At 65.4% G+C, this 105,983-nt stretch carries 79 protein-coding genes, 4 pseudogenes and 2 riboswitches; of the genes and pseudogenes, 24 read left to right on the forward strand and 59 right to left on the reverse strand.

All coding sequences use genetic code 11. The annotated features are described in order from the left end of the window. On the forward strand, positions 1-259 hold a 259-nt coding region (locus tag KZX42_RS16035; protein WP_248121004.1), incomplete at its 5' end, for a transposase. A 190-nt stretch (positions 260-449) separates the two neighbouring features. On the opposite strand, the gene KZX42_RS16040 is transcribed toward KZX42_RS16035, so the two are convergent. From KZX42_RS16040 to KZX42_RS16050, 3 genes are all read right to left on the reverse strand, one after another. After that, complete coding sequence (locus KZX42_RS16040) at positions 450-650, reverse strand: hypothetical protein (RefSeq protein WP_248121006.1); 201 nt, start codon at positions 648-650, stop codon at positions 450-452. Positions 651-1,025: 375 nt separating this feature from the next. Then, the gene (locus tag KZX42_RS16045; protein WP_248121008.1) at positions 1,026-1,745 is read right to left on the reverse strand and encodes a hypothetical protein; all 720 of its coding nucleotides are present in this window, start codon (positions 1,743-1,745) and stop codon (positions 1,026-1,028) included. Positions 1,746-1,809: 64 nt separating this feature from the next. Continuing rightward, the gene (locus KZX42_RS16050) at positions 1,810-4,431 is read right to left on the reverse strand and encodes a TonB-dependent receptor (protein WP_248121009.1); all 2,622 of its coding nucleotides are present in this window, start codon (positions 4,429-4,431) and stop codon (positions 1,810-1,812) included. A gap of 172 nt (positions 4,432-4,603) precedes the next feature. Here KZX42_RS16050 and ugpC point away from each other — a divergent pair, with 172 nt between their 5' ends. Next, positions 4,604-5,692: a sn-glycerol-3-phosphate ABC transporter ATP-binding protein UgpC gene (gene ugpC, locus KZX42_RS16055; RefSeq protein ID WP_248121011.1), complete on the forward strand. Its 1,089-nt coding sequence runs from the start codon at positions 4,604-4,606 to the stop codon at positions 5,690-5,692. Between the two features lie 33 nt (positions 5,693-5,725). On the opposite strand, the gene KZX42_RS16060 is transcribed toward ugpC, so the two are convergent. The 14 genes and pseudogenes from KZX42_RS16060 to KZX42_RS16120 form a co-directional block, all read right to left on the reverse strand. Beyond that, positions 5,726-8,935: a discoidin domain-containing protein gene (locus KZX42_RS16060; protein WP_248121013.1), complete on the reverse strand. Its 3,210-nt coding sequence runs from the start codon at positions 8,933-8,935 to the stop codon at positions 5,726-5,728. Between the two features lie 45 nt (positions 8,936-8,980). Continuing rightward, entirely contained in the window at positions 8,981-9,796 is an 816-nt protein-coding gene (locus KZX42_RS16065; RefSeq protein ID WP_248121015.1) for a carbohydrate ABC transporter permease, read from the reverse strand. Further along, the gene (locus KZX42_RS16070) at positions 9,793-10,731 is read right to left on the reverse strand and encodes a sugar ABC transporter permease (protein WP_248121017.1); all 939 of its coding nucleotides are present in this window, start codon (positions 10,729-10,731) and stop codon (positions 9,793-9,795) included. Before KZX42_RS16070 ends, KZX42_RS16065 begins: the two co-directional genes overlap by 4 nt. Then, complete coding sequence (locus tag KZX42_RS16075; protein WP_248121155.1) at positions 10,728-10,940, reverse strand: hypothetical protein; 213 nt, start codon at positions 10,938-10,940, stop codon at positions 10,728-10,730. The genes KZX42_RS16070 and KZX42_RS16075 overlap by 4 nt, the downstream gene beginning before the upstream one ends. Positions 10,941-10,991: 51 nt before the next feature. Further along, a pseudogene (locus KZX42_RS17370) lies at positions 10,992-11,201 on the reverse strand (extracellular solute-binding protein); the annotation flags it as partial. Continuing rightward, positions 11,188-11,997: pseudogene (locus tag KZX42_RS16080) on the reverse strand (extracellular solute-binding protein); the annotation flags it as partial. The pseudogenes KZX42_RS16080 and KZX42_RS17370, both read right to left, overlap by 14 nt. Continuing rightward, on the reverse strand, positions 11,994-13,460 hold the full coding sequence (locus KZX42_RS16085; RefSeq protein WP_248121019.1) for a glucoamylase family protein: 1,467 nt from the start codon (positions 13,458-13,460) through the stop codon (positions 11,994-11,996). The gene KZX42_RS16085 and the pseudogene KZX42_RS16080, both read right to left, overlap by 4 nt. A 74-nt stretch (positions 13,461-13,534) precedes the next feature. Next, complete coding sequence (locus tag KZX42_RS16090) at positions 13,535-14,914, reverse strand: TonB-dependent receptor (RefSeq protein WP_248121028.1); 1,380 nt, start codon at positions 14,912-14,914, stop codon at positions 13,535-13,537. Between the two features lie 36 nt (positions 14,915-14,950). After that, entirely contained in the window at positions 14,951-16,543 is a 1,593-nt protein-coding gene (locus KZX42_RS16095) for a TonB-dependent receptor (RefSeq protein WP_248121030.1), read from the reverse strand. A gap of 50 nt (positions 16,544-16,593) precedes the next feature. Beyond that, on the reverse strand, positions 16,594-17,658 hold the full coding sequence (locus tag KZX42_RS16100; RefSeq protein ID WP_248121032.1) for a LacI family DNA-binding transcriptional regulator: 1,065 nt from the start codon (positions 17,656-17,658) through the stop codon (positions 16,594-16,596). A 379-nt stretch (positions 17,659-18,037) separates the two neighbouring features. Beyond that, complete coding sequence (gene mmsB / locus KZX42_RS16105) at positions 18,038-18,940, reverse strand: 3-hydroxyisobutyrate dehydrogenase (RefSeq protein ID WP_248121033.1); 903 nt, start codon at positions 18,938-18,940, stop codon at positions 18,038-18,040. Between the two features lie 29 nt (positions 18,941-18,969). Next, the gene (locus KZX42_RS16110) at positions 18,970-20,019 is read right to left on the reverse strand and encodes an enoyl-CoA hydratase/isomerase family protein (protein ID WP_248121035.1); all 1,050 of its coding nucleotides are present in this window, start codon (positions 20,017-20,019) and stop codon (positions 18,970-18,972) included. Further along, positions 20,016-21,152: an isobutyryl-CoA dehydrogenase gene (locus KZX42_RS16115; RefSeq protein ID WP_248121037.1), complete on the reverse strand. Its 1,137-nt coding sequence runs from the start codon at positions 21,150-21,152 to the stop codon at positions 20,016-20,018. Before KZX42_RS16115 ends, KZX42_RS16110 begins: the two co-directional genes overlap by 4 nt. Positions 21,153-21,295: 143 nt before the next feature. Further along, positions 21,296-22,798, reverse strand: coding sequence for a CoA-acylating methylmalonate-semialdehyde dehydrogenase (locus KZX42_RS16120; RefSeq protein ID WP_248121039.1), 1,503 nt, complete (start codon positions 22,796-22,798; stop codon positions 21,296-21,298). 117 nt (positions 22,799-22,915) lie between these two features. Between KZX42_RS16120 and KZX42_RS16125 the strand changes: the two genes are divergently transcribed. Both KZX42_RS16125 and KZX42_RS16130 read left to right on the forward strand, forming a co-directional pair. Beyond that, on the forward strand, positions 22,916-23,806 hold the full coding sequence (locus KZX42_RS16125) for a LysR family transcriptional regulator (RefSeq protein ID WP_248121042.1): 891 nt from the start codon (positions 22,916-22,918) through the stop codon (positions 23,804-23,806). A 99-nt stretch (positions 23,807-23,905) separates the two neighbouring features. Continuing rightward, complete coding sequence (locus KZX42_RS16130; protein WP_248121043.1) at positions 23,906-24,232, forward strand: energy transducer TonB; 327 nt, start codon at positions 23,906-23,908, stop codon at positions 24,230-24,232. On the opposite strand, the gene KZX42_RS16135 is transcribed toward KZX42_RS16130, so the two are convergent. After that, positions 24,222-24,617, reverse strand: a complete 396-nt coding sequence (locus KZX42_RS16135; protein ID WP_248121045.1) for a MerR family DNA-binding protein — start codon at positions 24,615-24,617, stop codon at positions 24,222-24,224. The two genes, KZX42_RS16130 and KZX42_RS16135, sit on opposite strands and share 11 nt — an antisense overlap. A gap of 70 nt (positions 24,618-24,687) precedes the next feature. Here KZX42_RS16135 and KZX42_RS16140 point away from each other — a divergent pair, with 70 nt between their 5' ends. The 3 genes from KZX42_RS16140 to KZX42_RS16150 are packed head-to-tail and all read left to right on the forward strand — an operon-like array spanning position 24,688 to position 28,236. Beyond that, positions 24,688-25,434: a glutaredoxin gene (locus KZX42_RS16140; RefSeq protein ID WP_248121047.1), complete on the forward strand. Its 747-nt coding sequence runs from the start codon at positions 24,688-24,690 to the stop codon at positions 25,432-25,434. 25 nt (positions 25,435-25,459) lie between these two features. Then, complete coding sequence (locus KZX42_RS16145) at positions 25,460-27,190, forward strand: copper resistance system multicopper oxidase (protein ID WP_248121048.1); 1,731 nt, start codon at positions 25,460-25,462, stop codon at positions 27,188-27,190. Continuing rightward, positions 27,187-28,236 (forward strand): copper resistance protein B, encoded by a 1,050-nt coding sequence (locus KZX42_RS16150; RefSeq protein WP_248121051.1) that lies wholly within the window; start codon positions 27,187-27,189, stop codon positions 28,234-28,236. The genes KZX42_RS16145 and KZX42_RS16150 overlap by 4 nt, the downstream gene beginning before the upstream one ends. A 13-nt stretch (positions 28,237-28,249) precedes the next feature. On the opposite strand, the gene KZX42_RS16155 is transcribed toward KZX42_RS16150, so the two are convergent. The 12 genes from KZX42_RS16155 to acnD all read right to left on the reverse strand — a co-directional run bounded on the left by KZX42_RS16155 (position 28,250) and on the right by acnD (position 43,135). Further along, positions 28,250-28,555, reverse strand: coding sequence for a hypothetical protein (locus tag KZX42_RS16155; protein WP_248121052.1), 306 nt, complete (start codon positions 28,553-28,555; stop codon positions 28,250-28,252). Then, positions 28,552-31,098 (reverse strand): cytochrome c oxidase subunit I, encoded by a 2,547-nt coding sequence (ctaD, locus tag KZX42_RS16160; protein WP_248121054.1) that lies wholly within the window; start codon positions 31,096-31,098, stop codon positions 28,552-28,554. The genes KZX42_RS16155 and ctaD overlap by 4 nt, the downstream gene beginning before the upstream one ends. Next, entirely contained in the window at positions 31,095-32,072 is a 978-nt protein-coding gene (coxB, locus tag KZX42_RS16165) for a cytochrome c oxidase subunit II (protein WP_248121056.1), read from the reverse strand. Before coxB ends, ctaD begins: the two co-directional genes overlap by 4 nt. Beyond that, on the reverse strand, positions 32,062-32,397 hold the full coding sequence (locus tag KZX42_RS16170) for a c-type cytochrome (protein WP_248121058.1): 336 nt from the start codon (positions 32,395-32,397) through the stop codon (positions 32,062-32,064). Before KZX42_RS16170 ends, coxB begins: the two co-directional genes overlap by 11 nt. Before the next feature lie 761 nt (positions 32,398-33,158). Next, on the reverse strand, positions 33,159-33,878 hold the full coding sequence (locus KZX42_RS16175) for a cytochrome b (RefSeq protein WP_248121059.1): 720 nt from the start codon (positions 33,876-33,878) through the stop codon (positions 33,159-33,161). Further along, on the reverse strand, positions 33,875-34,621 hold the full coding sequence (locus tag KZX42_RS16180) for a cytochrome c oxidase assembly protein (protein ID WP_248121061.1): 747 nt from the start codon (positions 34,619-34,621) through the stop codon (positions 33,875-33,877). The genes KZX42_RS16175 and KZX42_RS16180 overlap by 4 nt, the downstream gene beginning before the upstream one ends. Positions 34,622-34,714: 93 nt before the next feature. After that, positions 34,715-35,242 (reverse strand): flavin reductase family protein, encoded by a 528-nt coding sequence (locus KZX42_RS16185; RefSeq protein WP_248121063.1) that lies wholly within the window; start codon positions 35,240-35,242, stop codon positions 34,715-34,717. A 91-nt stretch (positions 35,243-35,333) separates the two neighbouring features. After that, complete coding sequence (locus KZX42_RS16190) at positions 35,334-36,362, reverse strand: methionine synthase (protein ID WP_248121065.1); 1,029 nt, start codon at positions 36,360-36,362, stop codon at positions 35,334-35,336. A gap of 28 nt (positions 36,363-36,390) precedes the next feature. Then, on the reverse strand, positions 36,391-37,377 hold the full coding sequence (locus KZX42_RS16195; RefSeq protein WP_248121067.1) for a DUF1852 domain-containing protein: 987 nt from the start codon (positions 37,375-37,377) through the stop codon (positions 36,391-36,393). Between the two features lie 105 nt (positions 37,378-37,482). Further along, positions 37,483-37,699: riboswitch (cobalamin riboswitch) on the reverse strand. Between the two features lie 71 nt (positions 37,700-37,770). Beyond that, on the reverse strand, positions 37,771-39,177 hold the full coding sequence (locus KZX42_RS16200; protein WP_248121069.1) for a short-chain fatty acyl-CoA regulator family protein: 1,407 nt from the start codon (positions 39,175-39,177) through the stop codon (positions 37,771-37,773). A gap of 125 nt (positions 39,178-39,302) precedes the next feature. After that, on the reverse strand, positions 39,303-40,511 hold the full coding sequence (prpF, locus tag KZX42_RS16205) for a 2-methylaconitate cis-trans isomerase PrpF (protein WP_248121071.1): 1,209 nt from the start codon (positions 40,509-40,511) through the stop codon (positions 39,303-39,305). Then, a complete protein-coding gene (gene acnD, locus KZX42_RS16210) occupies positions 40,511-43,135 on the reverse strand; it encodes a Fe/S-dependent 2-methylisocitrate dehydratase AcnD (protein WP_248121073.1) in 2,625 nt (874 codons plus the stop codon). Before acnD ends, prpF begins: the two co-directional genes overlap by 1 nt. A 250-nt stretch (positions 43,136-43,385) precedes the next feature. Between acnD and KZX42_RS16215 the strand changes: the two genes are divergently transcribed. From KZX42_RS16215 to prpB, 3 genes are read left to right on the forward strand one after another with little or no spacing between them, the layout of a single operon-like run. Then, a complete protein-coding gene (locus tag KZX42_RS16215) occupies positions 43,386-43,811 on the forward strand; it encodes an acyl-CoA thioesterase (RefSeq protein ID WP_248121075.1) in 426 nt (141 codons plus the stop codon). A 16-nt stretch (positions 43,812-43,827) separates the two neighbouring features. Beyond that, complete coding sequence (gene prpC / locus KZX42_RS16220) at positions 43,828-44,985, forward strand: 2-methylcitrate synthase (protein WP_248121077.1); 1,158 nt, start codon at positions 43,828-43,830, stop codon at positions 44,983-44,985. 27 nt (positions 44,986-45,012) lie between these two features. Beyond that, complete coding sequence (gene prpB / locus KZX42_RS16225) at positions 45,013-45,936, forward strand: methylisocitrate lyase (RefSeq protein WP_248121079.1); 924 nt, start codon at positions 45,013-45,015, stop codon at positions 45,934-45,936. Positions 45,937-46,112: 176 nt separating this feature from the next. Here the strand turns inward: prpB and KZX42_RS16230 are convergent, their stop codons facing one another. The 12 genes from KZX42_RS16230 to KZX42_RS16285 all read right to left on the reverse strand — a co-directional run bounded on the left by KZX42_RS16230 (position 46,113) and on the right by KZX42_RS16285 (position 62,330). Then, positions 46,113-46,802, reverse strand: a complete 690-nt coding sequence (locus KZX42_RS16230; RefSeq protein WP_248121081.1) for a response regulator — start codon at positions 46,800-46,802, stop codon at positions 46,113-46,115. Next, positions 46,802-49,486, reverse strand: coding sequence for a sensor histidine kinase KdpD (locus tag KZX42_RS16235; protein ID WP_282438985.1), 2,685 nt, complete (start codon positions 49,484-49,486; stop codon positions 46,802-46,804). The genes KZX42_RS16230 and KZX42_RS16235 overlap by 1 nt, the downstream gene beginning before the upstream one ends. Further along, a complete protein-coding gene (kdpC, locus tag KZX42_RS16240) occupies positions 49,487-50,065 on the reverse strand; it encodes a K(+)-transporting ATPase subunit C (protein ID WP_248121084.1) in 579 nt (192 codons plus the stop codon). A 10-nt stretch (positions 50,066-50,075) separates the two neighbouring features. After that, positions 50,076-50,822, reverse strand: a complete 747-nt coding sequence (locus KZX42_RS16245; RefSeq protein ID WP_248121085.1) for a TorF family putative porin — start codon at positions 50,820-50,822, stop codon at positions 50,076-50,078. A gap of 23 nt (positions 50,823-50,845) precedes the next feature. After that, positions 50,846-52,912, reverse strand: coding sequence for a potassium-transporting ATPase subunit KdpB (gene kdpB, locus KZX42_RS16250; protein WP_248121087.1), 2,067 nt, complete (start codon positions 52,910-52,912; stop codon positions 50,846-50,848). A gap of 18 nt (positions 52,913-52,930) precedes the next feature. Further along, positions 52,931-54,640 carry a potassium-transporting ATPase subunit KdpA gene (kdpA, locus tag KZX42_RS16255; RefSeq protein WP_248121088.1) on the reverse strand — a complete coding sequence of 570 codons (1,710 nt, stop codon included), beginning with the start codon at positions 54,638-54,640 and terminating at the stop codon, positions 52,931-52,933. Between the two features lie 18 nt (positions 54,641-54,658). Beyond that, positions 54,659-54,748, reverse strand: coding sequence for a potassium-transporting ATPase subunit F (locus tag KZX42_RS16260; RefSeq protein WP_196066341.1), 90 nt, complete (start codon positions 54,746-54,748; stop codon positions 54,659-54,661). 472 nt (positions 54,749-55,220) lie between these two features. Beyond that, complete coding sequence (locus tag KZX42_RS16265; RefSeq protein ID WP_248121090.1) at positions 55,221-57,725, reverse strand: TonB-dependent receptor; 2,505 nt, start codon at positions 57,723-57,725, stop codon at positions 55,221-55,223. A gap of 92 nt (positions 57,726-57,817) precedes the next feature. Continuing rightward, positions 57,818-58,813 (reverse strand): FecR domain-containing protein, encoded by a 996-nt coding sequence (locus KZX42_RS16270; protein ID WP_248121092.1) that lies wholly within the window; start codon positions 58,811-58,813, stop codon positions 57,818-57,820. Next, complete coding sequence (locus KZX42_RS16275; RefSeq protein WP_248121094.1) at positions 58,813-59,373, reverse strand: sigma-70 family RNA polymerase sigma factor; 561 nt, start codon at positions 59,371-59,373, stop codon at positions 58,813-58,815. The genes KZX42_RS16270 and KZX42_RS16275 overlap by 1 nt, the downstream gene beginning before the upstream one ends. 222 nt (positions 59,374-59,595) lie before the next feature. Then, positions 59,596-60,897: a pectate lyase gene (pelA, locus tag KZX42_RS16280; protein WP_248121096.1), complete on the reverse strand. Its 1,302-nt coding sequence runs from the start codon at positions 60,895-60,897 to the stop codon at positions 59,596-59,598. Positions 60,898-60,926: 29 nt separating this feature from the next. After that, positions 60,927-62,330 carry a glycosyl hydrolase family 28 protein gene (locus tag KZX42_RS16285; protein ID WP_248121098.1) on the reverse strand — a complete coding sequence of 468 codons (1,404 nt, stop codon included), beginning with the start codon at positions 62,328-62,330 and terminating at the stop codon, positions 60,927-60,929. Between the two features lie 169 nt (positions 62,331-62,499). Between KZX42_RS16285 and KZX42_RS16290 the strand changes: the two genes are divergently transcribed. Further along, positions 62,500-64,764: a glycoside hydrolase family 88 protein gene (locus KZX42_RS16290; RefSeq protein WP_248121100.1), complete on the forward strand. Its 2,265-nt coding sequence runs from the start codon at positions 62,500-62,502 to the stop codon at positions 64,762-64,764. Positions 64,765-64,778: 14 nt separating this feature from the next. Here the strand turns inward: KZX42_RS16290 and KZX42_RS16295 are convergent, their stop codons facing one another. Continuing rightward, on the reverse strand, positions 64,779-65,468 hold the full coding sequence (locus KZX42_RS16295) for a LamG domain-containing protein (RefSeq protein ID WP_248121102.1): 690 nt from the start codon (positions 65,466-65,468) through the stop codon (positions 64,779-64,781). An 86-nt stretch (positions 65,469-65,554) separates the two neighbouring features. Continuing rightward, on the reverse strand, positions 65,555-68,416 hold the full coding sequence (locus tag KZX42_RS16300) for a TonB-dependent receptor (RefSeq protein WP_248121104.1): 2,862 nt from the start codon (positions 68,414-68,416) through the stop codon (positions 65,555-65,557). Positions 68,417-68,777: 361 nt separating this feature from the next. Between KZX42_RS16300 and KZX42_RS16305 the strand changes: the two genes are divergently transcribed. Next, a complete protein-coding gene (locus KZX42_RS16305; protein ID WP_348983649.1) occupies positions 68,778-70,298 on the forward strand; it encodes a carboxylesterase/lipase family protein in 1,521 nt (506 codons plus the stop codon). 142 nt (positions 70,299-70,440) lie between these two features. Here KZX42_RS16305 and KZX42_RS16310 read toward each other — a convergent pair whose 3' ends face one another. The 3 genes from KZX42_RS16310 to KZX42_RS16320 all read right to left on the reverse strand — a co-directional run bounded on the left by KZX42_RS16310 (position 70,441) and on the right by KZX42_RS16320 (position 73,735). Next, entirely contained in the window at positions 70,441-71,439 is a 999-nt protein-coding gene (locus KZX42_RS16310; RefSeq protein ID WP_248121108.1) for an alpha/beta hydrolase, read from the reverse strand. Positions 71,440-71,521: 82 nt separating this feature from the next. Beyond that, on the reverse strand, positions 71,522-72,808 hold the full coding sequence (locus KZX42_RS16315; RefSeq protein WP_248121110.1) for an MFS transporter: 1,287 nt from the start codon (positions 72,806-72,808) through the stop codon (positions 71,522-71,524). Positions 72,809-72,898: 90 nt separating this feature from the next. Next, positions 72,899-73,735, reverse strand: coding sequence for a fumarylacetoacetate hydrolase family protein (locus KZX42_RS16320; RefSeq protein WP_248121112.1), 837 nt, complete (start codon positions 73,733-73,735; stop codon positions 72,899-72,901). Between the two features lie 135 nt (positions 73,736-73,870). Here KZX42_RS16320 and KZX42_RS16325 point away from each other — a divergent pair, with 135 nt between their 5' ends. After that, on the forward strand, positions 73,871-74,920 hold the full coding sequence (locus KZX42_RS16325) for a LacI family DNA-binding transcriptional regulator (protein ID WP_248121114.1): 1,050 nt from the start codon (positions 73,871-73,873) through the stop codon (positions 74,918-74,920). Between the two features lie 42 nt (positions 74,921-74,962). On the opposite strand, the gene KZX42_RS16330 is transcribed toward KZX42_RS16325, so the two are convergent. After that, positions 74,963-75,625 carry an RpiB/LacA/LacB family sugar-phosphate isomerase gene (locus KZX42_RS16330; protein ID WP_248121116.1) on the reverse strand — a complete coding sequence of 221 codons (663 nt, stop codon included), beginning with the start codon at positions 75,623-75,625 and terminating at the stop codon, positions 74,963-74,965. A 142-nt stretch (positions 75,626-75,767) separates the two neighbouring features. Here KZX42_RS16330 and kduD point away from each other — a divergent pair, with 142 nt between their 5' ends. The 9 genes and pseudogenes from kduD to KZX42_RS16375 all read left to right on the forward strand — a co-directional run bounded on the left by kduD (position 75,768) and on the right by KZX42_RS16375 (position 87,038). Continuing rightward, complete coding sequence (gene kduD, locus KZX42_RS16335; protein WP_248117979.1) at positions 75,768-76,526, forward strand: 2-dehydro-3-deoxy-D-gluconate 5-dehydrogenase KduD; 759 nt, start codon at positions 75,768-75,770, stop codon at positions 76,524-76,526. 20 nt (positions 76,527-76,546) lie between these two features. Next, positions 76,547-77,605, forward strand: coding sequence for a sugar kinase (locus tag KZX42_RS16340; protein ID WP_248121118.1), 1,059 nt, complete (start codon positions 76,547-76,549; stop codon positions 77,603-77,605). 157 nt (positions 77,606-77,762) lie between these two features. After that, the gene (locus tag KZX42_RS16345; RefSeq protein WP_248121120.1) at positions 77,763-79,406 is read left to right on the forward strand and encodes a pectate lyase; all 1,644 of its coding nucleotides are present in this window, start codon (positions 77,763-77,765) and stop codon (positions 79,404-79,406) included. A gap of 212 nt (positions 79,407-79,618) precedes the next feature. Beyond that, positions 79,619-80,104 (forward strand): annotated as a pseudogene (locus tag KZX42_RS16350) (fumarylacetoacetate hydrolase family protein); the annotation flags it as partial. Next, positions 80,103-80,396, forward strand: a pseudogene (locus tag KZX42_RS16355) (SDR family oxidoreductase); the annotation flags it as partial. The pseudogenes KZX42_RS16350 and KZX42_RS16355, both read left to right, overlap by 2 nt. An 84-nt stretch (positions 80,397-80,480) precedes the next feature. Further along, on the forward strand, positions 80,481-81,746 hold the full coding sequence (locus tag KZX42_RS16360) for a sugar MFS transporter (protein ID WP_248121122.1): 1,266 nt from the start codon (positions 80,481-80,483) through the stop codon (positions 81,744-81,746). Continuing rightward, a complete protein-coding gene (locus KZX42_RS16365; RefSeq protein ID WP_248121124.1) occupies positions 81,746-84,028 on the forward strand; it encodes a hypothetical protein in 2,283 nt (760 codons plus the stop codon). Before KZX42_RS16360 ends, KZX42_RS16365 begins: the two co-directional genes overlap by 1 nt. Before the next feature lie 28 nt (positions 84,029-84,056). Next, the gene (locus tag KZX42_RS16370; protein ID WP_248121126.1) at positions 84,057-85,508 is read left to right on the forward strand and encodes an oligogalacturonate lyase family protein; all 1,452 of its coding nucleotides are present in this window, start codon (positions 84,057-84,059) and stop codon (positions 85,506-85,508) included. A 210-nt stretch (positions 85,509-85,718) separates the two neighbouring features. Next, positions 85,719-87,038: a TonB-dependent receptor plug domain-containing protein gene (locus tag KZX42_RS16375; protein WP_248121128.1), complete on the forward strand. Its 1,320-nt coding sequence runs from the start codon at positions 85,719-85,721 to the stop codon at positions 87,036-87,038. Here the strand turns inward: KZX42_RS16375 and KZX42_RS16380 are convergent. The 10 genes from KZX42_RS16380 to KZX42_RS16425 form a co-directional block, all read right to left on the reverse strand. Then, positions 87,035-88,426, reverse strand: coding sequence for a mannitol dehydrogenase family protein (locus KZX42_RS16380; protein WP_248121130.1), 1,392 nt, complete (start codon positions 88,424-88,426; stop codon positions 87,035-87,037). The two genes, KZX42_RS16375 and KZX42_RS16380, sit on opposite strands and share 4 nt — an antisense overlap. 20 nt (positions 88,427-88,446) lie before the next feature. Next, positions 88,447-89,862 carry a glucuronate isomerase gene (gene uxaC / locus KZX42_RS16385; RefSeq protein WP_248121132.1) on the reverse strand — a complete coding sequence of 472 codons (1,416 nt, stop codon included), beginning with the start codon at positions 89,860-89,862 and terminating at the stop codon, positions 88,447-88,449. A 143-nt stretch (positions 89,863-90,005) separates the two neighbouring features. Further along, positions 90,006-91,124, reverse strand: a complete 1,119-nt coding sequence (locus tag KZX42_RS16390) for a pectinesterase family protein (protein WP_248121134.1) — start codon at positions 91,122-91,124, stop codon at positions 90,006-90,008. 79 nt (positions 91,125-91,203) lie between these two features. After that, a complete protein-coding gene (locus KZX42_RS16395) occupies positions 91,204-94,233 on the reverse strand; it encodes a TonB-dependent receptor (RefSeq protein ID WP_248121136.1) in 3,030 nt (1,009 codons plus the stop codon). A 103-nt stretch (positions 94,234-94,336) separates the two neighbouring features. After that, on the reverse strand, positions 94,337-95,206 hold the full coding sequence (locus tag KZX42_RS16400; RefSeq protein ID WP_248121138.1) for a FecR domain-containing protein: 870 nt from the start codon (positions 95,204-95,206) through the stop codon (positions 94,337-94,339). A gap of 68 nt (positions 95,207-95,274) precedes the next feature. Further along, complete coding sequence (locus KZX42_RS16405) at positions 95,275-95,829, reverse strand: sigma-70 family RNA polymerase sigma factor (protein WP_248121139.1); 555 nt, start codon at positions 95,827-95,829, stop codon at positions 95,275-95,277. Between the two features lie 154 nt (positions 95,830-95,983). After that, entirely contained in the window at positions 95,984-96,991 is a 1,008-nt protein-coding gene (locus KZX42_RS16410) for an amidohydrolase family protein (RefSeq protein ID WP_248121141.1), read from the reverse strand. 15 nt (positions 96,992-97,006) lie between these two features. Further along, entirely contained in the window at positions 97,007-98,953 is a 1,947-nt protein-coding gene (locus tag KZX42_RS16415; protein ID WP_248121143.1) for a prolyl oligopeptidase family serine peptidase, read from the reverse strand. A gap of 78 nt (positions 98,954-99,031) precedes the next feature. Further along, a complete protein-coding gene (locus tag KZX42_RS16420; RefSeq protein ID WP_248121145.1) occupies positions 99,032-101,731 on the reverse strand; it encodes a TonB-dependent receptor in 2,700 nt (899 codons plus the stop codon). Between the two features lie 173 nt (positions 101,732-101,904). After that, positions 101,905-101,992, reverse strand: a riboswitch (glycine riboswitch). Between the two features lie 206 nt (positions 101,993-102,198). Continuing rightward, positions 102,199-103,185 (reverse strand): ABC transporter substrate-binding protein, encoded by a 987-nt coding sequence (locus KZX42_RS16425; RefSeq protein ID WP_248121147.1) that lies wholly within the window; start codon positions 103,183-103,185, stop codon positions 102,199-102,201. A 71-nt stretch (positions 103,186-103,256) separates the two neighbouring features. Here KZX42_RS16425 and KZX42_RS16430 point away from each other — a divergent pair, with 71 nt between their 5' ends. After that, positions 103,257-104,030: a response regulator transcription factor gene (locus KZX42_RS16430; RefSeq protein ID WP_248121149.1), complete on the forward strand. Its 774-nt coding sequence runs from the start codon at positions 103,257-103,259 to the stop codon at positions 104,028-104,030. A gap of 44 nt (positions 104,031-104,074) precedes the next feature. Next, positions 104,075-105,427: a sensor histidine kinase gene (locus KZX42_RS16435; protein WP_248121151.1), complete on the forward strand. Its 1,353-nt coding sequence runs from the start codon at positions 104,075-104,077 to the stop codon at positions 105,425-105,427. Between the two features lie 233 nt (positions 105,428-105,660). Here the strand turns inward: KZX42_RS16435 and KZX42_RS16440 are convergent, their stop codons facing one another. Beyond that, positions 105,661-105,909, reverse strand: coding sequence for a hypothetical protein (locus KZX42_RS16440; protein WP_248121153.1), 249 nt, complete (start codon positions 105,907-105,909; stop codon positions 105,661-105,663). Positions 105,910-105,983: the final 74 nt, after the last annotated feature.

Genomic DNA, 105,983 nt, shown 5'->3' on the forward strand with positions numbered 1-105,983 from the left:
GGTGACCCGTTCCATCCACGAAGACGCCAGGGACGTCGCCCGCGACATCGCCAGGGCCGACGCCTACGTCACCTCCCGACGCGAACGGAAGAAGGTCGAGATGCTGTTCGCACACCTCAAGCGCATCCTCAGGCTGGATCGGCTGCGCCTTCGCGGTCCCTGCGGCGCCCGAGACGAGTTCCTCCTCGCCGCCACCGCCCAGAACCTGCGAAAAATGGCCCGCTTGATCCCACTGCAGATCGCCCCAGCGCCCGCCTGAAGGCCTGAAGCGTCACGAACACCGTCACAGCCCGACCACGCAGCCGTGTTGTCCCGTCAGCCAGCCGACTTTTTCAACTGTATCCACCCCTAGCGGACGTCGAAGGCGACCGCTTTCCGGCGTGGAGGTCAACGTCCGATTTCGGCGGCGAAGCCAGGGACTGAAATCGACCCATTGCGGACGTGCCCCGCTATGCTCGTCTGACCGCTTTGAGCAGGCCGACCAATCCGACGACGACGAGGGTTGCGCCACCGAAGAAAGCTATGACCCAAAGCAACAAGGCCAAGGGGATCAGAGCCAGTGCCTCGATCTGCATCTCGGTATGAGCGCGGGCTACGCACAACGAGACCAGACCGATGCCCACGAGCAAGAGGAGGATCGACTTTCGCATAGCGTCCCTTAACACGCCTCAAGCGAACGTCCGCAATCCACCCGTAGCTGAGGATGGCGACTTCCGCTTTCCGGCCTCACCGCCACGATGGGTTTCGGTAGAAATTCGGCGCGTCCGGCGTCATCGCGCCAAGCCAGCTATCCTATCGCCTCAAACAATCTCCAGCGTTTACAGCCCCCTGGTCGCCAGCAGCGTCAATCGACCATACAGGCCGTAACGTGCGGTATGATGTCGTCCGGTCTTTGACATCCAGGCGCGTCGAATTGCACCTTCTTGCATTTTGCACTGTTATTCCGGGTGCAGTGCAATTTCGCCGGAGGCCGATTTCAGACGAAGTGCACACAGTGCACTCTGTTTTCTATCCGCCGCCCGTCTTCAGAAAAGCAATCCGGCCAAGACGCCGATCGCCGCCAACGCCAGGCTTCCGACCATCATCACCGCGCTGATGGCCAGTTGCAGCACCAGTCCCTTGCCGATCCCCGCCGCAACGCCGCGATACCAGCGTCCCCGGCCCATCCGCACAAAGACCACGACGCCCAGTATGAACAGGGCCACGCTGCCCATCATCGCTACAGGCCCCGTGCCGTATATGAACCAGAACAACGGCAGCATGGGCACGGTCCAGGCGTTCAGATAGGCGAAGGCGGCGCGAAAGCCGCAACGCCACCCCAGGTCCTCGGCGTCCCACCAGCGCACAAATGGCAGCACGGCCAGGGCATAGAGCGGCGCCATCAGCGGGACGGTCAGAAACGACATCCAGCCGTCGGCGTCGGACATGAAGGCGTCACGGGACTTGCCGGACTGGGCGACCAGCGACGACATCAGATCGGCAGGCATCTGATCCAGCACCCCGCCCAGGCCGCCACGCAGGAACACCACCAGCATCAAGATGGCGTTCAGCGCCAGATAGAGTTTCAGCGGCTTGGCGTAGACCCCGCCGCCTGTCGGCCCCTCGATCATCCAGGCCTGCAGCACCAGGCGCGGGCGTATCAGCAGGTCCCGCGCCGTCCGCACTTCGACCCCGCCAAAGCCCAGCGCGTCCTCGGACAGGTCCTTGAACGCCTGTTTGCGCGTCGTTTCGCCTTCGGTCGTCATGGATCGCCCCCGTGCAAGGGGGATGCATACACCGCCCGATTGAACGCGCAAACGCGCGACGGCCTCAGAACCGCTTGGTCAGCCCAACGCTGAACACCCGGCCGCGCGGATCGGCGACGACGGGATCATAGCCCAGGGCGAACTGCGCCAGGGGCGGCGCCTTGTCGAACACATTGACCACCCCCAGCGCCAGGTCGATGTCGGCGCCGATGGTGCGGCTGTACAGCAGGTCCGCCGTGGTCTGGCTGGCGATGGTCGCATCGGTGATCCCGCTGCGGTCATTGCGATAGCCGTCGGTGTAATGGACCAGCGCGGTCACGGTGTTAGCGCCCCCGCTCCAGCCCAGGGCGAACTCCCCGCGATTGCGCGGCAGCGACCGGCCGATATTGCTCAGATTGGTCGATCCGACGCCCGAGACCTGGGCCGCCCCGTCGTTCAGCCGGATGTCATAGGCGTCCACATAGGTCCAGGTCGCCGACGCCGTCGCCCGGCCGCCCCACAGGTCGCGGCCATAGCGGGCCGCCAGGTCCAGCCCCTGCGTCTCGATGGACGAGGCGTTGATGAAATACAGTTGCACGAAGGTCAGGGCGCCGCTGGCCGAGCGGGTGATCCGCCCCTGCGCCGGCGTGCCCGTCCGTCCCGCCGCCGTGTCGGCCGCCGCCTGGTCGATGACGGCCTGGGCCGATTCCTTTACCACCTGGTCCGTGTAGTCGAAGCGCCAGGCGTCCAGGCTGAACTCCAGCCCGTCCAGCGGCCGCCACACGGCGCCCAGGCTCAGGCTCTCGGACTTCTCGGGCTTCAGCGCCGCATCGCCTGAAGTCAGGGTGTTGACGAAGACGAAGGCGCCCCGGTCGAACACCGACGGCTGCGACGCCTGCGCCCCGGACTGGGCGTAGACCGACGGCGCGCGGAACCCCTGCCCCCACGACGCCCGCACGGCCACGGCGTCGGTCACGTCCCATCGGATGGCGGCCTTGGGACTGAACCGCCCCTCCCCGTCGTAGGTCTCGTAACGGCCCGCCAACTGCGCCTCGATCCGGTCGCCCAGGTGCAACCGCGCCTCGGCGAAGGCGGCCAGCGCCTCCTGCTCGCCCTCGAAGTCGGGGGAATAGCCGGCGGTCAGCAGATCCCCCGCATTGACCAGATCGCTCCAGTCGTGCCGGAAGCCGCTGCGCCGATACTGGGCGCCCAGCGCCACATCGACCGAACCGCCGTCCCACGCCAGGGCCTGACCGCTGGTCGAGGCGTCGACCGTCGTCAAGGTCGCGGCGCCGCGCAGGCCCGTGTAGCCGATCAAACTGTCGATCAGGGCCGTGCTATTGGCCGTGCCGGTCCCCAGATGGGCGCTGCCGAACGGGTTGAAATACTGGCACGTCCCGACACCGGCCACGCCCGTCGCGGGGTTGCAACCCGCCCCGCCAAAGCCGTTCAGCGCCCGCTGCAATGCGCTGCCGATGGCGTCCGGCTTGTCATAGGCCACGTGCTGGCGGCTGCTGGTCGCGGCCAGGCTCCAGGTCCAGCCGCCGGCGAACCGCCCATCCAGACCCGCCGACAACCGCCAGGTCTGGTATTCGAAATCGGCCTTGGACGCCCCGGCCTCGGCCCCCAGCAGACGCCCGCGGAACAGCACCGCCTCGCCGAACGGATTGTCGGGATGCGACGCCGGGACCGTCAGCGACTGGGCCAGGATCGGTAAGGACGGCGACTGGCGCGCCACCGTCTCGGTCGACGCCCAGGCCCCTTGCAGCGACAGGGTCATGTCCCCGACAGGCCGACGATAGTCGGCGAACAGCTGGTTGCGCGTCTCCTCCGGCGCCAGATCGAAGAAGTCGGAATAGTCCAGCCGGCAGAAGCTGTCCGTCGGCGTGTTCTTGTAGGCGCTGCCAAACGCCGGATTCCCGCACGCCGGATCGGGCGAGAAGCCGTTGCGGCTGGGCCGGAAATAGGACCCCGGCTGGCCATAGCTGGTCACCGCCGTCCACGCCGCCCGGCCATAACGTTCCGCCTGGGTGAAGTCCCGCTCGTCCGACCCTAGGGCCGAACGATGAAAGTGCGACGCCGCCAGCGTCAGGTTTCCCCCCAGCAGGTCGAACCCGCCGATGGCCTGGACCACGCTCTCTTCCGACCCGTCGGCCACGGCGTATTTGGCGCTGATCTCGGGCCGGTCCACGTCATGGCGGGTGATGAAGTTGACCACGCCCGCCACGGCGTCCGAGCCATAGACGGCCGAGGCGCCGTCCTTGACCACCTCGACCCGCTGCAAGGCGATCATCGGCACGAGCGAGTTGATGTCCACGAAGGCCGATCCGTCGGTGGCGACGACCGCGCTGGTCGTCCAGCGCTGGCCGTCCACCAAGACCAGCGTCGAACCCAGGCCCAGATTGCGCAGGTTGAACTGGGCCGTTCCCGAGCTTTGCGGCTGGTTTAACTGATCGACCTGAGCTTCCGAGCCTGAGTTGGCCGTGACCAGACGCACCAGCTGCGACGCATCGGCGATCCCGGCCGCCTCCATGACCTCGCGCCCGACCGTCTCCACCGGCGCGATCCGGTCGCCGCCGGCGATCCGCGATCCGGTGACCACGATATCGTCCACCTGCGCCGCCTTCGGCTCCTCGGCATGGGCGCCGGCCGCCGCAGCCAGCCAGGCCATCGAAACCGTCATCATCAAGATTTTGCGTTGCGTCATCTGAATGCTCCCCGCGTTTGGCAGCGGCTTCTAACCAGCGCCGCCGTTTTGCGAAAGTGTAATTTTGCAGTTTTGCAAATTCAGTCTGCGACGCGACGCCCTGCGCCATTGATCCGCAGATGTAACCGGTTACGGTGCGGCGAAAGAAGAATGGCTTAGGGAAGCAGGAAGCATGGCGGACGTCCGTCTGATCGACGTGAAGAAGGCGTTCGGCGCCGTGGAGGTGCTGAAGGGCGTCGATCTGGAGATCGCCGACGGCGAGTTCATCGTCTTTGTCGGCCCCTCAGGCTGCGGCAAGTCCACCCTCCTGCGCACCATCGCCGGGCTGGAAGAGGCGACGACGGGCCAGGTCTGGATCGGCGACCGCATGGTGAACGATCTGTCGCCTTCGGACCGGGGCATCGCCATGGTGTTCCAGTCCTATGCGCTCTACCCGCACATGACGGCCTATGAGAACATGGCCTTTGGCCTGAAACTGGCCAAGACGGACAAGGCCGAGATCGACCGCCGCGTCCGCGCGGCCGCCGAGGCGCTCAGCATCACCGACTATCTGGACCGCAAGCCCAAGGCCATGTCGGGCGGCCAGCGCCAGCGCGTCGCCATCGGCCGCGCCATCGTGCGCGAGCCCGAGGTCTTCCTGTTCGACGAGCCCCTGTCCAATCTGGACGCCGCCCTGCGGGTGCGAATGCGCTACGAGTTCGCGCGGCTGCATGCCGAACTGAAGACGACGATGATCTACGTCACCCACGACCAGGTCGAAGCCATGACCCTGGCCGACCGGATCGTGGTGCTGAACGGGGGCAGGATAGAGCAGGTCGGCGCACCGATGGCGTTGTACGAACACCCCGCCAATCTGTTCGTCGCCGGCTTCATCGGCAGCCCCAGGATGAACCTGCTGGCGGCCCAGATCATCGGGGCGTCGGCAGCCGGCGCGACGGTGAAGACCACCGCTGGCGAGACGATCCGCGTCGCCGTCGACGCCGCCTCGGCCAAGCCCGGCGATGCCGTGACACTGGGCGTCCGACCCGAACACCTGACCCTAGGCGGCGCCGGCGATGCGCTGAACGCCGAGGTCATGTTCGTGGAAACCCTGGGCGCGACGACCATGGCGCACCTGAAGCACCCGGCGTCCGACGACACGCTGACGGTCCAGTTGGCTGGCGAACTGCGCGCCAGGGCCGGCGAGCGTCTGACGCTGGACGTTCCTGCGAAACAGGCCCACCTGTTCGACGCCGCTGGCAAGGCGTTCCAAAGGCTCTGATCCCTCTCCCGTCGGAAGAAGGGAGAGTTTTCGTCAGCGCAACTCCACCCGCCGCGCCCCGGTCGGAATCGCCAACTCCTCGCCCGTCCACGTCGTCTCGCGGCCGTCGATCCGCACCCGTTCCGGCCGCCCCTGCCCCGCCGACCATCGCAGCACGAAGCCGCCCGGCGGCGTCGCTTCTCCGCCCAGGGTCAACACATACCCGCGCCGTTCCTTGCGATAGGCATAGGTCAGCGGCCCATAGGCGGTGCGCAGGCCCTTAACGCCGACGCCCTGCCTGGTGTCCAGCCACGCCTCGGGCACACCCGCGGCCAGCACCAGGGCGTGATCGCGGTCCCGTTCATAGGCGAACAGGTCCAACGCCGAGCGGATATAGTCCGAACTGATCCAGGCATGCGGCATATCGCCGATGAAGCGCGGCTCGCGCTTCTCGCGCCCGACCACCTCGGCCCAGCCGTTCCAGGCCTCGGGCCGGCGGTCGGCCATCAGGAAGTCCAGCACCTCAAGCGCCCGCTCCTTCTGGCCCAGCCGCACGAAGGCGCCGACCAGCCGCCATTCATAGGGGGTGTAGTCCTTCCACGCCGTGCGATTGCTCCGCCGATTCTGGAAGTTTTCCCAATAGCGATCAAAGGTTCGCGCCATCAGTTCGGGCGGCAGATTATCCTGCTCGCCCGCCGGCGACAGGGCGATGGTGGTCGAGGTGGCGTCGAAATCCCCGCGATCCGCCGCCCCCGCGATCCAGTCTATGCCATGATGCGCCGCCGTCGCCGTAATTGACGCCCGGATGTCGGCGGCGAACTCATCTCGCGCCGCCGCATAGCGGACGGCGGCGGCCGCATCGCCCAGGGTCTCGGCGATGAAGACCGCGTCCTTGTAACCCAGCAGGCCCCAGAAATCGTCCCAGTAGGAATAGGCCGCCTTGTCCGAATAGCCCTCGTGGCTGATCGTGGGCGGCAACAGGCCATACAGATGCCGCTGATCCGGCGCCTGGAAGGCCGCCGTCCGGGTCGAGGCGCGCAGGTCGTCCATATAGGCGATGGCCTTCTGCACTTGCGGCCAGACCTGGCGCAACAGAGCCTCGTCCTTGGTGTACCGATAGGTCTCGGCGGCCAGGAAGACGAACTCGCCGTGGCTGTCGTTCTCCGGCACAGGGTCGGCGCCGCGTGCATCGACGCAGCAGGGCACCTTGCCGTTCTCGAACACATAGGGGGCGTACCAGCGCAGATAGTCGGCCGAATGTTCGGCCATGCCCAGCCGGTTCAGTCCCTCGGCCATCATCGCCCCGTCGCGGATCCACGAGCGGTTATAGCTGCGGGTGCCCGGCTGCAGGATCGGCCCCTGGCGCGACATCAGCATATGAGCGAGGGAGGATTTCAGCGCGTCCTCGATCCGCTGGGCGGCCGGCGGCAGGGTCAGTTCGACCCGGTCCAGCTTCTCTCGCCACTCGGCGGCCAACCGCGCCTCGACCGTATCTAGAACCGCAGACGCCTGTCCCATCGGCTCGGGCGCCAACGTTTCTCCCGACAGTTGCGAAACCCAACCGACCGTTCGCCTCTCGCCAGGCTGCAACGTCACCTCATAGGTCAAGGCGCCCGCGGCGAGGCCGACAGCGTCCGTCGTGGTCGCGGGATCGCCCGCCGGTCGTTGCACGGACGGCAGGACCAGGGACTGCGGGTCGCTGCCCGCATCAAAGGTGGCCAGCGCCACATGATCGGGCGTCGCCAGCGGCTGCACCCGCACCGTATCGTTCAAGCTCAGTTGCGCGCCGTCCCAGGCGATTTTTTCCACCGGGCTCACGCCGCCGGGAATGGCCAGGAACTGGCGCGGCGCATTCACCTGCATCGGCCGCGCGGTCAGGGCCAGGGTCAAGGTGCGCGGCCGGCTGGAGGTGTTGGTCAGGTCGTAACGCCCCCAAAGCTGCGCCTGATCGGCCGACCCGTCTGCGAAGCTGGTGATCTTCAGCGTCCAGTCGTCGGTGGTCCAGGTCACGGACGGGATCGGCAGGTCGCCGTCCTTCAGTCCCTGTTCGACATTGACGTCGGCCCATGTGATCAGCCGTCCGTTGTCCACCACGAAGGGCTCGATGCTGGGGCCGGCGCGGCGCAGTTCGATGGCGCCGTCCTCGCCGATCAGGCCGCTTTCCCCGCCCCCATCGACCCCGACCAGGGTCCAATAGGATTGTTCGCCCGAGAAGCCGCGCGGATAGAGGCCGCGCCGGTTCTGCTTGGCCACCGCCTCGACGAAGACCGTGGGGTCGGCGCCGAAGGCCAGGGGCTCGACCTCGATCTCATTCAACACATAGGTCGTCGCCGGCGCCGCGCCCAGCCTCTGTCCCGCGCCGGACGAACCCACCACGTCCGACGCGGGAACGGGCCGCAGCGGCTTCAGCCTCAGCCAGCGCGCCGTCGCCTCGGGCGTCCTCAGCCAGTCGACGCCGCCGTCGCCGCCCGCCACGGTCGCCAGTTCGCGCCAGTCGCGTCCGTCCAGGGAGGCCGAAATGCGATAGTCGGCGGCCGCGCCCCGCTCGCCCCATCGCAGGGTCAGACCGCCAAACTCACGCTCATAGCCCAGGTCCAGCGTCAGGACCGACGCCTCGCCAACCGGCAGGGTCCAGGCGGTCCTGATGTCATTGTCCACGGCGCGCGACGCGGTGGAGGGCGAGCGGCCGTCGCTGGCGATGGGCTGGGGCGGCACGACCGGGTCGACGGGCAGTTCGCGGATCGACAGTTCGTCGATGTCGATAAAGCCCCGCCCGCCATCGGCCGCCACGACCACGAACTCGACCCGCTCGGCGCGGCGCAGTTCGGTCTCGGGGCCCGGCCCCCAGGCCTTGGACACCTGACGCCGCTTGATGACAAACCGCGACCAGCCATCGGGGAAGTCATGGCGGGCCGTCTGCTTCCACCAGACGTTCTCGGCCGCCGCATCGGTGAACTTGACCTCGAAGGTGTTCGCCGGCCCCTCGCCGCGCACCCAGAAGCTGATCTCGTAATTGTCGGGCAGGTCGAAAGGCAGGTCCCGCGCGGCGAAGGCGTAGCCCGCCTTGCCATTGAAGTCATAGCTCAGCCGAACCGCCCGCCCGTCATGTCCGACGACCGACGACACGGCCGAGGACACGTCGGTAGAGGCGTCGGCCTTCCACGCAGCGGCGTCTTCCATCGGGTCCAGAACCCGTGTCTGCTGAGCGAAAGCGGGTGTGGAAATCGCTACGGCGATGGCGAACAGAGAGGCGGCAAGGCGCATGGGAGGCCTGTTCCTTGTCGTCGTCCCCGTGGGGACAGGGAAAGCTCAGCCCTTCACGCTGCCCGCGAGCATGCCGCGGATGTAGTAGCGTTGCAGGGCGAGGAAGAGGATGAGCACCGGCGCGACCGTCACCACGGCCCCGGCCATCATCAATTCGATGTCCTGCACATGCTCGCGCGACAATGAGGCCAGGGCGACCGGCAGGGTGTAGTTCGACTGATCCGTCAGGATGATCAGGGGCCACAGGAAGTCGTTCCAGCTGCCCAGGAAGACGAACAGGCCCAGGGTCACGATGATCGGCTGCAGCGTCGGCAGGACCACGCGGCGGAAGATCTGGCCCTCGCTGGCGCCGTCGATCCGCGCGGCCTCCAACATCTCGTCGGGAATACTCAGCGCGTACTGGCGCACCAGGAACAGGCCGAAGATGGACGCCAGCCAGGGCGCCAGCGCCCCGGCGTAGGTGTTAACCAGGCCCATCCCCTTCAGCATCAAAAACAGCGGCAAGGTGCCGATCTGGGCCGGCACCACAAGGGCGGCGACCAAGAACTGGAACAGTCGCTCACGCCCCTTGAACTTCAACTTGGCGAAGGCGTAGCCAGCCGGGACGGTGAACCCAAGGGCCAGAATGGTCGCCATCGTCGCCAGGGCGAAGCTGTTCCACAGGTACCGCCCCATGCCCTGGTTCAGGAACAGGTCGCGATAATGCTCCAGCGTCCAGTGCGACGGCAGCAGCGGCGGCGGGAAGACGGCGGCCTCTCCCGTCGCCATGAAGCTGACCGACACCATCCAGACCAAGGGGAACAGGACAATCAGGGCGATGAGGGCGACGGCGAGGTTCAGCAGGATCGCGCGGATTTTCATTGATACGCCCCCACCCGTTTGGCGACCGCCAACTGGACCAGGGTGAGGGCCAGGATGCACAGGAACAGCACGAAGGCCACCGCGCTGGCGGATCCCAGGTTCCACCATTTGAAGCCCTCCTCGTACATGAAGTAAAGCACCGTCACCGTGCTCTGAGCCGGGCCGCCCTGCGTCATCACATAGGGTTCGGCGAACAGCTGGAAGAAACTGGCCACCGAGATGATCGAGACCAGCAGCATGGTCGGCGCGATGGCCGGCAAGGTCACATGGCGGAACTGCTTCCACGGCCCGGCGCCGTCGATGCGGGCGGCCTCATACAGGTCGTCCGGCACGGTCTGAAGCACCGCCAGGAAGATCAGCATATTGTAGCCAAAGATCTTCCAGACCACGAACATCAGGATGGCGGGGATCGACGTCGAGGGGTCGCCCAGCCAGTCCACGGCGGCAAGGCCGATGCTCTCCAGCCCCCAATTGATGACGCCGTACCGGGTGTGCAGCAGATAGCGCCAGACCACGGCCGTCGCGACCAGAGTGGTGACATACGGCGCGAAGAACATGACCCGCCAGATCGGCCGCCACTTCACCACCCGCGCATTCAGGATCACCGCCGCCGCCAGCGACGCGGCGATGGACAGAGGCACGCCCAGAACGGCGAAGGTCAGGGTGTTCTTCATCGCGCCCCAGAACAGGGAGTTGGTCAGCAGCCGCTCGTAGTTCTGCAGCCCGACGAAACGCAGATTGTCCAGGTTAGCCAGGGCGTAGATGTCGAAATCGGTCAGGCTGAGCAGCAGGGCTGCGATCACCGGAATGGCGAAGAACAGCCCGATGGCGAGCATGGCTGGGGCGACGAAGGCCCAGGCCGCCCTTTCGCGGGCGCCGCGTCCCCGCGTCGGCTTCGTCCCCGATCTGGCCATTGTCGGATCGACGACGGTCATACGGCCCTGCCCCGTTCCATCATCCAGCGCCGCTTTTCCAGCAGCCGGTCGGCGCGGCGGTCGATCTCGGCGGCGGCGGTCTCGGGGCTGTATTCGCCGCGCACCATCCGTTCGGCGACGATCTGCATCTCGGTGACGATACGCTCCCATTCCGGCACCTTGGGCACGGCCTTGGCCCGCGCCAGCTGACCCCGGAACGGCGCCAGCATCGGATCACGTTCGACGCCTGCGATGTCCCAGGCGCTCTGGCGCGCCGGCAGGTCGCCGACGATGGTGTTGAACCGGGCCTGCACCGCCGGTTCGGATAGGTATCGGACCAGAGCCCAGGCCGCGTCCTGATGCGGCGAGGACTTGAACACCGCCAGGCTGGATCCGCCCGGCGCCGACGCTCCCCGGGGCGTCTGGTCCCGGCACGCCCGCCGTGGCCCAGTTCGGCTGGAACGACGCCGGCAGTTTGCTGCGGAAATCACCCACGCTCCACGGCCCGGAAAAATAGAAGCTGAAATAGCCCCTGGCGAACTCGGTCCAGACGTTGGAAATCTGCGTCGACGACGCCAGCGGCGCCAACCCCTCGGCGAACAGGCTGCGGTAGAAGGCCAGGGCCGCAACAAAGCCGGGGCTGGAGAAGTTTCCGCGCGTATCCCGATCCCTCAGCAGCGGCTCGTTGATCTGAAGCCCGAACGTCAGCAGTTGCTCGAACTCGTTCAGCGGCAACAGAATCGCATAGGCGCCGCCGCCCGCCACGCGCTTGATCGCGTGCATGGCCCGCTTCCATTCGGCCCAGTCCTCGGGCGGCGCCCCGAAACCGGCCTGCGCCAGCAGATCCTTGCGATAGAACAGCAGCCGCGTGTCGACATACCAGGGCGTGGTCATGGCCCGACCGGCGATCTCGTTTGTCTCCAGCACCGCAGGAAACTGGTCGGTCAGCAGGTTCGCCGCCTCGGGCGGGGTCGGAGACAGGGCGCCGATGGCCGTCAGTTCCGCCACCCAGGTATTGCCGATCTGGCTGACGTCCGGCAGCGAGGCGCCGGCGTAGGCGGTCAGCAGCTTCTCGTGCGCCGCCGTCCACGGCAGAGGCTGGACCGAGACCCGAACGCCCGGATTGCGCCGCTCGAACTCCGGCATCAACTGCCCGACGGTCCCACCCTCGTTGCCCATGGCCCAGAAGCGCAGCACGGTCTCGCCGTCACGGCGCGGGGTGCAAGCCGCAGCCGCCCCTCCCGCCATCAGGGCCAATGCGCCACGCCTGTGCGCCGTCAGACTCATCCGTTCATCCAGCCGCCGGTGAAGCCCGCGATGTCGAGCGCACGGCGGATATTGGGCTCGCCGCGCATATGACGCCAGACGAACTCCGACCTGTGGTTCTCGGTCATGATGACGATCGGCCCCTGGTCGATGCCCAGATAGTCGCCGTCCACCCAACCCACGCCGTCCACGATCTTGCCGTGTTGCAGCGGCCCGTCGCGCACCGTCAGGGTCGGGTTGAAACTGTCGAGGAAACCCCACTCCGTATAGATGTCCGATCCGTATGCACGCTTCATCGCCTTGACGCAGGGCACGACGATTTCGGGCGCGAAGGCGATGGACCCAGCCGCCGCCGTCGGCGCGATGGTGCCGTCGTCCCGCTCGCCCGGACCGCGCGCGGAATAGCTGAAGAACTCGCGTTCCTTGCCGTTGATCACCTGTTTGAAGTCGCCCGGCCCGTCGCAGGCCGTCAGCCCCCAGACATCAGACGAATAGCCGGCCCAGCCGCCCGGATTGTCGTGGGCGTATTTCTGCTGGGCGTAGACGGCGCGGCGGCTGTTCTCGAAATAATCCAGTTGTTCGTCCAACTGGGCCGACTGTCCCCGCATCCAAGCGTCCTGAATGCCGCGGAAATCGATGAACATATGGCTGTACTGGTGCCCGAAGATGGGCGCGAAATTCAGGCGCCAGCTGCCCCAGCGGTCGGTCCAGCTTTCATCATAGCTGGCGGCCCATTCGTGCCAGACATTGACCGACACCGGATGGGTCGGGCTGCCGATGGCCAGCAGCAGCACCAGCATCCCCTCGTTATAGACGTGCCAGTCCGAGGGGATGAAACCGCTCTCGGGGTGCCAACCCATGGTGATGCGGTTGTCACGGATCACGGCCCACGGCCATTCGATCCGTTCGTAGATGGCTTGCGCCTTCTGCCGGATTTCCGCCTCGTCGGCGTGACGGCCGTCGAAGTATCGGGCGGCGAAAAGCATGCCGCCGATCAGCAGGGCCGTATCGACCGTTGACAGCTCATTCTGAGCAAACCGCAGCCCGGTCTCCATGTCCAGGAAATGATAGAAAAACCCTTTGTGGCCCGCCGTGCCGGTCCCTTCCGGCCCCTGCGGCAAGTCATGGAAGAACCGCAGGGTCGTAAGGGTCCGCTCGCGCGCCTCCGCCCGGCTCATCCAACCGCGCTCGACGCCCACTGGCCAGCAAGTCAGGGCGAACCCGACCGCCGCCACCGAACAGAAGGACGGCGTGGGCCAGCGATCCGGCGTCAGGCCCGTGCGTCGATCCGTGACCTTCTCGAACCAGCGGAAGGTCCGCTCCTGAAGCTCCTCGATCTCCTGATCCAGCCGCATCGGCCGCCTCTGCGTCCCATTGACCGCCCCGGTAATCGCCGCCTGCTGCGCCGCCGCCATCACCGGAAATCCAACGGCCAGAGCCGCCGCGCCTGTGGTGGTCCGCATCAGGAAGTTTCGACGATTCATGGGCAGGCTCACTGGGTCTGCATCAAAAAGAAAGACCGCCTCCCGACAAGCGAAAGACGGCCCAGGCTCAGGGTTTAGAAGGAGTAGCGCAGGCCGACCTGGAAGCTGCGGGTCGGCAGATAGACTTCGGTTCCAGCGCCGTAGCGCGCGTTATTGAAGCCGGTATCGAACGACTTGAAGTTGGTGAAGTTGAAGATGTTGATCGCGTCGGCGATGAACTCGACCCGCTGCCCCCCAAAGACATCGAAGCCCTTGGTCAGACGCAGATCGACCTGGCGATAGGCGAAGTTGAAGCCCGGGAAGAAGGCTCGCTTCTCAGGTTTGCCCGCGTTCCAGCAGATGTTGGGACCCCCGGCCGGGGCGTTCGGACAATCGTTGATGTTGTACGGCAAGCCCGATCCCAGAGTGACGATGCCCGACAGCAGGAAGTCGGCCGGCAGACCCAGAGTTCCGGAAGCTACGATGCGGTGACGCTCGTCCGTAGACGACCGATATTTGGGCGACTGACCCGGGGTGTTGTAATCGAAGTCGAATGCGCCGTAGCCATTGTCGCGACTGCCGTTCTGTGTCGCATCCATATAGGTGTAGGCGACGTTGAAGCCCCACCGATCCTCGGCGTTATACGGCTTGTCAGCAGTCAGATAGATCGCCTTGTAATCGCGTTCCTTATCCGTGTTTTGGAAGAAGATCAGGTTGCGGAACTGCGAGAAGCCGACCGAACCTGGGGTCGGCCCGTTGAAGCGCCCGCCCGTCTCGTTGAGCGCATTGGCGATATACCAGGCCGATTCACCCTCCGTATGGCCGGCGGCCAGCGTCAGCGCGGTCTGCCAGCGACCGAACTTCTGACGAACGCCGATGTTGAACTGATCCGTGCGCGGCGGCTCGAAATCGTTCTTCACCAGGAACACTTCGCCGGCGCCGGGGCTGGCGGCCAGCAGCGGGTCAAGACCAGCCGGCGTCAGATAGCGCGGATCCCAGGCGATCGTCTGCTGGCCGCCGCGCGGACCGCCGGTGTTTGAGAAGTAGATCGTCTTGTTGAACTGGAACGGCTTAAATCGCTCATCGAATGCGAAGTTGAAGCCGATCCGGTCGTAGTAGCGACCGGCGCCGCCGAAGATCACCGTCTGCTCGTCGCCGAACACATCATACGAGAAGCCGAAGCGCGGCTGGAAGGCGCCCTTGAACGCCTTGCGATCACCGTTCGAGATGTAATCCGAAGGGTTGAAGTAGGACGGGAAGTCGTAACCCGGCAGGTTCTGGATCGCCGCCAGCATGTTGCGGATGGAATCCGGCGTGCGGTAATCGTTGTTGACCGCATTGTCCTCATAATCCCAGCGGATGCCGAGGTTCAGTTCCAGCTTGTCTGTGATCTGCCAATCGTCCTGAATATAAAGGCCGATGACGTTATTATCGACATCCGCTGGCGGCACGGCGACGCCCAGGTTTACCGCCACCGGGATGGTGCGGCTGCCGTTGATCTCTGGACGCGCTTAAATGTCGTACACGAAGGTCGGATTCCTCCCGAAGTCCTTCTGCACGAAGTAGTTCTGCATGGAATATTTCGCACCCATCTTGATCGTGTGGGTGCCCATCCAGGCCAGATCTGGGATCGTCAGATCGTTTCGGATCGTGGTGCTTTTTTGCTGCAGGAACTGGGCGTCCGCCCGACCGCCAGCCGTAAAGACCGTCGAGTCTCGGTTATTGATGTTATATTGGAATCCAGGCGTGGTCGCACTGTCGTCACGGAAGATCACATACTCGCGGCCATAGTCCAAACCGTTGATGACCGATTGCTCGTAGCTCGACTTCAGATAGTCGATCGAGAACTCGTTCAGGAAATGCTGGCCCTGGAACTGGTGACGCAGGTTGAAGGCCTGGGTCTCGCCATTGTTGCGGGCGGCGCGGCTGGGGGCGTTCTGGCCGCTGGCGCCGCGGATGTCCTCTTCCGTCTTGTATTCCGTGCTGAGTTCCAGCCGCTGACGGTCGTCGATCTGCCACGACAGCTTGCCGAAGAAGACGTCCTGCTCATAGGGCGTGGACACCGTGCCCAGGTCGGCGGCGAAGAAGTCGTTGTATTCCGTGCGGTTCAGGAAGGACTGGGCGATGCGATCCTCGTCCTTGCGCTCATAGGCGCCGAAGAAGTGCAGGCGATCCTGGATGATCGGCCCGCCCAGGCTGGCGCCGTACTGCAAACGGCGCACCGGGGCCTTTTCGGCGCCGCGACGACGAGAGATCTCGTCCTGCGCCACCCAGTCGGGGTCCTGGTAGAAGACGAAGGCGTCGCCGTGGAACTCGTTGGTGCCCGACCGCGTCACGGCGGTGATGATGGCCGAACCGGCCTGTTCATACTCGGCCTTGAAGTTCTGGCTGATGACGCGGAACTCCTGCACCGCGCCCTGCGGGAATGGCGTTCCACGGCTGTCGTCCTGGCCGGCGACACCGCCGTCGTTGATCAGCGACTTGCGGTTCTGGCCGTCGATGAAGACGTTGATGGCTTGGGCGGTCTGGCCGCCGGCGGAAATCGTCCGCTCGGTGTCGTCTTCGGTCACGCGCAGGCCCGGCGCCAAGGCGGCGAAGTTCAGGAAGTTGCGGCTGATCTGCGGTAGGTTGTTGATCTGCTGCTGCGTCACATTGGTGGCGACTTCCGGCGTACGGACTTCGAACATGCGGCGGCCGGTGACGACGATGTCGCCCAGCTCGGTCGCGCCGGCCGTGGCTTGGCCGGTCGCAGCGGCGCCGCCGGCGACATCCAGGTTCAGCGTTCCAACCTGGCCCAACGACAGGGTAACGGTCTGTTCCGCAGTCTGACCGTCAGCGCTGGTGACTTGGACGCGGTAAGTGCCGGGACGCAGGCCCGACAGGACGTAACGCCCGTCGGCTCCGACGCGCGACCGGGTCGCATAGCCGGTCGACACTTCGGTCGCGACTACGGTAGCGCCGGCTTCGGCGGTCTGGCCGTCATAGACAGAACCCCGAAGCGTGGTGGTCGCGTTCTGAGCCGACGCGCCTCCCGCCACGGCCATGCTCAAGGCCAGGGCCGAGGCGGCGGCCAGGGCCAGGTTGCGTGTGTTGAACTGGTTCATCCTGAGTTCTCCCCTTCTTTTGGGATCGGTTGGCGTCGGCATGACGTCCCTCACCCCTTGTTGAACCTGGCGGTCGGGACCGCCGCGGTGGATTGGCGCTCGACCAAAACCGGTCGGACGATTTCGCAGCTGGTGTCGGCGGCCTCGCCGGCCTGGACCAGGCCGATCAGGCGCTCCACGCCTCGGCGGCCGATTTCGGCGATGTTGACGCGCATGGTGGTCAGCGCGGGCCGCACCAGGGCGGCGATGGGCACGTCGTCGAAACCGATGACGGCGATATCCTCGGGGCAGCGCACGCCGGCTTCCTGAAAGGCCAGAAGGGCGCCGACCGCCATCATGTCGTTGGCGGCGAAGACGGCGTCAGGCCTTTGCGACATGGCCAGAAGCTGCGTCGCGGCGCGGTGGCCCGACGCCTGGGAGAAGTCGCCTTCCACGATGATCGGGGCCTGATCAGTCAGGGCCGAGACATAGCCGGCGGCCCGGGTGTCGGCCTCGACGTTGGCGGCGGCGCCGCGAATGTGGGCGATGCGGCGTCGGCCCGTGGCGCGCAGATGCTGAACCGCCGCGACCGCCCCGCCGTGATTGTCGATGACGATGGAGGCGCGACCAGCCTCGGCCGTGCCGGCGTTCATCAGCAGGACCGGCATACGCCCGACAAACTCATTGGCCAGATTGGCGGCGTCGACATGGGGCGACAGGACGATCATCCCGTCCACGCGGCCGCGCATGGAACGGACAGCCGCCAGCGTGTCCTCTGCGCCGTCATGAGAGCTGGAGACGATCAGATGTTTGCCGTGCGCCCGCGCGGCTAAATCCATGCCCCGGATCAGCTCCGAGAAGAACTCGCCGAACAGATCGGGCAGGATGACGCCGATGGTGTCGTTCTTGCTGGTCGACAGGCTGCGCGCGCCGAAATGGGGGACGTAGCGCAGATGCTCCACAGCCTCGAGCACGCGCTGTCGCGTCGCATCCGACGTCACGCCCAGGCCGTTCAGCACACGAGAGACGGAGGCGACTGACACCTGGGCGCGTTCGGCCACGTCGCGCATGGTGGCGGCCTTGGCGGAAAGCAAACCCTCCTGCCCCGCAGAAGACGCGGTGGTTGGTGCGGCCATGTCCAATCGATCGTCTCCCTGAATCCTATCGTGCCGGCTCCTTATCGAAGTTCCGTCGATACAGAATGTAAGCGGTTACATGACACAGGAGTAATGTGCGCCGCAAGCGTTGCAAGGTCGCATTTCCGTCAATTTTCGGCACGTGCGCCGTTGCCGGCTCCATTGACGACAGGTCCAATGAAGCCGCTTCGCTATAGAATATCTCGTGCTTTCAGCGGCTAATCGGACGCGGGCGTGGCGGATCACCGTTGATGGTCATCAGACGTCGGCCGACGACGAGGCGTCTCTATGTCGCGCCCGTTCTGAACCACAAAAGGCCCGCAACGCGGCGACGTTGCGGACCTTTCGACTTGCGGTTTGCAACTGGATCGAGGGGTGTTCAGGAGGCGTCCAGCTCGGCCAGTCGCCCTCTCAGCATCTGCAGCATGGCCGAAAAGTCGCGACCGCCATGACCGATGCCGTCGAACAGAGCGTACATGGCCTCGGCCTGGGCGCCCAGCGGGGTGGTGGCGCCGGACTTGGCGGCCGCGTCCTGCGCCAGCTTCAGGTCCTTCAGCATCATCGCCGTGGCGAATCCGCCCTGATAGTCGCGGTTGGACGGGGCGGTCGGCACCGGGCCGGGCCAGGGGTAATAGCTGGTCACGCTCCAACACTGGCCGGACGACTTGGACGCGATCTCGAAGAAGCGCTCCGGATCCAGGCCGAGTTTTTCAGCCAGGGCGATGGCCTCGCAGGTGCCCAGCATGGAAATGCCCAGCAGCATGTTGTTGCAGATCTTGGCGGCCTGACCCGCGCCGTGATCGCCGGCGCGGATGGTGATGCGGCTCATCGGCTCCAGCGCCGCCTCGACGCGCGCGAAATCGCCCTCTTCACAGCCGACCATGAAGGCCAGCGTGCCCGCATCCGCCGCCGCCGTGCCACCCGACACCGGAGCGTCGGCGAAGGCGTAACCCGCCTCCTTGGCGAGGCCCGCGACCGTCCTCGCCGCTTCAACGTCGATGGTCGAACAGTCCAGCAACAGGGCGGCGGACGGCGCCGCGCCGACGATCTGTTCGGAATAGACGGATCGCACATGTGGACCGGCGGGCAGCATGGTGATGACCACCTCGGCGTCCTTGACCGCCTCCGCGACCGATCCAACGGGGGTGCAGCCCTGGGACGCGGCCCGCTCCAGCGCGCTGGGCGACAGGTCGAAGGCGGAGACCGCATGGCCCGCCCTGGCCTGATTGGCCGCCATGCCCCCGCCCATATTGCCCAGGCCGATGAAGACGATCTTGGTCATGGTCTCTCTCCCTTTTGTCGGCGCCGAGGTCAGGCCAGCGGCGTCCATTTTTCATTGTCGGCCAACGGCGCGAACAGCGCGTCCAGCGTCGCGTCGGAAACGCCCGACAGGTCCGCCGGAGACCATTTCGGCGCATTGTCCTTGTCCACGATCACGGCCCGCACGCCTTCCTGGAAGTCGTGCGTCGCGCCGATCCGGCCGCTGACGGCGTATTCTACGGCCATGTTGGCGTCGAAGGACGCTGCCTTCGTCCCCTCGCGGATGTGACGCAACGTGACCTTCAGCGAGGTCGGGGATTTGGTCTTCAACGTCGCCAGTTGCGAGACCGCCCAGTCCGATCCATCGGCTTGAAGCGCCGCGAAAATCTCCTCCACGGTGTCGAAGGCGAACAGCCGGTCGATGGCCTCGCGGCGGGACGCGAGCGGCGCAGGTCCGGCGTCCTTGGCGTGGCGCGCGGCCACCGATGCTGGATCGGCGGGGTCGGCCAGCAGATCGGTCTTCAACGCCTCGATGCCCTCTGACGGCACGAAATGGGTGTGGATTCCCAGGCCCACTGTATCGGCCGCCTTCAGCCGTGCGCCGGTCAGGCCAATCCAGACGCCCGTCTGTCCGGGCAGGCGGGGCAGGAACCAGCCGCCTCCGACCTCAGGATACAGGCCGATGCCCGTCTCCGGCATGGCGTAGGTGGTGCGTTCGGTGGCGATGCGGACATCCGCCGGTTCGGAAATCCCGACCCCGCCGCCCATGACGATGCCGTCCACGATGGCGGTGATCGGCTTGGGATAGCCGAACATTAGCGCGTTCAGCTGATACTCCGCCTTGAAGAAGGCGCGCGCATCCACACCGTCGCCCGCGCCGCTTTCGGCGATCATGCGGATGTCGCCGCCCGCGCAGAACCCACGTTCGCCCGTATGATCGACCAGCACGGAGCGCACGGCCGCGTCGTCGCGCCAACTCAGCAGAGTGGCGATCATCGTTTCGCACATGGGCCGGTTCAGGGCGTGGATCGCCTTGGGCCGGTTCAGGGTGATGCGGCCGACGCCGTTCTCGATACGTGTGATGATCTCGGCTTCGCTCACTTGGCCATCTCCCGCGCGATAATCACGCGCATGATCTCGTTCGTGCCTTCCAGGATGCGGTGGACCCGCAGGTCGCGCACGATCCGTTCCAGCGGATAGTCCTTCAGATAGCCATATCCGCCGTGCAGTTGCAGCGCCTCGTCGGCGATCTGGAAACAGGCGTCCGTGGCCAGCCGCTTGGCCATGGCGCACCATTTGGTCTTTTCGGGGTGGTCGTTGTCGAGGGCCCAGGCGCCGCGCAGCACCATCAGACGCGCCGCCTCAAGGTCCGTCGCCATGTCGGCCAGGCGGAACTGCAGCGCCTGAAATTCGGCCAGCGGTTTGCCGAACTGTTTGCGCGTGGCGACATAGCTCAGCGCCGTCTCAAGCGCCAGCCGCGCCCCGCCCAGCGAACAGGCTGCGATGTTCAGCCGCCCGCCGTCCAGACCGGCCATGGCGTAGCGGAAACCCGCCCCCTCTTCGCCCAGCAGATTGGCGACTGGCACGCGGCAGTCGTCGAACTGGACGACGGCGGTCGGCTGGGCGTTCCAACCCATCTTCTTTTCCTGCGCGCCGAACGACAGGCCGGGCGTGCCGGCCTCGACAACGATGGCGCTGACGCCTTTAGCCCCCTCCCCGCCCGTACGGACCATGACGACATAGACATCCGATGTGCCCGCGCCGGAGATGAAGGCCTTGGAGCCGTTCAGCACGAAATGATCGCCGTCCCGCAACGCCGTCGTCCGCAGCGCCGCCGCGTCGGAGCCCGAGCCCGGCTCAGTCAGGCAGTAAGAGGCGATCCTGTCCATCGTCACCAGCGAGGGCACGAACCGCGCCCGCAGATCGTCCGATCCGAAACGGTCGATCATGGACGTCGCCATATTGTGGATCGAGATGAAGGCCGCGGTGGCCACGTCGCCGCGCGACAACTCCTCGAAGATGAGCGCCGCCTCGACCCGGCCCAGGGCCATGCCGCCGTGTTCCTCGCCGGTGTAGATGCCGCAGAAGCCCATCTCGGCCGCCTGTTTCATCACATCGACGGGGAAATACTTGTCCTCGTCCCAGCGGGCCGAATGGGGCGCCAGTTCGGCGTCTGCGAAAACGCGCGCCGCGTCCTGAATGGCGCGCTGATCGTCGGTAAGGGCGAAATCCATATCTCGTCACTCCCCGCCCCTCGCCCGTCATCCTCGGACTTGACCCGAGGATCGGAGGCGGGAGCGTCTGTGCGTCCGCGTTATCGCACAAGCGGCGGACAATCCGGCCCTCGGGTCAAACCCGAGGGTCACGGCGTTTGCTATCAGCGCATCGTCGGAATGACGAACGACGAATCCGAATGCTCAAGCGCGCTGTCGGGCCAGCGGGCGGTGACGGTCTTGGTCTTGGTCCAGAAGCGGACGCCCTCCATGCCGTGCTGGTTGATGTCGCCGAAGGCCGAGCGCTTCCAGCCGCCGAAGGTGTGATAGGCGACCGGCACCGGGATCGGCACATTGATCCCGACCATGCCGACGTTGACCCGGGCGGCGAAGTCGCGGGCCGCACGGCCGTTTTGGGTGAAGATGGCGACGCCGTTGCCGTACTGGTGGTTCGACGGCAGAGCCAGCGCCTCCTCGAACGTCTCGGCCCGCACGATCTGCAGCACGGGACCGAAGATTTCTTCCTGATAGGACGACATCTCGGGCTTCACATGGTCGAACAGCGACGGGCCGATGAAGTATCCCTTCTCGTGGCCCTGGAGGCTGAAGTCGCGGCCGTCCACGACCAGTTCGGCGCCTTCCTGCACGCCCTTCTCGATCCAGCCGGCGATGCGATCGCGGTGCTGGGCGGTGACGACGGGGCCGTAGTGGGCGCCCGCGTCTGTCGAGACGCCGACCCGCATCGACGGGATTTCGGCGACCATCCGCTCGCGCAGTTCGTCCGCCGTCTTCTTGCCGACCGGCACGACGACCGGCAGGGCCATGCAGCGTTCGCCCGCCGAGCCATAAGCCGCGCCGGACAGGTCCTTGATCACCTGATCCATGTCTGCGTTAGGCAAGACGATGCCGTGGTTCTTGGCGCCGCCCATGGCCTGGACCCGCTTATGATTGGCCGCCCCGGTCTGATAAACATAGTGGGCGATGTCGGACGACCCGACGAAGCTGACGGCGTGGACCAGCGGGTGGGTCAGGATGGCGTCGACCGCCGTCTTGTCGCCATGCACCACATTCAGCACGCCGTTAGGCGCACCGGCTTCCAGCATCAGTTCGGCCAGACGCACCGGCACCGACGGATCGCGCTCGGACGGCTTCAGGACGAAGGTGTTGCCGACCGCGATGGCCACGCCGAACATCCACATCGGGATCATGGCCGGGAAGTTGAACGGGGTGATGCCCGCCACCACGCCCAGCGGCTGTCGCATCGAATAGACGTCGATGCCGGGCCCGGCGCCATAGGTGTATTCGCCCTTCAAGGCGTGCGGGATGCCGCAGGCGAACTCGATCACCTCCAACCCGCGCTGGATGTCGCCTTTGGAGTCGGCGATGACCTTGCCATGTTCGCTGGACAGCAGTTCGGCCAGTTCGTCCATGTTCGCCTCAACCAGGCGCTTGAACTCGAACATAACGCGGGCGCGGCGCTGGGGGTTGGTGCTGGACCAGCCGTCAAAGGCGTTCTGCGCCGCCTGAACCGCGCGATCAACCTCGCCCGTCGTGGCCAGTTGCACGCGGGCCTGAACCTCGCCGGTGTTGGGATTGAACACGTCGGCGAAACGGCCGGACGCGCCGTCAAAGGCGGCGCCGTCGACGAAATGGCGGATGTCGCGCATGGCTGCAGATCTCCCGTGATCGTTATTCTTGTGGCCCTCTCTTGCTAGCATCGCCGCACAAGGCTCGATAATGCGAAATTGCAGGAATCGATCTGCATTTTTGCATGAGCGAGGGTCATGTTCGACTGGGACGATCTGCGCATCTTCGTCGCAGCCGCACGGGCGGGGTCGCTGGGGGGCGCTGCGCAACGGCTGGGGGTGGACGCCGCGACCGTGGGCCGCCGGGTCGCCCGGCTGGAGAGCGCGCTGAAATCGACGCTGGTGGTGCGCTCCACCACCGGACTTCATCTGACGGCGGCCGGCGCCCAGCTTCTGGACATTGGACTGGAGGCCGAGGGGGCGATGGAGGCGGTGGCGCGCGTCACCCAGCCGGACACCCTAGCTGGCGTGGTGCGCATCAGCGCCTCCGAAGGCTTCGGCGTCACCCTGATGGCCCCCGCGCTGGCCGGATTGGGTCGCGCCAGTCCCGGCCTTCGGATCGAACTGGCCGCCAACGCCGGCTTCCTGTCGCCCAGCCGCCGCGAGGTGGACATGGCCATCACCCTGGCGGCGCCCGATGCGGCGCGGCTGATCGTGGAGCCGCTGACGCCCTATCAACTGGCCCTGTACGCCGCGCCCGACTATGTGGCCCACCATGGCGCGCCCGATACTGTCGAGGCCCTGAGCGGCTTCGACATCGTGGGCTATATCGACGATCTGATCTATGCGCCCGAGCTTCGCTATCTGGACGAGATCCGACCCGGCCTGACGCCGCACCTGGGGTCGTCCTCGATCCGTGCGCAGAGAGAGATCATCGCGGCCGGCGGCGGGATCGGCGTCCTGCCGTGTTTCATGGCGACGGGACTTCAGCGCGTGGCGCCCGACGTGCTGATCGAGCGACGATTCTGGCTGGCCACCCACCGCGAGGTGCACGACACCGCGCGCCTGCGCACAGTCCGAACATGGCTGAAGACGCTGTGCGCCGACCACCGCGACCGTTTGCGGCCCTTCGCGACTCCCTCGGTCTGACGCCGCCTGTGTTTCGGATGACACGACCCGAACACAGTTCGTCAGGCGATGGAACATCGGCCGCGGTCAAATCTTAATAGGGCGTAAGCGAGACACGCCATGACCCTGATCCTCGGCCTGACCCTGATGACCACCCTGCTGGGCGCACCCGCCGACGCCCTGCCGCGCGAGCGCGCCGGCTTCAGGCCGGCGCAAGTACAGAAGGCGTCGGTTGCGCCCCAGGACCGTTTCAGCGTGCGTCTACGCTGCACCGCCCTGGCGTCCGGTCATGTCACAGACTGCGTGGTTCTGGAGGAAACCAAGCCTGGCTACGGCTTTGGCGAAGCGGCCCTGGCCCTGATGAACGATGCGCAGGTCACGCCTATCACCGAACAGGGCCGCGCGGTGGATGCCCAATTCGAACGCACGATCGACTTTACGCCGTAATCGGTCGTTCGAACGCCTTCAGGATGGGGCACGGCCCCTCCTCGTTGCGCGCGCAGTCGGACGCCAGGCGCTGAAGCGCAGCCCGCGCCGCCTGCATATCGGCGATCTGACGATCCAGTTCCGCGATGCGCGACTTCGCCATGGCCCGGACCCTGGTTCGATCCGCGCCTGAATCCAACGTCAGCAGTTCGCCGATCTGCGCCAGGGTGAACCCTGCCGTCTGGGCCTGACGGATGAAGCGCAGCCGGTCCGCATCGGCTGGCCCATAGCGCCGCGTCGTGCCGTCTCCCACCGGCGTCTCCAGCAGGCCGCGCCGCTGATAATAGCGGATCGTCTCCACCCCGACCGCCCCCGCCTTGGCCAGCCCGCCGATCGTCATCGCCATCGCTTGACTCCGTACCATGGTACAGACCCTACAGGGGGTGCAGCCCGTTGTCAGCCCGTCTGGATCTTCGATGCCGCACCCCGAAAAGACCGCCATCCTGTATCGAATGGTCATGCCGGAACACGTTTGCCCGTATGGCCGGAAATCGCTGTGGCTGCTGAAACGCAAGGGCTACCAGGTCGATGATCGCCATCTGACGAGCCGCGCCGAGACCGACGCCTTCAAGGCCCAGCACGACGTCAAGACCACGCCCCAGACCTTCATCGCCGGCCAGCGCATCGGCGGCCATGACGACCTGCGCCGGTTTTTCGGACAGAGCGTCCCGGCGCCGGGGCAGACCAGCTATACGCCCGTCCTCGCCGTATTCGCCGTCGCCCTGCTGATCGCCGCCGCCATCGCCTGGCTGCGGTTCGGAACCCTGGTCAGCCTGTCGATCCTGCCCAACTTCATCGCGACGGCCATGTGCCTGCTGGCCATGCTGAAGCTGCAGGATGTCGAGAAATTCTCGACCATGTTCCTGAACTATGACCTTCTCGCGCAGAAATGGCCGGGCTACGGCTATGTCTATCCCTTCGCGGAACTGGGCGCGGGCGTCCTGATGCTGGCGGGCGCGCTGACCTGGCTGTCGGCGCCGGTCGCCCTGTTCATCGGCGGCGTGGGCGCCGTCTCGGTGTTCAAGGCCGTCTATGTCGACAAGCGGGAGCTGAAATGCGCCTGCGTCGGAGGGGCGTCCAACGTGCCGCTGGGCTTCGTCAGCCTGACCGAGAACCTGATGATGATCGCCATGGCGGCCGCCCTGCTGGTCATGGCCGTATGACGCGCGGCCAAGGACGTATGAACGCATGACCCAATTCCCCCTCGACCGCCGCAGCCTGTTGCGAGGGTTCGCGGCCGGCGGCGGCCTGATGGCGTTGCAGGCCGCCCTGCCCGCCTGGGCCCATACGGGATCACCCGGCTTGCCGAGCCTGACCGGCCCGAACATCGACCTGACAGTGGGCCATTCGCCGTTCACCGTGGGCGGACGCACGGGCCATGCGGTGACCGTCAACGGAACCCTCCCAGCCCCGCTCATCCGCCTGCGCGAAGGCCAGAACGCGCGGCTGACCGTCACCAACACCCTGGACGAAGACACCTCGATCCACTGGCACGGCCTGTTGCTGCCCTTCCAGATGGACGGGGTGCCGGGCATCAGCTTTCCCGGCATCAAGGCCGGCGAGACCTTCGTCTATGAGTTCCCGGTCATCCAGTCGGGCACCTACTGGTACCACAGCCATTCCAATCTGCAGGAGGCGATGGGCCACTACGGCCCCCTCGTCATCGACCCGGCGGGCGCCGATCCGGTCGCCTATGACCGCGAACACGTGCTGGTCCTGTCAGACTGGAGCTTCCTGCATCCGCACCAGATCCTGGACAAGCTGAAGAAGAGCCCCGGCTATTTCAACCGCCAGCGCACCACCCTGGCCGGCCTGATCGACGGGTCGGACCGGATGAGCCCTGAGGAGCGGCGGATGTGGGGGGCGATGCGGATGGACCCGCGCGACATCCTGGACGTCAATGGCGCGACCTACACCTATCTGATCAACGGCCATGGTCCGCAGGAAAACTGGACCGGCCTGTTCCGGCCCGGCGAGCGGGTGCGCCTGCGCATCATCAACGCCTCGGCCATGTCGATCTTCAACGTGCGGATTCCCGGCCTGGCCATGACCTTGGTCAACGCCGACGGCCAGAACGTGCGCCCGGTCGAGACCGACGAGTTCCAGATTTCGGTCGCCGAAACCTATGACGTCATTGTTCGCCCCACCGAGGACCGCGCCTATACCATTGTGTCCGAGGCCATCGACCGATCCGGCATGGGCCGCGCCACCCTGGCGCCCCGCCTGGGCATGGCGGCGGAGGTCCCGTCGCTGAGACCCGTTCCGAACCTGACCATGCGGGACATGGGCATGGGGAGCATGGGAGACATGGGGGACACGAACGGCATGGACCACGACGGGATGGATCATGGCGGCATGTCCATGCGCGATCCGTCCAAGGCGCCGCCGGGCATGGCGGTGGGCGTCGGCGTGGACATGATCTCGCCCGCTCCTGCCGACCGGCTGGGCGAGCGACCGCTGGGGCTGAAGGACGCGCCGCACCGCGTGCTGGTCTATACCGATCTGGTTTCGCTGAACCCCAACACGGACCGCCGCCCGCCGTCGCGCAGCCTGGAAATCCACCTGACCGGCAATATGGAGCGGTTCATGTGGGGTTTCGACGGGCGCAAGTTCTCGGAACTGGTCCAGCCGATCCGGTTCGAGCGCAACGAGCGGGTGCGCGTGACCCTGGTCAACGACACCATGATGTCCCACCCCATCCATCTGCACGGCCATTTCTTCGAACTGGTCACGGGCGGGCCGGCCGGTCATCAGCCGTTGAAGCACACGGTCAATGTCGCGCCGGGATCGAAGGTCACCTTCGACCTGACCGCCGATGCGCCGGGCGACTGGGCCTTCCACTGTCACCTGCTGATGCACATGCACGCGGGCATGTTCAACGTCGTGACCGTGCGCCCGCTGCATGGAGGCGCCGCATGAGCCGCCTTTTCCTGACCCTGACGCCCCTGCTGCTGGCGGCCGGCCTCGCACAGGCCCAGTCCGTCGATCCCCATGCCGGCCATCACCAGGCGCAGCCGGCGCGGGCCGCCACACCGACCGTTGATCCGCACGCGGGCCATGCGATGCCCCCTTCCGTCGATCCTCATGCGGGACACGACATGGGCAGGATGGATGCTCAGCCGGCGGACCCGCACGCCGGTCATGACATGAGCACGATGGGCGCGACGGCCGATCCCCACGCGGGTCACGACAGGGGCGGCATGAGCATGGCCGCGCCCAACGCTCCGCCCCCCTCCGCCGCCCTGTCCGGCCCCGCCCATGCCGCCGACACCGTCTTCGGCGCCCAGGCCATGGCCGCCTCGCGCAGCCTGCTGATCGCAGAGAACGGCGACGTGCGCACGACCGGCGTCGTCATCGACCGGCTTGAGGCCGGCTTGGGCGACGGCGCCGACGCCTATCTGTGGGACGCCCAGGGCTGGACCGGCGGCGACATTCATCGCTTATGGTGGAAGACCGAGGGCGAAGGCGACCTGCAGGGCCGTCTGCACGAGGCGGAAATCCAGGCCCTGTACAGCCGCGCCATATCGCCGTTCTGGAACCTGCAGGCGGGCGTGCGTCAGGATATTCGCCCGGATGGACCGGATGCGACCCACGTTGTGCTGGGCTTCCAGGGACTGGCGCCCCATTGGTGGGAGATCGACGCCGCCGCCTTTTTGTCCACCAAGGGCGACCTGAGCGCCAAGGTCGAGGCCGAATACGACCAGCGCATCACCCAGCGGCTGATCCTGCAGCCGCGTGTCGAGGCCGCCCTGTCCGCTCGCGACGCGCCGGAACTGGATCTCGGTGCGGGCCTGTCGTCCATCCAGGCAGGGCTGCGTCTTCGCTATGAGTTCACGCGCGAGTTCGCCCCCTATTTCGGGATAGAATGGACCCGCGCCCTGGGATCGACCACCGACCTGATCGCGGCGCGCGGCGGGGAAGCGGACAAGACCCAGGTCGTCGTGGGCCTGAAGGCCTGGTTCTGAAGGAACGGTCGGCTCAGGCCAACATCAAGGGCGCGGTCTGGAACACCACGCCGACACCCGCAATGACGCCCCCCGCCACCGCCATCCTCAGGCCGAAGGCCCGGGTGTCGTCCGGCTCGGCCCGGCGAAGCTGGGACGCCGCGCGCCAGCCCCCGGCGGAGATGGCGCCCAGACACGCCAGGCTGAAGACCAGGCCGATGACCTTGCCGCCCGCCGCGTCGCGCCAAGCCACGTCCGCGAAACTGGCCAGCAGGTAGAGCCCCAGGAAATGCACGGCCCAGATCATCAGGCCGCCTAGGGCCACGACCCAGAACCTCACGACATCACGCCGGGGAACAGGCGCACCAGCAGGGTCGTGCCCGCCCCTTGAAGCGCCGTGAAGGCCAGGAACAGGGCGATCAGTTCGAACGTGGCTGGCCGCTTGGGCGACAGATGACCGAACATCCAGCGCAGCGCCGCGAACGGCCCCATCAGAAGACAGATTCCCGCGAACAACCCTTGCCAAGCCAGCAGGGCGAAGACGGTCGCGCCCTGGCTGGAGACGTCGGGCCGCAGCCCCGAGCCCCACCAGGCCGAGGCCTCCGCCGCCCAGGCCCCGCCCGCCGCCAGGCTCGCCAAAAGCATTACAGCCGCCGCGACCACCGGACTGCGCGGTCGATCCAGCTTCAGCGCGGCCTGCGCCGCCCAGCCCCCGACGCCGACCAGGACCAGCAGGCCCAGCGTCAACGGCAGGGAACCCAGGTCCGGCGGGGCCTGCCACAGGTCGGGTCGGCGGCTCCACAGGAAGACATAGGAGAAACAGGCCATGACGGCGACCATGCCGCCGACGATCAGGGTGATGACCATGGCCCACCAGCCGTGGCTGGAGGGCCCCGACACATAGGTCGGCAGCCGGACTCCGCCGCCGACGTCCACGGTCTCATGCGAGTTCGGCCGATCCAGCCGCCAGGCCCACTCCCAGATGCAATAGATCGCCAAAAGACCGCTGATGACCGACAGCAGATAGGCCTGGACGGTCAGGATCAGGAAGAAGCCGGCTGTGAAGATCGCGCCCCACACATGCCAGCTGGAAGGCCGGGGGATGCGCAGCACATATTGCGGCTCGGCGTTGACCGGACTGGTGATCAAGGTCTCGCGGTCTCCCCGCGGCGCGCCTGGCAGGAAGTACCGGCCCGCCACAACGTCCCGCGCCAGATCCTTCTGGTCCCACAGGGGATAGAGGCTTCGGATGACCGGCGACGAGCGCAGCGAGTATCGGCCCGACGGCAGCCACTCCAGCCCCGCCCCGCCGAAGACGTTGCCCGCCTCCCTGGCGCGGAACGGGCGGAAGTTGCGGATCATGTCCACGACCCACAACAGCACGGCCAGGCCGAACAGGAACGATCCCACCGTCGAGATCATGTTGGGCAGGTCCCAGCCTCGATCCGGCAGATAGGTATAGACCCGGCGCGGCATCCCCATCAGCCCGGTCAGATGCATCGGCAGGAAGGTGACGTTGTGGCCGACGAACATCAGCCAGAATATCCACTTGCCCCAGCGTTCAGACAGGGGCCGCGCGCTCGACATCGGCAGCCAATAGTAGATGGCCGCGAACAGCGGGAACACCATCCCTCCGATCAGGACGTAATGCAGGTGGGCGACGATGAAGTAGCTGTCGTGGGCCTGCCAGTCGAACGGCACCATGGCCACCATAACCCCCGTCAGCCCCCCCATGACGAAGGTGACCAGCCCCCCGACCGCGAACAGCCCCGGCGCGTTGAACCGCATCTTGCCGGCCGCCAGGGTGGCGATCCAGGCGAAGACCTGCACCCCCGCTGGCACGCTGACAGCCATCGAGGCGGCGCTGAAATAGTTGATCGAGATCTGCGGCATGCCCGTGGTGAACATGTGGTGGGCCCAGACGCCGAAACTGATGAAGCCCGTCGCCAGCATGGCCAGCACCACCAGCCGGTATCCGACCAGCTTGGTCTGGGCCACCGCCGGGATCAGGGTCGACATCGCCCCCGCCGCCGGCAGGAAGATGATGTAGACCTCCGGGTGTCCGAAGAACCAGAACAGGTGCTGCCACAGCATGGGGTCGCCGCCCTTGGACGCATCGAAGAAGGGCCAGCCCAGCGCGCGCTCCAACTCCAGCAACAGGGTCGACAGGATGATCGACGGGAAGGCGATGATGATCATGCAGGCGAAGATCAGCATGGCCCAGGCGAAGATCGGCAGCTTGTCCAGCGTCATCCCCGGCGCGCGGGTCTTCAGCACCCCGACGATGATCTCGATAGCCCCGGCGATGGCCGAAATCTCGATGAAGCCGATGCCCAGCAGCCAGAAGTCGGCGTTGATCCCCGGCGAATAGGTCATCGAGGTCAGCGGCGGATACATGAACCAGCCGCCGTTGGGCGCCAGGCCGAAGAACAGCGAACAGAAGAAGCACAGCCCCCCGATCAGATAGGCCCAGAAGGCATAGGCCGACAGGCGCGGAAACGGCAGGTCGCGCGCCCCCAGCATCTGCGGCAGCAACAGCACGCCCAACGCCTCGACCGCCGGCACGGCGAACAGGAACATCATCACCGTGCCATGCATGGTGAAGATCTGGTTGTAGGTCTCCTGCGCCAGGAACCCCGTCATCGGCAGGGCCAGTTGCGTGCGCATCAACAGCGCCAGAACCCCGGCCAGCACGAAGAACAACATGGCCGCGCCGACGTAATAGACGCCGACGAAGTTGTTGTTGATCGCGGTGATCCACTCCCACGGCTTGCGCGGGCCGCACCAGACCTCCTCCAACTGTTCCAGTTCGCCCTCGGGCCGGGGCTCGGAAGTCGGAAAGCGCGTGTAGAGCTCGGTGTCGAACCTAGTTTCCGAACTCATTTCAGACTTTCCAGATAGGCGGCGACGGCCCGCAGGTCTTCCCCAGCCAGGACCGGATAGGAAGGCATCCTGTTGCCGGGCTTGATCGCCTGGCTGTCGGAAATCCAGCCCGCCATCGTGCCCTGATTGTTGGGCAGGATGCCGGCGCCCAGGGTCTGACGCGATCCGACATGCGTCAGATCAGGTCCTGCCAGCCCATTGGCCTCCGTCCCGCGAATGGTGTGGCAGGCGGCGCAGCCGGAGGCCGCGAACACCTGACGTCCCTGGTCGATCAGGGCCGGCGTCTCCTGCGCCGAAACCACCGGCTGGGCCACCCTGGCCTGGCGCGCCCTCCAGGCGTCGAAGCCGTCCGGCGCATGGGCCACCACCACCAGCCCCATCAGCGCATGCGGCCCGCCGCAGTATTCCGCGCACTGGCCGCCATAAGTCCCCGGTTGGTCAGCCTGCAGCCGCATGAAGTTGCGACGACCAGGAATCATGTCGGTCTTGCCGCCCAGGCGGGGGACCCAGAAGCTGTGGATCACGTCGGCGCTTTCCAGTTCAAACACGACCGGTTGGCCCACGGGAATATGCACCTCGTTGGCGTCCTGCAGGATTTCGCCACCCTGTTCGTCCAGATAGGCCACGCGCCACCACCACATCTCGCCGGTCACGCGTATGCGCATTTCGCCAGGCCGGGGCGCATCGGCGATCCGCGCGGTGGTGTTCAGCCCATAGATGAGCAGCCCCGTCAGGACGACGACCGGAAAGACCAGGCCCGCCGCCCAGATCAGCCGCTCGCCGCCCACGCGCTGCTTCCATTTGCGCGATCCGAACAGCGCCACGCCCAGCGCCGCCAGCACGATCGCCATGACAACCACCGACATGATGAACAGCACCCAGGCCACGGTGTGGATCGGCGCCGCGAACGGCCCTGCCGGGTCCAACACGGGTGGGGGCCAGCCGGTGGTTCCGGGCGTCGGTTCAGTCGTCATCGAGCGAGTACAGATAGGCCGCGACATCGCGGGCTTGGTCGGGTGACAGGGGCATGGGCGGCATGGCGGTTTGGGGGTCCAGCGAGGGGGCGTCGATCAGCCATTGGATCAGCACGTCCGGCTGATTGGGCAGTCGGCCTGCGATCATCGGCCGGGCGCCGAATCCGGCCAGGTTGGAGCCGCTGCGACCCTGGGGCCAGGCGACGCCGGGGATCTTGTGACACGCGGCGCAACCGATCTCTTGCACGACGCCCAACCCCCTGGCCGCATCGCCCTGCGCCACCTGACGGGGCAGATCGGCCTTGTCCACGCAAGCGGCCAGCATCAGGGGCAGGCCGGCGATCAGCCACCCCCTCTTGCTTCGGCGCGTCTGCGTCGACCCTGTCATCCCGCCCCCAAAAGCCAGACCAAACAATCCGCTGCCGGGATCGGGGTTCCCCGGTGCGACACGCCGCCCCGGCCGCACGCCGGAACCTTCGCCATAGAGGCGGGTTCGAAGGGGCGTGCGCGCGCCCCTCCCCCTCATCGGTCTGTCTTTCGCCCTGGCGGCCCTCGCGGCCTGCGATTCCTCGCGCGGACAGACGGATGCGGCCTTCAGCGCCGATGGCCGGATCATCGCCATGAGCGGCGGCGCCGGCGGGGCTGCCAACGCCTGTTTCGCCTGTCACGGCCTGCAGGGTCAGGGCGATGGGGTTTCCGCTCCGCGCCTTGCCGGACTGGATGTCGGCTATCTGCAGAAGCAGATGGAGGACTACGCCTCTGGCCTCCGTCCCGACGACCAGATGACCCGTATCGCGAAGGCGCTGAACCAGGCAGATCGCCGCGCCGTCGCCGCCTGGTACGCCGGTCTGCCTGCTTCCTCGGTCCAGACTGACCCCGCCCCCGCTCCGGCCGTCTATCTTTCGGGCGACCCATCCCGCGGCATAGTGGCCTGCGCCTCTTGCCACGGCGTCGATGGCGAGGGGACGGGTCGCGGCGGCAACCCCCAGATCGCCGGCCAGCCCGCCGCCTATACTCTGGAGCAGATCAACCGCTGGAAGTCGGGCAAGCGCCGTAACGACCCGCGCGGCGTCATGGCCGCCGCCGTCAAACCGCTTTCGGACCCAGAAGCCCGCGCAATAGCGCTTTGGCTGTCGACACGACCCGCCGCTCCAGCGCCCGCCAGCGCCGCTGCCACCGGGTCCGCTTCCGTGGACGCAGCGGCACGACCGGCAGCATCGCGTGAAACACGTCGTCCCGATCGATCAGATGGTGCTTGAGCGCGGCTCCCGCGTGAATGGGGATCATCAGCAGCAGCGTCAGCACCATGCCCCAATGCATCCACTCCGCCGCCGCCTCGATCGCCCATAGCTGAGTGTTCGACAAATCCTGCAGAGGCAGCAAGGGCCAGGGAATGAACCCCAGCGCCTCCAGCTGGCGCGTCCGGTCCGTCGCCGAAACCATCGCCCAGCCCGTCAGCGGCAGGCCGAACAGACAGATGTAGAAGAGGTAGTGGGTGATGTGCGCCGCCCAGCTTTCCCAGCCCGGCTTGTCCGCATCGTTGACCAGATCCGGCGCCATCAGCCGCCAGGACAGCCGGCCGATCACCAGGATCAGCATCAGCACCCCGATGGCGAAATGCAGGTCATAGGCCGCGACCATGGCCGCCCCCACCGGCTGGCGCCCCATCCAGAAGCCCCAACCGATCTGAAACACCACCAGCCCTGCCATGGTCCAGTGAAAGGCGATGGCGACCGGCGAATAGCGGCCCTCGTCATGATGGCCCGCCGCCCATTCCAGAGCCTGCTGGAACAGCCGAACGATCATGCCGCGACCTCTCGCGTCGGCCCCAGCATCCGCCCTAGGACCGCCAAAGCCGCGAACAGATAGAGCGCCGACGCCGGGGCCCACATGATCAGCCCCGCCGCCTGCTGATCCTCAAGCGGCGTCATGCCCCAGGCCAGTGTGGTGTAGAAGTGCGGCGCATAGACCGGTTGCCCGGCGAAGGTCAGCACCGCCCCCAGCAATCCCATCGCCAGCATGGCCGCCAGCAAGGCCACGACCACCGCCGGGGCCGACGCGGCTCTGACCCTGGTCCAGAACCAGACGGCGCTCGCCAGCAGACTTAATTGCATAACCCAATAGAGGGCGTCGTTCGAAAGCGCCGCGCCATACAGGCCCGGCGCGTGCCAGGCCCACAGCACCACCGCCTGCACCGCCGTCGCAAGGATCAGCCCGGCGCCGTCACGACGGGGCGTCGCCCAGGCCAGCAGCGGCGCGGCGACGCCGACCAGAAGCACGTGGTGCACCGTCCGCGCCGAAAACAACGCCGAGCTTAGGGCGCACAAAGGAGAGACGAAACTGATCGCCAGAACCCCCATCCCCATCAGACCGAACACCCGGCGCCGCCCGTCCAGCCGCGTTGTCAAAAGCATCGTAACGACCAGCATGACGCCCAACAGGACCGGGTCCAGGTTCCAACGCCAATCGCCCGCCTCCGGCGCCGGACCGCAGTAGGGCGTCCAGATCGGTCCTGCATTCATGATCCGCCCCCACACGCGCCCGCTCACGGCATGAAGTTCAAAACCTCGAAGGCCGGCTCAGTTCCTCTCGCAAATCCGTCTGCGGCGATTGGTCTGGCTCGTTTTCCTCGGGCCGGCGTCTCATTCGGCGGGGCAGAGCGGCGTGAGCGATCGCTCGATGGGCGAAAGGGTGTGGAATCTGCTGGAATGGAAGATCAGCGGCGAAATTCCATTGGCCGCGGCCGCGCGGTGGAGACGGAAAAGGACGATGTCGTGGTCGCCCGCCTCGACCTCCTTCTCCACGGAACAGTCCAGCCAGGCCGGCGCGCCGGCCAGGAAAAGCGCACCCTCCGGGCCGACCTGATAGTCCAGCCCGGAAAACCGATTATCGCCCGTCTGGGCCAGTTGGCGCGCGGCGACGGCATGGCTGTCTCCAAGGAACGAGATGCCGATGCGCGGGCGGGCGCGCAGCCGCCGCCAGGTCCACGAGCCACGCTTGATGCAGACCGACACGAGAGGCGGATTTAGCGACACAGCGACGAACGCGCTGGCCGTCATGCCAACGGGACGGGCGTCCTCCATGGCGCCCAATGCCGTCACGCCGGTCGGAAACAGACCGAAAAGCCGGCGCAGATCGGCCTCCTCGGTGATGGCGGCTAGGTTCGGCATGATCAAAAGCCTTCCGGGCGCAGGACGGGGGTTGCGTCGGATGGCTCCACGACGACACAGCGAGCCAACTCCGTCTCCCCATCGTCAGGGTTCAGACCAAAAGTTCCTGGCGAACGATCGCAGCGCCCGCGCCCAAAGCCGCGAGCTTTCCATTGGCGACCCGGCGAGACAGGGGCGCCATGCCGCAGTTGGTGGCGGGATACAGCTTGTCGGCGTCCACGAATTGCAACGCCTTCCTCAAGGTGTCCGCGACCTGTTCGGGCGTCTCGATGACGTCGGTCGCCACGTCGATGGCCCCGACCATCACCTTCTTGCCCCGGATCAGCTCGATCAGGTCCATCGGCACGCGCGAGTTCTGGGCCTCAAGCGAGATGATGTCGATGCTGGAGGTCTGCAGCTTCGGGAAGGCCTCTTCGTACTGACGCCACTCCGACCCCAGCGTCTTCTTCCAGTCGGTGTTGGCCTTGATGCCATAGCCGTAGCAGATGTGGACGGCCGTCTCGCATTTCAGCCCCTCGGCCGCCCTCTCCAGCGTGGCGACGCCCCAGTCGTTCACCTCGTCGAAAAAGACGTTGAAGGCGGGCTCGTCGAACTGGATGATGTCGACGCCGGCGGCCTCCAGTTCTCTGGCTTCCTCGTTGAGGATCTTAGCGAACTCCCAGGCCAGTTTCTCGCGGCTTTGGTAGTGGTCGTCGTACAAGGTGTCGATCATCGTCATCGGCCCCGGCAAGGCCCATTTGATCGGCTGGTCGGTCTGCTGGCGCAGGTATTTGGCGTCCTCGACGAAGACCGGCTTCTGACGGCTGACGGCGCCGACGACCACCGGCACGCTCGCATCATAACGATTGCGGATACGCATGGTCTTGCGGGCCTCGAAATCCACCCCGTCCAGATGCTCGATGAAGGTCGTGACGAAGTGCTGACGTGTCTGTTCGCCGTCGCTGACGATGTCGATCCCGGCGCGGCGCTGATCGTCCAGCGACAGGCGCAGGGCGTCCTGCTTGGCCTCGACAAGCTCATCGCCTTCCAGCTTCCAGGGCGACCACAGGGTCTCGGGCTCGGCCAGCCAGACGGGCTTTGGCAGGCTTCCGGCGGTGGATGTGGGCAACAGGGTTTTCATGACGGATGACTTCTTACGGAATGACGGATCAGGCGGCGAAGCTGGCGGACCATTGGTCCAGAACCTGCCGGTAGGGCTTGATGAAACGCTCTTCGACGAACCGGCCCTGTTCGACCGCCAGACGGCTGCGCTCCTCGCGGTCGTAGACGATGCGGGTCAGCGAATAGTCCTGGCACTGCAGGCTGGGCCGATACTGTTCCGACGCCGGGGAGTTGGCGTTGTAGATCTCGGGCCGATAGATCTTCTGGAAGGTCTCCATCGTGCTGATGGTGCTGACCAGTTCCAGATCGGTGTAGTCGCCCGTCAGGTCGCCGATGTGATAGAAGGCGAAGGGCGCGACGCTGCCCTTGGGCATGAAGTAGCGGACCTTCATCCCCATCTTGGCGAAATACTGATCGGTCGGGGAAAACTCGTCGTTCTCGTATTCGCTGCCCAGCACGGGGTGCTCGCCGCCGGTGCGGTGGTAGGTCTTGTTGCTCGACACGCTCAGGCAGATGACGGGGGGCTTGCCGAAATTATCGCGATAGGCGGCCGAGTTCAGGAAATGCTTGAACAGCTTGCCGTGCAGGTCTCCGAAGTCCGCAGGCGCGAAGGCGCCGGGATTGGCCTTCATATGCGCGGGCAGGACCACGCTGAAGTCGTAGTCGCGCACATAGGAGGAGAAGTTGTTGCCGACGATCCCGTCGATGCGCCGACCGGTCTGGCCGTCCACGATGGTCGTCTGAAGGATTTCGATCAGCGGGAAACTGTCCGTCTCCTCGCCTGGCGCCACGCTCATCTCGACGGAGACGATCTGCAGTTCGACCGCATAGCGATCCCCCCTCGGATTGTCCCAATGCGCCAGGGAGTTGAAGCGGTTGTCGATCATCCTCAGGGTGTTGCGCAGGTTTTCCTGTCGGCTTTCCCCCCGGGCCAGATTGGCGAAATTGGTCGTGATCCGCGTGTTGTCGGCGGGAACATAGTTCTCGTCGAGCGCGGTGCGCTTGATGGTGAATGTGAACGCGCTGTTCGCCATGGTCTCTGCCGTTGATGCTGGCGGAACAGCAGGCAGGAACGCGCGACCGCTCGCACACGGAAGCCTCCGTCGCGGCGTTCATGCGACCTGACCGACACCCCGCCGGAGGACGATATCTGTCGGGGCAGGTCTCCTGGCTCGCGGGTCACGGCTTCCGGCCCGGCCTTCCCGGAGGCGAACCCCCAGTGACATCCGATGGACCCTCAGCTCGCCGCTTACAGTTGCGGGGGCAGCGCCGGCTTCGACCGAAGTCTCACCGGCTTCCCTCTTAGCTCCGAACAGTTCGAACACCGCCCGAAGAACCACGACAAGCGGACACTGCCACAGCCACGCCTGAAGTCAACAATGATATAAAGATATCTTTATGTCCTTATACGATCTACCGCCACCTCGTCAGGCGGCCGTGGGATAGGGGGTCGCTGCGCTGCGGTTCGGGTCGATCAACAGCGCGCGCCCTATGGGCGGAAACGCCCTTTGCGGGCAGGCCGGGCGCTCGCACACCTTGCAGCCCGCGCCGATGGGCGTGGCGGCGGCGACGTCTGACAGGTCCAGACCTTGCGAATAGATCAGGCGCGATGCGTGACGGATGTCGCACCCCAGGCCGATGGCGAAACTCTTGCCCGGCGCGCCAAAGGCCGGACTGGGACTGCCGACGGTTCGTGCGATCCACAGATAGGTGCGTCCGTCGGGCATCTGCGCCATCTGGGTCAGGACGCGGCCGGGCTGGGCGAAGGCTTCGTAAACATTCCAGAGCGGGCACGAACCGCCCACGCGGGAAAAGTGAAAGTCGGTCGCCGACTGGCGCTTGGAGATATTGCCTGCGCGATCGACCCTGACGAAAAAGAAGGGCACGCCCAGCGCCCCCGGCCGCTGAAGCGTGGAAAGCCGGTGACAGACGGTCTCGAACCCCACCCCGAAATGTCGCCCAAGCCGCACGATGTCGTAGGAGAAGGCTTCGGCCTGCTGAAGAAAATCACGATAGGGCAACAGGACGGCGCCGGCGAAGTACTGGGCTAGGCCGATGCGTAGAAGATCGCGCGTCTCCCGGTCGTCGAACCCCGCGCCGTCGATCAGGGTCTCGATGGCGGCGCCCGCCTCCAGATAGGCGAGTTGCATCGCCATCTGGAACGCCTGCTGCCCCTGTTTGGTGAAGGGCGAGACATGAAGGGTGCGATTGACGGCGTCGAAGCGACGCTGCGCCTCCTCCCCCTCGTCGACGACGACGCGCACGCCGTGCCTTTGAGCCAGCCAGGCCGCCAGCCCCGGCCGGACCTGACGCGGCGCCAGACCAGCGGCGTCATAGAGACGCTCGGCCGCCTCATCCAGTTCGGCGACATGATTGCGACGCGAGTAGAAGAAGTCGCGCACCTGTTCGAACGGCATACGGGCGGGCGTGTCGTCGGCGAACTCCTCTCCCAGCCTCAAGGCCATGGCTTCGGCCCGGTCGGCGCTTCGCCTCGACTTGCGGTGCAGCGCGACCAGCGCCCGCCCAACCGCAGGCATGTTCAGCGCAAGTTCGCGCAGTTCAGCCGTCGATATGTGTTCGGCTCCGCCCTCCCCCAGGGCTTCGCGCACATCCGAGATCAGCCGCCCCTCCTCGTCTTCCGAGAACAACTGAACATCGACGCCGAAAGCGGCGTTGAGCTTGAGCAGCAGAGGCACGGTCAGCGGGCGCTGGTTCTGCTCGATCTGACTGAGATAGCTATTGGATATTCCCAGCGCCTGCGCCACCGCGGTCTGGGTCAGGCTGCGCTCTTCGCGCAGCCGACGCAGACGAACACCCATGAAGGTCTTGCTCATAGACTTTTACAACTTTTGCATAAAGTTGGAAAGGATTTCTCAAACATCCACAACAGGAATGCTCAAGACTGACCGACAGATGCAAATATTGCAAACACGAAGATGTCAAGACGTCTTGCCGCCGCTCAGACCGGCCAAGGCTCCGACGGCACGAAGACGTCGCCCGCCATCAATCGCCGAGCGCTGCGGCTCATCACCGCCTTCGACACCGTCCAGTCGCCGTTGCGCTCCACCGCCTCTGCGCCGACTTGCAACGCGCCCGAGGGATGTCCGAACCGCACGGCGCTTCGCTTGCCGCCGCCTGCAGCCCGATTGACCAGCGTCCCCGGCACAGCGGCCGCGACGGCGATGGCCACCGAGGCGGTGCCCATCATGGCGTGGTGCAGCTTGCCCATCGACAGGGCGCGAACCAACAGGTCGATTTCCTGAGCCTTGATCGTCCTGCCGCTGGAGACGACATGATCGCGCGCAGGCGCGACGAAGGCGATCTTGGGCGTGTGCTGACGTCGCGAAGCCTCATCGACCGATGCGATCAGCCCCATCCGAACCGCGCCAATGGCGCGCAGGGCCTCGAACCGTTTCAGGGCCGCCGCATCGCCGTTGATCGCCTCCTGCAACTCGGTGCCGGTATAGCCGATGTCGGCGGCGTCCACGAAGATGGTTGGGATGCCGGCGTTGATCAGCGTGGCCTTCAACCTGCCGCCCGCGACCAGATCCTCCGGCACATCCAGTTCGTCGATCAGATTGCCGGTCGGGAACATGGCGCCCCCCGAACCGTCACTGGCCTCGCCCTCATCGGCGGGGTCCAGGAATTCCAGCACGATCTCAGCGGCGGGGAAGGTCACGCCGTCCAGTTCAAAGTCGCCGGTCTCCTGCACCGCGCCGCCCGAAACCGGGACATGGGCGATGATGGTCTTGCCGATATTGGCCTGCCAGATGCGAACGGTGCGGACGCCGTCGGCTCCTGCATCGACATAGCCCGCATGGATGGCGAAGGCCCCCGCCGCCGTCGACAGATTCCCGCAGTTGCCCGACCAGTCGACGAAATCCGTGTCGATGGAGACCTGGCCATACAGATAGTCGACATCATGGTCGGGTCGGTCGCTGGGCGACAGGATCACGCATTTCGACGTGCTGGAGGTCGCGCCGCCCATGCCGTCGATCTGTTTGCCATAGGCGTCCGGACTGCCGATCACCCGCTGGAACAGCCGGTCCCGCGCTGGGCCGGGCGCGCGCGCCGCGTCGGGCAAGTCTTCCAAGCGGAAGAAGACGCCCTTGGACGTGCCGCCGCGCATATAGGTGGCGGGGATGCGTATCTGCGGACCGTGCGACATCAGGCGGCGGCCTCCTGTTCCAGGAAGTCCTGAGCGAAGCGTTGCAGCACACCGCCCGCCTCATAGATCGAGACCTCCTCGGCGGTGTCCAGGCGGCATTTGACCGACACCGTCTCCTGCGTCCCGTCAGCTCGGTGAACGACCAGGCTCAGTTCGGCGCCCGCCGCGGGCTGGCCGATGACGTCATAGGTTTCCGTGCCGTCCAGCTTCAGCCCCAGCCGGGTCACGCCGCCCGTGAACTCCAGCGGCATCACGCCCATGCCGATCAGATTGGTGCGGTGAATCCGCTCGAAACCCTCGGCGACGATGGCCTCTACCCCCGCCAGACGCACGCCCTTGGCGGCCCAGTCGCGCGACGAGCCCTGGCCGTAATCGGCCCCGGCGATGATGATCAGCGGCTGGCGACGGCCCAGATAGGTCTCGATCGCCTCCCACATCCGCACCACCTGACCATCCGGCTCCAGCCGCGCCAGAGAGCCCTTCTTCACCGCCCCGTCGACCACGGCCATCTCATTGACCAGCTGCGGGTTGGCGAAGGTGGCGCGCATGGCCGTCAGGTGATCGCCGCGATGGGTGGCGTAGGAGTTGTAGTCCTCTTCCGGCACGCCCATCGCCGTCAGATACTCGCCCGCCGCCGAGGTCGGCAGGATGGCGTTCGACGGCGACAGGTGATCGGTGGTGATGTTGTCCGGCAGTATGGCCAGGGGCCGCATCCCCTTCAGCGTGCGGGGGCTGGCCGCCAGGGCGCCCAGTCCCTCGGTGTCCCAATAGGGCGGACGTCGGATATAGGTCGACTGGGGCCGCCAGTCATACAGCGGCGCGGCGGGCGCTCCGCCATGCAGGCGCTTGGCGAACATCGGCTCATAGACGTTGCGGAACTGTTCGGGCTTGACGTGCCTGCCGACGATGGCGTCGATCTCGGCATCGGCGGGCCACAGGTCCTTCAGGCGGATCTCACGACCGTCGGGCGCAACACCCAGGACATCCTGCTCGATATCGAACCGCACCGTCCCGGCGATGGCGTAGGCCACCACCAGCGGCGGCGAGGCCAGGAAGGCCTGTTTGGCGTAAGGATGGATGCGACCGTCGAAGTTGCGGTTCCCGGACAGGACAGCGGTCGTATAGAGGTCGCGCTCAACGATCTCGTTCTGGATCACCGGATCGAGCGCGCCCGACATGCCGTTGCAGGTGGTGCAGGCGAAGCCGACGATGCCGAAGCCCAGCGCCTCCAGTTCCGGCAGCAGGCCTGCGTCTTCCAGATACAGCTGCGCTACCTTGGAGCCCGGCGCGAACGAGGTCTTGACCCAGGGCTTGCGGACCAGACCCAGGGCGTTGGCCTTTCGGGCCACCAGGCCCGCCGCGACCACGTTTCGGGGGTTGGAGGTGTTGGTGCAGCTGGTGATGGCGGCGATGATGACCGCGCCGTCAGGCATCAGGCCGTCACGCTCTTCGGCCAGGGCGCCGTCCAGATCGACCGCCACGCCGCGCGCCTGCAGGGCCGAGGTCGGCAGGCGACGATGCGGATTGGAAGGTCCGGCCAGATTGCGCTCGACCGTCGACAGATCGAACGCCAGCACCCGCTCATAGTCGGCGGTCTTCAGCGCGTCGGCCCAAAGGCCGATGGTCTTGGCATAGGTCTCGACCAGTTCGATCTGGTCGGGCTCGCGACCGGTCAGGCGCAGATAGTCGATGGTCTGCTGGTCGATGTAGAACATCGCCGCCGTCGCCCCGTACTCCGGGCACATGTTCGAGATGGTGGCCCGGTCGCCGATGGTCAGGCTGTCCGCCCCTTCGCCAAAGAACTCCAGCCAGGCGCCGACCACCCGCTCCTTGCGCAGAAACTCTGTCAGGGCCAGCACGATGTCGGTGGCGGTGATGCCCTCATGGCGCCGCCCCGTCAGCTTGACGCCCACGATGTCAGGCAGGCGCATCATCGACGGCCGCCCCAGCATCACCGTCTCGGCCTCCAGCCCGCCAACTCCAATCGCTATGACGCCCAGGGCGTCGACGTGCGGCGTATGGCTGTCGGTGCCGACGCAGGTGTCGGGGAAGGCGACCCCATCGCGCACCTGCACGACGGGGGACATCTTCTCCAGATTGATCTGGTGCATGATGCCGTTGCCGGCGGGAATGACGTCCACATTCTCGAAGGCCCGCTTGGTCCATTCGATGAAATGGAAGCGGTCCTCGTTGCGGCGATCCTCGATGGCGCGGTTCTTGGCGAAGGCCTCGGGATCGAACCCCGGCGCCTCGACCGCCAGGGAATGGTCGACGATCAGTTGGGTCGGCACGACCGGATTGACCTTGGCCGGATCGCCGCCCTGCTCGGCGATGGCGTCGCGCAGTCCCGCCAGATCGACAAGGGCTGTCTGGCCCAGAATGTCGTGGCAGACGACCCGCGCCGGATACCAGGGAAAGTCCAGATCGCGCTTGCGCTCGACGATCTGCCTCAGCGCCTCGTCGCGTGAAGCGGGATCGCAATGACGCACCAGTTGCTCGGCCAACACCCGCGACACATAGGGCAGACGGTCATAGGCTCCCGGCTGAATGGCGTGAACCGCCGCGCGCACATCGAAATATTCGACTGACGTACCGAGCAGCCGGCGACGATAGGCTTCATTCATTTGAGCCGAATTCCCCTGAACTTCATCGCGTCATTATCGACCCGCGACGGGGGCTTCGGAACGCCTGAAAGGGCGGAGATTTGTGAACGCCGGCCTGCAAATCAGCAAACTTTGCGGACACATCCAAGTTTGCAGCTTTCGCGGATTTGCAGCATCGCCTTCACTGATTTCCGCTCTTTCAGTCCTTCTGAGATCGATCGAAGCGTGAATATTCAAGGGCCTCGCGGATGATCCGCTGTCCGAGGCTCCCATGTCGTCGCCGACGCCGCTTCCCCCTGACGAGACCCGGTTCGCCGAAATGGTCTTCCCGGAACAGGCCAATCATTATGGCGCGCTGTTCGCCGGTTCGGCCCTTGCCCTGCTGAGCAAGGCCGCCTTCGTCGCCGCCAGCCGCCGCGCCCGCAACGACGTCGTGATGGCGCGGTCGGAGGCCACCGATTTTCACACGCCCGTCCGCGTCGGCGAACTTCTGGACATGGTGGCGCGCGTGATCCGCGTCGGTCGCACGTCTCTGACCGTGGAGGTCGAGGGCGTCGCCGAAACCCTGTCAACCGGCGCGCGCCGCCCCGCGCTGAACGGCCGCTTCGAAATGGTCGCCGTCGACGCCGAGGGCCGACCGCGCCCGATCACCCTTCACCCCTGCTCCGGCGCCCCGGTCTCCGTGGCCGCCCAATAAGCTTTCGAGGAAATCCATGTCCGAAGTCGCAGCCGCTCCTGGCGTGAAGCCGAAGAAGTCCGTCGCCCTGTCCGGCGTCCTGGCGGGCAACACCGCCCTGTGCACCGTCGGCCGCTCGGGCAACGACCTGCATTATCGGGGCTATGACATTCTGGACTTCGCAGAGACCAGCGAGTTCGAGGAAATCGCGCACCTGCTGATCCACGGCGCCTTGCCGACCGCCGCTCAGCTCAAGGCCTACAAGGCCAAGCTCAAGGCCCTGCGCGGCCTGCCCGCCGCCGTGAAGTCGGCGTTGGAGACGGTTCCGGCGGCGGCCCACCCGATGGACGTGATGCGGACCGGCGTTTCGGCCCTGGGCTGCGCCCTGCCGGAGGCGCACGATCACAACCACCCCGGCGCGCGCGACATCGCCGACCGGCTGATCGCCTCCTTGGGGTCGATGCTGCTCTACTGGCACCACTTCAGCCAGAACGGCCGCCGCATCGAGGTGGAGACCGACGACGATTCCATCGGCGGCCATTTCCTGCATCTTCTGCATGGTACGGCGCCGTCCGACAGCTGGGTGCGGGCCATGCACACCTCGCTGATCCTGTACGCCGAGCATGAGTTCAACGCCTCGACCTTCACCGCCCGCGTCATCGCCGGGACCGGCTCGGACATGTTCTCGGCCATCGCCGGGGCCATCGGCGCCCTGCGCGGTCCCAAGCACGGCGGAGCCAATGAAGTCGCCTTCGAAATCCAGAAGCGCTACGCCGACGCCAACGAGGCCGAGGCCGACATTCGCCGTCGCATGGAGGCGAAAGAGGTCATCATCGGCTTCGGCCACCCGGTCTATACGATCAGCGACCCCCGCAATGTCGTCATCAAGCGTGTCGCCAAGACCCTGTCGGACGAGGCCGGTTCGACCCGGATGTACGACATCGCCGAACGCATCGAGAGCGTCATGATGGACGAGAAGAAGATGTTCCCGAACCTCGACTGGTTCTCGGCCGTCTCCTACCACATGATGGGCGTGCCGACGGCGATGTTCACGCCGCTGTTCGTCATCTCGCGCACCACGGGCTGGGCCGCCCATGTGATCGAGCAACGCACCGACAACAAGATCATCCGCCCCTCGGCCAACTATACCGGCCCGGAAAACCTCACGTTCGCGCCGCTGGCCGAACGCGCCTAAGACCGCCTGAAAGCCTACGGAGTCTCCATGCCCTATCTTGTCGCCGCCGACCTGCCGACCGAATCCGCCGGCAAGCGTTTCCGCGCCGCCCTGGCCCGCGAGGGAATCTGGCAGTTGCCCGGCGCCCACAACGGTCAGGCGGCCATCCAGGCCAGGAACGCCGGCTTCGACGGGGTCTATCTGTCGGGCGCGGCGATGACGGCCTCCATGGGCCTGCCGGATCTGGGCATCATCACGGTGGACGAAGTCGCCTTCTTCATCCGCCAGATCGCCCGCGCGTCCGGCCTTCCCCTGCTGGTGGACGGCGACACCGGCTATGGGGAGGCGCTGAACGTCATGCACATGGTGCGGACGTTCGAGGAGGCGGGCGCCGGCGCCGTACACCTGGAAGACCAGATCCTGCCCAAGAAGTGCGGCCACCTGAACGGCAAGGCCCTGGTCCCGGCCCTCGACATGGCCGCCAAGGTCGCCGCCGCCAAGAAGGCCAGCCGCGACATCGTCATCATGGCCCGCACCGACGCGGCCGGCGTGGAAGGTTTCGACGCCGCCGTCGACCGCGCCAAGATGTATGTCGACGCCGGCGCCGACTGCATCTTCCCCGAAGCGCTCAACACCCGCGAGATGTTCGAGAAGTTCGCCAAGGCCATGCCCGGCGTCCCCCTGCTGGCCAATATGACCGAGTTCGGCAAGACGCCCTTCTACACGGCCGCCGAGTTCGAGCAGATGGGCTACAAGATGGTGATCTGGCCCGTGTCGTCCCTGCGCGTCGCCAACAAAGCGCAGTCGGAACTGTACGCCTCGATCAAGGCCAATGGCGGGACGCACAAATATGTGGACCGCATGCAGACCCGCCAAGAACTGTACGACACCATCGGCCTGCACACCTTCGAGGAACTGGACGCCTCGATCATCAAGACCATCGTGCCCCAAGGCATGCCGCAGGAAGACTGATCCGCCGAAGCGCCGCGCTCGGCGTGCGTCAGTCTTCTTTGGCAAGGACGGCCTGAAGGCCCTTTGGTCTTCCGGGCCGGGCGGAAGCCGTCCCTTTCAAAGCCCATCGACTTCGTGCCTGGCGATCAGCTGCGCTACTTCGCTCAGCGACTGACCTACACGTCGGCCGATGCCGCTTAGACGACCAGCCGATAGCCGATGCCGGGCTCGGTCACGAGCATGACTGGCTGGGCCGGGTCCGCCTCCAGCTTTTGCCGAAGCTGACCGACGACGACGCGCAGATACTGGACGTCGTCGGCATGGCCGGCGCCCCATATGGTCTTCAGCAGATCGACGTGACCCAGCACCTTGCCGGCGTTGCGGGCCAGAAAGGCCAGGACCTCGTATTCCTTGGGGCGCAGCTTCACCCGCTCGCCCGCGCGGGAGACGATGCGACGGTCCAGGTCGATCACCATATCGCCCGCCGTGACCACGCCGCCCACGATCGGCGTCAGCGCGCCCTGGCGCAGACCCGCGCGGATGCGGGCCAGCAGTTCGCCCACGCCGAACGGCTTTTCGACATAGTCGTTGGCGCCCAGGTCCAGGGCCGTGATCTTCTCGGCCTCGCGGTCACGGGCGGACAAGACGATGATCGGTCCCGGATAGAACGCACGCGCGCGGGTCAGCACATCCTTGCCGTCCATATCGGGCAGTCCCAGATCCAGAACCACCGCGTCGGGGCTCCACAGGGCGATGGCGCGCAGGCCCTCCTGACCGCTGTCGGCGCGGCGGGGCTCATAGCCGGCGGCGTCCAGCGCGGGCGCCAGGAAACGATGGATCTGGGGTTCGTCGTCAATGACCAGAACCTGGGGGCGAACGGCGGACATCAGAGCAGATCCGGGTGGGTGGCGATGGATTTGGGCAGGCGAATCAGGATGCGGGCGCCGCGTTTGCCGGCGGCGTCGTCCTGGATCGGGCTGGCGGCGGCGATGCGGCCGCGCATGGCTTCGACGAAGCCCTTGGCGATGGCCAGACCCAGTCCCGCTCCTTTTGCGCGGTCGGTGGATTCCTCCATGCGGCGGAACTTGTCGAACACCCGTTCCAGCTCGGCGGTCGGGATGCCGCGCCCCTGATCCTCGATGGAGATGACGACGGCGCCGCGATCCTCATAGGCCGCTAGTTCGATGCTCGTGTCGTCGGTACTGTAGGCGATGGCGTTCTCAAGAATATTGACCACCGCCTGTTCCAGCAGGCCGGGATCAGCCTCGACCAGACTGAGCTGCGCCGGGAAGTCGCGCGCGACCCTGCGCCGGCCCAGACGGCGCGACACCCGCTCGGCGGCCGCATTCAGGATGTCGCGCACATCGGTCCAGTCGGTGCGGACGTTCAGCCCCCCGCCCTCCAGCCGGGTCATGTCCAGCAGATCCCCGACATAGCGCGACAGGCGTTCGGCCTCTTCGCGGATGCTGAGCAGCAGGTCGTCGCGGACCTCGGGCTTCAGAGTCGCGCCATAGTCGATCAGGGTCGTCGCCGAGCCCAGGATGGTGGACAGGGGGGTGCGCAGATCGTGGCTGACCGAGTTCATCAGGGCGGCGCGGAAACGATCGGCGCGGCGCAGGGTCTCGGTCTCCAGCGCCTGACCGGCCAGATCGGCCCGCTCCAGCGCCACGGCGCCCTGGTCCAGCAGGGCCATGGCCAGACGTTCCTCGTCCGAGCCCGCCGCCACGGCGGACGCATCTATGCCGGCGACGCCCGCCCGGGCGCGCACGCCCTGAAGAGGCTGAAACCGCCAACAGGTCTGCGGCAGGGTGCCGGTGCCGTGGCCCGCGACCTCGCCGTGGGTCCAGGCCCAGCGGGCGGCGGCCATGGCGTCGGGGGCCAGGGTCACGCCCTCAGGGCTGGCGCCGGTCAGAACGATGTCCTCGCCGTCGGGCAGAAGGACGACGGCGCCCGCGCCGGCGGCGGCCGAGGCCTGTTCGGCCAGGCTGCGGGCCGTGGCGGCGCGATCCCGGCCGGCCGACAGGGCTTGGCTGGCGGCCAGCAGCGCCGAAACGGCGGCGGCGCGACGCTGGGCCGCCCGCGCCTGTTCGCGCACGCGCCCCGCCAAGGCGCCCGTCCCCAGGGCCACGCCCCAGAACAGGATAAGGGTCAGGACGTCCGTCGGCGACCCGATCAGGAAGCTGTAGCGCGGCTGGAGGAACAGGAAGTTATAGGTCAGAAAGGCCAGGGTCGCCGCCGCCAGAGCGGGCCTGAGCCCGTTCAGCACCCCCGCCGCCACCACCGCCGCCAGATAGATCACGCCCAGATCGACCCGCTCGAACCGGGCGTCCAGCAAGAGGGCCGCCCCTGTCGCCGCCAGGACGAAGGCCCCGCCGACCGGATAGCCGCGCCAGTCCAGCGCCGCCCGGACACCCGACCGTGTCGCCGGTTCGGGCGCGGTCAGGTCGCCCTCTGTCACGACGTGGACGGCGACCCCTTGCGCCTTGCGCAGCAGTTCGGTCGCCAGCGCCCGGCCGGTCCATTCGCTGAACCGCCCGCCGCGCGTTTTGCCGATGACGATCTGGGTGACGTTGTTGCGATGGGCGTGATCCAGCACGGCGCGCACCACATCGTCGCCGCTGATGGTCACGGGCCGCCCGCCCAGTTGCTCCGCCAGCTTGAAGGCCTCAGACAGCCGCCCCGCCGACCGGGCGTCGGCGCGCGATCCGCTGGGTCGTTCGACGTGGGCCACGGACCAGGGGGCGTCCATCATCATGTCCGACATCCGCCGCCCGGTCCGCACCAGGGAAGCGGTCATGGCGTCCCCGCCGACCAGCACCAGAATGCGCTCGTTCGCCGCCCACGGCCCCGACACGCCCCGCTCGCGCAGATGCGAAAGCAGTTGGTCGTCCACTGTCTGGGCCGCCCGGCGCAGAGCCAGTTCGCGCAGGGCCGTCAGGTTCTCGATCCTGAAGAAGTTCTCCGACGCCACGCGCGCCGTCTCAGGCACATAGACCTTGCCCTCGGCCAGGCGCGCCCGCAGATCCTCAGGCGTGATGTCGATGAACTCGATGTCGTCGGCTCCGGTGAGGACGCTGTCGGGCACGGCCTCGCGCTGGCGAACGCCGGTGATGCGCAGGATGACGTCGGACAGGCTTTCCAGATGCTGGATGTTCAGCGTCGTCCAGACGTCGATCCCAGCGTCGCGCAGTTCCTCCACGTCCTGCCACCGCTTGGGATGGCGCGAACCGGGCGCGTTGGAATGGGCGTATTCGTCGACCAGCAGCAGTTCGGGCCGCCGCGCGAGAGCGCCGTCCAGATCGAACTCCATCAGGGCGCGGTCGCGGTGTTCGATGGGTGCGCGCGGCATGACGTCCAGCCCGCGCAGCAGGCTCATCGTCTCCTTGCGGCCGTGGGTCTCGACCACGCCGACCACGACATCCAGCCCCTCGGCCTTTCGCCGGCGCGCGGCGCGCAGCATCTCGTAGGTCTTGCCCACGCCGGGCGACATGCCAAGAAAGACCTTCAGCCGCCCGCGCTTGCGGCGCGGAACGGCTGAATTAGCGGAGGTTGCCGGCGCCGTTTGGGGCAATCAGCCCTCCGCGCCGAAGCGGGCGTCCAGCGCGCGGTTGGTCATCAGGACATTAACATGCGGCTGGCCGATGAAGCCCAAGAAGGCCCCCTCGATGTGCGCCTCGATGATGCTCTGGACCTGCTGCACGGGAACGCCTCTGGCGCGGGCGATCCGCGCGGCCTGAAGCCGAGCGTAGGCCGCAGACACGTCGGGGTCGAGACCGGAACCCGAGGTCGTCACCGCATCGGCGGGGATGATCCCCGGACCGTCCTCGGCGCGGATAGCCCTGGCGCTTTCGGCGACGCGGGCGGCCAGGTCCGGGTTCAACGGCCCCAGGTTCGAGCCGGACGAGGCGGCGGCGTCATAGCCCTTGCCCGCCGCCGAGGGCCGCGGGTGCAGATAGGTCGCGCCCGCAAACGGCTGACCGATCAGGGCGGAACCCACGACCTGGCCTGCGGCGTCTCGGACAAGGCTGCCTTCGGCCTGATCGGGGAAGACCGCCAGCGCGATCCCGGTGACGGCCAGCGGATAGGCCAGGCCCAGCAGCAGGGTGAACAGGCCTATCATGACGACGGCCGGACGAAGTTGATTGACCATGATCGTCGCCTCAGAAGGCGGCTTTCAGCGTGGCTGCGGCGCGCGCGCCGTAGCCGTCGCCGAAGCCGTGCTGGTCGGTGTCGTGATAGCGCACGTCCAGCGCCAGATTGGGGGTCAGCTGATAGGCCGCGCCCAGGTTCCACGTCGTATAGTCCAGGTCCGAAGACACCCACTGACGCCCGACCGCGCCAGAGATCGTCCACTTGTCGGCGGGGCGGACGGCGCCGTTGATCTCGGCATAGGTCGCCTGATCCTCGGCCGCGCCGAAGAAGTCCGGCGAATAATAGACGGCGGCGCCCAGGGTTGCGGGACCGACGGCACGCGATGCGGCGGCTTTCAGTTCGACGTAGTCATAGTCCGCGCCCTCCGGCTGGCCGGGGTAGAGATAGCCGACCAGGCCGAAGTCGAGCGCATAGCCGGCGACTTCGGGTCGATAGCCGGCGTAGAGATCGACCTCGGCGTCCGTGCTGTCGCCGAAATCGACATTGGAGGCCCAGGCGCCGGCGTAGAATCCATTGTTCGTCAGATCGACGCCCGCCGATATCGCGGGTCTCTCCCGGGTCTGGCTGACGCCGCGAAAGACATAGTCGGAGGCCAGGGCGATATTGGCCGAGACCTTAGAAGCCGACAGTGTTGGAGCGGAGCCGTCCTGCGCCCTGGCTTGGCTGCACAGACCAAGGCCTGAAAGGCCCAGGATGCAGGCGGCGGCGAACCAGGCGTCGTTGCGGCCCGAGGCTCTGAAGAGGGGTTTACGCATGAAGATGTCCTTGGAAACACGCATCAGGCCAGGCCAAGCGCGGAAATGAGAAGGTCGATCAGCTTGATGCCGACGAAGGGCGCGATCAGTCCGCCCAGGCCGTAGATCAGCAGGTTGCGACCCAACAGGGCGCCGGCGCCGATGGCCCGGTATCTGACCCCCTTCAAAGCCAGAGGGATCAGGGCGACGATGACCAGGGCGTTGAAGATGACCGCCGACAGGATGGCGCTTTCGGGGCTGTGCAGCCGCATGATGTTCAGCGCGCCCAGCGACGGCAGGGCCACCACGAACATCGCCGGGATGATGGCGAAATATTTGGCCACGTCATTGGCCACCGAAAAGGTGGTCAGGGCGCCGCGCGTGATCAGCAGTTGCTTGCCGACCTCGACGATCTCGATGACCTTGGTCGGGTCGCTGTCGAGATCAACCATATTGCCAGCCTCGCGCGCGGCCTGGGCCCCGGTCTGCATGGCCACGCCGACATCGGCCTGAGCCAGGGCGGGGGCGTCATTGGCGCCGTCGCCGCACATGGCGACCAGACGGCCCTTGGCCTGTTCGGCCTTGATCAGCCGCATCTTGTCCTCGGGCGTGGCCTCCGCCAGGAAGTCGTCCACTCCGGCCTCCGAGGCGATGGCCGCCGCCGTGACCGGATTGTCGCCGGTGATCATCACGGTGCGCAGCCCCATCCGGCGCAGGTCGGCGAAACGGGCCTTCACCCCCGGCTTGACCACGTCCTTCAGGTGGATGACGCCGACCAGCATGCCGTTCTGAGTGACGGCCAGAGGCGTGCCGCCCGAACGGGCGATCCGGTCTACCGCCTGACGGAACTCGGCCGGGGCCGCGCCGTCGGTCAGGTCGAGATCCTTGAGCACGGCGTCGACCGCCCCCTTCCTCCAACTGTCCTCGCCGACATCCAGACCCGACTGACGGGTGACGGCGGTGAAGGGGATGGCGACGGCGCCGGCCGGCTGATCGACCGAGACGCCCGCATTGCGGCCCAGTTCGACGATGGAGCGGCCTTCCGGCGTCTCGTCGGCCAGGGACGCCATGACGGCGGCGGCCAGGGCGGCTTCGGGACGGACGCCCGGAACCGGGATGACCTCGGTCGCCATGCGGTTGCCGAAGGTGATTGTGCCGGTCTTGTCGAGCAGCAGGGTGTCCACATCGCCTGCCGCCTCCACCGCACGGCCCGAGGTGGCCAGCACGTTCACCTTCAACAGCCGGTCCATCCCGGCGATGCCGACGGCGGACAGCAGCCCTCCGATCGTGGTCGGGATGAGGGTGATGAACAGGGCGCCCAAGACCATCGGGTCCAGATCGACGCCCGAGTACGCGCCCAGCCCAACCAGGGTCACGACCGCGATCAGGAAGATCAACGTCAGGCCGGCCAGCAGCACGGCCAGGGCCAGTTCGTTCGGCGTCTTCCGGCGATCCGCGCCCTCGACCATGGCGATCATGCGGTCCAGGAAGGTCGAGCCGGGCTTGGCGGTGATGCGCACCTTGATCCAGTCCGAGACGACGGTGGTGCCGCCGGTCACGGCCGAACGGTCGCCGCCGCTTTCGCGGATCACCGGGGCGCTTTCGCCGGTGATGGCGGCCTCGTTGACCGAGGCGACGCCCTCGATGATTTCGCCGTCAGAGGCGATCACGTCGCCGGCCTCGACCAGGATGATCGACCCGACTTCGAGTTCCGAGGCGTTGGTCGAGACCACCGTGCCGGTCGCGGGGTCGACGATCAGCTTGGCCTTGGTCGTGACGCGGGTGGCGCGCAAGGAATCGGCCGCCGCCTTGCCCCGCCCCTCGGCGACGCTCTCGGCGACATTGGCGAACAGGACCGTGGCCCACAGCCACAGGGCCAATTGCACCGCAAATCCGGCCGACTGTCCGCCCGCGACGGCCGCCGCCGCCGAGATCGTGGACAGCAGCGCCACGATCCAGGTGGTGAAGATGACCGGGTTCTTGATCAATTTGACGGGGTTCAGCTTGACCACCGCCTCGCCCACGGCGCGACCGATCATCGCCCCGGAGAGCCCGCCCGCGAGGGGCGACGCACGGCAGCCCTCGCGGGGATCGAGAGTGAGTTGTGTCATGTCAGGATGTCCGAGGGATCAGGCGCCGGCGACCGCCGCCAGCACCTGGAAGTGCTCGACGATCGGCCCCAGGGCGAGGGCGGGCAGGAACTGCAGTCCGCCCAGGATGAGGATCACGCCAATCAGCAAACCGATGAACAGGCTGTTGTCGGTGGGCAGGGCGCCGACGCTGGACGCCAGCTTCGGCTTGGCGACCAGGCTGCCGGCGATGGCCAGTACCGCGACGGCGGGAATGAACCGCCCAAACAGCATGGCCAGACCCAGGGTTGTATTCCACCAAGGCGTATTGGCGCTCAGGCCCGCAAAGGCCGACCCATTGTTCGCCGCCGCCGAAGTGTAGGCGTAAAGCATCTCCGACAGGCCGTGCGGTCCCTTGTTCAGCAGACCGGCGAGAGCGGTGGGGAAGACGGCCGCGATCGCCGTAAAGCCCAGTATGGCCAGCGGCAGGATCAGCACCGCGATCATGGCGAACTGGATTTCGCGCGCCTCGATCTTCTTGCCCAGATATTCGGGCGTGCGACCGACCATCAGACCAGCGACGAAGACCGCCAGCAGGGCCATGACCACCATGATGGCGATGCCCGAACCGACGCCGCCGGGCAGGATCTCGCCCAACTGCATCAGGAACATCTGCAGCGCCCCGCCCAGGGGCATGAAGCTGGCGTGCATGGCGTTGACCGAGCCGTTGGAGGCGCCGGTCGTCACGACGGACCAGACGGTCGAGGCGGGGGCGCCGAAGCGGACCTCCTTGCCCTCCATGTTCACCGAGGCGTCCACGTGGGCCGCGACCAGGGACGGCGGCGGCTGGGTTTCGATGACGTACATCGCGGCCGAGGAGACGCTCAGCAGGATCAGCGCCGCTGTCGCCAGCGCCCTTATGTCGCGTCCCGCCAGCGCCGTGCGGCCAAAGGCGAAGAAGGCGGCCCAGCCCATGACGTTGATCGCCACGGCGGTCAGCAGATTGGTCATGGCGTTCGGGTTCTCGAACGGATGGGCGCCATTGGTGTTGAAGACGCCGCCACCGTTAATGCCCAGTTGTTTGATCGCCACCTGGCTGGCCGCCGGGAACAGCGGCAGGGTCTGCGACCCGCCCTCGACCCCGACGACGTGGACACTGGCGGCCAGGCTCTGAACCACGCCCAGCCCCGCCAGGGCGACCGCCAGGATCAGCGCGGCGGGCAAGAGGACATAGAGAGTGGTCCGCGTCAGATCGGCCCAGAAGTTGCCGACCCCCTCGCCGCGATGGGCCACGAAGGCCCGCGCCAGGGCGGCGGCGATGGTCGCCCCGGTCGCGGCCGAGACGAAGTTCTGCACCGTCAGACCAACCATCTGCGTAAAGGTCGACATCGTCGCCTCCCCGCCATAGCTCTGCCAGTTGGTGTTGGTCACGAAGCTGACGGCGGTGTTGAAGGCCAGGTGCGGCGAGACGCCCGCGAACCCCTGGGGGTTCATCGGCAGCACGCCCTGCAGCCGCAGGATCGCATACAGCAGCACAAAGCCCGCCAGGTTGAAGGCCAGCAGCGCCCCGGCATAGCCCAACCAGCCCTGGCTGCGTTTCGGATCGACGCCCGCCGCGCCATAGAAGACGGCCTCCACCGGCTTCAGCACCGGGTCCAGCCAGGTCCGCTCGCCGTTCCAGACACGCGACATGTAAACGCCGATGGGCCAGCCGAGCAGAACGGCCAGCCCGAGAGTCAGGGCGATCTCGCCCCATCCTTGAATGTTCATGAGTTTCGTCCCGGTCCGTCAGAACCGCTCGGGCCGCAGCAGGGCCGCGACCATATAGACGGCGACGACCACCGCCCCCGCCCCCCAGAGCATGGCGATCATCGTCATACCCGTTTCAACGCAACGGCCAGGGCCGCAAAGACGACGAACGCCCCTGCCCCTGTCGCCAGAAAAATCACATCGGCCAAGCCGGCCTCCTCAAGCTCAGATGAAGCGTGAAGAGATCATGGGCGGCCGTAACGGGGCGATGTGGATTCCCCGCCTCGGCGTAAAGGAAACATAAAAGCGGGGGTTCAGCCCCGCCTTGCAACGGCCTCTATGCAATCCGAAGGCGGTTCGGCGAATGGGATCGCCGCACGGCGCGCTGACGCCCTGCGTCCCGGTCGCCGTGCTCCGTCTATGACCAGACCGGCAGGAGGCTGGGAAAATACGACGTCGAAGAGCCGCGCCACGGCGGCGGCGACTGGCTCTTCAGCGCAGCTTCAGCTGGATCAACGGAGCCACCCGCATTCTGATGGAGCGCTATCAGCCCTTATCGCGCCGCCGCCCGAGGGGATCCGGGCGGCGGCGCACTGCAGCGTCAGAAGCGGTAACGCAGCCCCACGCCGTAGGTCGCCGGCGCGCCGACCAGACGCGACGCGCCGTTCATCTCCGGGAAATAGACCTCGTCGGTGATGTTGCGGCCGTACGCATAGACGGACCAGTTCGCCGCAGTCTCCAACTCGACCCTGGCGTTCAACAGGGTGTAGGCCTTGGCCGTATTGCCCGGCGTCGCGTTCAGGCGATTGGACTCCTCGCCATGATGCGAAACAGACAGGCGCGAATCCAGCCGCCAGCCGTTGTCCAGAACCAGCCCATGCTTCAGCGCCAGGGTCGCCGTCACGTCGGGCGCGCCCGGCAGCGGATCGCCGACCGTCTGCAGCACCTCGGCGACGCGAGCCGAGCTGAACGACAGGATTTCGGTGTCCAGGAAGGCGGCGGCCAGATCGACATCCAGCGTCTGGTTCGAGGTCTCGAACAGAACGGCGTTGATCGCGAACTCTATTCCCTTGCTCTCGGCCTCGCCCACATTGGCTCGGCCGTTGGTGTCATTGGCCAGGCGCGTCGTCGCCTGCAGTTCCTTGAACCTGTAGCTGAAGGCGTCCAGCGACAGGCGCAGGCGCGGGGTGGTCCAGCGCAGGCCGGTCTCATAGGCGGTGACCGTCTCGGAATCGAACGGCAGGGTCTCGGCCTGTGTGAAGATGGAGGTGCCGTCGAAACCGCCGCCGCGATAGCCCGTGCCCGCTGAAACAAAGACGTTCAGGCTTGGGTTGAAGGCGTATTTGGCCGTGATGCGGCCGGAGACATTGTCATCCTCGAACGCCCGATCCCAGATGAACGGATTGGTCGTGGCGAAGGTGGTTGTGAAGGTCGAGATGCCCCACGGGTTCAGGTCGTCGTTGCGCCCGCTGAACGTCGCCTCGTCGCGGGTGTAGCGCAGGCCGCCCGACAGGCTCAGCTTCTGGGTCAGCTCATAATCGACCTGGCCGAAAAGGGCGAAGCTGTTGCGCGTCTGCTTGTGAAGATTGTCGTACTTGGTCCGGGCCGTATAGCTGGTCCAGTGGGTGTCGAAGTCGATGTCGTCCGAGACGTAAAAGGCGCCGACGATCCAGTCCAGGCGACCGCCGCTGTCGTCGCTCAGGCGCATTTCCAGCGAGGTCTGACTCATCTTCTCATCGGCGTCGAAACGCGACGCGGGATAGGGCGAGCCGTCGCCGTTGCCCTGGATGGCGCGGGTCGAGCCTTGGACGTTGCCGATGACGGCCAGGTTCAGGTTCTCGCCCAGGGCGTGGGTCAGCATGGCGGAAACGCCATAGATGTCGATGCTGTGCGTCGGATATTCGGAGGAGTAGAATTCGTACGGATCATCGTTCTCGCCCGCGTTGGCGATGTTCGTGTCCAGGGCGGCGGAAATCCGGTCGTACTGGCGGGTGTCGCCGCGGTCGCGGCTGCCGAACAGCTTGACCGTCAGATTGGTCTGCGGGGCGAAGTCCATCGACACGGTGGCGCGGCCGGCGAACAGATCCTTGTCGCCGAACCCTTCGCGGCGGCCCGGATCGACGATCGGCGGAATCTGGGTCTGGGTCACGCCGCCGATGATGGGGCGAAAGCCGGCCAGATCGCCGGCGCCCGCGCCGGTCATGAAGCCCCCGCCCTGTTCGGCCAGCACCGCGACGCGCACCCCGAGCTTGTCGCTCAGAGGCCCGCCGACAGCGGCCTCCATTGCGGTGTAGTCATAGGAGCCGACCTCCAGCCGACCGTAACCCTCGATCGTATCGCCCGGCCCCTTGGTGATGGCGTTGATCACCCCGGCCGTCGTGTTGCGGCCATATAGGGTGCCCTGCGGCCCCTTCAGGATCTCGACGCGGTCCAAGTCGAACAAGGGCATGCCCAGATAGGCGTTGGACGTCTGATAGACCCCGTCCACGTGCAGGGCGACCGAGGGATTGCCGTTGGGCTTGTAGTCGTCGGCGCCGCCTATGCCCCGGATGCTGATCAGGCCGTAGTTCGTGCCCCCGAAGGCGTAGTTGACCGAAACGCCCGGAACCTCGTCCACCAGGCTGGTGACGCTGTCGATGCCGCGCCGCGCCGCATCGTCGCCGTCGATCACGGTCACGGCCAGGGGCACATCCTGAATACGCTGCGCGCGCTTCTGGGCGGTGACGATCACCTCGTCGAGGGTGGCGGCGTCCGTGGAGGCGTGACCGGCTTGCGAAACAGAAAAGGTGCGCTCGCCGACCTGCGCGGCGACCAGGCCCGAACCGGCCAGAATCTGGCGCAAGGCCTCCGCAGGCGCCATCACGCCGACGGCGCGCCCGCCGCGCCTGCCGCGCACCAGTTCGGGCGTGAAGACCACCTGGACGTCGGCGGCCCGCGCGAACCCGGTCAGGGCGGTCTCCAGCGACTGGCTTTCGATGGCGAAGGCGATCGGCTGCGCCGTCGAGGTCTGGGCCAGGGCCGGAGATGCGACGGCTAAAACAGCCAAGGCGCTGCAGGCCAGCAGCCCGCGTTTCAGAACGCCCGAAAATGGCGAGGAAATGGTCATTGGAAGCCCCTGAAATCTAGCAACCGGCCCCCGGCCGGCTCGCTCTCAGGAACGGAAGCGCCCCCCTGACCCCACACCCTGTCTTGCAAATTTCATCGAAGCTTTGCTGATCCTTCAGAGGATCGGATGCGCCACACGCCATCCGCGCTCCGCTTGACCGAAAGGTCGAAACCCGTCGCCAGCGCCAGGGCGAGTTCGCGCGCCCCGTCGTAACGGAACGAACCCGAGATGTGCCTGGCGCCGGCCTCGACATCCTCGATCGACAGGCGCTCGGCGGAATAGCGGTTGAAGGCGGCGACGACCTCGCTCAGCGGCCGGTCACGCACCACCAGACGGCCATCCCGCCAGGCCGTCTCGGCCTCCACATCGGCGGCCATCACGCGAAAGCCCGTCGCCGTCGCATCCCCCTTCTGACCCGCGCCGACATGGACCGATGTCTTGTCGCCCCGACGCGCGCCGATGGTCAGACCGCCCTGCTCCACCACCACCTCGGGCCGATCGCTCGACAGGCTCAACTGGAACCGTCCGCTGTCCGCCGTCAGCACCCGATCACCCGCGCGCAACACGAAAGGTCGGTCGCCCGCCACGAGGTTCAGATAGATCTGCCCCTGTTCCAGAACCGCCGCACGACGCCCGCCAACGAAATCCAGCCTCAGCCGCGTCAGGGGCGCCAGTGTCACCTCCGAACCGTCCGGCAGGGTCGCGTTCAACCTCTGTCCCGCCTTTGTCGCGATCAGGGCCCGCGCCGGCGACGCCGCGCCCAGTATCCACAGCCCGCCGCAAGAGGCCGCCACCGCTCCACCGGCCAAGCCGAACATGGCGCGGCGATTGACGCCCGGTCGCGGCCTGCCCAGAGCTTCGGCGCGCAGAGCCAGAACCTCCGGCTCGCCGGCGTCCATCTCCAGCATCCGCCAGGCCTGCTGGCAGGCGCGGTAGGCGGCGATGTGCGATGCATCCGCATCCAGCCACTGGCGGAAACCCGCCTCGTCCTGAGGGCTGGGCGTGGTCCCGCCGTTCATCCGCGCAAACCAGAGGGCGGCTGGATCGGCGTGGTCGTCGTTAGCCGTGCGTGGAATGGGCGGTGCCATCAGTGGTCCGCCTCTATCAGATCCAGCCTCAGCGCCGCCATTGCGCGCACCATGTGCTTCTCGACCGCACTGACCGAAATCCCCATTCGGCGCGCGATCTGGGGATAGGTCAGGTTCTCGAAACGCCTCAGGATCACAACCGTCCTCGCCCTCGGCGGCAGGGCGTCCAGCGCCGCCAGCATCCGCTTCAATCGCTGCTTCCCGTCCAAAATCTGCTCGGCGCCTGGCTCCTCGCTTTCAGGCGACAGGTCGTCGATGTCGACATGACGTCCCCTGCCCCGCGCCTGATCGTAACGCCCCCGGTCGCGCGCGATATTGGCGGCGGCCTCGAAGACATAGCCATCGACATTGTCCAGGCTGAACAGGTCGCCGCGTCGCAGCAAGCGCACGAACAGATCCTGCACCATCTCCTCGGCATCCATCGGCGAGCCGACCCGGCGCAGGAAGAACTGCATCAGCGGCCGCCGCAGCCGCCGCGTCAGATCGACGAAGGCCGCGTCGGGCGACGGCCGCCCCGCCAGTTCCGCCGTCTCGCAGCACATGTCCAACCGTCGATCCATGAGCGCCCAATGACGCTCAAGCTTCACCGCCGCATGTCGATTGCGCGACAGTTCGATATCGGATTGTCATTCAGCGGTCTGACGGCGAAGGCGGCCCGGACGACCGCCGCTTTGCGGCTCCCTGAATGTATCACTCCAGATACGGCCATGTTTCGATATCCGAATATCGAACCAGCGGACTTTTCCTCGGCGCCTCTGGAGACGGATCGCTTGACGTCATGCTCACAGCGCCGCCCAATTCTTATAGATATCTAAGGCCTTCTGAGGCGATGAAATCCACCACGAGTAGCCATTGCGGCGCCCGATCGAGATTTCATTGACATCGTCGTGGATCGTCTGGTCCTTGTCGCCGAAGATTGGACGCCCGGTCACCAGATCATAGTTCCGCGACCAGATGGGGCCCGCCCCTGGCTTGTCGATCAGCTTTCGCCCGTCATCCGTCATTTCGAACGACTTGTCGTAGACACGCACCGACTCCAGCCACTCGACACCGCCGCGCACGGCCGCCTTGATCGCCGACGACGGGTTCTGCTCGCCCATCAGGAAAATAAGAATGTCCGTGGTTTCGCCGCTTGCGATTGATCGTGGTTCGTAATTTCGCGCGCTTGTGGGCACTAGCCGCATCGGCTCGACTTGCTGAGGCCAGCCCAATAGCCGATCGCCCTGACGCACTTGCGCAGCGAGGATCACATCGATCGCCTTCTTAGTCGCCTGGGCCGCCTGGGCCTCCAACTCCACCGGCACGAAGTCGAATCCTTCGGCGCCATGGGCGACATCCCGCAGCAGCATGGCTGCGTTGGCCACTGCATTATCATTGAAGGTGATTGAGTCGTGGAAGCCGCCCTCGAGCGGCCAGATTTGAGGCCAACCGCCATTGGGATATTGAGCGCTCAACAGGTAGCGCACGCCTTTGATGACGCTCGCGCGCCAGCCATCGCCTTCGCGTCCCGGCGCATGGGCGGCGACCTTCGCCAGGAACCGCATTTCCGACCACGTCGCCTCATTGTCCAAAGTGCCCACGAAGGTCCAGAACCGATCGCCCGGCGCATCAAAGTTCGCCGGGTTCTGCTCCATGGTTTCCGCATCGTTTGAAAAACGCTGACCCGGCAGCCGCGCGATGCTGCGATCCTGGTTTTTGCTCCATCCGCCGGCGGGCGTCTGGAAACTGACGATCGCATCGGCGATCGCCCGCGCTTCTGCCGTGCCATACCAGGCGACGGGCCGATCTAGCGGCATATTGTAATGGCTGGGTCCGACGGCCTGGGGCGGCGGCGGCGGGGTCGCGCCGGCAGGAAGCTCGGCCGCGAGCGCGGCGCGGTCGGCCAGGTGCTGGGCCTGAGACCGTGCAAGATACTCGGCCCACGGGCCGCGTTCCGCGTCGGGGAAGGCCCCGACCCTGTCGCTCGTCAGGCCGACCGCTGGCGTGTTCAGCCGCAAGACTTCAGCCTGGGCGCCGCCGGAAACACCATACACAAGCGCTACGGCGCCAAGGGCCAAGATCGAACAGGCGGAAACGATTTTCATTGGTCTGACTCCCACAACTTTTTTGGTTTTCATGTTTGGCTAGATCGCAGGCCAATGACGCCGGACGACTCTGTCACCCCCGGGCCTCGGCCGTCCAAGGTGTCGATGTTGCAGTCGCGGAATCGCCAATTCTCGGCATTGGCGATGGCGCCCGCGTCCTGCACATCCCAGTCCAGCCCGTCGAAGGTGAAGTCCTTCAGCGGAGCCTCGGGATAGGCGGCGGCGGCGAAGCCGACCTTGCCGCCGACCGCCTTAATGTTCGAAAGGCGGACATCGTGAATGCGGGGAACACCCTGCTCGCGCGGAACCGGCGTGGCGAGCGCACGCCAATAGTCCGGCACGTCGGCCATGCCGACCGGTATCTGGGCGTAGCTGTAACTCGGATACCAGTTCAGATTGACCTGCATCAGGGTGCGCACATCCTGCAAATGGATGTCGCGCAGGCGGATGTTGGAAATCACGCCGCCGCGCGTATGCCCCGACTTGAAGAAGATCCCCAGCGGCACCGGATATTCAATCCTGAGCCCCGAGACCTCGATATCGTCGAAACCGCCCGAGGTTTCCGACCCGAACGTCATCCCTGCGTGGGCGTCGCGGACGATACAGTCGCGGATCGTCACCTGTCGGCATGGACGCGCCACACGCAGCCCATCCCAATCGCGGCCGGCCTTGATGCAGATGGCGTCATCGTTGACAGAGAGGTCGCAGCGCTCGACCACGACCCGCTCGGACGAATCTATATCTATGCCGTCGGTCGACGGACCCCGGCCGCCGACATTGTTACGAATGATCAAATCGGCGACCGTTATGTCGCGCGAATAGCAGATGTGGACGGTCCAGAAGCCCGAGCGCGCCAGATTCAGCCCCGAAACCTCGACCTGCTGAGAGTCATAGACATGGATCAGGCGCGGACGACGGCAATCATAGTCGGCCGCCCATCGCAGACCGCGAGGATCGTAATGCCGGCGCATCGCCCAATAGCTATCCCAGAACACCTTGCCGTCGCCATCGACCAGTCCCTCGCCCGTGATCTTGGCGTTTGCCTGCCGATAGATGTTCAGCAACCCGGCAGGCCAATGCATTTCGATACCCGCTACACGGGTGCGGACCAGAGGATATGCGGCAAGATCCTGAACACCGCGCAGCGTTGCGCCTCGGTCGATCACCAGGGTCACTCCCGACTTCACGAACAGCGAGCCAGACAGATATAGACCGGGCTTCAGGACAACGACGCCGCCGCCCTGTCCTGCGGCGGCATCAATGGCGGCTTGGATTTGACGAGTATTTATCGTCACGCCGTCTCCGACCGCGCCGTAGTCAGACGTATCGAAGGTGCGGCCACGGCTCTCTTGTGCAGACGTCGGCGTCGGCGCCGCCTGTGCAATCGCACTGGCGAGGCCCAACTGGAGCAGCGTGCGGCGATCGGCTACCATCTCGATTTCTCACATTCTGTTCTTTCGTCTCACAATAGTGGACGATATAAGGCTGGCAAGCGATACAGACAGCCACTGACAAAGAAATTGACACCGGTTACTGTTCGGCTCGCCTTTTGAGGTCGTCCGGACCGGAATGCGCCGCCTACAGCGTCGCCGGAGGAAAAGAATGGTTCTGCCGACCCGACCCTGCGTGGGCTTGCTCGCCGCTCTATTCAGCGCCGCGCCGCTGCCCGGCCCAGTGCTGGCGCAGACGGTGGGCGCCCTTCCGCCAGGCGTCGAGGGCGAATGGCTGACGGCGCGCGACCGCCCCGCGCTCTATACGGACATCGCCGCCGTGCCGTCGCGCCAGAGCACCATGGCCGCAGTCGAATACGTCGCCTCGTCCCAAATCGCCGCCATGGCCTCCGAACCCCTCGCCTTATCGACGGGCAGCAATCTGACGCAGATGTCCTCGAACTGGGTCGCAGCGACCTTTTACGTCGGCGCTTCGCGGCTTGCGCGTATTTCGGACGACAGACGGACGCTGCGATTTCTGAGCGCCGTGGCCGATCACTACAACTACAGCCTTCGCGGCGCGCGCTCGGGCAAGACGATGCTGAATGCGGACGATATCGCGATAGGCGATCTCTATGAGGAACTCTACGCTCGTCGCGGACAGGAAGGCGTGCTGATGCCGCTACGTCAGCGGCTCGACTGGCAGGTCCCTTATCTGGCCAGGGCCGACGACACGCCGGCTCTCGTCTGGTGGTGGGCGGACGCTTTGTACATGGCGCCGCCGGTCTTCGCCCGGATGACGGCGCTCACCGGCGACCCCAAATATCTGAACGCCGCAGACAAGGAATGGAAACGCACCGCGGCACGACTGTGGGTCGAGGATGAAAAACTGTTTCTGCGCGACGAGCGGTTCAAGGACGACGGACACCGCCAAGCCAATGGAGACCGAATATATTGGTCTCGCGCCAACGGCTGGGTGATGGGCGGTTTGGCGCGATGGTTGGAAGCCCTGCCTGCCGACTTCGCCAGCCGCGGCTTTTATATCGATCTCTTCGAAAAGATGGCCGGCCGGATCGCGGGCCTCCAGCAGGAGGACGGCCTGTGGCGCGCAAGCCTTTTGAACCCCTCAGCCTACCCCGAGGCTGAAACCTCGGGTTCTGTCTTCTACGTCTATGCCTTGGCTTGGGGCGTCAATCACGGACTTCTGGATCGCGACATCTACCTGCCGCATGTCTTGAAGGGCTGGGCGGCGCTGAACCGCCATATTCTACCCAACGGCTTGGTCGGCGCAGCGCAAAAGACTGGCGATCAGCCCGTATCGACCGCCCCCCAAGACGTCGGCCTCTACGTTTCAGGAACCTATATTCTGGCAGGCTTGGAAGTCGCAGCGCTGAACGATCCTATCCGGTCTCTGCCCTTAGCCGAACCCGCGCGAGACGCCGCTGAGGTCATCGCGGCCACCACCCCTGTGCCCCCAGCCCCCGTCACGGTCGTCGGCCCCGAAGAGATCCGGCGTCGCGATGCCGAGATGCGCGCCACCTCCGCGCTTTCCTATGATCCGGCCGATCTGAACCGACCTTCCACGATCGCGCCCTTGGCTCCGCCGCCCGAAGATCAGCGGCGACCGCGCGCCGTTGCGCGCTTCGCGCCGGATCGTCTGGACGATTTGTTGTGGGAAAATGACCGCGTGGCCCACCGAATCTACGGTCCTGCGCTTGAGGTGCGCGAGGCGCCGTCAGGCTCAGGCGTCGATGTGTGGGCGAAGCGTGTCCGCTATCCATTCATGGATCGTCAGTTGAAGTTCCCGAACTACCACGTCGATCGCGGGGAAGGTCTGGACTACTACGATGTCGGCCGCGGGCGCGGCGCGGGAGGTCTTGGCGTCTGGTATGACAACAAGCTGTGGACCAGCCGGAACTTCTCGACCTACGACATCCAGAAAACCGGCGGTGACGAGGCTCGCTTCAGCGTGACCTACCGTCCTTGGCCGGTCGACGTGGTCCGCACGGTTTCGGAAGTTCGCACGTTCAGCCTGCCGCTCGGATCGAACTTCACCCGTATGACATCGACATTGAGCTCCAATTCCGACACCCCTCTGATCGTCGGAATTGGCATCTCCAAGCGCAGCAACGACAATGGGCGGGGCTTCGTCACCCGGGATGCCGACCACGGTCGGTTGATGTTCTGGGAGCCCGACAATCCCGAGCATGGCTCGCTGGGCATCGCCCTTTCGGTCGACCCCGCAACCATCGAGGGTTTTGCCGAAGACGCCGACAACTATCTGATCCTTATACGTGTCACGCCCGGCCAGCCGTTCACTTATTATATGGGCTCAGCGTGGGACCGCGGGCTGGACTTCTCCAGTCGTCAGTCGTGGGAAGACTTCGTGGCAGGCCAGAGCTTCGAATTCCGGCCGATCCCACAGGAGGTCGATTGACCGCCAGGCCTGGGTCAGGTCTGGCCCAGGACAAACTTGTCGGGCGCAAGCGCCAGTCGCGAGAAGGCCGCGGCCCGTACCGCGCCCTTGAATGGGCTGACACGATTGTACCGGCACCCGATGGAGCATCGACCAGTCCCTTGCGGTCGATAGGTTAGAGGCGCCTCGGCCTGAACGACGCCATCGACAAAGCTGCGGTACATGCGGCCGTCAAAGGTCTGGGCGACATGGAACCAGCGGTTGACTGGAAAACGCTTTTCCGGGTCGATCAGCGTGTGGTTGTAACCCTGGCCTTTGGCGAAGGCGTCGAGCCACCACTCCCCGTCGCGCGTCCGGATTTCAAAGAGCATCCGGGTATCCGTCGCCAGCCCCTCTGACCCGATCTCCTGCAGGTGGAACCACCGCTGCTCGAAGGCGCCCCCATCGGGACGAAATAACGCCTCAAAGGTGAACGTCGTCGCCCCCGCCAACGGGTGAATGTCCAAAAACACGCCGTCGTCGCGTCCATTGAACTGAACCGCCTTGCCCCAGGGCGACATCACCAAAGTCGGCGCGCCTTCCAGGTGGACGGGGTTTCCGCCGATTTCATCAAGATTGTCGAAGAGCCAACGCACAGGTGGTTCGCCCGCAGGACGCGCAGCCAACGCGGCGCACCCGGTTGCAGTCATTCCCAATCCAGCGGTCAGAAGACGCCGTGTGATCATGGTTGGATCAGCCCTTGGCAGATAAGGAAAAGACGGCGCCTGACATCCGGCGCCGCCTTTCCAAAGCCTATCTCGTCATCAGGCGATCAGAAGCGATAACGCGCGCCGACATAAACCTGACGCCCAGTGTGATGGTAGACATAGGTGCTGTCGCGCGACCCGCCGATGTCGCCGTGGTTCTGGCGGTTGGCCTCGTCCGTCAGGTTCAGACCCTCCACGGAAATGCTCAGCTTGTCCGTGAGGTTGTAGGACGCCGAGGCGTCGATGGTCGTCGTTTCGGTCTTGCCTTGATACGGGATCAGACCCGTGGCCCCGTTCGCGCCGGGCACGCTCTGGAAGTAGGTGTCGCGATAGGCCGCCGACACCCGCGCGTTGAACTTGCCGTCGTCATAGTAAAGCGTCGCATTCCAGGCGTTCGGCGACAGATTCACCAGATCGGCGGTGACGAAGGCCGCACAAGTGGCAGTTACACAGTATTGAATTTCGGACTCGACATGGGTGTAGTTCAGCTGCGTGCCGATGTTCGACAGAAGGCTTGGCAGGAACGAGAAGGTTTGCTGATAGCTGATCTCGAACCCTTTCAACGGACCCCCGGGCGTATTCGTGGGGGTGCTGAACTGGTACACGTCACCCGCAGGTCGACCGCCAGCCGGGAAGGCCACAGGGTTCAGCGCCGTCAGTTGACTGTACGACAGAGGTTCTGTCGTCGTCTGCACATAGGTCGAGATGTCCTTGTAGAAGTAGGCGAAGGACAGCAGGGCCTCGGGCGCGAAGTAGTACTCGACCGACAGATCGTACGTCGTCGCCCGATAGGGGGCCAAGTCTACGTTGCCCAGCGAGGCCGTGTTGGTCGCCGCGCCTGCCGCGCTCAGCGTGAACACCGGCACAAGGCTGGTGACGGGCGGGCGCGCCATCACTTTCGCCGCCCCGAACCGAACGATAAGATCCTTCATCGGCTCGATCGACATGTTCAAGGACGGCAGGGTGTCGTTGTATTCGTTCTCTCCCCTCACCGGCGTTGCAACGCCGCCAACGTTTGAATAGCCCAAAGCGTCGACCTCGGTCTTCACCTGCCGGACGCCCACGTTTCCTCGGAACGGGACGCCCATGACTTCGGTATCCCAATCGGCCTGAACATAGGCCCCAGTGTCGGTTTCGGTCACCTCTCGCCAGTTGCCGTAGGTCGATGGGTTGCCGTTCAGGCCGATGAGCCGGAAATCGCCTCCCGCTACACCCGTGTCGCAGTTGCACTTGTAGTTCCAGACCGACTGAAGCGCAGCCAGGTCAGGGCGAACCCAGGTCGTCGCCGAGCCAGAAGGCAGGTCGAGATTGCGACCGAATCCTTCCAGCAGGTTGGTGACGGACGCCATGGTCGTGCCTGCCGGAAGCGCTGGCGAACCATTGGCGTTGGCGGGGCGGGCGAAGGCCCGACTGCTGGATTCATACTCTTTGCGGCTGATGCCGGCTTTCAAGGTCAGCCAACTGCTGAGGTCGAACTCCAAACCGGCTTCCCCGGTCGTATACACATTCTCCTGAAAGTTAGAGCTGATGCGCAGCTCCGAACGCGGTTGAGCCCCAGTCGGGCCGACCACGCTCCACTGGGTCGGGTCCGCAACGTTGAAGCCCCAGTTGATCGCAGGCAGGTTCCGGTTCTGACGGAAGTCGTAGGAATAGCCGTCCACGTTCTGACGGTCGATGATCGCGCTGACCTGCACGGGGTTGGCGAAGCTTGATTCCGCGCGACCGATCAGGCCGTTGAAGCGAAGACGGTCGGAGAACTCATGCTCGACCCCAAAGGTCATCTGCTTGAATTCGGTCTGCAACTCATCGAACCGCTGCTCGCTGCGGATATCCATGTCGTCGAGCTGAGCGTAGATCATCTCACCCGTGGAAGGGTCGATCTCGAAGCTCATGATATCGACCTGAGGCTTTCCGCCCTGATCGGCGCCGCGGCTAAGCGACCACGCCTGCAGGAAGTTCTCGCTGCGGGTCGAATCGAGCTTCGAATACAGCATGTCCAAGGTGAACAGGGTCGGACCATTCCCGGGGCGGGCCTGCAGGGACAGGGTGGCCCCTAAACGTTCCTGGCTATGTTCCAGGCTGCCATAGCGTGGAATACGGGGATGGTAGGTGCGCGCCGCATTCGGCAGCACGCCGCCATTCTGGAACCCGCCGTCTGTGCTGGCCGGTCCCCAACGCACCGAACTGAAGCCTTCTTCCAGGCTGTCACGCTCGCTGTAGGCGATGGAGAACAGGGCGCCGATCTGGTCGTCCGCCCAGGTGTTCGACACCAAGCCGGCGAAACGCGGGCTCCAGTCCTGCGACAGGTCGTTGTAGCCGTACTGACCCGAAATCGCCCCTTGGAAACCCATCTTGTCGAACGGTCGGCTGGTCCTCAGATCGACCGTGGCGCCCAGCGAGCCTTCCTCGGTTTCGGCCGAGGCGGTCTTTCGCACGGTGATATTGTTGAAAAGTTCGGAGGCGAAGACGTTGAAGTCAAAGCCCCGTCCGCGGTTCACCCCGCCTGAGGAGTCGGTCGCGCCGGTCGAGGCTTGCGCCTCGATGCCGTTGATGCGGGTGCGGGTGAACTCGGAACTCAGGCCGCGCACGGTGATGGACCGCCCCTCGCCGGCGTCGCGATCAATGGACACGCCCGGAATACGCTGGATGGATTCGGCCAGATTGGTGTCGGGGAAATCGGCGATGTCTTCGGCCGAAATGGCGTCCACGACGCCCGCTTCGCGACGCTTGATGTTCAACGAGTTCTGCAGGCTGGCGCGGAACCCCGTGACGACGATATCATCGACTTCGGCGGCGCCGTCCTGCTGCGGCGCAGCAGCGTCAGCGGTCTGGGCGGCGGCATCGTGGGCCATCATGGCCAGAGCGATCGCACCCAGCGAAACCGTGGCGACCAGTGCGTTTCGCGCGAATTTATGGCGTTGGGTCATTCTCGTGTCTCCTCCCAAATCTGGCGTCGCTAGGAACGAAACGTCCACGTTCACGCCACCCGCTGCTGGCGGGCGACACCGGTGTCACGACTTGTTGGCCAAGTCTCTGCTACCGGTGTCATAAATGTTTAGCCACAGATGGGGGCGTGTGGCAAGAACGTGGCTGCGCCGATGGCCCATTTGTAATCTGTCCCAAGTCGGCTGCCGGACACAAACCTTGGCGACCAGCCCCAGCAATGGAGACGAAGATGTCTGTCAGTGTCGAGTTCACATCACCATCTCCTTCAAACCACACGTTCCGCGCATCGTCATGCCGGGAGCCATATCGATGATCACACGTCGCAAAGCGCTCATGCTTGGGATGACAGCCGCGGCCCTCCCCCTTTCCGTCAGCGCAGGTTCGAACGATCCTCGGGTGCAGACCACCGCCGGTCCCGTCATTGGGGTTCGGTACGATGGCGTGAGCGTATTCAAGGGTTTGCGATACGGGGCGCCCACGCAGCGCTTCAGACCGCCTCGGAGACCTGAGCCTTGGCGGGATCCGATCCGCGCCGGGACTTACGGAGCAGCCAGTCCCCAACGCGGAAACGAGCCGAACCAGAGCGAGGATTGTCTCTTCTTGAATATCTGGACTCCAGGGACCGACGCAGCGCGTCGCCCAGTGATGGTCTATATCCACGGGGGCGCCTATTCGGCGGGCTCGGGATCGGACCCGCTCTATGACGGCGCACGATTGGCGACGCGGGGGGATGTCGTGGTGGTCACCCTGAATCATCGCCTGAACGTGTTCGGATACGCCTATCTCGCGCGGCTGGCGCCTGGGTTCGAGGATTCCGGCAATGCCGGGCAGTTGGACCTGATCCTGGCTCTGCAATGGGTGCGGGACAATATCGCGGCGTTCGGGGGCGATCCCTTGCGGGTCATGCTGTTCGGCCAGTCGGGAGGCGGCGCCAAGATCGCCACCCTGATGGCCATGCCGGCCGCCCAAGGTCTGTTCCACCGCGCCGCGACCATGAGCGGTCAGCAGGTCACGGCCTCCGGGCCAATCAACGCCACGACGCGGGCGACGGCGTGGCTGAAAGCGCTGGGCCTGACGCCGGATCGCGCAGCCGAGGCGGCGACGATGCCGGTGGAACGGCTGTTGGAGGCGCAAACCGCCGAGGATCCGATCCTGGGCTTCGGCGGCCTCTACTTCGGGCCGGTGCTCGATTTCCGCAGCCTGCCACGTCACCCCTTCTATCCCGATGCAGCGCCGATGGGTCGGCCGATCCCGATGATCATCGGCAATACCCGCGAGGAGACGCTGGGCTTCATGGGCGACGATCCCAGGAACCAGGGCCTGACATGGGACACCCTGGCTGGGCGGCTGACGCCGGGGGTCATGCGGATCGACATAACCCCCGAGGCGGTGATCGCCGGCTATCGCGCCATGCATCCCGACTGGTCGCCGGATCGAGTGCTGATCGCCGCCACGACGGCGGGGCGATCCTGGCGTGGAGCGGTGATCGAGGCCGAAGAACGCGCCAGGGCCAGAGCGCCCGCCTGGGTCTATCAACTGGACTTCCCCGGTGAGTTGACCTCGGGCCGCATGGGCGCTTTCCACACTGCCGACATCCCTCTGGTGTTCGATAACGTTCAGGCGACCGGCTCACACACGCGGGGCCCGGGCGCGCAAAGTCTATCAGACAGAATGAGCGACGCCTTCATCGCCTTGGCCCGCGATGGCGACCCGAACCATGCCGGCCTGCCACGCTGGGACCGTTATGAGTTGCCGCGTCGCCAGACCATGCTGATGGACGTGCAGCCGCGCATGGCCGACGACCCGCGCGGCGACGAGCGCGCCTTCTTCTCGGCCATCCCCTATATCCAGCCGGGGACGTAAGCGCACTTGGACTCCCGCGCGGAAAAAGCAGCCCAATGGGTCCAGCTTCCGATCGCGGCTAGTCCAGTGACAGCGGTAGATGCCGGGCGGATGTCACCTCGGCGGACCGAACACGCGCAGCCGACGTTGGGCCACGGAGCCTTTAAAGCGGGAAATCCAGCCGCGCGGCCCAGGCGCGGACCAGATCAGGCCAGACCTGGGCCGATTTGCCTTGGATCAGGCGGATGCCGAAACCGTGGCCGCCTTCTTGGAAAAGATGCGCTTCGGACGGCACGTCGGCGGCCTTGAGCGTGGTCAGCAGTTGCAGGCTGTTCTCGACCGGCACCGCGGCGTCGTCCATGGCGTGCAGCAGGAAGACGGGCGCCGCGCCACGCCAGTCCATCTTCTCCAGGGAGTAGGCCGCGATCCGCTCAGGCGACGGCGCTTCGCCCAGCAATTGGGTGCGCGATCCGGCGTGAACATAGGGGTCCGCCATGGTCGCCACGGGATACATCAGCACGGTCGCATCCGGGCGGAACGACACAGCATCGGCAGCATCCGTCGGCGCATAGGTCGCATCCGCACGCGCGCTGGCCAGACCCGCCAGATGTCCACCGGCGGAAGCGCCCAGGACGCCGATCCTGTTCGGATAGACGCCATAGTCGGCGGCCCGACTGCGGATAAGGCGGATGGCGCGCTGGGCGTCCTGTAGCGGCGCGTCAGCGCCAGCCGCCCAGCCGTCGGCGGGCAAGCGATAGCGCAGCACGAAGCAGGTCGTGCCGCTGGCGGCGAAAACCCGCGCCACGTCATACCCCTCCTTGTCGAGCACGGCCCAGCGATAACCGCCGCCAGGGATCAGCAGCATGGCCGATCCGTTCGGGCGCTGGGGCCGGAAGACGGTCAGGATCGGATCGGTCGTATATTGGGCGTATCGGTCATGAAAAGTCGGATCGGTCGAACGCTCTGGCACGATGGGTGTGACGCTCACTCCCCGCCGGCCCGGCGCGCCGCCGGGCCACAAACGTATGACTTCGGCCGGGTCGGGCGGGCCTGCGCGACCCGCGTCTGCTGTCGTCTGCGCCGACGCACGCGGCGCAGCCCAGGCCATCCCGGCCCCTGCGGCCAAACCCAGAAGCGCCCTGCGTTCGATATCCATCGTCATGCTCACATCCTGAAAGGAACGCAGCCGGACGATCACTCGCCCGGCCGCAATCCTCAATGACTTTAGGTCCTACGCCCCTCCGTCAGACCTTGGCCTGCTCGTATCTCGGCGAGATCAGATGCACGACCAGCAGCGCGATCAGATAGGCCGAGGCCGCGACGATGAAGATGGGCGTATAGGTGCCGATCTTCTCCAGCACGTAGCCGGCGTATTTGGCCATCGCCATGCCGCCGATGGCGCCCAACATCCCGCCGATGCCGACGACCGATCCCACGGCGGAACGCGGGAAGACATCGCCCGGCAGGGCGTAGAGGTTGGCCGAGAAACCCTGGTGCGCCGCCGTCGCCAGACCGATGATGCCGACCGCGACCCACAGGTTGGACGCCATGGCGGCGAAGGCCACAGGCACCGCGCACAGGGCGCAGATCAGCATGGTGATCTTGCGCGCCTTGTTGACGCTCATGCCGCGATGCATGAAGCGCGAGGAAAGCCAGCCGCCGCCGACCGAGCCGACGTCCGACAGCAGATAGATGGCGACCAGCGGCGGGCCGAACGTCTTCAGATCCAGACCGTATGTCTTGCCTAGAAAATCCGGCAGCCAGAACAGGAACATCCACCAAATCGGATCGATCAGGAACTTGCCCAGGGCATAGGCCCAGGTCTCCTTGACCGTCAGAAGCTTGGTCCATTTGACCTTTTCGACCACATCGGCCGGATCCTGCTCGATATAGGCCAGTTCGGCAGCAGACAGCTTCTTCTGCTCGCGCGGCCGGCGATAGATCAACAGCCAGATCGGCAGCCAGATCAGACCCAGAACGCCGGTGATGACGAAGGCCATCTGCCAGCCGAAGGCCAGAACCAGTCCCGGCACGATCAGGGGCGTGACGATGGCGCCGATATTGGTCCCCGCGTTGAACAGACCGGTGGCCAGCGCGCGCTCCTTCTTGGGGAACCACTCCGCGACCGCCTTGATCCCGCCGGGGAAGCCGCCGGCCTCACCGACGCCCAGCACCATCCGCGCCATCATGAAGTGCGACAGATCCCGCGCCGCACCGTGCATGATATGACCGATCTGCCAGATGCCGAAGGCGATCCCCAGGCCCCAACGGGCGCCGATCCGGTCCATGATCCGGCCCCACAACAGATAGGCCACGGCGTAGGACGCCTGGAACCAGAAAACGATGTCGGCATAGTCGGTTTCCGACCAGCCGAACTCAGCCGACAGGGTCGGCTTGAGGAAGCCGATCATCTGACGGTCGACGTAGTTGATGACCATGGCCGCAAACAGCAGCCACATGATGATCCAGCGATACTTGCCGGGTGATGGCGCCTTGATCTGGATCGGCGGCGCGACGGAAGCGTCTGACATGGTTATGAAAACCCGTTCCTGTTATTTCCTCGACGCATCCCCTGCTCTTTTCCGTCCCTGAACGGCGGCGGGGTTGACGTCCGATGATGTTTACTGGGCTTCGGCCTTGACGACCGAACAGTGAAGCTCTGCGATACCTCTGAAAATGCAAACGGCCTCGTCGCCGGCATGGACGCGGTGAACCCCCGTGACGGCGCCGGTCGAGACCAGCGCGCCCGCCTTCAGCGGACGCCCCCAGCGCGCGCAATGCTCCAGAAGAAACCGCACGGATTCCATCGCGCCGCCCGCCAGGGACAACGAACCGCCCGTGCCGACGCTGGCGCCGTTGATGACCGTTTCGACCTCGATGTGGTCCAGGCGTTCGCGCCAGTTCTCGACCTCCGGGCCGATCATCAAGCCGCCGTTGTTGCCGAAGTCGGAAGCGACGACGGCCGATCCCAGGTCATTGATCGCCGATAGAGGGCTGCCGGCCAGTTCGACGCCGACGAACACCTTGTCGACGGCGGCGACAGCCTCCTCGATGGTCCAGTCCGTCTTGGCGGGATCGGCGTCGGCGCCGATGCGGGCGATGAACTCCGATTCGACGGCGGCGAAACCGCCCTCGATCTCGGGCAGCGGCACGACCGTGTCGCCGGGGGCCGGCCAGACATTGCGCGCGAAAATGGCCCCCGCCAGACGATGGACGCCCAGAGTTTCCTGCTGCGCCGGCGACACGCCCCCCACCTTCCATCCCACCACCGCGTCGGGGAACAGTCCGATGGCGATGTCCTGAATGGCGTAGGATTCCGTCATGCTCTGGGGAATGGCGCCCGGATAGTCGGGCGTATGGCGCGCAGCCAACCGCGCCTCGACGAACCGCCGCGCGATCACGGCGGCATCGGCGGCCGTGGTGTCGGTCTCGTCCGCAAGATTAGGGGTCGAAGTCAAGATCGTAGCCTCGTGAATAGAGCGCGATAAGAAAGAGGAAGGAAACCGGTGTCAATCCGGTTTAGCGCACACCCATGGCGTCGGCGACGAGTCGCGTCTATGCGTTGAAGCTCCACATAGAGAAGGAGCCGAACCTTGGCTCAAGACGATCCGCGATCCGGCAAGCCGGGCAAGCGGGCCACCATCAACGATGTCGCCAGGGAGGCTCAGGTCTCCAAGAAGACCGTCTCGCGGGTCATCAACCAGTCGCTGTTCGTCAAGGAAGACACGCGCGAGCGGGTCAACGCCGTCATCAAGACGCTGGGCTTCATCCCCGATCCCCAGGCGCGCGCCCTGGCTTTCCGGCGATCTTTCCTGGTCGGGCTGATCTACGACAACCCCAGTCCGACCTATGTGGTGAACATGCAGCAGGGAGTGTTGGACGCACTTAAGGGCTCCGGCCTGGAACTGGTCGTCCACCCTTGCAACCGCAACTCCCCTACCCTGCTGGAAGATATCCAGGGCTTTGTCGAGCGGCAGCGGCTGTATGGCGTCGTCATGCCGCCGTCGGTGTCGGAGGATGAACGGGTCATCGACCTGCTGCGCGATCTCGACTGCGCCTATGTCCGCATCGCCTCGGTGGCGCTCGACGAGCCGCAATCCATGGTGGTCACCAACGACTGGATCGGCGCGGCCGAGGCGGCGACGCATCTGGCGGACCTGGGACACAGTCGAATCGGTCTGGTGCGCGGCCCGGACCTGTTCCGGTCGTCGGCCGTGCGGGGCCAGGGCTTCCTGGACGCCCTGGCCGAGCGCGGCATTCCGCTGGACCCGGCCTATGACTTCAAGGGCGCCTATACGTTCGAATCGGGCGTCGAGGCTGGGCACGCCCTGTTGGCGCTGGATACGCCGCCGACCGCCATCTTCACCCTGAACGATGACATGGCCATAGGGGTGATGCAGGCGGCGCGGGATCGCGGTCTGGAGTTGCCGCGCGACCTTTCTGTCGTGGGCTTTGACGACCTGCCGATGGCGGCGCGGGTCTGGCCCAATCTGACATCGGTCCGTCTGCCGATCCGCGACATGGGGCGGATGGCCGCCGAAAAGCTGCTGGCGCCGATGCGCGGCGTCGATCCGGCGAAGATGCAGCAGCCGGACGTTCGCCCCGCCCTTGTCGTACGCAAGTCGGCGATTCCTGCGTCCTAGAAAATCGGTCGGCGCGCGCGGTCGTGCGCCGACCTCCAGACGTCAAGCCGTTTCCAGCGCGGGCTTGGCGGCGAGTACGCCCTTCAGATAGTCGCGGATGCCTTCATCCGTGGCGTTGGCGAAGAAGTAATCTTGGAAGCGCTCGCCGGCGATGGCGGCCTTCAACAGGTCCTGATCCATGGTCCTCAGCACCGTCAGCATGTCGTGGCAGGTGACGGCCTTCAGGGTGCTGAGGACGCCGCGGTTCTTGCGCATGATCTCGGCGCGTTCCTTGGGATAGCCCAAGCCGCGCTCGCCCTCGAACAGCTTGCGATAGACATCCTGAAGGTTCAGTTCCGCCGCCCAGCCGAAGCCCTTGGCGTAAGGCATGGAGATGGCGTTGCCGTCGTTGATCTGACCGAACAGGAAGGCGTCGGTGGGATCGATCACCAGACCGCAGAAGACTCCGGGCATGCTGTTGCAGGCCAGCATCGAGCCCATGCCCGTGCCGCACCCCGTCACGACGAAATCAGCCGCGCCCGAGTTCAGCAGAATGCCGGTCAGGACGCCGTTCATCACATAGGTCAGCGACGCCTTGTCCTCGGGCGCGTACATTCCATAGTGGAAGACCTCGTGGCCCAGCGGCTCCGCGACGGCGTTCAGGGCGGCGTTCACCGTCTCGCTTTTGGCGGCCTGGCTGTTTTCGATGATGAGAGCGATCTTCATGGGTATCCTCAGTGGCGACTGTGCGGGCGAGCCGACAGATGTGGTTATCATCTAACCATTTACATCTGTATATGACACCGGTTACCACCTGAGACAAGTCGGGTCCGATCCGACGTTCGAAATCGACCTGAGAGGAAACACCATGAGCAATCCGTTCGACCTGACCGGCAAGGTCGCCTTGGTCACCGGGGGCAACACGGGTCTGGGTCAGGGCATCGCCCTGGCCTTGGCCGAGGCCGGCGCCGACATTGTCTCGGTCGCCCTGTCCGATTCCGACGATACGGTCGCCCAGGTTCAGGCCATGGGCCGGCGCGCCCACGCCGTCAGCGCCGACCTGACCTCGATCGAACCGGTCGAGCGCGTTCTGGCCGAGGCGCTTCAGGCCATGGGTCGGGTGGATATTCTGGTCAACAACGCCGGTCTGATCCGCCGCGCCGACGCCGTCGACTTCTCCGAAGCCGACTGGGATCTGGTGATGAACATCAATCTGAAGACCGTCTTCTTCATGAGCCAGGCGGTCGCCCGCCACTTCATCAAACAGGGCGACGGCGGCAAGATAATCAACATCGCCTCCATGCTGTCCTTCCAGGGCGGCATCCGCGTGCCGTCCTACACCGCGTCCAAGTCTGGCGTGGCGGGTCTGACCAAGCTGATGGCCAACGAATGGGCGCCGCACGGCATCACCGCCAACGCCATCGCCCCTGGCTATTTCGCCACGGCCAACACCCAGGCCCTGCGTGAAGACCCGGTGCGGTCGGCCGAGATCCTGGGCCGCATTCCCGCCGGTCGCTGGGGCCAGCCCTCGGACCTGGGCGGCGCCGCCGTCTTCCTGGCCAGCCGGGCCTCCGACTATGTTCAGGGCGCCATCCTGCCGGTCGACGGCGGCTGGCAGGCGCGCTGAGACACGGTTAGCCTTCCGACATGACCAACACCGCCTCGGGTCCCTCGGCCGCCTCCCGCGCCATCCTCTGCTTCGGCGAGATGCTGCTGCGGCTGTCGCCCAATCAGAATGAACTGCTGATGCAGTCCCCCGCCCTGACCGTGCGTCCGGGCGGGGCCGAGGCGAATGTCGCCGTGGCCCTGGCCCGCTTCGGCGCGCCGACGCGGATGGCGACGGTCCTGCCGGACAATGCGCTCGGCCACGCCGCCCGCGACGAGGTGCGAAGGCACGGCGTCGACACCACCCCCATTGTCTTCACGGCGGGACGAATGGGCCTGTATTTCCTGACGCCCGGCGCCGTGCGCCGTCCGTCCGAAGTCCTCTATGACCGCGCGGGTTCGGCCTTCGTCGAGCATGTGAACACCGCCTTCGACTGGGACCAACTGCTGGACGGCGTCGAATGGCTGCACGCCTCGGGCGTCACGCCCGCGACCGGCCCCAACGGCTCGGCCGCCGCTGTCACCATCATCGAGGCCGCGGCCAACAAGGGGGTGAAGGTCAGCTATGACGGCAACTTCCGCGGCAAGCTGTGGGACCAGTGGGACGGCGATCCGCCCGCGACCCTTGGCCGGATGCTGGCCGGCGCCACCGTCGCCTTCGCCGACGACCGCGACTTCGCCTTGGTGCTGAAGACGACGTTCGACAGCCCCGACCCAGCCGAGCGCCGCCGTCAGGCCGCCAAGGCCGCCTTCGCCGCCTTCCCCCGCCTGGAACGCATCGCCTGCACCCTGCGGGTTCAGGACAGCGTCGCCGACCAGGCCCTGTCGGCGGTCATGCTGACCCGCGACGGGGACAGCATCATCGAGACCCATGCCGAAGCCATCCACCTGACCGGCGTCGTCGACCGCGTCGGCGGCGGCGACGCCTTTGCTTCCGGCGTCCTGTTCGGTCTGTGGAGCGGATGGGTGGATCAGCAGGCGCTCGACTTCGGCCTGGCCGCCGCCGGACTGAAACACTCGGTCCCCGGCGACTTCAACCTGTTCACCGCCGACCAGGTACACGCCGCCATGAGCGACGGCGGGTTCGATATCCGGCGATAGGCGGATGCATCCTGATTTGGAGGAGGCTGGGGCGACAAGTCCCTGCAGCCCTTCCCGTCAGCGTCGGGGGACTAGGAAACCGGTGTCAATCATGCTTGATTGATGTTTCGAAACGGTCGCCAAGAACCGTCCGAGAGAGGTCACACCAGGAGTTCCCATGCCCGCCACATCCATGAACCGTCGCGCCCTGCTGGCCGCAGGCGCAGCCGCCACCTTCGTCGCCGCATCCGCCCCCGCCTTTGCCCAAGCGTCGCCTGAGCGCGCCGCCGTGCTGGACGCCATGAAGCGCGCCGCCCGGTTCATGAGCGAAGAAGCCGCCGTCGATGGGGGCTATGTCTGGCAGTATCTTCCCGACTTCTCGCGCCGCTGGGGCGAGCTGGAAGCCAATCCGACCATGATCTGGGTCCAGCCGCCGGGCACAGGCACCGTGGGCCACCTGTTCCTGGACGCCTATCACGCCACGGGCGACGAGTTCTATTACGAGGCCGCCAAGAAGGCCGCCGACGCCCTGGTCAAGGGCCAGCACCCGCTGGGCGGCTGGAACTATGTCATCGACACCGCCGGCGAGGAGTCGCTGAAGCAGTGGTATGGGACGGTCGCCGCCAACGCCTGGCGGCTGGAGGAATTCCATCACTATTACGGCAACGCCACCTTCGACGACGCGGGCACGTCGGAGGCGTCGCAACTGCTGCTGCGCGTCTATCTGGAGAAGAAGGACCGCAAATATCTGGCGCCCCTCAACAAGGCGATCAGCTTCGTGCTGGAGAGCCAGTATCCGAACGGCGGCTGGCCCCAACGCTATCCGTTCGTCGAGAACGGGGGCCTGCACGGCCACGCCGACTATACCCCCTACATCACCTTCAACGACGATGTGGCGGGCGAGAACCTGGAGTTCCTGATCTACGCCTATCACGGCCTGGCGCGGAACGGTCGCGGCGACCCGCGCCTGCTGGACGCCATCAATCGCGGCATGGACATCTTCGTGAAGACCCAGCAGCCTCAGCCCCAACCGGCGTGGGGCCTTCAGCATTTCCCGGACACCCTGAAGCCGGCGGGCGCCCGGACCATCGAGCCCCAGGCCTTCGCCACCCACACAACCGGCGCCAACATCAAGTCAATGCTTGGCTTCTATCGCCTGACCGGCGACCGCAAATATCTGGCGCGCCTGCCGGAAGCGCTGGACTGGCTGGATCAGGTCGCGGCCAAGCCCCCGCTGAACACGCCGGGGCGGACGCATCCGACCTTCATCCTGGAAGGCTCCAACATGCCGATCTACATCCACCGGCGCGGGTCCAACATCGCCAATGGTCAGTATTACGCCGACGACAATCCCACCAATCTGATCGTCCACTACGGTTCGTTCCGCAATGTCGACACCGCCGCCCTGCGCCGCGAATACGAGCAGTTGGCGGTCATGCCGGTCAGCGAGGCGACGCACGGCTCTCCGCTCAAGGCGCGGCCCGGCTCTCTGAACCTGCCGACGTATTTCACCCTGCAGGACGTGGATGTCTGGGACATGTCGACCGACGCACGTCGCCCCGCCCGACCGGCCGCCGGCCGCGCCGCCGAGGTGATGTCAGGTCTGAACGCGCGCGGCTATTGGCCCACGCCCCTGACCACCACGTCGAACCCCTATAATGGCCCCTCCCCAACCGCCGTCACGGGCGGCGAGTACCAGACGACCCGCGTCGGCGACCTGTGGGACACCTCGCCCTATCACACCGACTTCCCGGTCGAGGGCGTCTCGACCTCAGTCTTCGTGCGCAACATGGGCGACCTGATCGAGGCTTTGGGAGCGTAGGGTACGGCAGCAATGAGATCGATATGTCCCTGATCAGGGACATATCGACACGCTCATTGACGGCGATAATCCCATTTTGTAGTCTTAGATATCATAATGCGGAAGGCGCGCGTTATGGTGAAGCGGATGCGCCCGGCTTCGGCGTCGAGTTGAACCGCGACATCGCCCTGCATCGCCCCTACGCGCGTTAAGACGAAAGCCCTTCCCCCACCATGAAACTGCTGCGTTACGGCCCCAGGGGCCAGGAAAAGCCGGGCACGCTGGATACTGAGGGGCGCATCCGCGACCTGTCGGGCCACATCGCCGACATCACCCCGGACCAACTGCATGGCTCTGCGCTCGAGGCGCTGAAGGCCATCGACCCGACCACCCTGCCCCTGGTCGAAGGCCAGCCCCGCTATGGCGTGCCGATAAACGGCGTGCGCAAGTTCCTGGCCATCGGCCTGAACTTCGCCGACCACGCCGCCGAATCCAACCTGCCGATCCCGGCCGAGCCGGTGCTGTTCACCAAGGCCATCACCTGCCTGAACGGGCCGAACGACGACGTGGTCATTCCGCGTGGCTCGGAGAAGACCGACTGGGAGGTCGAGCTGGGCATCGTCATCGGCAAGCCTGCGTCCTACGTCACCAAGGAAGAGGCCCTGGATCACGTCGCCGGCTATGTGCTGATCAACGACGTGTCCGAGCGCGCCTATCGCATCCGCCTATTCCGCCTCCAAGGCCGGGGTGATCGGCTTCACCAAGTCGCTGGGCAAGGAGTTGGCCGGCAAGGGCGTCGTCGCCAACAGCCTGACCCCCGCCACCTTCGAAAGCCCCATCCTGGAGCAGTTGCCCCAGAGCCAGGTCGACTACATGCGCTCCAAGATCCCCATGGGCCGCCTCGGCGAGGTCGACGAAAGCGCCGCCATGGTCTGCTTCATGGCCTCCGAGGAATGCAGCTTCACAACCGCCTCCACCTTCGACACCTCCGGCGGAAGAACGACGTACTGAAAGGAGCGGCGCACACCCCGCTCGTCATACCGCCGAAGCCGCATCAAGACGGCGAGGCGCCGAGGACATCCAGGAGAGTACCCCATGGTCATCGAAACCGACGCCGCCCACACCCCCGGAGGGCTCGCCAAACCTTCCGGTTCGCTTAAGGGCCCGCTGGCCTTCGCCATCGCCTGCTTCCTGATCTGGGGCTTGGCCTATGGTCTGCTGGACGTGCTGAACAAGCATTTCCAGGAGACGCTGAACATCAGCCAGGCCGACAGCGCGTGGCTGCAGATCGCCTATTTCGGGGCCTATCTGCTGCTGTCGATCCCGGCAGGCATGTTGCTGCACGCGCGCGGTTACAAGTTCGGCATCGTCTCGGGCCTTGCGGTGACCGCCATCGGCGCCCTGTTGTTCATCCCGGCGGCGGGTGCGGGCGCCTTCCTGCCCTTCGTCGGCTCGATGTTCGTTCTCGCCGCCGGCCTGTGCATCCTAGAAACCAGCGCCGACACCTACGTCAACGTCCTCGGCGATCCGGCCAAGGCGTCACAGAGGCTGAACCTGGCCCAGTCGTTCAATGCGCTGGGCGTGTTTTTTGGCCCGCTGATCGGCGGGACGGTGTTCTTCAGCCCGACGACGACCGAAGCTCTGGGCGGCGCGACGCGCTCGATCCAGGTCGTCTATGGGCTGATTGCGGTCGGCGTGGTCCTGTTCGCCATCGCCGTCTGGCGCGCCCGCCTGCCCGAGAGCGGCCTGTCCGACCACGGCGGCGCGATCGAGGGCGACGCCTCCGACCTGCCCCTGTCCAGACAGCCGCACTTCATCGCCGGCGTGATCACCCAAGCGCTCTACATCGGCGCCCAGGTCGGCATCGGCGCCTACTTCATCAATCTGGTGACCCACAACTGGCAGGGCCTGACCTCGCAGCAAGGTGCCTTCATGCTGTCGCTGGCGGCCATCGGCTATCTGGTCGGCCGCTTCTTCGCCACAGCCCTGCTGCTTAAGATCAAGCCGCGCGTCCTGCTGACCACCTATGGCGTGATCAACGTCGCCCTGACCCTGATCGTGGCGGCGGGCATCGACAAGGTTTCGCCCATCGCCCTGCTGGCCGTTTTCTTCTTCATGTCCACCATGTTCGCCACCATTTTCGCCCTGGGCACCACCGGCCTGGGCGCGGGGACCAAGAAGGCCTCGTCCCTGATGGTCATGGCTATTGGCGGAGGCGTGCTCCTGCCTTGGCCCATGGGCAGGATCGCCGACCTCTACGGCGCCAATGTCGCCTTCCTCCTTCCCGCCGCCTGCTTCACCGTCGTCGCCTGGTATGGCTGGAAGGGCGCCGGACTGGGGCCGAAACCGGAGGTGAAGTAATGCGTCTTTGCAACGCTCTGCTCGCCTTCACCCTGCTGGCCGGCCCCACAGCCGCCTGCGCCCAGACTGTGACGCCTACGGCCGCCGTCGCCCCAACCGCGCCGATCGACCGACACGCCCTGGTCACGCGCCACAACGTCAGCCTGACGGCCATCGATCGCCACGCCCCGATCATGCTGGGCAACGGCGACTTGGGATTCACCGCCGACATCACCGGGCTTCAGACTTTCCCGGAGCAGTATTCGGAACTGTCGCCCCTGCTGACCATGGCCCAGTGGGCGTGGCACAGCTTTCCCAATCCGAACGCATATACCGAGCAGGACGGCCTGATCGAGGTGCCGGTGCCCGGTCGGGGCGAACAACCTTATGCCTGGATGAAGTCTTGGGCCGTGGCCGAGACGCAGCCCGCCTACACGTGGCTGCGCGCCAATCCCCATCGGTTCTCGCTCAGCCGCATCGGCCTGACCTTCGCCGACGGCAAGCCGCTGGACTTCGCCAAGGTCGCCGACACGCGCCAGACGCTGGACCTGTGGACCGGCGCCCTAACCAGCCGCTTCACCTATGACGGCCAGCCGGTCGAGGTGGTGACCCGCGTCCACCCCACGCTGGACATGGTCATGGTCGAGATCGCCTCACCCCTGGTCGCGTCGCAGGGCCTGGGCGTCCAAGTCCGCTATCCGGGCGTGAACCCCGCAATCAATCCAGATCCGACAAGCTTTGACGCCACGGGCGCGCAAAGCCTGACCATGGTCGCCTCCGACACGGGCGATGTCCATATTCGTCGCACCCTGGACGACACCACCTATTATTCCGGCATCACCGCTTCCGGTAAGATCGAGCAGAGCGGCGCCGACGCCTTCCGCGTCGCCTCGTCAGGTCGTGATCGACTGACCGTCATGGTGCGTTTCGAGCAGCACGAGCCCGCCGAAAAAACACCCGCCTATTCCGCCGGCGTCCAGGCGACCGCCGCACATTGGAACGGCTTTTGGACCCACGGCGGCGCCGTCGACTTCACCGGCTCGACAGATCCCCGCGCGGCCGAGCTGGAGCGCCGCGTAGTCCTGTCGCAATACCTGTCAGCCGTGAACGGCGCCGGCGAGTTGCCGCCGCAGGAAGAGGGCCTGTTCTCAAACAGTTGGTACGGCAAGTTCCACCTGGAAATGCACCCTTGGCATTCCGGCTGGCAGGCCATGTGGGGCCATCCCGACATTCTGGAGCGCAGCCTGCCTTGGTATGTCGGCAATCTGGCTAACGCCCGCGCAGAGGCCGCTCGCCATCACGTGAAAGGCGCCTGGTGGCCCAAGATGGTCGGGCCTGAGGGCCGCAATAGCCCCAGCCTCGTCTCGCCTTTCATCATGTGGCAGCAGCCGCATCCGATCCTTCTGGCCGAACTGGTCTGGCGCGCCGACAAGGACGCCGCAGTGCTGGATAGATACGGCGAGGTGGTCGAAGCCACCGCTGATCTTCTGGCCTCCTGGCCCATCGAACACGACGGCCGGCTGAACCTGGGCGCGCCGATGATTCCGGCTCAGGAAAACTACGATCCCCTGACCACGGTGAACCCGACGTTCGAGGTCGAATATTTCCGCTGGGCGCTGGAAACCGCGCAAGCCTGGCGCGAACGCAAGGGCCGGGCCCGCCGCGCCGACTGGGATCAGGCTCTGGCGAAGATCGCACCGCCGCCGATGAAGGACGGCTTGTATCTGCCCGTCGAGAGCGTGCCCGATTTCTGGGGGGCGGCCATGTCAGACGCCTGTCGCAGACACGCAGCGGCAGCCCAGTGCAAGAACCGCGACCATCCGTCCTTCCTGATGGCTTATGGCTTCATCCCCGGCGCGCGGATCGATCCGGCCGCCATGCGCCGCACCTTCGAGGCGGTGGAGAAGACCTGGGACGTGCGCCAGACCTGGGGCTGGGACTTCCCGATGATGGCCATGACGGCGGCCCGCCTTGGCGAACCCGAAAAGGCCGTGGACTGGCTGTTCGCTGATTTGAAGAACAATCAGTGGGGCGTCACCGGCATGACCCCGCGTGTTCACCTGGACGAGCACGCCGACGAACTGGTGCCCGTTTCGGCCGGCGCCGGCGGGGTGACGATGGCGGTCAATCCCGACGGTCCCGGCTATCGCCGCGCGGCCGAGACCTATTTCCCGTCCAACGGGTCGCTGCTGATGGCCGTCGGCCTGATGGCGGCGGGCTGGGACGGATCGAGCGGCCACGCGCCGGGCTTTCCCAAGGAAGGCTGGACCGTCCGGGTCGAAGGCCTGACGCCCGCGCCGTAATCAAGATAACCGAGAGGAACGCCCCAAAATGACGACCTCCAGACGCACCGCCCTGAAGGCCCTGCTCGCCGCCCCCGCCGTCGGCGCCCTCGCCACGACGAACGCCCAGGCGCAGGCCGCGCCCACCCTCTCGCCGGCGCCGGGCCAGACCCCGGTCTGGCCGGCGCCCAACACTGCCCCGCCTTCGACACAAGAGACGCCTGTCGAGCCGCCGCGCTGGGAGGGCCCCGTGCCGAAGGAGTGGGTCGATCCGAAAACCGGCCATCGCATCCGCCGTGTCTCGCCCGACGGCGGGGGCGGAAAGCCCTACTTCTACAAGAATATGTTCCTGCCGAAGAAGGCTGGGGCGCCCGACCTGATGGTCATCTCCACGCCCCAGGGCATCTCGACCGTCGATCTGGCCACCTGGGCCGTCAGCGTCCTGGTTCCAGACCACGAGGCCGACCTGATGTTCACCGGCCGCAAGGGTCGCAACGTCTATTATTCGGTCACGGCGCCTGGCGAGGGCCAGTTGATGGACCGGGCCAAGACCCTGTTCGTCATCGACGCCGACACCAGGCAGAGACGCGAGATCGGCCGGATCCCGAACGGCCAAATCAACTCTGTCAACGCCGACGAGACTCTGCTGCTGGGTTTCGTCGCCTATGACAGTCAGCCGCTTCAGCCGAGCGTGCCGGACCCGCGCAACCGCCGCTTCGATCAGGCGGAGTACGAAGCCAACGGGCCGGACGGAAAGCCGCTGAACTTCGCCCGCGCCAAAGGGGTTCGAATGCTCCAGCGCTGGGCCGCCGGCTATCCGATGGAGATATTCGTCGTCGATATGGCGACGGGCGAACGACGCGTGATCCACAAGACCACGGAATGGATCGGCCACACCCAGTTCTCGCCCACCGATCCGCAGCAGATCATCTTCTGCCACGAAGGGCCGTGGCACCGCGTGGACCGGATGTGGGCCATCCGCGCCGACGGCACGGGTCTGAGGAAGACCCACCAGCGGACGATGAACTTCGAGATCTTCGGTCACGAATGGTTCAGCCCTGACGGCAAACAGGTGCTCTATGACCTGCAGACGCCGCGCGGTCAGGTCTTCTGGGTCGCCTCGGTCGATCTGGAGACGGGCCGCCGCGTCTATCGCCGGGTCGAGCAGAACGACTGGTCCGTCCACTACACCGTCTCGCCGGACGGTAGTCTTTTCGCCGGCGACGGCGGCGACGGCGACATGGTCGCCCATGCGCCCGACGGCAAATGGATTGTCTTGCTACGTCCCGAACCCATCGTCGACGCCGATCCGTCGAGTGACAAGGAGGACCAAATCTTCGTAGAATATCTGCGTTCTGAAAGACTGGTTGACCTGTCAAATCATGACTACCGGCTGGAACCAAATCTGACCTTCACGCCCGACGCCAAATGGATCGTCTTCGTGTCGAACATGCACGGCGCCAATCACGTCTATGCGGTCGAAGTGGCGCGCGCGGCGTAGAAACATCGACATTCCATCTGTCTGAATCGCCAGTCTTTTCGCCTAGGAGCTCAGGGTCGGTGGACGCGGTTCGAGATAAGATTGGTTGCAAAATGCGGGAAGCCGTTGCAATAAACGGCACAATGTCGTCTAACTATGCGTGACGTCGTATCAAAAAATGACACCGGTGCCATACGGGTTCCGGGATAAGGGAGAGAACGAATGCAACGGATGACCACCCGGACTCTGTGCGCCGTCGGCGTGTCCCTGGTCGCCTTGACGGGCGCATCGGCGGCGATGGCGCAAACTGCCCCTGCTCCCCAACCTGCAACACAGAACGTCGCTCAGGATACCGGCGCCGCCACGGTCGACGACATCGTCGTCACCGGCTTCCGTTCCAGCCTGCAGCAGGCGCTGAACATCAAGCGTCGCGAGGCCGGCGCCGTCGACGCCATCCTGGCCGAGGACATGGCCGACTTCCCCGACCAGAACCTGGCGGAAGCTATCCAGCGCCTTCCCGGCGTGACCATCGACCGCGTCAATGGCCAGGGCACGACGATCTCGGTTCGCGGCCTGGGTTCCGACTTCACCCGCACGCGCATCAACGGCCTGGAGGCCCAAGCCGCGTCGGGCGGCAATCGTAACCGCAGCTTCGACTTCTCGATGTTCGCGTCCGAGCTGTTCAACAGCATCAAGGTCCGCAAGACCCAGTCGGCCGAGATCGAAGAAGGATCTCTGGGCGCCACCGTCGATCTGCAGACCGGCCGCCCCCTGGACTTCGGCGGCAGCGGCCTGAACTCCGCGCTGTCGGTGCAGGCTTCGTACAACGATCTGTCCGAAAAGTCCGTGCCCCGACTTGCCGGCCTGCTAAGCTGGTCGAACGAGGACCGCACCTTCGGCGCCCTGATCTCAGTCGCCTATTCCGAGCGCTCGCCCATCTTGGGCAGCTTCAACACGACGCGGTGGCAGTCCGGCGCGATCAATCCGCCTATCCCCGCCGGCAAGACCCGCGCCGACTATCCCAACTACCCCTACGGCCTGGGCCAGAACTTCGCGGGCTGCATCCCCTGCATCACGACGGCGCAGCGCGACGCCCTGCTCAGCGCCTATTACCCACGCATTCCCCGCTACACCCTGGGCAACACTCAGGAAGATCGCCTGGGGATGACGGGTGCGCTGCAATGGCGGCCAAGCGACCGCACCGAGGCTGTGCTGGACGTGCTTTGGTCGCGCTTCAACTCGGAACTGGAAAGCCCGAACATCGAGGCCTGGGCCTTCAGCCGCGCCAACGTCAACAATGTCGTGGTGCGTGATTATGCGATCGACGCCGACAAGAACATTCTGTCGTATGGCGTCTTCGACAACATGCTGGTTCGCGCCGAGAACGGCTTCACGCGTAACGAAAGCAACTTCTATCAGGCGTCGCTGAACCTACGCCACGACTTCACCGATCGCCTGCACGGCAATCTGAAGGTCGGCGCCAACCGGTCGGAAGCCCGCACGCCGCTGAACGTCGCCTACGCCTTCGAGGCCGCGGGCGTGAACGGCTAGCCGCCCGTGACCGCAGCGATGAACCGGTGGTCGGCCGCGAGTGCGGGCGGGAAGACAGCGGATAGGCTCAGCAAGGCCAAAACTCGCTCTTGGTCGTCGTCGGCTTCGGCCAGCAGTTCGGCGGTCCGCGCAGCCAATGGATCGTCCACGAGAAAACCTTCACCGCTCTCGGTCACGCCCGACTGCCATTTCATCCAGGCCGCGACGCCCAAGGCCATGGCCTTGACGCCCTGCCCGGCCCCCAGGCGTTCGGCGACCCCGGCCAGCAGACGCTGCGGCAGCTTCTGCGACCCGTCCATGGCGATCTGGCGCGTGCGGTGCATGAGGGCCGCGTTCGAGAACCGGGCCATCAGAGCCTCGCGATAGGTGGGGATGTCCAGGCCCGGCGGCGGGTTCAGCGTAGCCTGCGCCTCGTCCCACAAAGCCTCGACATAGGCGCGGAAAGCGGGAACGGCGACGGCCTCGTGGACGTGCCGATAACCCGACAGGGCGCCCAGATAGGCGATGGCCGAATGGGCGCCGTTCAGCAGACGCAGCTTGGCGTCCTCCCACGGTTCGACCGCGTCGGTCAGTTGCACGCCCAAGGCCGCGAAGTCCGGCCGTTCGCCCGCGAACCAATCCTCGATCACCCACTGGGTGAAGGGTTCGGCCTTGACCATGCCTTGGTCCTGGACGCCGAGATGGGCCCGGAGCCGCTCGATATCGTCGGGTATAGTCGCCGGGACGATCCGGTCGATCATGGTCTGCGGAAAGGCGCCTTCGGCCTCGATCCAATCGGCCAGCGACGGGTCGATCCGTCGCGCCATGGCGATGACGCCGGCGCGGATCCGCTTGCCGTTGTGCGGAAGGTTGTCGCAGCTGATGACCGTGAAGGGCTTGAGGCCCGCAATGCGCCTCGCCCGTAGCGCGGCGACGATGAAGCCTGGCGCGGTGCGCGGCGCAGAAATGTCCGCCAGATCGGCCGCGACGTCCGGATCGTCCATCAGCAGGTCGCCCGTCGCCGGGTCTAGCCGATAGCCCTTCTCGGTCACGGTCAGGGTGACGATGTGGATATCCGCGTCAGCCATGGCCGCGACCAGGGCGGCGGGGTCTTCCGGCCCGACCAGAACGCCACGCCCCGCGCCGATCACGCGCAAACGCTCGTCCGATCCATCGCGCACGACCAGGGTATAGAGGCCGTCCTGCGGGTTCAACTGGTCGCGCACGCCCGGCGACCGCAGCGAGGCGCCCAGCACCCCCCAGCGCAGATCGCCGCTCGCCAGCGCATCGTCGAACACCACCGCCTGGTGGGCGCGGTGGAACGCTCCGATGCCCAGATGGACCACGCCGGTCTTCACCTGGGCGCGGTCGTAACCGGGAACGGCGACGTCGGCGGGCAGGCGCGACAAGCCGTCCTCTGAAAGGCGGCTCACAGCTTGTAGGCCGCTTTTACCAGATCATAGGTCAGGGCGCGGGCCAGGTCGTGGGCCTCGTCCTCCTCCATCCGGTGTTCCACCACCAGCTTGGCCAGAAAGCCGCAATCCATGCGCCGGGCCACATCGTGTCGCGCGGGGATCGACAGGAAGGCGCGGGTATCGTCGTTGAAGCCCACGGTGTTGTAGAAGCCCGCCGTCTCGGTGACCTGCTCGCGGAAGCGGCGCATCCCCTCCGGGCTGTCGTGGAACCACCAGCTGGGCCCCAGTTTCAGCGCCGGATAGTGACCGGCCAGGGGCGCCAGTTCGCGGCTGTAGCTGGTCTCGTCCAAGGTGAAGAGGATCAGGGTCAGGCGCGTGTCGGACCCAAACCGGTCCAGCAGCGGCTTAAGCGCACGGACGTAATCCGTCTGGGTCGGGATATCGCAACCCTTGTCCCGGCCAAAGCGGTTGAAGACAGCGGCCGAATGGTTGCGGAACGACCCGGGGTGCAACTGCATCACCAGTCCGTCCTCGACCGACATTGCGGCCATTTCCGTCAGCATCTGGCCCCGGAACAGTTCTGCATCGGCAGGCGTCGCCGAAGCAGTCGATACGCGACGGAACAGGGCCTCAGCGTCACCTTTGGACAGGTCTGCGGTGAAGGCGGTGGGGTGGCCGTGGTCGGTCGAGGTGGCGCCCATTTCGATAAAGAAGGCCCGGCGATCACGCAGCGCCTGAAGATAGCCTTCCCAGCTCAGCGTATCGCGCCCGGTCTGTTCGGCCAGGATTTTCAGATTGTCGCGGAAACCCTCATAGTCGGGGTCCAGCACCGGGTCGGGGCGATAGGCGGTCAGCACCCGCCCCTTCCAGCCCGAGGCGTTGATGGCCTTGTGATGCTCAAGCGTGTCGAGCGGGCTCTCGGTCGTGGTCAGGACCTCGATATTGTAGCGGTCGAACAGGGCGCGAGGTTTGAAGGCGTCGGCCTTCAGCGCCGCGTCGATGACGTCGTAATAGTGATCCGCCGTCTCGGCCGACAGCCGCACGTCTATGCCGAACGCCTCGGCATAGACCCAGTCGTGCCACATCCGCGACGGCGTGCCCCGAAACAGATGATAGTTTTCGGCAAACCGTCGCCAGATCGTGCGCGGATCGGCCTCGACCGAACCACCGTCGGCGCGCGGCACGCCCAAGTCCTCCATCGCCATGCCCTGCGAGTGCAGCATGCGGAAGACGTAGTGGTCGGGCGTGATCAGCAATTCGGCTGGATTGGGGAAGGCCTCGTTCAGCGCGAACCAGCTGGGATCCGTATGGCCGTGCGGGCTGATGATCGGCAGGTTCTTGATCTCGGCGTACAGTCGGCGCGCGACGGCGCGGCTATCGACGTCGGCCGGAAATAGGCGATCAGGATTAAGGCTGAGAGGCTTGGGCATGGTTCTGATCGGCTCGTCATACGGCGCGGAAACGGACTGGCGAAGCCGATCAATACAACGCCTGGCGCCAAAAAGACACCGGTTACCTCTAGGCTTCGATCTCTATGGAAAGCGGCAAAGCGGCTCGCTAATGCGGAAGGTTGTCAGGCAAGAGCGCCTCCAAGAACGTCACTCCGTCGAACACTCGCCGCCTCGTTCGCCGTCAGCCGAGCGCCTCGCGCGAATGCGGCACGGCCGGGACCACGAGAGCCGAATGTGGCGAAGCGCGCGTCCTCTGGCTGGAGCATGGTGCGCGGATTGCCGTCCTTTCCGGTGTACCACATCGCGGTCCAGCCGGCCGGCGCGATGTGATCGTCCATCCAGCAGTTCAGGAAGGTCGTCGCTCCGACGAACCTAGGATCGCCGTATCGTCCATCGGGAAAGGCGCTGGACGGCCGCCAAGGCCGTCCCAGGAAGACCGAGTGTTTAAGCACACCCGCGTCTCGGGTCAGTCGGCATTCGTGGAAGATGAAGCCGTAAGCCTGTTCGATGGGCGTGCTTGGGGCCACGATATAGCCCTCCACCGCATCGCCAGATCGGAGTCTGGACCGGATCTCGCAGCGTTCGAACCAAGCGCGCCCGCCACCGAAGATGAAGTCGTAGCTGCCCGTGATCAGGCAACGGTCGAACAGGGTTGCCCCCGCATCGGGGAACAGGGTGTCCTGATAACTCAGGATGTCGCAGTTGCGGACGACGGCGCGGTCCGAGCCCTTGTCCATCATCAGGGCCACAGCCTGCGGCCCTGCTCCATTATGCGAATGCAGACCGTTGGGCTTGGTCATTTCCGCCAGGCCGTCGAACGCGTTGTTGATCGTCAGCGTCTCGGCGTGGAAATCGGGCGCGCGCACGAACAGGGTCGGGGTGCGAAACGTGCCCCACATCCGGCCGTCGGGCGCCGCCAGTCCCGAGGCCGCCAGGTGATTGATCACCGAACCGGCGCGATCCTCGCCGATCAGATGGATAAAGGGTTTGTCGACGACGACCTGCTCGGTCCAGATCCCGCGTGTGATCAGAATGCGGAACGGCTTTCGTCCATCCGCGGGCGCGGCGGCGATGGCGGCCGAAAGCGCAGGATAGGCGGGTGCGCCGACCCGCCGACCGGCCTCGGTCGTGCCCACGACGGCGTCGTATCCCCTCGTGGCGGCCCAGGATCGGGTCGACGCCATCATCGGCAGAAGGGCGGCGGAAACGAGCGCCTGACGACGCGAAACGGACAAGCGCATGGCGGCTCCGATTGGAAAAAGAGGGCGCCGACCGGCTAACCGGTCAGCGCCCAGTCTCCCGGGGGAGTTGGGAGTGTTCCTAGAAGGTGTAGCGAACGCCGAAGTTGTACTGCCGCCCCGTGTGCGAATAGACGTAGATGCTGTCGCGCCGGCTATCGGTGTACTGTTCGTTGAATGCGTCGGTCAGGTTCAACCCCTCGAACGTCACCTTGATGCGGTCGTTCAAGGCGTAGGAGGCCGAGGCGTCCACCGTCACGATGTCGCGCACCCCGTCGATATCGTTGGTGCTGGTGCCGCTGGGCACCGCCGTCAGATAGCGATCGCGATAGGCCGCCGAGACACGGGCGCTGAACCGGTCGTCCTCGTAATAGAGGGTGGCGTTATAGGCGGTCTTCGATAGGCCAAGCAGGTCGTTCTCGACGAAGCCGGTCGGCGACCGCGACGAGATGTAGCTGATCTTCGAATCCACCATGGTGACGTTGAAGATGGCGCCAAGATTGTCGAATGGCCCCGGCAGGAAGCTGAACGGCTGCTGATAGCTGATCTCGACGCCCTTCAGCGGACCGCCCTCGGTGTTTACCGGTCGGCTGAATAGGAAGACATCGCTGGGTGACACGCCCAGACCGTTGAGCAGATCTTGCGGCAGGCCAGACTGGTTGAAAGGCTGCGACGTCCGCGAGGTCTGAATGTAGCTGTCGATGTCCTTGTAGAACAGGCCGACCGACAACAGGGCGTCTGGCGCAAAATACCATTCGGCAGACAGGTCGTAGGTCGTTGCGCGAATGGGGTTCAGATAGGGGTTGCCCGAACTGACGCTGAACACGCCGACGGTGCTCAGGCTGCCGCCCGGCGTGACGCTGCCCAAATTGGGGCGGGTCATCACCTTGGCCGCACCGAAACGCACCAGGAAGTCCGGCGTGACCTCGGCAGTGACATTCAGCGCCGGCAGCACGTCGTCATAGTCACGATCAACCGTCGTCTGTTGCGCAGCGCCCGCCACCAGCTGATAGCCGGTCGAGCTCTGGCGCGTCTTGACGTAGCGCACGCCGATGTCGCCCCGCACCGGAACGCCAGCAAGTTCGGTATTGAAATCCAACTGCAAATAGGCGGCTGAATCCTTTTCCGTCACGCTGCGGATATTGCCGCGCGCATTGGCGTTTGAGGCGCCGCTCAGTTCGAACAGACCCGTGCCGCTGTAGATGTTGAACAGATCGGCGAAGGCGGCGAGATTGGGCGCGACCCAGTTGCGCACCGTGCCGTCGGGCGCGCCTAGATTGCGGCCGAAACCGCTGACCATCTCCGTCAGGCTGGCCAGGGTCACGCCGGCAGGCAGTTGGGGCACGACGCCTTCGTTGACCCGGGCCAAGGCCCAGGAGTGGAAGTCATACTCCTTGTAGTTCACCCCGGCCTTCAGCGTCAGCGACGGCGTCAGGTCATAGCCGCCGTCCAGTTGAGCCGTCTCGATGGTGTTGGTCACTCCCTGCGGACGCAGCCGGATTTCCGAACGCGCCGCGCCGAAGTTGTAGGCCAGCGGGTCGGTGACATCGTAGCCGAACCGGATCAGGGGCGCGTTGCGGTTGTCGCGGTAGTCGTATGAATAATTGTCCGAGTTTTCGCGGTTCAGGATCACCGTCGTCTGGATCGGATTGTCGAAATCGGATTTCGAATAGCCGATCAGACCCTTGATCCGGAAGCGGTCGCTGAACTGGTGTTCAAGGCTCAGCGTACCTTGCGTATACTTGGTGTCCAGCTCGTCGAAACGGGTTTCGCTTTCCACATCGACGTCGTCGAACAGGCCATAGACCATGTCGCCGTTCGCATCGATGACGCCGTCGCGTACGATGATTTCCGGCCGTCCGCCTTGCGACGCGTTTCGCGCGAAGGACAGGGCTTCCAGCCAGTTCTCCTGACGGGTCGCCTTGAAGTCGGAATAGAGCATATCGAGGTTGATCAGGGTCTGCTCTTGCGGGCGAAACTGCACCGATCCCGTCAGGCCCAAACGCTCCTGATCGTGGGTCAGACGTCCGTAGCGTGGGAAGCGCGGCGTGTAGACATCGGCGCGCCGGGCCGCCGCAAACGGTGAGGCAGGGTTATAGCCGCCCGCCTCGGTCCCATTCAGCCAGCCGCCGGAGCCATGACCTTCTTCTAGCAGACGACGCTTGGTGTAAGCCACAGAAACCAGCGCGCCGAGACGGCCGTCCATCCAGGTTTTGCTGGCCAGAGCCGCGAACCGAGGATCCCATTCCTGCGACAGGTCATTGTAGCCATACTGGCCCGACAGCACGAGGTTGGCGCCGGAGTAGTCGAACGGCCGGCCGGTCTGCAGATCGACCGTTGCGCCCAGCGAGCCCTCTTCCGTCTCGGCAGAGGCGGTCTTGCGCACCGTGATGCTGTTGAAAAGCTCGGATGCAAAGACGTTGAAGTCGAACGCTCTGTTACGGTTGGCGCCGCCCGAGCTGTCGGTGCCCGACGCCGTGCTCTGGCCCTCGACGCCGTTGATACGCACGCGCGTGAACTGCGGCCCCAAGCCGCGCACGGTGATCTGACGGCCTTCGCCGGCGTCGCGTGCGATGGAGACGCCCGGCACCCGTTGAATCGACTCTGCAAGATTGGCGTCGGGGAAGTCGGCCATATCCTCGGCCTTAATGACATCCACCACGCCATTGGCCCGACGCTTGGCCATCAAGGCGCTACCCAATGAGGCACGGAAACCGGTTACCACGATAGTTTCAACTTCGTCGGCCTGGTTCTCGACATCGCTCCCCTGGGCGATGGTCTGCGGGGCCGCCATCGCGCCAGACAGAACAGCGGTCCGCCCGTTGTTGGACGCCACGACCAGATTGCTGCCCTGCAGAAGCTGGTTGAGGCCTTGGTTCACCGAATAGACACCCTGCACGGCGGCGGTCCGCTGCCCGGCCACTGCATCGGTCGAGGCCAGGATTTGCAGGTCGGCCTGTCGGGCGAAGGCCGGGACGCCAGTGGCGGCAGGCTGCGCCGGAACGTTGAACTGTCTGGATTGCGCCTGAACGGCGCCGGCGCCCGCCAACGCCATCGTGCTGACGGCGATCATCAGCGACGCTCGCGCGCAATAGTTTCGCGACATGGCCATGTGTCGGCCCTCCCTTTTCTGTTTCCTGATTCCCGGCCCCTTCTTCGAGGGGTCCTAAAGTCTCGATGTCCGACGATAGGTTTTCCGTCGCCGGATAAAAAATCTATCGCGCACCGCCCAGCATGATGACGTCCGCGCCGACGTTCACCCCGGCCCCATGCGCGACGCCAACGGCCTCGGCGAAGCTCTCCGGCTCGTTGGTTCGGAACCAGCCGACGACCGTGCGGCCCTCCAAATCGGGATCGACGATCACGATCTTGCGGGTGTTGTATCGATTGAACTCGGCGGCGGCGGCGGCGATCGTGTCGCCGTCCAGAACGATCTGGCCCTCTCGCCACGATAGGGCGCGATCCATCTCCAGCGGGCGTTTGACAGGGCTTGAAGCGCCCGCCTCGTTGCTGACGAAGACCTGCTCGCCCGCCACCACGCGGCGACGCTGTTTGGAAGCGCCCTTGTCGCTCCACACCTCGACCACGCCTTCCGTCACGCGCACCTCGGCCCCGGCCGACTTGCGACGCACGGAAAAGGCCGTGCCAACCGCCTGAACCCGGATGTCGCCTGCCGCCACCACGAACGGACGGGTCCGATCCTTGGCGACCTGGAACCAGGCCTCGCCGCGATCCAGCTTCACGGCGCGTTCGGTCTTCTGGAATCGAACATCCAGTGTCGTATCGGTATTGATCGCCGCCATGGATCCGTCCGCCAGCGGCACACGACGGATCTCCCCAACCAGCGTCCGATAGCGTTGACCCGACATGACAGGAGCCAGAACGACGCCGGCAGCGACCGCCGCCGCCAATCCCAGGCCGCCCAGCAACACGCGGCGGTCAGGTCTGGCCGTCGCGCGATCCACAACGGTTTCGACCGGCTCGACCATAAGGGCCAGGACCGCCCTCGCCCGCCACAAGGCGCCCTGACGACGGCTGTCGCCTTCGAGCCAGTCTTCCAGCGCAACGTCGTCCGAAGGTCTCATCGACCCCGCATCCAGCTGAGCGGCCCACCTCGCCGCGTACGCGTCAATCTCACTTGAGGTTTCCCGGCTCATGCCTGCCGCCCTCGAGGCGTCGCTGCGCGGCCTTCGTCATCCGTCTTACTCAGACCAGCCAGGACCGCCTTCAGTCCTCGCGCAGCCTCGTTCTCGACCACGTTCTCGGTCACGCCCAGCCGCACCGCGATTTCGCGCTGGGACATACCCAAGATGCGACGCATCTCGAAGATGCGTCGGCTGCGTTCGGGCAAGGTGGCGACGATCTTCAGCACGCGTTCGAGTTCCTTTCGTCCCCCGGCGATACGTTCGGGCGACGGCTCATCCCACTCGACGCGCAGGGCGTCGATTTCCGTCACCGCCTCGATTCTTACGATCCGCGCGCGACGCATCTGCTCCAGAACCACGGATCGCGCCGTCTGAAAGAAGTAGGCGCGCGGGCTCTCGATCTGCTCGACCGCCTTCAGCTTGGCCAGCCGGCAATAGGCCTCCTGAATCACGTCATCCACATCACTGGACGTAACCAGCGACCGCTTCAGCCAGACGCGAACATCCTGCTCATGCGGCAGCACCTCGTGCGCCAACCACCGCACCCGCGCGTGATCCGTCACTCGCCCGCGTTCCACAGAAAACCGCCCCTTTTTCACATCGATGCTTGAGGCCTGAACTTCCGTCAAAAATCTAAGATGCTTGACGAGGTGTACATGCAGAACTGGCGCTGGCGGCCCACGCATCGGAGAGCAGACTGGCAGAAATAGCCTGTTACTAGTGGGCTAATCGCCGAAGGGCGATCTGGCGCTGTCTCAGTCTTGTCATTTCCGTGGGCGAAAGCGGCAGTTGGAGCATGGCGTGGTTGAAATAGTCGTCCAATGCGCTGGAGAAGGGCCAGTCGGAACCGGGCACGAACCGATCCAGGCCTATGCCCCGCATGACCTCGACCAAACGGGCGCGGTTACTGGCCGACGTTTCGGCGTCGAAAACCTGAGCCAGGTCGAAATACAGATTGGGCGCCTTGTCGGGCTGGCCTCCGATAAGACGTCGAAACGCATCCATGGCGTCCCAGGTGTTGCTGTCCAGCCCACCCCAGCCGCCCGCATGAGCGATCACGACGGGCACGTCTCGAGCGTGAGGTAGAACCTGATTGAGGAAGATGCGGACGTCGCCTGCGCCATAGTCCTCCGCGCGGGTCCGCATATGGATCATGATGGTCAGTTCCGCGTCCGCGGCGGCGTCGAAGATGGCCGTCAAGCGACGGACATGGTCGGGATTGCGAAAATCCAGGCCGGAGTTGGTCAGATGCAGTTTCAGACCCTTGGCGACAGACTGATCCTTCCAAGCCGCGATTTCGGCCAAGGCATCGGGCGCCAGTGGATTGACGGAAATGAAGGCGACCAGCCGCCCTGGGTGCGCAGCCGCTGTGGCGACGGTGAAGGCGTTGGCGTCATGGACGCGCATCGGCGCGTCCGCCAGCGACGGAAGCATCATCGGGCTTTCGGCCAGATAGGCGGTGGACATCATCCAGGCCGTCTGGACTCCAGCCTTGTCCATATCCGCGAGCAAATCATCGGGCTGATGAGGCTTGACGAAGGAAGGGTCGCACGCACCGATGCGCCCAGGGCTGCTGCAATAGGCCGGCAGAATCTCCAGAATGGCCGGTGAATGGACGTGGACATGGTGGTCGGTGCGGACAGCAGTTCGGGTCTGCGCCAGACTGCTCCCCGCCAGGAACGCGGCAAGAACCACACTCCTGGCGGCTAATCTTTTGACGTTCATGGCGCCGGTCAGGACCTAATGCGCCGCATCATCGAGCAGGGTCTGTTTCCAAAACAGCAGGCTGGTCCAGAAATAGTAGTCCTCGTTCTCCTTCTTGTGGAAGCCATGACCTTCGTTCTGCGCCAACAGATGCCAGGCCGTGCCGCCGTTGGCCCGGACGGCCGAGACGATCTGGTCCGCCTCTGACGCCGGCACGCGCGGGTCATTGCCGCCGGTCGCGACCAGCAGCGGTATTTTGATCTTGTCCACGCTGGTGAGGGGTGAGATGGCTTGGAGCTGGGCGCGCTGTGCCGGGTCGCGCTCGTCGCCGTATTCGACGCGGCGCAAATCCCGACGATAGGACTGGGTGTTTTCCAGGAAGGTGACGAAGTTGGAGATGGCGACGTAGCAGTTCGCCCCCTTCAGCCTGTCGCTGTAATGCACCGCTGTGGCATAGCACATGTAGCCGCCGTAGGAGACGCCGGTGACGGCGAACCGCGACGCATCCAATCCGGGATCGGCCTGCAACCGATCAAGGAAGGCGCCGATGTCCCGGACGGAATTTTCGCGCTGGAACGGCCCGTTGTCGAGATTGACGAAACGGGTCCCGTATCCCGAAGATCCCCTCACATTGGGAAAGAACAGGGCCACGCCCAGTTCATTGAGCAGATAGTTCTGCGGCCCAAGGAAGTCGGGCCGGGTCTGGCCTTCGGGGCCGCCGTGGATATCCACGATCAACGGTCTCTTGCCGGGGAAACGCGCCGGATCGGGGCGATAGAGGAAGCCCGAGACCCTCTCGCCGTCGAAGCTTGTCACCTCGACCAACTGCGGCTCTATGTTGACAGCGGGGTCCAGGCCGCCGGTCTCGCTGGCGGTCCAGCGCGTCACGGCCAGGGTCTTGGGATCGATCGAGAAGGCGTCCCCCGACACCCGAGCCGACGAAAGACTGAGGCCGATCGCGCCCCACGGCGAAACCTGTATGGCCGACCCGATGCTGTAAGGGATGACGCCTTCCGGCAATCCGTCCACCGGACGGACGACGCCCGACGCCGTATCCAGTATCCGCACGCGCGACACGCCGGCGTCGTTGATCGCATAGACGACGAAACTGCCATCCGGGGCCAGCGCGTAGTCACTGACATCCCAGCGCGGTTCGTGGCTGACCGGCACGAATCCGTCCTTGCCGATGCGTCCGAGGCGAAGGAAGTCGGACTGCTTGTTGGACGTCACCCATACGCCGCCATCCGCACCATATTGCGGACCGACGTAGGACACCTGGGCCGTGGGATCCGTCAAAGCCGTCATTCGACCGCTGGCTAAATCCAACTCATAGACAACAGCGTTGTTCACGGACATCCGATTGAGAACCAGCGCCTTGCGCCCGTCCTTGGAAAAGTCGGCTATGTTCCAGCCGCCGCCGGACACCTGAGCGACCAAGCGTTCGCTGGAGGGGTTCGACGGATCGACGACGTAAAGATCCATGTCCGCCCCATTGCGTCGCGACGAGGCATAACCGATCAGGCGGCCGTCCGGGCTCCAGGCTCCGAACCAGTTGCGGCTGCGCCCGTCTGTCAGGCGCGTCAGACGTCCGTCCTTCAGCGTGTAGAGTTGGTAGAATTCGTCACCGCCACTGTCCTTCTGCACCACCAGCGTGCGTCCATCCGGCGATGGGGCTCCAGTCAGGATCGGCTCGCCTTCGAAGCTGATCTGGGTGCGGGCGCCGCCAGGCGCCGAGACTGCGTGCAGTTGGTCGGTCGCACCGAACCGCGTCTTGATCAGCATCGACTGGTCGGCCGCATTCCACCCAAGGAATGCGGCGCGGCGCGACTGCAGATAGGGCTGGGTCGCCGCCACCAGAGCGTCGGGAACCGGCGGCAGGCCGTCCGCAACGATGGCGGCGGGCTTGGGCGCCTCGGCCAGTGCGAACGGAACTCCGGCGACGGCGGAGAAAGACAAAACAAGCGCCAGCGTGAGACGGGACATCGGCGACCGCACCATTCTGTTAAGGGAAAAAAAAGTAATGGGCCGCCGGACCTTGCCGGCGACCCACTGTTCAGGACGTCAGAAGCGGTAGCGTGCGCCAACCGTGACATAACGCCCGATCACATCGTAATAGGGCGAATAGAGCGAGCCATTGGGCGGCGCCTTGTCGAAGAGATTGGTGGCGTTGGCGTACAGTTCCACGCCCCGCGCACCATAGTGATCCAGATCCGCAGTCAGGCCCAGGTCGACATAGGTGTAAGCCGGGATGTCGTTGTTCGAGATCTTGACGGTGCGGTTATAGAGACCCTGAGACAGGTATCGCGCCCTCAGATCGACGCCGAACACCTCCCCTTTCCAACCCAGGTTGGCGTTCAGGCGGAAGTCCGGCACGCCCAGACCGAAGGCGTAGCCCTGCGACTTCACATATTCGATCTCGCTAACGCCATCGTTGGTCGTCAGGGTGTTCACCCAGGTGCCCACCACGCGCAGGCGCAACCGGCCCGTCGCGCCCGGAACCCAAAGGTCGGCCGGCGACGAATAGGAGACTTCCGCATCGACCCCGTCGGTGTGGTACTCGGCCAGGTTCACATATGTGGAGCGGGTCCGCACCAGATTGCCGTTGGCGTCACGATCAACGAAGGCGCACAGCGCCGTGTTGCCATTGAAGCAGCGCGTGACCAGATCCTGCGGCGCCACCGTGCCGATCACATTGTCGATCTTGATGTCATAGTAGTCGATCGACAGATTCAGGCTGGGGATCGACGGCGGCGAATAGGTGAAGCCCAGGGTCAGGGTGTCCGCCGTCTCGGGCGCGAGGTTCGCGTTCCCGCCTCCGTTGTTCAGCGTATAGACGGTCTGGCCCTTCAGCGGGTCGTTGATGTTGTTATATCCGGTGGTCGTCGTCGTGTAGAGCTCCGTCAGATTGGCTGATCGGATGTCGCGAGACTGGGTGACGCGCCCGCGGAAGCCGGGGAAGAATTCGTTGGTCGCCCCAACTTTCCACGACCAGATCGAGCCTGTGGTGTCGTAGTCCGAGATGCGGGCCGCAGCATTGAACTCCAGATTGTTGAAGACGGGCATGTCGCGAACCACTGGAACCAGGATTTCGGCGAAGGCTTCCTTGACCGAGAACTCACCCGCCATGGCCGAGAAGCTGAAGCTCTGGAACGCCTTGGCGGCGTCTAGGTCGCCCACGCGCTGATCCGTCTGCTCCTTGCGCGCTTCCAGGCCGACCGCGACGGACACATCGCCTGCAGGTAGGCTGAACGGTTCGCCCCGCAGGCTGACGCCGGCGACATCGAGCTTAGTCGTCGCCCGCATCTGCGGCGTCCCCGTCACGTAGTCGATCGCCGCTTGCGACGGCGCCCCCACCCCAAAGAGGTTGATCGGGACGCAGCCGGAGTTGGCGTTGGTGAGCGTGACGCGGCAGACGGCCTTGTTGGTGACCGGATCGATGACGGAATCGACGGCCTGAGCATAGGGCGTGGTCAGCAGGAAGCCGGGCGTGTCGATGTTGTTCTGATATTCGCCATGGCTGTAGTAGGCGCCCCAGCGCCAGTTGGAGCCGAACTCGCCGTCCAGAGCCAAGGTCGCCTGGGTGGTGACGCGCTCGAAGTCGATACGCGAAAAGGCCAGATCGGAGTTGAATCGGCCCATGGTGAAGCTGGTCTGACCGGCCGCCGCCATCTGCTGCTTGATCGCGGTCGGCAGGAAGGCGTTGTCGATCTTGATGTTGAGATTGCCGCGGTTGTGGTCGCCAAACCAGATGTAGTCGTTCCACATCCGCGAATGACGCACGTCGGCTGTCAGGCGCAGCTTGTCCGACAGATCGTAGGTTACGCTCGCCAAGCCGGTGTAACGCTTCTGGGGCGTGACCAGCGGGCTGAGATCATCATTCGAAGGCCCCTCGCCGCCAACGGTGTTGGAGCCGACGACCCGCCCATAGTTGAAGGACCGAAGGGTGCCGTCTGGATTGAACACCTTGCCCGCGTTGACGCCGGACATGATCAGGCCGCCATAAGCCGCATTTGCGAAGCCGACGTTCGGCACGGTGACAAAGCCGCCCGCGCCGTCGGAAACCTGAGCCCAGCGCCCGATCGCCGGGCGCGCGACCTTAGGCGTCACACCGGCATTATCCAGATATTCTCCACCAATGACGAAATGGCCGCGATCGCCGGCGAACCCGGTCCCCCAGGCACCCTCGAAACGCTTTTGCTCCGCATCGTCGAAGGACGAGATGCCATACTCGGCGCCCAGCTTGCCGCCCGTGAAGGTGCGGTCGATCCCGATGTTGACCACGCCGGCCACGGCGCCCGAGCCCCAGGCAGCCGAAGCGCCTCCGGTGACCACGTCCACGCTCTTGACCAAGACTGCGGGGACGCTGTTCAGATCGTTCTCGCTGGACACGCGGCGCCCGTCGATCAGGACCAGGGTCCGGCTGATCCCAAGACCGCGCAGATCGACCGGAGCGTTGCCCGCGCCGGTGTTGGTGCCGGTCGTCTGCGGTGAACTGGTCGCCTTGAACTGGGGCATGTCATTCAGCGCCGCCGCGATGTTCGGGCGGGCGCCGACGGACAGGTCTTCTGCCGTCAGCCGGATGGTCGGCGTCGGAGCCTGGAAGCCGGCGCGGTCGATGCGCGATGCGGTGACCACGATATCATCGACCGAGGCGGCTTCGGCCGGTTTGGGATCAGCTTCCTGCGCGACGGCGGCGCTGGCGCAGGCCATCAGTGCAACCAGGCTGGCGCAACTGGTCAAGGAACGAGCGAAACGAGACAAGGCGAGACTCCTCATTTGAAACGACGCCCCTCCCCAGGGGTGTCTGCTGCGAGCGACGCTCTGACGGCGCCGTTTCGCCCCCGCTGTCATCGGGCCTGAGAGCTTCGGGCGCGCACGCCCTTTCTCCTTCGGCGAGGTCGCGTCCCCCGGACGGACCTGCTCTCCAGCGTTTCATCAGCAAGGCGGTCCGTTTGCCTGAGCGTTTCCGGGGCGGTTGCGCCTTCGGCGTCGGCCTGCACCGATCTCTCCCGCCTTGCAGGCATGAGTAAGATTGACCCGATAGCGACTGTCAAATCAGCTAAAATTGGTATAATCGTTCCCGCAGCGCGCAAATTTTAGGGATAAAATCCCTAATCCCGAGCCAGTCGCTTCCCGTGAGTTGTGCAACCCACATGCATGTCGGGCTCGTGACAGGATAGTGACAGCAAACGCCGCCTCTGCACTTTTGAAGTTATCCACAGAAACCGTTAAGGCGCGGAAATGTCCGAAGGCGCCCTTGTCGCCATCCGCATCGCTTCGCTCCACCGGCCGAGGAGGCGCGTGCGGCGCGCTTGATCCAGATTAGCCAGCAAGGCGGGCCCAACCCTTATCGGCCGAGCGCCCGGCGCGGCTGTACGCAAGGGCGTATCAACATCGTTGCGCACTGGCCGAATACCCAACGCGCCAATCACCCTTTGACCTTCACGGGATAACAGGAAATCCAGAAACAATTTCGCCGCGTTGGGATGGCCGGCGTTGCGCGGGATGAAGGCGACCCGCGATACGGACAGATGATAATCGCTGGGCGTGATCAATCCGATCTGCGGCGCTTCGGCAGCCCACGAAGCGGCATAGGACTGGTTCATATTATAGGCGAAGGCCATCCGCCCATCCGCGATCTGCCCCATCATTCGCTTGCCCGAGGTGTCGAGCCTAGGCCGCGACGCGCCCAGCGCCTCCATCAGCGGCCAGGCGTCTGGATAGATCTGAACGTCCGCCGACAACTGCATCAAGCCGACGCCGCTCTGCTCGGCGTCATACATCGTGATGCGGCCATCCAACACGCCGGAGCGCGCATCGAGCAGACGAAGCAAATCCGCATGGCTGCGCGGCACGACATCGTCTGCAATCCGCTCTCGGTTATAGACGAAAACTATCGGCTCCGCCGTCAGCCCATAACCTTGGTCGCGCCAGACCGAACCATCCGGCATGGCGGCTCGATGCGGCGACTTGTAGACTTGAGCATAGCCATCATTGATGAGCTTGACCTGAACGTCCATCGCCGTGCTCCAGACTAGGTCCGGTCCCGTTCGTCCTGCGTCCGCCAGCGCTCGCACCCGCTCAGCGATCTGAGTGGAATTGATGTCCAGGAGATGCACGGCGATCTGGGGCCAACGCCGACGAAACGCACCCACCACCGGCCCCATCAGGCTGGTATTGGTGATAACTTTCAGCGCGCCTTCCCGACGCGCCATCCACCGGACACGCTCCGCCGTACCAACGCCTTGCGGCTCGAACGAACAGGCTGTGCTCAATCCCCCGCCGCTTGCCGCCAAGCCGCCGGCCAGCCCCCGAAGCAGATATCGGCGATCCGGCTTCAACCTTCGAGCTTTCGGGCTATGGTGTTGCGCATGATCCTTCGTCCCCTGTCGTCGCCATGAAAATACTCGTCGTCGAAGATGACAAGGCGCTAAGCCATTCCCTTGAGGCCAGCCTCGTGGAGAGCGGCTTTCAAGCGACATGCACCCACAGCGGCGAACAGGCATTGCAGATGGAAAGCGTCGGCGGGTTCGACGCCGCCGTACTGGATATAGGCCTGCCCGACATCGACGGCTTTGCGGTTCTTGCGGCGCTTCGCCGCCGAGGATCTTCGATGCCGATCTTGATGCTCACGGCCCGCGACGCCCTGGGCGATCGCGTCGCCGGGCTGGATTTGGGGGCCGACGACTATCTGGTCAAACCCTTCGCCCCCGTCGAACTGACGGCGCGACTTCGCGCCATCGTGCGACGCCGCCAAGGACAGGCCGCGGGCGCCGTTGTCGTCGGCACCCTCTTCTGCGACTGGCGAACCGGGCGCGCCTCGGTCAATGATCGCGACTTGGCTCTCCGCCCCCGCGAATGGGCGACCCTTCGCGTGCTGGCGTCCCGACCTGGGCAGGTGGTGGATCGCGACCTTCTGGCGGCCGAAGTCTTCCCTCAGGATGAGGCCCCCTCCTTGAATGCCTTGGAAATCCACGTGGGCCGACTTCGGCGCAAGCTTCAGCCTGATGGCCCTGCCGTGACGAACATCAGGGGACGCGGGTATCGCCTCGATCCATGAACAGCGCCGGGTCCAAGTCGTCCCATAGTCTGGTCATAAGGCTGTTGATCGCGCAGGTCGTTCCGCTGGCGATCCTGGCCATCGTCGTGCTGGCGGTCGGCGCCTGGACGGCCCAACGCATCGTGGCCGACAACTCGGACCGCCTGCTGGCCGGCGCGCTTCAAACCATAAGAGCGACAGTGTCTGTTGAACGCGGACACATCACCGTCGATGTCGCACCTTGGACACTCGCGCTTTTGGACGGCCCCGAACGCGACGCCGTCTTTTACAGCGTCCGCGACGGCGATCAGTTGGTCACGGGCTATGCAGATTTGCCAAACCTGCCTCAGGCCCAGCAAGAAGAACCAGTCTTCGCCGACCTGTCCGTGAGGGGTGTTCCCGTGCGGATGGTTCAGCAGACACTGAACATCCCCGGGCACGCCGCGCCCATTAGCGTTTCCGTAGCACAAAGCTTGGATTCCCGCAGCGCCAGCCTGCGTGAACTCTACCGCAGCCTTTTGCTGCCGCCGGCTCTCCTGGTCGTGCTCGCTGCCCTTCTGGTCTGGCCAGCGCTGCAATGGGGCCTGAACTCGCTCAAGCGTCTTATCGATGATCTGACTCGTCGCCCCGGCATTTCAACGGCCTTCGCGCCGGCCGACATCGACTTGGCGCCACGCGAGTTCTGGCCCGTCCTAACCGCCTTCAATCATCTTCTCGCCCGGCTTGAGACATCGACCGCCGGCGTTCAAAAATTCGCGGCGGATGCTTCGCACCAGTTGCGCACCCCTCTCTCGGTCGTTTCCGCAAATCTTGCGCTGCTCACTGACTCGCATCACCCTTGGACGCCTCAGCAAAAACGATTGATTGACGACTCTCGCGACGCCGTTCGTCGTATGACGCGCCTCGTCGAACAGTTGCTGTCGACGGCGCGAGCGGACGCCGCCCGCATCAGTACGTCCGCTGACCTCGGCCGCGCCGCCCGGCGCGCGTGTCAGGTCGCTCGTGCGCGCCGAGACTTTCCAGACGGCGCCCTGCGCCTTCGCCTTGCAACCGAACCTGTCATCGTCCTCGGCGCGGAGGATCTGATCACTGAGCAGATCCTCAACCTCATCGACAACGCTTTTCACCACGGCGCCGCGCCCGTTTTCGTGCATGTGCGCGCCGCAGGCTCGGTCAGCGTTTGGGATCATGGTAAAGGGGTCTCGGAAACCGCTCTCCCCCACCTCGCCAACCGCTTTTTCCGCGCGAACACGACAGACACTCCAGGATCAGGCCTAGGCCTCGCCATCGTTTCCTCACTCGCCAAGGCTCAAGGCGGCGAGTTCGAACTACGCAACCGCGACGGCAGACGAAGCGGCCTCGTCGGCCGGCTTGTTTTTAAAAAGCAGCAGAACAATCTTGGCCTGACGTCCAATTAGGCATCACAAAAAGCGAGACCCTCCAAAAATCTTCGAAGGGTCTCGTAAGAAATAACTTTTTAGTCAGCGACTTACCTGCCACTTCGGAAGCGATATCGAAAGCTCCCGAAAGGCCTGAATTATGCCCACTCGATTGTCCAATAGACCCGAAGGCGCTGATTTATCAGCGTCTTTTCTTTGATCTACTGAATATGCCGTCAGCGATACCGACACTTATGCACGACTACTGAAAACTAACGGGAATTTTGCCAATATAAAATTTCAGTGATCTCGCCATCTATCGACACGTAACCGCCGCTGGCGAGTCCGCCAAGCGCAAATGGCTCCGACCTCAGAGCGGCTTGTATACCGACGATCCATACCGACACGATCAACTGGCGGGACTCGACGATACCGTCATTTGAATGGTCGGCCAATGTCGTCAGTGCGCCGATACCGTTGAAAAAGTCGGCAATTGCCACGGGCTTCAGGGGCTGATTCACTCTGGTCATTGAGACCGGAGGCAGCGTGATGATGGGCGAGCGGCGGGTCGATCAGGCGGCCCTGTTCTATACTT

The organism is Brevundimonas sp. EYE_349 (assembly GCF_023147505.1).
In the GTDB taxonomy this organism is placed as follows: domain Bacteria; phylum Pseudomonadota; class Alphaproteobacteria; order Caulobacterales; family Caulobacteraceae; genus Brevundimonas.

Bases quoted from the DNA above. Each gene is read 5' to 3' on its own strand.
- KZX42_RS16040 (WP_248121006.1), bottom strand. From the start codon at position 650: ATGCGAAAGTCGATCCTCCTCTTGCTCGTGGGCATCGGTCTGGTCTCG.
- KZX42_RS16045 (WP_248121008.1), bottom strand. From the start codon at position 1,745: ATGACGACCGAAGGCGAAACGACGCGCAAACAGGCGTTCAAGGACCTG.
- KZX42_RS16050 (WP_248121009.1), bottom strand. From the start codon at position 4,431: ATGACGCAACGCAAAATCTTGATGATGACGGTTTCGATGGCCTGGCTG.
- ugpC (WP_248121011.1), top strand. From the start codon at position 4,604: ATGGCGGACGTCCGTCTGATCGACGTGAAGAAGGCGTTCGGCGCCGTG.
- KZX42_RS16060 (WP_248121013.1), bottom strand. From the start codon at position 8,935: ATGCGCCTTGCCGCCTCTCTGTTCGCCATCGCCGTAGCGATTTCCACA.
- KZX42_RS16065 (WP_248121015.1), bottom strand. From the start codon at position 9,796: ATGAAAATCCGCGCGATCCTGCTGAACCTCGCCGTCGCCCTCATCGCC.
- KZX42_RS16070 (WP_248121017.1), bottom strand. From the start codon at position 10,731: ATGACCGTCGTCGATCCGACAATGGCCAGATCGGGGACGAAGCCGACG.
- KZX42_RS16075 (WP_248121155.1), bottom strand. From the start codon at position 10,940: ATGCTGGCGCCGTTCCGGGGTCAGCTGGCGCGGGCCAAGGCCGTGCCC.
- KZX42_RS16085 (WP_248121019.1), bottom strand. From the start codon at position 13,460: ATGAATCGTCGAAACTTCCTGATGCGGACCACCACAGGCGCGGCGGCT.
- KZX42_RS16095 (WP_248121030.1), bottom strand. From the start codon at position 16,543: ATGAACCAGTTCAACACACGCAACCTGGCCCTGGCCGCCGCCTCGGCC.
- KZX42_RS16100 (WP_248121032.1), bottom strand. From the start codon at position 17,658: ATGGCCGCACCAACCACCGCGTCTTCTGCGGGGCAGGAGGGTTTGCTT.
- mmsB (WP_248121033.1), bottom strand. From the start codon at position 18,940: ATGACCAAGATCGTCTTCATCGGCCTGGGCAATATGGGCGGGGGCATG.
- KZX42_RS16115 (WP_248121037.1), bottom strand. From the start codon at position 21,152: ATGGATTTCGCCCTTACCGACGATCAGCGCGCCATTCAGGACGCGGCG.
- KZX42_RS16120 (WP_248121039.1), bottom strand. From the start codon at position 22,798: ATGCGCGACATCCGCCATTTCGTCGACGGCGCCGCCTTTGACGGCGCG.
- KZX42_RS16125 (WP_248121042.1), top strand. From the start codon at position 22,916: ATGTTCGACTGGGACGATCTGCGCATCTTCGTCGCAGCCGCACGGGCG.
- KZX42_RS16130 (WP_248121043.1), top strand. From the start codon at position 23,906: ATGACCCTGATCCTCGGCCTGACCCTGATGACCACCCTGCTGGGCGCA.
- KZX42_RS16135 (WP_248121045.1), bottom strand. From the start codon at position 24,617: ATGGCGATGACGATCGGCGGGCTGGCCAAGGCGGGGGCGGTCGGGGTG.
- KZX42_RS16140 (WP_248121047.1), top strand. From the start codon at position 24,688: ATGCCGCACCCCGAAAAGACCGCCATCCTGTATCGAATGGTCATGCCG.
- KZX42_RS16145 (WP_248121048.1), top strand. From the start codon at position 25,460: ATGACCCAATTCCCCCTCGACCGCCGCAGCCTGTTGCGAGGGTTCGCG.
- KZX42_RS16150 (WP_248121051.1), top strand. From the start codon at position 27,187: ATGAGCCGCCTTTTCCTGACCCTGACGCCCCTGCTGCTGGCGGCCGGC.
- ctaD (WP_248121054.1), bottom strand. From the start codon at position 31,098: ATGAGTTCGGAAACTAGGTTCGACACCGAGCTCTACACGCGCTTTCCG.
- coxB (WP_248121056.1), bottom strand. From the start codon at position 32,072: ATGACGACTGAACCGACGCCCGGAACCACCGGCTGGCCCCCACCCGTG.
- KZX42_RS16170 (WP_248121058.1), bottom strand. From the start codon at position 32,397: ATGCTGGCCGCTTGCGTGGACAAGGCCGATCTGCCCCGTCAGGTGGCG.
- KZX42_RS16175 (WP_248121059.1), bottom strand. From the start codon at position 33,878: ATGATCGTTCGGCTGTTCCAGCAGGCTCTGGAATGGGCGGCGGGCCAT.
- KZX42_RS16185 (WP_248121063.1), bottom strand. From the start codon at position 35,242: ATGCCGAACCTAGCCGCCATCACCGAGGAGGCCGATCTGCGCCGGCTT.
- KZX42_RS16190 (WP_248121065.1), bottom strand. From the start codon at position 36,362: ATGAAAACCCTGTTGCCCACATCCACCGCCGGAAGCCTGCCAAAGCCC.
- KZX42_RS16195 (WP_248121067.1), bottom strand. From the start codon at position 37,377: ATGGCGAACAGCGCGTTCACATTCACCATCAAGCGCACCGCGCTCGAC.
- KZX42_RS16200 (WP_248121069.1), bottom strand. From the start codon at position 39,177: ATGAGCAAGACCTTCATGGGTGTTCGTCTGCGTCGGCTGCGCGAAGAG.
- prpF (WP_248121071.1), bottom strand. From the start codon at position 40,511: ATGTCGCACGGTCCGCAGATACGCATCCCCGCCACCTATATGCGCGGC.
- acnD (WP_248121073.1), bottom strand. From the start codon at position 43,135: ATGAATGAAGCCTATCGTCGCCGGCTGCTCGGTACGTCAGTCGAATAT.
- KZX42_RS16215 (WP_248121075.1), top strand. From the start codon at position 43,386: ATGTCGTCGCCGACGCCGCTTCCCCCTGACGAGACCCGGTTCGCCGAA.
- prpC (WP_248121077.1), top strand. From the start codon at position 43,828: ATGTCCGAAGTCGCAGCCGCTCCTGGCGTGAAGCCGAAGAAGTCCGTC.
- prpB (WP_248121079.1), top strand. From the start codon at position 45,013: ATGCCCTATCTTGTCGCCGCCGACCTGCCGACCGAATCCGCCGGCAAG.
- KZX42_RS16230 (WP_248121081.1), bottom strand. From the start codon at position 46,802: ATGTCCGCCGTTCGCCCCCAGGTTCTGGTCATTGACGACGAACCCCAG.
- kdpC (WP_248121084.1), bottom strand. From the start codon at position 50,065: ATGGTCAATCAACTTCGTCCGGCCGTCGTCATGATAGGCCTGTTCACC.
- KZX42_RS16245 (WP_248121085.1), bottom strand. From the start codon at position 50,822: ATGCGTAAACCCCTCTTCAGAGCCTCGGGCCGCAACGACGCCTGGTTC.
- kdpB (WP_248121087.1), bottom strand. From the start codon at position 52,912: ATGACACAACTCACTCTCGATCCCCGCGAGGGCTGCCGTGCGTCGCCC.
- kdpA (WP_248121088.1), bottom strand. From the start codon at position 54,640: ATGAACATTCAAGGATGGGGCGAGATCGCCCTGACTCTCGGGCTGGCC.
- KZX42_RS16260 (WP_196066341.1), bottom strand. From the start codon at position 54,748: ATGACGATGATCGCCATGCTCTGGGGGGCGGGGGCGGTGGTCGTCGCC.
- KZX42_RS16265 (WP_248121090.1), bottom strand. From the start codon at position 57,725: ATGACCATTTCCTCGCCATTTTCGGGCGTTCTGAAACGCGGGCTGCTG.
- KZX42_RS16270 (WP_248121092.1), bottom strand. From the start codon at position 58,813: ATGGCACCGCCCATTCCACGCACGGCTAACGACGACCACGCCGATCCA.
- KZX42_RS16275 (WP_248121094.1), bottom strand. From the start codon at position 59,373: ATGGATCGACGGTTGGACATGTGCTGCGAGACGGCGGAACTGGCGGGG.
- pelA (WP_248121096.1), bottom strand. From the start codon at position 60,897: ATGAAAATCGTTTCCGCCTGTTCGATCTTGGCCCTTGGCGCCGTAGCG.
- KZX42_RS16285 (WP_248121098.1), bottom strand. From the start codon at position 62,330: ATGGTAGCCGATCGCCGCACGCTGCTCCAGTTGGGCCTCGCCAGTGCG.
- KZX42_RS16290 (WP_248121100.1), top strand. From the start codon at position 62,500: ATGGTTCTGCCGACCCGACCCTGCGTGGGCTTGCTCGCCGCTCTATTC.
- KZX42_RS16295 (WP_248121102.1), bottom strand. From the start codon at position 65,468: ATGATCACACGGCGTCTTCTGACCGCTGGATTGGGAATGACTGCAACC.
- KZX42_RS16300 (WP_248121104.1), bottom strand. From the start codon at position 68,416: ATGACCCAACGCCATAAATTCGCGCGAAACGCACTGGTCGCCACGGTT.
- KZX42_RS16305 (WP_348983649.1), top strand. From the start codon at position 68,778: ATGACAGCCGCGGCCCTCCCCCTTTCCGTCAGCGCAGGTTCGAACGAT.
- KZX42_RS16310 (WP_248121108.1), bottom strand. From the start codon at position 71,439: ATGACGATGGATATCGAACGCAGGGCGCTTCTGGGTTTGGCCGCAGGG.
- KZX42_RS16315 (WP_248121110.1), bottom strand. From the start codon at position 72,808: ATGTCAGACGCTTCCGTCGCGCCGCCGATCCAGATCAAGGCGCCATCA.
- KZX42_RS16330 (WP_248121116.1), bottom strand. From the start codon at position 75,625: ATGAAGATCGCTCTCATCATCGAAAACAGCCAGGCCGCCAAAAGCGAG.
- kduD (WP_248117979.1), top strand. From the start codon at position 75,768: ATGAGCAATCCGTTCGACCTGACCGGCAAGGTCGCCTTGGTCACCGGG.
- KZX42_RS16340 (WP_248121118.1), top strand. From the start codon at position 76,547: ATGACCAACACCGCCTCGGGTCCCTCGGCCGCCTCCCGCGCCATCCTC.
- KZX42_RS16345 (WP_248121120.1), top strand. From the start codon at position 77,763: ATGCCCGCCACATCCATGAACCGTCGCGCCCTGCTGGCCGCAGGCGCA.
- KZX42_RS16360 (WP_248121122.1), top strand. From the start codon at position 80,481: ATGGTCATCGAAACCGACGCCGCCCACACCCCCGGAGGGCTCGCCAAA.
- KZX42_RS16365 (WP_248121124.1), top strand. From the start codon at position 81,746: ATGCGTCTTTGCAACGCTCTGCTCGCCTTCACCCTGCTGGCCGGCCCC.
- KZX42_RS16370 (WP_248121126.1), top strand. From the start codon at position 84,057: ATGACGACCTCCAGACGCACCGCCCTGAAGGCCCTGCTCGCCGCCCCC.
- KZX42_RS16375 (WP_248121128.1), top strand. From the start codon at position 85,719: ATGACCACCCGGACTCTGTGCGCCGTCGGCGTGTCCCTGGTCGCCTTG.
- uxaC (WP_248121132.1), bottom strand. From the start codon at position 89,862: ATGCCCAAGCCTCTCAGCCTTAATCCTGATCGCCTATTTCCGGCCGAC.
- KZX42_RS16390 (WP_248121134.1), bottom strand. From the start codon at position 91,124: ATGCGCTTGTCCGTTTCGCGTCGTCAGGCGCTCGTTTCCGCCGCCCTT.
- KZX42_RS16395 (WP_248121136.1), bottom strand. From the start codon at position 94,233: ATGGCCATGTCGCGAAACTATTGCGCGCGAGCGTCGCTGATGATCGCC.
- KZX42_RS16400 (WP_248121138.1), bottom strand. From the start codon at position 95,206: ATGAGACCTTCGGACGACGTTGCGCTGGAAGACTGGCTCGAAGGCGAC.
- KZX42_RS16410 (WP_248121141.1), bottom strand. From the start codon at position 96,991: ATGAACGTCAAAAGATTAGCCGCCAGGAGTGTGGTTCTTGCCGCGTTC.
- KZX42_RS16415 (WP_248121143.1), bottom strand. From the start codon at position 98,953: ATGTCCCGTCTCACGCTGGCGCTTGTTTTGTCTTTCTCCGCCGTCGCC.
- KZX42_RS16425 (WP_248121147.1), bottom strand. From the start codon at position 103,185: ATGGCGCGTCGGGAAGGCGCGCTGAAAGTTATCACCAATACCAGCCTG.